This window comes from Streptomyces sp. RKAG293, from assembly GCF_023701745.1.
Taxonomy (GTDB): domain Bacteria; phylum Actinomycetota; class Actinomycetes; order Streptomycetales; family Streptomycetaceae; genus Actinacidiphila.
In genome coordinates this window covers 4,203,589-4,317,448 of sequence record NZ_JAJOZB010000001.1, presented here as the reverse complement: position 1 = coordinate 4,317,448, position 113,860 = coordinate 4,203,589, and the positions used below count along the sequence as shown (strand labels likewise).

The following is a 113,860-nucleotide window of genomic DNA, read 5'->3' as shown; positions in this document are numbered from 1 at the left end:
TGCGACTGACCCGCTGACCTGCATTTCCGCCCGATCCACCCCTGCACGGAGCACCCCCAACAACCCTGTAGACTTGGCGCCGCTGCTCCCGCCACACTGGCCGAGCGCAGCATGCCGCCTTAGCTCAGCTGGCCAGAGCAACGCACTCGTAATGCGTAGGTCTCGGGTTCGAATCCCGAAGGCGGCCCCATGGGGAACCCCAGGTCAGGCATCTGACCTGGGGTTTCTTGTTTTCGTTGACCTTGGAATCTCGGCCCATCGGGCACCGTCCACCTGTGCATCGCAATGCGTAGGTGTGCGGCATGTTGATCGGACTGCCGGCTGTGCTCGGGGTCGACCTGATCGTGATCGTCGCCGGGCCGTGAAGCCGGCGTCTGAGCGGGGAAACCCGTCCGACGGAGCCTCGATGAGTGCGGTCGGCAGCGCCAGTTTCTGCGACCTCATGCGCTTCATGCGGCTCATGCGGTGCAGGAGCTCAGCAGCCGTGCGCTCTTGGAAGCCTTGAGCGGGCCCCCAGCCCCCCGGCCTGGTGTTCGCGGTGGCCGAAGTCGGGACACGGGCGTTGACTTGAAGGGCGGGCGCCTTGGACGGGCAGACCGCACCCAGGCGAGGAGGACTCGTCCATGAAGCAGACCACGACACAGGGCACTCCCGCACCGGAGCTGCTCCCGGACCTGGAACGGATCGCGATCGCCGCCTACCTGGGCGCGGGCGACGTCTTCGACAAGGCCCTGGCCCGCTTCGCAGAGCGTTACGCCGACCAGAACGAACGCGATCACCAGGCCCTGGTCGACGCTGTGAACAGCAGCCAGGTCACCGCCCGAGCCGCCCGAGCCGCCCGAGCCGCCCGAGCCGCCCGAGGCGCGTGAGCGCGGGCGGATCCGCCGCCTGTGCCACGAACCCGAGGGAGAGATCAGATGCCCCGCCTACTTCGTACGGTCGCCCGCACCGCGGTCGTCGCCGGAACAGCCACCGCCGTCTCGAACCGCGTGTCACGGCGCCAGGCCGGACGCTGGGCCGACCAGGGTGCCCAGCAGGCACCACCGGTCGAGCCCGAGCCCGTCGCCGCGCCCGCACCGGCCCCCGTCGCAGCCCCGGTGGCAGCCGCCCCCGCAACCGATATGGACAGCCGGATCGAACAGCTCAAACAGCTCGGCGGACTGCGGGACCAGGGCGTGCTGAGCGATGAGGAGTTCGCGGCACAGAAAGCCAAGGTCCTCGGCTTGTAGGAGCACCACATGGTCAAGGCCGCAGCGCCGAACCGGATTCGCAGGCGACCCGGTCCCGGCCCCCGCCAATGCGAGGGCTTGTACCGCAGCATCCTTCCCGCGACCTACGAGGAGCCGACGTGGACGAGTTCAACGACCTGGGGCCGATCGACTACCTGATCATCGAGTTCCCCAACGGCGACATGGGCGGAGAGGGACTGCCCCTGCTGGTCGACCTGGTCGACCGCGGCATCATCCGCATCATCGACCTCTCCTTCGTGCGCAAGGAGACGGATGGCTCGGTGGTCGCACTGACCATCGCCGACCTCGACCACGACGGTGTCCTGGAGCTGGCCGTCTTCGAGGGCGCACCCTCCGGGCTGCTCAGCTCCGAGGACGTCGATGAGGCCGGCGCTGTCCTGGAACCCGGCAGTGCGGCGGGCATCATCGTCTACGAGAACCTCTGGGCCGCCCCGCTGGCCTCCGCGCTGCGCCGTTCCGGTGCCCAGATGATCGCCGGCGGGCGCATTCCCCTGGAGGACCTGGTCGGAGCTCTGGACGCCGCAGGGACCAGTGACTGAACCAACGCCCGCGCATCCCGCCCGGGCCACCGGCGGCCACAGCGGCCTTCCCGCCCTGCGTACCGTTCGTGGCCACCCCCGGGGGCCGCACGCAGGCGAGCGGATCCCGGCACTCGCCCCGGCGCTGGACCCCCTGCTCGGAGGGTACGACCATGAACCAGGACACCGCACGGGCACTCCGACAGCTCATGAACACCGGTGGCGGCCATGGTGCTTGACCTGGTTTTGATCGGCGTGGCCATCACGCTGGGCCCGCTGCACAACACCGCGTTCATCCTGCTGCTGTCCGCACCGGGCGGGGTGCGCAAGGGGCTGGCGTTCATCCTGGCCTGGTTGGCCTGTCTGGTCGCGGTGATCGCCGCCGTGATCCTGCTGACCGGCGGCAACCCACCCACGCGCAACAGCAATCCCTCCACCGCCGCCCTGGCCCTCAAACTGGCGCTGGGTCTGGGCATGGTCGTCTACGGCGAAGGCAAGCGGCGCCGGGATCCCAAGCCGCGTCCCGCCCCCAAGTGGATGGCTCGGCTGGACGGCGTCTCGCTCTGGTTCGCCGCCGCGCTCGGCTTCCTGCTGCAGCCCTGGGCGATGGTCGCCGCCGGTGGTGCCACCGTCGTGCAGGCGCACCTGTCCTCGATCGGCTCCTACCTGGCACTGATGGGCTACGTGCTGCTGGCCACCTCCAGCCTGCTGGCCATGGAGCTCTACGCGACCTTCCGACCCGAAACCGCCCACGTGCGGCTGGCAGCCCTGCGTTCCTGGGTCGACGGGCACCAGGACCAGGCCATCGTCGCGTTGTCCCTGGTCATCGGCCTGTGGCTGGTCGGCAAAAGCATCTACGGGCTCGTCGGATGACACCCGCGGCCCGGCGCCGGGGTTCTCTCGATCAGACAAACCGCTCGTTGGGGCACAGGCTGGAACATGTCCATCGAAGGGCGGACCACCAAGGAGGACGTCATGCCGGTAGCACCCAAGGCGGCGTCGAAGGCGACGGCCGCAGCGAACCGTGCCGCGCTCAAGACGCTGGCGTTCGACGACGTGCGTGACTTCGCGGACGTCCAGCGAGGGCTGATCGCGCCGCTGCCCGACGGCGGCGTCATCCGCACCGCGGAGGTGAACCGGTCTGGGACCTGGCCCTCCAGACCCTGCGCGGGGCCCGCACCCGCGGCCGCGAACTTCGCCGCCTGCCTGGACGAGGCGATGGAGCTGTTCCCCGACGCCGATGCCGGCCAGATCAGCACCGAGGGCGACCGCAGCGTCTTCACCACCCTCACCGTCCTGCTGGACGACTTCTCGCCCTACTTCGCCCTGACCAACTCCCACGCCTGAACACCTCTTGAGCTATCGCGTCCCCCTCGGCAACAACGGAACCGCCCGGACCCTGCTCAAGTCCTGGTCCCTGAGTACTCAAGTCCTGGTCCCTGAGTACCTGACCACCACCCGCCGCAGAACGAAGAGGTCCCGGTCAGCAAGCTGACCGGGACCTCTTCGTTCTGCGGCGGGGCGGTGTCGGGTGGGGGCTCAGGTCAGGGTTGCGTAGACGATGAGGTTGTCGACGGGGTGGCCCTGGGGGTCTATCGAGCCGTCGCAGGTGATCAGGCGGAGGGTGGGGGTCGGGGTGGGGGCGTAGACCTGCTGGGTGGGGAAGGTCTTCTTGCTGACCGTCTGGGTGGCGGTCACGGTGAAGTGGACGGTTTTGCCGTCGGCGCCGCGGACGGCGATGTCGGCGCCCTTCTTGATCTTCGCGAGATCGTGGAAGACGGCCTTGCCGTGGCGGGTGTTGTTGTGGCCGATGACGACGGACGAGCCACGCTGGCCGGGTACCGCGCTGTTCGTGTACCAGCCGGCGGTCATGCCCTGGTCCGACGGCGGGACTTGGACCGTCTGGTCGGTGTTGAGGCCGAGCCGCAGCAGGGAGCTGTCCACGCCGAGCGAGGGGATGACCACGCGGGTGGGGTCGCCGGGGGTGGCGGGTGCCGTGGCCGGGGAGGGGTCGATGCGCCGGTGGCGGGCGGTTCCGGGGCGCTGGCGGAGGGGGAGCCTGACGAGCAGGCGGCCACGGTGGTGAGGGCCAGCGCGAGGAGCGGGGCTCGCAGGGCGCGCGCCGGGCCGGTCCGCCGCGCCGGGTGCGGGATGCGGGCCATGGGTGTCCTTAGGGGTGGTGGTGCGCCGCCCACGGGGGCGGCGCACCACGTGGATCGGAGGGTCAGCCGTCGTGGCGGGCGGCCCGGCGGCGCACGATGACGAAGCCGGCACCCGCGAGCGCGGCGGCCGCGGCGGCCGAGCCGGCGATGGTGGCGTTGCTGGTGCCCGTGCTCCCGGCCGGCTGCTCGCCGGCGGCGACGCCGCCGCGCGGCATCGGGGCGGCGGACTGGCCGGCGGGGGCGGCGGTCGGCTGGGGGGCGCCGGTGCGGGTGCCGCCGGGGGCGCTGACGGAAGCGGTGGGACGGGGGCTGTCGGTGACCGCGCCGGAGGAGGCGGTGGGGGCGGGGGCGGGCTTGGCGCTCGCGTCCGCCGCGAACGCTCCGGTGGCCGGGAGCAGCACCGTGCCGGCGATGACTGCGGTGACGGCGGCGGTGCGCAGGGTGCGGAGGGAGAACATGGTGGTGCCTTCCGTTGACGGGGGTCGATCAGTGTCGGAGCGGCCGCCGCGTCCGGCGCTCGCCGCGTCCGGCGGCTGCCGCGCGGCAGTCGGCATGATCGACAGGCTGGCAGGCACCTGTGAAGAAGTTGTCAGAGCGCTGTGGTCCGCGGATCAGGATCCCGGACGGCTCCGCCCGGCGTGCGGAAGACGGCGCGGGCGCTCAGGCTGGATGCATGACGATCAATCGGATGACTGAACACGGAATCGACATCGACGCGCGGATGCTCGCGGTGGGTGTGGCCGTCACCGGCGCCGCGGCGGTGCTGGGGCTGGCCGGGACGGTCATGATCGGCGTCACGCTGCTGAACGCCGGGCGCGGATACGTCCGTCATATGGAGGTACCGCCGTCCGAACTGGCGGCCCGCGCCATGCGGCAGGCGAAGGCCGCCTCGCAGGCCGCCTCCCATGCGGGGGTCGACGCCTGGCGCTCCGCGGACGGCTCCTCCTGACCGGATGAGCCTCGCTCGTGGCGCGCCTCTTGCCAGGCGTGCCGCTCTCTAAGGTGCTGTGCCGGTGCGGTCGATCGGGGTGATGACCTTCCGTTCGACCGGGGAGGACAGCACGATCGACGTCGTGGTGCGGCCGAGGGCCGAGATCTGTTCGAGGATCTCCTCGAGGTGCGAGGTGTCGGCCACGGCGACCTTGATGATCCAGCAGTCCTCGCCGACGACGTGGTGCACCTCCAGGATCTCGGGGCGCGCCATCAGTTCCAGCGTCCTGGGGTGACGCAGGGTGTAGCCGCCGTGCGGGGAGACCCGGACGAAGGCGAGCATGCCGTAGCCGAGCCGGTTCGGTGCGACCACGGCGGAGTAGCCGGTGATGATGCCGTTGCCCTCCAGCCGGCGGATGCGTTCCGCCACGGCGGCCGGGCTGAGGCTCACCCGTCGGCCCAGCTCACTGAGAGTGATGCGGCCCTCGGTCTGGACGAGTTCGAGCAGCCGCATGTCGACGCTGTCGAGGGCCACCAAGGGGTGACGCTCATCGACACCGCCGACTCCTACCACTGGCACGCGGACGAGCGGGGGCACAACGAGGAGCTGATCGCCCGCGCCATCGCCGCCTACGGCGGTGACACGTCGGACGTCCTCGTCGCGACCAAGGGGGGCCGCGGGCGGCCCGGCGACGGTTCGTGGACCGTCGACGGCACCCCGGAGCATCTGAAGCGGGCCTGCGAGGAGTCGCTGCGGCGGCTCGGTGGCGAGGCGATCGGGCTGTACCAGCTGCACAAGCCGGACCCCCGGGTCCCGTTCGCCGAATCCATCGGCGCGCTGCGGGAGTTGCTCGACGCGGGCACGATCAGGATGGCGGGCGTCTCCAACGTGGACGCCGATCAGATCCGGCAGGCCGACGAGATCCTCGGCGGTCGGCTGGCCTCGGTGCAGAACGAGTACTCGCCCGCCGTCCGCGACAGTGCGGCCGAGCTGCGGCTGTGCGACGAGCTCGGGATCGCCCTCCTGCCCTGGAGCCCGCTCGGCGGCATCTCCCGGAGCTCGCTCGACGCCCCGCCGACGGTGGCTGACGGGATCCCGGCCCCGCCCCCCGCCCCGGCCCCGGCCCCGACCCACGCCCCGCCCTTCGCCGCCTTCCACGAGATAGCGCGGGACCGCGGGGTGAGCCCGCAGCGCATCGCTCTCGCCTGGCTGCTGGCGAAGTCCCCGGTCGTCGTTCCCATCCCGGGCGCCAGCCGGCCCGCGACGATCCGGGACTCGGCCGCGGCCGGCGAAGTGACGCTCACCGCCGACGAGTTCGTACGGCTCGACGCGGCCCGGTAATCCGCGCACCCGGCCGCGCACCTGGCCACGGAGACCCCCACCACGGACCCGGCGCCACGGACTCCGCCACCACCGACCCCGTCGCTCCTTGACATGAACCGAGGTTCAAGTCTGAGACTGCTGCGTGGACGAAGCAGCAGGTGGCGGACGTAGGGAGTGATGGGTGTGCGAGCAGTACAGGTGACACGGTTCGGTGGTCCCGAGGTGCTGGTCACGGCGCAGCTGCCGGATCCGGTCGCCGGTCCCGGCGAGGTGGTCGTGGGGGTCGAGGCGGCCGACGTGATCCTCTTCGAGGCGCGGATCCGCGAGGGCCTGGCGCAGGACTTCCTGCCGGTGCGGCCGCCGTACGTACCCGGGGGCGCGGTGGCCGGGCGGGTGCTCTCCGTCGGGGAGGGCGTCGAGCCCGGCTGGATCGGCCGGTCCGTCGCCGCCCATGTCGGTGACCGCGGGGGGTACGCCGAGCGGGCCCTGGCGCCCGCCGACGCCCTGCTCGCCGTACCCGACGGGCTCGGCCCGCGCGAGGCCGCCGCGCTGCTCCACGACGGCACCACCGCGCTGGGCCTGGCGGACGCCGCCCGGACCCAGCCGGGGGAGTGGGTGCTGGTCACCGGGGCCGGCGGCGGGCTGGGCATTCTCATGGTGCAGCTGGCCCTGGCGGCGGGGGAACGGGTCGTGGCGGCTGCTCGCGGCAAGCGGAAGCTGGACCTGCTGCGCGAGCTGGGTGCCCATGCCGTCGTCGACTACTCGCTGCCGGGCTGGGAGGAGCGGGTGCGCGAGGCGACCGGCGGTGCGGGTCCCGACATGGTCTACGACGGCGTCGGCGGGGAGCTCGGGCTGGCCGCGTTCGAACTGACCGCCCGCGGCGGCCAGTTCTCCGCGCACGGCGCGGCCGCCGGCGGCTTCGCGCCCGTCGACCCGGCGGAGGCCCGCCGGCGCGAGGTGACCGTACGCGGCATCGAGCAGGTGCAGTTCGCGCCCGACGTCGGCCGTGGGCTGTTGCGGCGCGCGCTGACGGAGGCCGCCGCGGGACGGATCCGGCCCGTCATCGGGCAGACGTTCCCGCTGGAGCGCGCCGCCGACGCGCACCGGGCGATGGAGGCCCGCGACGTCCTCGGGAAGACCCTGCTGCTGCCGTGACGACACCCCGGCAGGCCGGCGCCTCCCCGACGCACGGGTCCCTGTCGTTACACCGGCCCCTTCTGCCCCCTCTGCCCTCCTGTCCGCTCCGCCACCCCCGGCTCCGCTAATCCGCGAGGCTGCGGCTCCACGATTCCAGCACCGTCAACGAATGGTCGTGCCGACGCTGGACCTCACCGTTCTTCGACCAGCCCCACTCCCGGTACGCGGCCAGCGCCGGCACGTTCGGGGTCTCCACCAGCACGGACGCCACGGCCGCGGCGCTGCGCGACAGCAGCATGTCCTGCAGCCGGCCCGCGACCCCGAGGCGGCGGTGGGAGGGGAGTACGAGCAGCTCGGCGACGGCGAAGACCTGGCCGGAGGCGGTGTGCTCCTCCAGGTCCTGCGGGACCCCGCCGACGAATCCCTGCCACCACTCGCCGCCGCGATCCGGAGGAAAGCCGTATGCGAAGCCCACGAGCGCCGGGTCGCCGGCGATCGTCATATCGAATCCGGGGTGCTGCACATGCTCCGCGAAGCGCCGCAGAAAGCTCTGCCGGCTGTGGAACTCCTCGCCCTGGGCGCCGAGGTAGGACTCGACGTAGAGGTCCGCGAAGGCCTCCCTTTGCGCCTCGGCCTGCCACCGGCTCAGACGCCGTAGAAACACCTCTGTCATGCATTCCTCCTGCGATCACACCCATCGTGACAGCTCGGCGGGCACCGTGTCAGCGGGCGGTCAGTGAGCGGTCGGCTGAAGTCAGCGCGCTGTCAGTGGCGTACGGGAGTCTTGGAGACATGAAGACCACGGGGAGCATCGAGCGGAGCACCGACCACCCAACCGGCAGGACCGGGCCGATCGCGGCCTTCGTGCGGTTCGTCGTGTGCGGCGGGGGCGTGGGGCTGCTGTCCAGCGCCGTCCTGCTGCTGCTGTCGGGCCGGCTGCCCCTGGTGGTCGCCAACGCGCTGGTGACCGTCGCCTCCACCCTGCTGGCCACCGAGCTGCACGGCCGCTTCACCTTCCGGGCCGGACGGGCCCAGCTGAGCGACCACGTCAAGTCCGGTGCCACCGCGGCGATCTGCTACCTGTTCACCACCGCCGCGCTGCTCGTGCTGCACGCGGTGCACCCGAACCCGGGTCCGCTGCTGGAGCAGAGCGTGTACCTCTCGGCCTCGGGCCTCGCCGGTGTCGGCCGTTTCGTCGTCCTGCGGGTCATCGTCTTCGCCAAGGGCGGCACCAGGACGGCCGACGCACCGGTTGCCACCCCGGTCGGTACCCCGGTCACCACTCCGTCCGTCGCCCCGTCCGTCGCTCCGGCTCCCGCCCTCGCCCCGGCCCTCGGCCAGGGATCGGTGGCGGTCGCCGCGTAGCGTCGTCGGGAAGCTTGCGGAAATCCTCCCGGGCCGTGAAACATTCAGGCACCTCTGGCGCGTCAATGAGGTGTACACGGCGAATGGGGGGTGGATGCGGCAGACGCACGCGGACGGGTATCTGGACTTCGCCGCGAACCGCGCCGGGCATCTCTTCCGGTCGGCATGCCTGCTGACCAGCGGTGACACCCATCTCGCCGAGGATCTCGTCCAGGAGACCCTCGGCCGGATGTATGTGGTCTGGGGGCGGGCCTCCAAGATCGACAACCCGGCCGGCTACGCGCAGACCGTCCTGGTGCGGGCCTTCCTCTCCCATCAGCGGCGCCGCAGCAACCGAGAACGCCCGACCCCCGACCTCCCGGACGTGCCGGGCGAAGCGGGGGTCGACATGACGCTGCGGCTGACGCTCCTCGACGCGCTCGGCCGGCTGGCGCCCAAGGACCGGGCGGTGCTGGTGCTGCGGTACTGGGAGGACCGCAGCATCGAGGAGACCGCCGACGCGATGCGCGCTTCGTCCAGCTCCGTACGGACGCGCTCCGTCAGGGCGTTGGCGAAGCTGCGGGAACTGCTCGGCGGCACCCTCGCCGAATTCGCCGCGAACTGACGCAACGGACGTCCCCTGATGGCAACACCCCCACGCCGCTCGTCCCACGCCATACGCCATACGAAACGGTGGTTCCCCATGCCCTTCGACCCCTTCGCGCCCTCGGACCCCTTCGAGGAGGACCTAGGCCAAGCCATACGGGGCACCGCCGACACCTTCTCCACCGACAACAGGGCGCTGGTGGACGCTGGTGCGGCCCGCGGCCGGGTGATGCGGCTGCGCCGCAGGGCCGCCGTCGCGGGCGGTGCGGCGACGCTCACGCTGGTCGCCGTCGGGGGCCTGATGGCGGGCGGAATGTCGGGTTCGGCCGGACATCACGTCGCGGAGGATCCGGCCGCGCGGGGCGGACCGCAACCGGTCGCCGTCGCGTCCGGTGAGCGGGTCACCGCGCAGCACATGATCAACCTGCTCAAGTCGGCGCTGCCACCGGGCGTGACCACCGGCGGGCAGGGGCGCGGTACCGGCGCCGAAGGGACCGGCGGCCCGATCGGCGCCCCGTACGCGGAGGTCGTCTACGACGACGGGCACGGCCCCGGTCTGGTCAGTGTCAGCCTGAACCACGCACCGGCGGGGCAGGGCGTGGGCCCCGGCTCCGGTACCCGGTGCCCGGACCGGGTGTACGTGCCGTTCGACTCGTGCGACCGGTCCGTGCTCGCCGACGGCTCCGTACTCGTCCTGCTCAAGGGCTACGAGTACCCGGACCACCGGGTGGACACCAAGAACTGGCGGGCCACCCTGACCACCCGCGACGGCCAGGTCGTCGACGCCATGGAGTGGAACTCCCCGGCGGAGAAGGGCGCCCCGGACACCCGGCCCGACCCCCCGCTGACCGCCGCGCAGCTGACGGCGCTGGTGAACGTGAAGATCTGGAAGCCGGTGTTCGACGCCCTCGGACCGACCAAGGCTCCGGCCGGTCAGCCCACCACACTCCCGGCCGAGCAGCCCGCCATCGCCGAGGCGAGCTCCTCGGTACCGGGCCCCGCGATCAGCGCCGTTCTGAAGGGGCTGATCCCGGCCGGCCTGAAGCGCAGCGACGCGGACGACTCGGAGGGCTTCGCCCATGTGACCGTGAACGACGGGCACGGCAAGACCCTGATCGAGGTGAACGTCGACCGCTGGCCGCCCAAGGACCCCGACACCCTGGCGTTCTTCTCGGGTGGCGAGAAGCTCGCCGACGGCACCCGGGTGCTGGTCTCCCAGGGGCCGGCGGAGAAGGGCGGTGCCGGGACCGTGCAGTGGGTCGCCCAGATCCTGCGCCCCAACGGCCGGCGGATCGTCGTCGCCGAGCTGAACGCGGGCGGCTACCACCAGCCCGCCACCCGGACCGCGCCGGTGTTCACCATCGACCGTCTCAGGGCGATGGCGCTGAGCCCCGACTGGAAGAAGCTGGGCTGAGCTCGGACGGCGTGCCCTGGTGGTGCCCGCAGCTACTCCACCGCTGCTCCCACCGCTGCTCCCACCGCTGCTCCTGCCCTACTCCTGCCCTACTCCCGCCCTCCCGCCAGCTCGACCGCCCGTCCCCGCAGCGCCAGGCGGGCCGGGATCACCGCGGCGGGGACGGCGAGCAGGGCGCAGACGGCCACCGTGGTGCCGGTGGTCGTCCAGGGGATGACGACGGGGGACGGTACGGACAGCGCGGCCAGTGCGGCTTTGACGCCCAGCAGGTTCAGGGCGGCGACGCCCGCGCCCAGGGTCGTGCCCACCGCGACGATGAGCAGCGCCTCGGCGGCCACCATGCGCAGTACCTGGCCCATCGTGGCCCCGGCGAGGCGCAGTACGGCGAGATCGCGGACACGGTCGGCGGTCGCCATGACCAGGGTGTTGGCCAGCGCGATGCCCGAGTAGAGCAGGGCGATGCCGAGCACCAGCAGAATGCCGATCCGGGTCTGTCTGCTGGTGGCCGGGTAACTCGCCGCGAGCCACTGCTCCTTGCTCAGCACGTGCCCGCCGCCGGGCGCCACGGCGGCCCGGAGCGCGTCGGCCGAGCGGCGCACGTCCGTTCCCGGCCGGATCCGGACGTCGATCCGGTCGGGGGACGAGCCCGGCGCGTTGAGCGGGGTGACGTAGGCGCCGTTGCCGCCCGTGCCGGTGCGCAGCACGGCGGCGATCCGGAGTGACGTCCGCCGGCCGTCGCCGAGCCAGACGGCCACCTGGCTGCCGACGGTGTGTTCGGGCCACTCCTCGTTGACGACGATGCTCCGGTCGTCGAGATCGGTGACCTTTCCGGCGGTCACCGGGAGGGTCGTCACGGCGGCGAGGGCGGCCGGGTCGACGGCGCGGGCCTCGTCCCTGACCAGCGCCACCCCGTCCTCCAGCCGGTACACGGTGGTCGGCGCGATGGCGGCCGCGTCGAGTCCGGGCAGTTCCCGGACCCGCGCGACGGTCGCCGGGTCGAGGCCGCCGGCATCCGACGTCACGACGAAATCGGCCGCCGACTGCGCGCGCGTCTCCGCCGCCTTGGCGGCGTTGACGGTCGCCGTGACCCCGAGCAGGGACCCGGCCAGGGCGACGGTGATCAGTACGGGCGCGGCGACGGCCGCCGTACGCCGCACCCCGGCCAGCACGTTCTCCCGTACGAGCCGGCCGGTGACGCCCGGCAGCCGGGCGGGCAGCCAGGCCAGCGCCTTCGTCAGCGGCCCCACCACGACGGGTGCGAGCAGCGCGAACGCCGTGATGAGCAGCATCGGTTGGGTGGTGTACGTCTTGCGGTGCAGCGCGTCGGACGGATCGGTGAGCAGTTGCCGGACGAGCAGCCCGAGGCCCAGCAGCAGCAAGCCGCCGCCGGCCGTCCAGCGCCCGGCCGTCATGGTGCGGCTGTCGACCGAGGCCTCGCGCAGCGCCTCCATCGGACCCACCCGCCCGGCCCGGCGGCTCGCCGCCCAGGCGCCCGCGAGCGCGACGCCGAGCCCCGTCCCGAAGGCCGTCCAGTACGGCCAAGCGTCGTCGCCGACCGTGAACCAGGACGGTGCGATGCCGGTCTCCACCAGCCACGCCGCCAGCCGCGGCGCCCCGAACCGGCCCAGGACGCAGCCCGCCGCCGAGGCCACCGCGCCCACCACCGCGGCCTCGATGATCACCAGCCGCCGGAGCTGCCGCGGCGCGGCACCGGCCGCCCGCAGCAGGGCGAACTCCCGCCGCCGCTGCGCCACGGCGAAGGCGAACGTCGACGCGACGACGAACACCGACACGAAGCCGGTGACTCCGCCGGCCGTTCCCAGCAGGGCGTTCACGGTCGTCAGCGCCTCGCTGTCCCGGTCCGGGCCGGGATCGGCCCGCCGCCGGTCGTCGCCGGTGAGGACGTCCAGGTCCCCGGGCGTGGAGGCCCGTACCGCGGCCGGGTCCGCGTACACCACGACCGTGTCGATCCGGGGCGCCAGCCGCGCCGCCTCCGCGTCCGTGAAGAACACCGCGTGCTCGAAATCCGCGTGCTCGAAATCCGCGTGCTCGAAACCCGAGTCCGGAGCCGTTCCGACGACCGTGCCGACGACCGTTCGGGCTGTGCCGACGACCGTCCGGGCCGCGCTGCCGCCGTCCGGGGTGTGCAGCGTGACGCGGGCGCCCGGTGCGGCCCAGCCGCCCGTCGTCACGATCTCGCCGGGGGCGGCAGGCGCGCGGCCGGCGGTGAGCCGGTAAGGGGTGAAGGCCGCCGCCGACCAGGCGTGGCCGACCGTGCCGGCCGGGGCGCCGTCCGCGCGCACCGGGAACGTACGGTCCTGGACGGTGCGGCCGAGCCGGGTTAGGGCGGCGGCGGTGGCCGCCGGGACCGGCCGGGGGTGGCCGAGCCGCTTCTCGCGCACCCCGTGCGCGGTGTCGACCCGCAGGGTGTCCGTGCCGCGCACGACCACCGGGGCCGCCGCGAACCGTTCGGGCGCGCGGTGCGGGGCGTCGACGGTGGCGGCCAGCGCCAGGCCCATCGTGGCGATCAGGCCGACGCCCAGCGCGAGGGCGACGAAGCTGCCGGTGAAGGTGGCCCAGCGGGTGCGGAGCGTGCGCAGCGCGATTCTCAGCATGCGCCCAAGCCAATCGGCGGCGGGCCGCGCGCACAGCACGGCAGGACGGAGTCCTCGGGTATGCCTGGCCCTACCCCTGGGGCCGCCGCGTCCTCCGGCCGGTCCGCGCCGACTGGCAGAATCCAGCGCGTGGAACGAGAACTGCGCATCGTGCTCGCCGAGGACAGCGTCCTGCTCCGCGAAGGGCTGGTCGGCCTGCTCGCGCGCTTCGGGCACCAGGTCGTCGCGGCGGTCGGGGACGCCGAGGCGCTGCGGACGGCGGTCGCCGAGCACGACCCGGACATCGTCGTCACCGATGTGCGGATGCCGCCCGGCCTCCAGGACGAGGGGCTGCGCGCCGCCGTCGCGCTGCGCGCCCAGCGCCCGTCGCTGCCGGTGCTCGTCCTGAGCCAGTACGTGCAGCACAGCTACGCCGCCGAGCTGCTCGACTCGGGTGACGGGTCCGGCGTCGGCTATCTGCTCAAGGACCGGGTGGGCCAGGTCGAGGAGTTCCTCGACGCGCTGCGCCGGGTCGCGGACGGCGGCACCGTCGTCGACCCGGAGGTCGTCCGCCAGCTGCTGCGCCGCCGGCGCGATCCGCTGGAGCGGCTGTCCGCGCGGGAGCGGGAGGTGCTGGGGCTGATCGCGGAGGGCCGGTCCAACGCGTCGATCGCCCGCGAGCTGGTGGTCTCCGAGGCGGCCGTCGGCAAACACATCGGCAGCATCCTCAGCAAGCTGGACCTGCCGCCCGCCGAGGAGACCCACCGCAGGGTCCTGGCGGTCCTGGCCTTCCTGCGCGCCTGACCAGGGCCTGAGCAGGGCCTGACCAGGGCCTGACGAGCCGCTCGACCTACCCCCGGAACGGCCGGCGGCGTCATCGGAGGTATGCCCAGCCTTTGCCGATGCTTTGAGCACTGAGGGGCTGATTGGACGCCCGCCCGGGTGACAATGCGACAGTCGACGCATATCCCCGGGCGCCCCTGGCCCATCTCTACGCGAAGCGAGGATCCCCGTGTTGCGAAACGGGCTGGAGCCGTGGCACCTGATCGTGGTGGCGCTGGTTCTGATCATGCTGTTCGGTTCCAAGAAGCTGCCCGACGCCGCCCGCGGTCTCGGCAAGTCCATGCGCATCCTGAAGTCCGAGGCGCGTGCGCTGAAGGCCGATGACGCCGCCGCGACCGCGACCGCCACCACCACGGCCACCCCCGGGGACGTCAAGCCGACCCCTGCACCCGAGGCGCACCCGCACACGTCGTAGCGGGTCCGCGCTTCCGGATTCCGGCAGTGTTGATAGGTTCCTGACGCCCGGAAGTCGGCAGTCGGAAGTACGCGGTAGTGGCGGGGGTCGCGCAGTGGCAGTACGGGGCATACCGCCCGAGTACGTGGACGGGTACGAGGAGCTCCTCGCCGACATATCCCGCAGCGGCCGCGCGCTGCGCCGCGACGAGCGGGAGGCCCGTCGTGAGCTGGGGGAGCGGGCCGCCGACGCCGGCTACGGCCTGCGGGAGCTGGTCGACGCCTACCTGGGTGCCACCCGCAGGTCCTGGTCGGCGCTGCCCGGCGTCGCCGACGCCCGCAGCGCGGCCGATCTGCGACACGTCGGCGAATCCGTCCTCGCGGCGGTGGAGGCCGGAGTGGCGGCGCTCGCCGAAGGGCATGAACGGTCGCATCGGCTCGCGGTCCGCAAGGAGCAAGCCGCCCGCCGGGAGTTCGTCGACGATCTGCTGTACGGGCGCAGCGACCCGGGGCGGCTGGCCGAGCGCGCCGAGCGCTTCGGGCTGCGGCTGGCCGGCCGCCATGTGGTGGCCGTCGCCACCGGGACCGAGGCGTACGACGACGCCCATCCCCTCGTCCACCGCGTGGAACGGGACCTGGCCGGGCGGTTCGGCGACCACGATGTGCTGCTGGCCACCAAGGGCGGCCGGTTCGTGTGCATCGCGCCCGCCGCGGAACAGGCCGTCCTGGACGCCTTCGTCAAGCTCACCGGCGAGGTGCGGGTGGCGCTGGGCCGCCCGCACGGAGGTCCCGGCGGAGTGGTCAGGAGCTACGAGGAGGCGCTCAGCGCCCTCGACCTCGGGGAGCGTCTCGGCCTCGAAGCCCGCGTCCTGAACTCGGCCGACCTGCTCGTCTTCCCCGTCCTCATGCGCGACCGCGCGGCGATGGCCGACCTCGTCCGCGCCGTGCTCGGCCCGCTGGAGGAGGCACGCGGCGGCGCGCTGCCGCTGCTGCAGACGCTGGGGGCGTACGCGGCCGCCGGCTATGTGGGCGCCGAGGCCGCCCGCCGTCTCGACCTCAGCGTCCGGGCGCTCAGCTACCGCCTCGAACGCATCGCGGCCCTCACCGGGTTCGACCCCGACGACGCCCTCCAGCGCTACACCCTGGAGACGGCGGCACTGGGCGCGCGTCTGCTGGACTGGCCGCAACGACCTTTGTAAGGCGGGTCGTTGGCGGCTTCGTAGGGCGGGGTCAGTGGCGCGTCGTCGAGGACGGAGCGGCGGCGGGACCCCAGCGGCGTTAGTAGGACGTCAGGGGCGCGTCAAGATTGCCGGGATCGGGCAATGTGGCCGCGCGACACCCGGTGCCACCATCTCCGTGACGGGCGGTTGGGAATCGGGGGGTCAGTGCCATGGGGGAGTTCGTGAGAACTGCGCTGGCGTTCCCGACCGTCCTGTTCAGCTTCGCGCTCCTGGTCGTCATCGGCTTCTGGCTGCTGGCGCTGATGGGCGGTGTCTCCGCCCATGGCCACGGGGGGCACGGCGCGGGCCACGGGGGACACGGGGACGGCGGCGGCCACGGTCACGGTTATGAGGGCCAGGGCCAGGGCCAGGACCACGGCCACGGTCACGGCTCCGGCGGCGAGGGCCTGTTGGCGGCCGCCGGGCTCGACGGGGTGCCGGTCACGGTCGTCCTCTCGCTGCTGACCGCCGTCGCCTGGTTCGTGAGCCTCGCCGGCAGCGCGCTGCTGGACGGCGCCGGCGCGCACGGCCCCGTACGCGTCCTGCTCGGCATCGCCGTCCTCGCCGTGGCCCTGGCCGGCGCGTGGTCCGCGACCTGGCTCCTGGTGCGGCCGCTGCGCCGGCTCTTCCCCGAGGTGCGGCCGCTCTCGCGGCGGGACTTCGTCGGCAGCCTGTGCGTCATCCGCACCGGGCGGGTCGGTACGGACTTCGGCCAGGCCGAAGTCACCGCGCCGGACGGCTCGTCCGCGGTCGTCCAGGTCCGGCAGACCGGTGAGGACACCTTCGCCTCCGGGAGCACCGCGCTCCTCTACGAGTACGAACCGGCGGGCGAGTTCTTCTGGGTCGCACCTTTCGACCCGGTCACCTAGCCCGGTTCACGCGGCCCGTGCCGCCGCCCCGATCCCTCACCTGACACGTGTCCGACGACACGTGACACCCAGTCATGTCCCGTACCACCCAACGCCCACCACTCACCACCCACCACCACACCCTCTCCGCACTCTTCACTCTTCGACTGAGGATCCGCCATGGATGCCACCGCCATCGGGATCGGCGTACTGATCGCCGTCCTCCTGCTCATCGCGCTCGGCGTGGTGTTCACCGTCAGCCGGCTCTTCCGCAAGGTGGAGCAGGGCCAGGCGCTGATCATCTCCAGGACCAAGCACGTGGACGTCACCTTCACCGGCGCCGTGGTGCTCCCGATCCTCCACAACGCCGAGCAGATGGACATCTCGGTGAAGACGATCGAGATCAAGCGCACCGGCCGCGAGGGTCTGATCTGCCAGGACAACATCCGTGCCGACATCCACCTGACGTTCTTCGTGCGCGTGAACAAGACCACCGAGGACGTCATCAAGGTCGCCCAGGCGATCGGTACGGCACGGGCGAGCCACCAGGAGACGCTGCAGGCGCTGTTCGCCGCCAAGTTCTCCGAGGCGCTCAAGACCGTCGGCAAGCAGCTGGACTTCGTCGACCTCTACACCCAGCGCGACCACTTCCGCGACCAGATCATCCAGGTCATCGGCACCGACCTCAACGGCTACCACCTCGAGGACGCCGCGATCGACTTCCTCGAACAGACCCCGATGACCCAGCTGGACGCCGCCAACATCCTCGACGCGCAGGGCATCCGGAAGATCACCGAGCTGACCGCCATCGAGCACGTGCGCACCAACGAGTTCCAGCGCACCGAGCAGAAGGAGATCACCCGGCAGAACGTCGAGGCCCGCGAGACCATCCTGGAGCTGGAACGGCGGCAGGCCGAGGCCGAGATCAAGCAGCGCCGGGAGGTCGAGACACTCCGTGCCAAGGAGGAGTCGTCCACGATGCGCGTCCAGGAGGAGGAACGGCTCGGCTCGCAGGGCGCGTTCATCCGGACCGAGGAGCTGCTCGGCATCCAGCGGGAGAACCAGGGCCGTGAGATCGCCGTGGCGCAGAAGAACCGTGAACGCGTCATCGCCGTCGAGAACGAGCGGATCGAGAAGGACCGGCTGCTGGAGGTCATCGCCCGCGAGCGCGAGACGGAACTGTCCCGGATCTCCAAGGACAAGGAGGTCGAGGCGGAACGCCGTGAGGTCGCCGATGTGATCCGCGAGCGCATCGCCGTGGACCGCACCGTCGCCGAGCAGGAGGAGAGCATCAAGGCGCTGCGGCTGGTGCAGGAGGCGGAACGGGAGCGGCAGGCGCTCATCGTGCGGGCCGAGGGCCAGGCGCAGGAGAAGCTCGTCAAGGACATCAAGGCCGCGGAGGCGGCCGAGCAGTCCGCGACCCACCGGGCGCGGGAGGCGCTGACCATGGCCGAGTCCCGCAAGCAGGCGTCCGAGCTGGACGCCCAGGCCAAGATCCGGCTGGCCGAGGGCACGCGGGCGGAGGCGGCGGCCGCCGGGCTCGCCGAGGTCGAGGTGCGCGAGCGCAGCGCCGAGGCGATCGAGAAGGTCGGACTCGCGGAGGCGGCCGTCTCGCGGGAGAAGAACACCGTCGAGGCGGAGGGCATCGGCCGCCGGCTGAAGGAGGAGGCCGCGGGCCTCACCGACAAGGCGGCCGCCATGGCCGCGCTCGACGACGCCTCACGCGGTCACGAGGAGTACCGGCTGCGGCTGGCGGCGGAGAAGGACATCCGGCTCGCGAGCCTGGACATGCAGCGCCAGGTCGCGGAGGCGCAGGCCACGGTGCTCGCCACCGGCCTGGAGTCGGCGAACATCAGCATCGTCGGCGGCGAGAGCGTCTTCTTCGACCGGGTGGTCGGGGCGATGTCGCTGGGCAAGAGCGTCGACGCCTTCGTGGACAGCTCCGACGCCGTCAGGGCGCTGGCCGGGCCGTGGCTGGACGGATCGTCGCGCTTCACCGAGGACGCCACCCGGGTGCTCGGCTCCCTCGGGAGCGGCGGCGTCCAGAACCTGACGGTCTCCGCGCTCCTGATGCGGCTCATCGCGTCCGGCGGCCCGCAGTCCGGTGGACTGCAGCAGCTGCTCGACCAGGCGAACGCGCTGGGCCTGGGGCAGCTTCCGCTGGACGCGCTCGGCGGCGCGGCCCCGGCTGCCCCGAACCCTCCCGCGGTCAACGGTGCCAAGCCCGTCGCCGCGCGCAGCTGAACAGCACCACCCGCACACACCACTGAGTGAACGAGGCTGGGAAGTGTCTGAGACCCGGATCGATGCCGGTACCTACGAGGTCCTGCGGGACCGGCTGGCCGCGTCGGCCAGAACGCTGGCGGCGCGCGCCGAGGCGCTGAACGCGCGCCGCCAGGAGGTGTTCGGCTCGGCCGAACTGCGGCTCGCCGGCACCGACCGGATCAGCACCGGCCACGCCTGCGTGCCGTGCGACATCGCGCCCGTCGGCGAACGGCTGCTGTTCGGCGCCAACCCGGCGCCGGGCGGCCGGACGGACGGGCAGCCGGCGGTCGGCGACGTGCTGAGCGTGCAGGGGGAGCCCGTGCCGGGGCTGCTCGACGACCCGCACTTCGTCCGGGACTTCGACGAGCTGTACCGCTACTACCGGCAGACGCGGCTCACCCGGCTGCGCCCCCTGGACGGCCGGCTGCTGGCCGTCTTCCGGACCGGGCCGGCCGTCGACGACGTCCGCGTGCTGCGCTGGCGGCTGGCGGCGGACGGCTCCGCCACGTACCTCGACGCGCGCGGCGAACGCGACCATGTGGTGCCGCCCGCCCACGACTTCACCTGGACGGAGGCGACCCGCGACGACCACGTCCCGGGCGTCCCCGGCACGATGGGCGTCCCGGGTACTCCTGCCGTCCCGTCCCGCGCGCCGCACATCGCGCTGCCCGGCGGCGTCTCGGTCTCGGTGACCGGCGGGACGCTCACCGTCAACGACCACACCGAGCCGGTGGACGAGCCGCTGCAGTCGCTCGCCGACGCGGAGGTGGCGTACGCGGTCGTCGGGCCGCTGCTCGTGCTGCGGGTCCGCCCCTACAAGGAGACGGCGTGGCGCCACCTGGTCGTCCACACCCGGACCGGCGAGGTGGCGCGGCTCGACGCGATCGGGCAGGCGTGCCGCCGGCTGCCCGAGGAGCAGGGGATCATCTTCCCCGGCGGCTACTGCCTGGCGACCGGCGCGATCCGCACCTTCGACGATGCCGGTGCCGCCGGTGACGAAGCCGACGTCGGCGGCCTGGAGCCGGAGAGCGGCTTCGCCTTCGAGCGGCTGGTGCGCTCGGCGAACGGCGAGGACCTGCTGTACGTGTTCCACGCCGCCGCCACGGGACGCCGGCTGCTGCTCCCGTACAACATGATCAGCATGGCCGTGGCGACGCCGATCCGGACGCACGGCCACGCGCTGTTCGAGGACGGCACGCTCGTCACGATGCGGGCGGCCGGCGACGAACCGACCCGCGTGCACCCGCTGCACCGCTGGCGGACCCCGTACCTCTCCGACAGCTACGCCGCCGCGCAGCCGGTCGGCACCGGGCCGCTGGAGCGGATCGGCAACCCGGACCTGGTGCGCGGCATCTCCGACTGCCTCTCGGTGGCCGGCACGGTCGCCGACACCGCGCCGGCCGCCGCCGTCTTCGAGGCACTGGCCGTCTCGTGCGCGCGGGTCCTGGACCGCTACCACTGGCTCGGTGAGGCCGAGTTGGGGGATCTGCGCGGGCCGCTGCAGGAGGTGCGGGGCACCGCCGAGCAGGTGCTGGCCGAGTACGAGCAGGTGCAGTCGCTGACCGCGCGGGCGGCCGGGGCCGTGGAGGAGGCCGCGGCCCGTATCGCGTCGGTGGTGCGGCGGGCGCGCGGCGAGGCCCCGAAGTCGGCCGCCGACTGGGTGGGCCAGCTGTCGGAACTGCGGGCCGGTCAGGGCAGGCTGGAGACGCTGCGCGAGCTGCGTTACGCCGACCCGGCCCGTATCGGCGAGCTGGCGGCCGGACTGGACGCCGATCTCACCGCCGCCGCGCACCGGGCCGTCGCGCACCTCTCCCGCGAGGACGCCTTCGCCGACTACCGGGAACGCGTCGAGCGCGCGGGCGCCGAGGCGGCGGGCATCGCGGTCGTCGCGGACGCGGTCCCGGTCGCGGAACGGCTCGCCGAGCAGGCCGCCGCGCTGGAGACCGTCACCGGGATCGTCGGCACCCTGGAGATCGCCGACGCCACCGTCAGGACCGGCATCCTGGCGCGGATCGCCGACGTGCTCGGCGGTGTGAACCGGGCCCGCGCGCTCCTCGACGCCCGCCGCCGGGAACTCCTCACCAGCGAGGGCCGCGCCGAGTTCGCCGCGGAACTCGCCCTGCTCGCGCAGTCCGTCGGCAGCGCCCGCGCCGCCGCCGACACGCCGGAGGCGTGCGACGAACAGCTCGGGCGGCTCCTCGTCCAGCTGGAGAACCTCGAAGCACGGTTCGCCGAATGGGACGAGTACCTCGCCGAGTTGGGCACCCGGCGCGAGGAGATCTACGAGACCTTCTCCGCGCGCCGGCAGACCCTCACGGACGAACGGGCCCGCCGCACCGAGCGGCTGGCGGGATCCGCCGCCCGCATCCTCGACGGCGTCCGGCGCCGCGCGGCGGGCCTGGCGACCCTCGACGAGATCAACACCTACTTCGCGTCCGACCCCATGGCCGCCAAGGTCCGCAAGGTCGCCGACGAGCTGCGGGCCCTCGGCGACCCGGCGCGCGGCACCGAGCTCGACGGCCACCTCGCCGCCGCCCGCCAGGACGCGGGCCGCGCGCTGCGCGACCGCCTGGACCTGTACGAGGCGGGCGGCGCGGCCATCCGCCTCGGCCGGCACCGGTTCGCGGTCAACACCCAGCCCCTGGACCTCGCCCTGGTCCCGCACGAGGGCGGTCTCGCGTTCACCGTCACCGGCACCGACTACCGCGCTCCGGTGCGGGACGCGGCCTTCGCCGCCACCCGCCGCTTCTGGGACCGCCCGCTGGTCTCCGAGTCCCCGGACGTCTACCGCGCGGAGTACCTCGCGGCGACGCTGCTGCCCGAGGTGCCGCCGGGCGCGGACGACGGGGAACTGGCGGCCCTCGTCCGGTCCGCCGCCTCGTCCCGCCTCGACGAGGGCTATGAGCGCGGAGTCCACGACCACGACACCGTCGCCCTGCTGCGCGCGCTGCTGGACCTGCACTCCACGGCCGGCCTGCTCCGCTACCCGTCCGCCGTCCGCGCCGCCGCGCAGCTCTTCTGGACGTACGGCCCGGACGCCGGTGCCCGCACGGCGTGGACCACCCGGGCCACGTCCCTGAGCCGGGCCCGCGGTCTGTTCGGCCCCACGCCGGCGCTCGCCGGTCTGGCGGAGGAACTGGCCGTGTGCGCGGGGGAGTTCCTGACGGGGGCGGGGCTCGCCGAGGTGCCCCGGCCGCGCGACGGGCTCGGTCTCCTGGGCGAGTACCTGGTCGAGGAACTCGCCACCCCCCGGCAGGGGTTCATCGGCGGTGCGCCGGCCCGCGTGCTGCGCGAGCGGTTCGCCGGGGCACTCGGCGGGCCGCAGGCCGTCCCGTACAAGGAGTTCCTGGACGATCTGCAGACGCTCGGCGGCGACCTGGCGGCCCGCTACCGCCTCGCGGACGCCTGGCTGGAGAGCTTCGGCGGGGGCGAGGACCAGGCGGAGGCGGTGACGGCGCTGGTGTGCGGGGAGGAACTGACGCACTACGAGTCGGACGCCACCCTGTCGGCGACCGTCGGCGGGCTGCTGGGCGCGCACCCGAGGATCGACGGCCGTTCCCTGACCGTCCGGCTGGACGAAGTGCTCGCCAGGACCGGGCGGTTCAGGACCGAGGAGGTGCCGGCGTACCGCGCGTACCAGCGGGACCGCGCCGCCCTGGTGGCGGCCGAACGGTCGCGGCTGCGGCTGGAGGACTTCCGGCCGCGCCCGCTCAACGGGTTCGTGCGCAACGCACTGCTCGACGAGGTCTACCTGCCGCTGATCGGCGACAACCTCGCCAAGCAGCTCGGCACGGCGGGGACGGCGGGCGCCGGTGATGGGCAGAAGGCGGACCGGATGGGTCTGCTGATGCTCATGTCGCCGCCCGGCTACGGCAAGACGACGCTGATGGAGTACGTGGCGAGCCGCCTCGGCCTGGTGCTGGTGCGGGTCGACGGGCCCGCGCTCGGCAGCGCCGTCACGTCCCTCGATCCGGAGCGGGCACCGGACGCGACCGCCCGCCGCGAGGTCGAGAAGATCAACTTCGCGCTGGAGCTCGGCACCAACACCCTTCTGTACCTGGACGACATCCAGCACACGTCCCCGGAACTCCTGCAGAAGTTCATCCCGCTGTGCGACGCGCAGCGCCGGGTCGAGGGTGTACGGGAGGGTCGGGCGCACAGCTACGACCTGCGTGGGAAGCGCTTCGCGGTGTGCATGGCGGGCAACCCGTACACGGAGTCGGGGCGGGTCTTCCGCGTCCCCGACATGCTCGCCAACCGGGCCGACGTCTGGAACCTCGGCGACGCCGTGACCGGCCGCGAGACGCTGTTCGCGCTGAGCTTTCTGGAGAACGCCCTCACCTCGAACGAGGTGCTCGCCCCGCTCTCCACCCGGGGCCGCGCGGACCTGGAACTGCTCGTCCGGCTCGCCGGGGGCGACCCGTCCGCGCGCGCCGACCGACTCGTCCACCCTTACGAACAAGGCGAGTTGGACCGGATCCTGGCCGTGCTGCGGCATCTGCTGCGGGTGCGCGGCACCGTACTGGCGGTGAACGCGCAATACATCGCCTCCGCCGGGCAGACGGACGCGACGCGCACCGAACCGCCCTTCCTGCTGCAGGGCTCGTACCGCAACATGAACAAGCTGAGCGAGCGGATCGTGCCGGCGATGAACGAGGCCGAGGTGGAGGCCGTGATCGACGACCACTACCGCGCGGAGGCGCAGACGCTGGCGGCGGGCGCGGAGGCGGCGCTGCTGAAGCTCGCCGAACTCCGCGGCCGGCAGACCGTGGAGCAGGCGTCGCGCTGGGCGGAGGTGAAGGCGGCCGCCGTGGCCTCTGCCGTCTCCTGACCGGCTCCGGCGCGACCGGCTCGGGCGCGGCCGGCTCCGCCTCGGCCGGCTCGGGTGCGGCCGCTACGCGGCTCTGAGCAGTGGCTTCAGCTTCGTGCCGCGCAGCCGCTCGACGGCCGGTGCGGCGCGGTGCGCGTGCCGCACGAGCGGGTGGGCGACCAGGGCGCCGACGATCACTCCGATGAGCACGTCGTGCGGGTAGTGCACCCCGATCCAGACCCGCGACGCGGCCATGAACAGCGCGGCGGGCACCGCGAGGCGGCCGAGCCCCCGGTCGATGACGAGCAGGGCCACGGCCGCCGCCGCGGCGATGGCGGCGTGGTTGCTGGGGAAGGACCAGTCACCGCGCGCCGGGCAGGCCTCGACGGTGACGGCGCGCAGTGTCCGGCACGGCCGCTGTTCGTCGAAGACCATCTTGAGCACGTCGTTCACGGCGTAGGCGACGACGACGGCGACCGGCACGGACAGCGCCCCCGCCATCCGGGCCGCGTCGCCCTGCCGGGCGCGCCACCAGGCGATGAGCATGAGGACGGCGAACACCGCGAGCCCGTAGTCGCTCCACGCCTGGATCAGGGTGTCGAAGGGTCGCGGTACGCGCTGGGCGAGACCGGTGATCCAGGAGTAGAGACCCGCGTCGATGCCGGAGTTCACAGGCTCTCCGGTGCGTCGGCGGGCCCCACTCCGGACCCTGTCCCGGACCCCGCCCCGGTTCCGGTGCCGCCCCCCGCCCCGCCTGCCCCGGCCGCCCGGGCCGTCTTGACGCGGCCGCGTGAGCGGTACAGCTCCAGCGCGAGCGGGGTGAGCGAGACGATGACGATGAGCGCGACCATCGGCAGCAGGTACTTGTCCACGTGCGGCACCGAGGAGCCGAGCGCGTAGCCGCCGAGCACGAGGCCCACGGACCAGACGAGACCGCCGATGATCTGCCAGAGCGTGAAGGTGCGCGCGGGCACGTTCAGCACGCCCGCCATCGGGTTGAGCACGGTCCTGACGACCGGTACGAAGCGCGCGAGCACCACGGCCTTGGCGTGCCCGTACCGCTCCAGCAGCTCGGCGGCGCGGCCGACGCCGTCGTGCAGATGGGGATTGCGGATCCGGGCGAGCAGCGGCGGTCCGCCCCGCCGGCCGATCCAGTAACCGGTCTGCGCACCGGCCAGCGCCCCCGCGGCGGCGGCGAGGAGGACCTGCCAGAGCGAGAGATGCACCACGTCCGACGCACCGGGCACACACAGCAGACCGGCCGTGAACAGCAGCGAGTCGCCGGGCAGGAAGAAGCCGATCAGCAGGCCGGTCTCCGCGAACAGCACGACGGCGATGCCGATCGCGCCGAACGTCGCCAGCAGGTCGTGGGCGTCCAGGACGTTGACCGCCAGCGGTGCTGCCTGGGGAACGGCGTCCAGCAGGGGCGTGGCCAGGGACAGGGGCATTGGCGGAGGGCCCTCCCATAATGGGCTGCGGGGGCGAGCTGCGCCGCACCCGGCCGACTACAGTCGCGTAGACGGTCTACAGCACTGTAGACGAATCAGGTGGAAGGGGCGTTCCATGCCAGAGACACATCCGGCGCGTCGCCCGCCGGGCGAGCTGGAGGCGAGCGTCCTGGCGGCGCTGTGGGCCGCCGGAGGACCGCTCACTCCCGCCGACGTCCAGCGCGATCTCGGGCGTGCCCTCGCCCGCACCACGGTCACCACCATCCTGGCGCGGCTGCACGACAAGGGCGCCGTCGCCAGGACCCGGTCGGGGCGCGGCTACGCGTACACCCCCACCCAGGACTCACCGGGCCTGGCCGCCCGCCGGATGCGCACCGAGCTCGACAAGGAGCAGGACCGGGAGACCGTACTGGCCCGCTTCGTGTCGCAGCTGAGCCCCGACGACGAGCAGCTGCTCCGCGCCCTCCTGGACGACGCGGAACCGGGTACGGGGGAGGAATCGGGTACGGACACGGGCGCGGAAGCGGGTACGGGGGAGAGGGGCGGTTCCCGGTGAACCCCGATCTCGTTCCGCCGCTGCTGATGCCGCTGCTCGCCGTCCCCGTCGCCCGCCGGCTCGCCGCGTCCCTCGCCCCGCGCGCCGCCGCCTGGCTGCTGGCGTGCACGGCCGCCGTCCTGGCCGCGAGCAGCACCCTGGCCCTGGTCCTGCTGGCCGCCCAGGGCGCTCTGCTGCTGCCACCGGTCGCCGCCCTGGGCCATCTCACGCTGCCGCTGCTCACCGCCGGCTCGGACGGGCTCGGCGGCTTCGCCGGTCTCGGCAGCACGGGCCTGACCGTTCCCGCCGCGTGTGTCGCGGCGGTCCTGCTCGCCGTCTGCGCGGGGGCGGTGACCCTCGCCGGCCACCGCTACCGCGCCGAGATGGCCCGGGCCCGCGCCGCCACCGGCGCCTGCGCGGCCTCCGGCGAGCTCGCCGTCCTCCAGGACAGCGACCCCGACGCGTACGCCCTGCCGGGCCGGCCCGGCAGGATCGTCGTCACCACCGGCATGCTGCGCGCCCTGCGGCCCGGCGAGCGCGAGGCGCTGCTCGCCCATGAGCGCGCCCATCTCGCGGGCCACCACCACCGCTTCATCGTCGTCGCCGCGCTCGCCGCCACCTGCCATCCGCTGCTGCGCGGGCTGCGGGCGCCGCTCTCGTACGCGCTGGAGCGCTGGGCCGACGAGTCCGCCGCGTCCGCCGTCGGCGACCGCCGCCTCGCGGCCCGCGCGGTGGGGCGGGCCGCCCTGGCGGCTCGCACGACCGGCTCGGCCCGCCCCAGCGCCGCGCTCGCCGCCACCACGGGCCCCGTCCCGCGCCGCGTCGAGGCCCTCCTGCACGCCACACCGCCGGCCGGCCCGCGGCAGGCCCGCGGCCGGCGCCTCGTGGCCGCCCTCCTCGCCGGCTGTCTCCTGCTGTCCGCGGCGGCGGCCGTCGAGGCCGCCACCGACCTCCACGAGAGCGTGGAAACCGCCCAGGGCGAGTAGCCCCCGGATCTCCGGCCCCCGGATCTCCCGCAGAATGGGAGACCGGGTGGGAGAGCTGAAGGGCGAGGCGGCGGACGTGGCGGACGTGGCGGAGAACGACGTGGAAGACGTGATCGAGCGGGCGTACCTCCGCGCGCTCAACGCGGCGGACGCCGACGCCGAGGACGCCGTCGACCTCGGCGCCTCGGCCCTGGCCGCCGCCGGCTCCGGGACCGCTGCCTCCGGGACCGCTGCCTCCGGACCTGACGCCTCAGGCACCGCTTCCGCCGCGAACGACGCGCTGCTCGCGCTCACCGACCGGCTCGTACGCTCCTGCTGGACCCGCGGCTGGCAGCCCGCCGACGTGGTGCGCATCGCGCGCCGCCGGCTCACGGACGGGCACGCCCGCCTCGCCGCCGACCTGATCACCGCCGAGGCCCGCACGGCCCCCGCGGCGACGGCGTCGCAGGACCCGCGCTGGGCCGCCCAGCTCGCCGAGCTGGCGGCGGCCGGCCCGTGGAACGGCGAGGGCACGCTCCTCACCGCCCACGGCCACCGCGAACGGCTCGACGGCTTCTCCGCCGCCGTCTCCGTCCTGGAACTCCTGCGGCTGCTCGGACGGCTGCCCCGGATCACCCCGGTGGCGGCGCCCACGGCGGCGGGCGCCGCCGCCCACCGCCACGCGGCCCCGCTGCTCGGCCGGATCCGCGCCCTGCTCGCCAAGGCCGAATCCACCGACTTCCCGGAGGAGGCCGAGGCCCTCAGCTCGAAGGCCCAGCAGCTGATGGCCCGGCACAGCATCGACGAGGCCCTCATCGCCTCCGACGCCGGCGCGGCCGGTTCCGACGGTCCTGGAGCCTGTCGTATCGGCATCGACCAGCCCTACGAGGGCGCCAAGGCGCTGCTCCTCGACGCCGTGGCGGCGGCCAACCGCTGCCAGGCGGTGTGGGCGGGCGACTTCGGCTTCTCGACGGTCGTCGGCTTCGAGCCCGACCTGGAGGCCGTCGAGCTGCTCTACACCTCGCTGCTCGTCCAGGCGGACGCCGCCATGCTGCGCACCGCGAAGGGCGCGGGGAAGGGCGCGGGAAACGGCTCGGGGAACGGTGCGGGGAAGAGCCGCAACGGCAAGGCCCGGCACGGCGGTTCGCGCTCCAAGGACTTCCGGCAGTCCTTCCTCATCGCCTACGCGGGCCGCATCCGCGAACGCCTCGCCGACGCCACCGAGCAAGCCACCCACGCCCCCGACCTCCCGGCGGAGCGCCTGCTGCCGGCCCTCGCCGCGCGGGACGTCGCGGTCCGCGACACCACCACCCGCATGTTCCCCACCACCACCTCGCACCGGCTCAAGGGCCGCGACCACGAAGGCTGGACGCACGGCACCGAGGCGGCCGACCGGGCCGTACTCGGCGGCCGCCAGTAACGCCTTTCCTGGCCCGTTCAGCCCGTTCAGCCTGTTCAGCCTGTTCAGCCTGTTCGGTCCGTCAGCCCGCCAGGTGCCGTGCCTGCGTCACCGCCTGGGAGAGCTCCCGGACGGCCGGGTCCTCGGTGCTGCTCGCCAGGGTGGTGGCGTGCTCGGCGAGGGCCGGCAGTCCCGGGGCGCCGGGGAGGCGGTCGGCGTCGCCGCGGTTGCGGAGCCAGTCGGCGAAGTAGGCGGCCAGTGCGTCGACCTGGAGCCGCTTCGGGGCGGCGGTCCAGAGCGGGGACGTGAGCGCGGCGGCCTCGACCGTGCCGGACCGCTCGTGCGGAGCCCGGGTGGACGGGTCGAGCCACCGGACGGTGGCGGTGGCGACGTGGCCCGAGGCCCCGGGCTTGAGGTGGACCGAGTACAGGGCCGTGACGGTGTGCCCGGGGCCGACCTCGCCGCCGTCCACCGCGTCGTTGCGGAAGTCCCCGTTCGCGACGGTCCGGTCGTCGAAGCCGATCAGCCGGTACTCGCTGACGGTCTGCGGATCGAAGGCGACCTGCGCCTTGGCGTCGCGGGCCCTGAGGTCCACATTGGCGGGCAGTTGCTCGGTGAAGAGCCGGCGGGCCGCTTCGGGCTCCGCGACGTAACTCGTGTGCCCGTCGCCCTTGTCGGCGAGCTGTTCCATCAGCTTGTCGCCGTACTGGCTGCCCACGCCCACCCCGAACAGGGTGATGCCGTGGTCCCGCCGGGCCGTCCCGATGCGGTCGAGGATCGCGGCGGCGGTGGTGTCACCGGAGTTGGCGAGGCCGTCGGAGAGCAGCACGACGCGGTTGGTGACGCCGGGCCGTGCCGCCTTGACCGCCTCGTTGTAGCCCGCCTGCACGCCCGCGGCGAGGTTGGTCTCGTCGCGCGGCTCCAGGCCGTCGACGACCGAGTGGATGCGGCCGCGGCTCTCGACGCTGCCCAGCCGGGTCATCGGCAGTTCCACCCGCGCCTCGCCGCTGAAGGTGACGATCGCGAGGGAGTCCTCCGGGCGCAGCGAGTCGATGGAGCTGCCGAGGGCCTGCTTCACGAGGTCGAGCCTGCCGGGCTCGGCCATCGAGCCGGAGACGTCCACGACGAACGTCATGGCGGCGGGCGGCCGGTTCCCGCTCTGCGCGGAGCGGGTCGCCAGACCGACGCGCAGCAGCGACCAACTGCCCGCGCTGTCGGTGCCCTTGATGCCACCCTTGTCGTCGCTATTGGTCTCGCTTTTTGTGCCGATGCCCTCGCCGTCCGTGCGGGCGCCGTCGGTGGTGACGGTGAATCCGTCGCCCTCGGGTTGCGGGTAGTCCTGCCGGAAGCTGTTGACGAACTCCTCCTGGCGCACGGTGTCGGCGGCGGGCAGCCGGCCGCCGGCCAGGGTGCGCCGGGCATAGCCGTACGAGGCGGTGTCGACGTCCAGGGCGAAGGTGGACAGATAGCTGGGCACCGCCTGGCTGTGCTTCTGCGCGTCGCCGGAGCTGTCCTTGGCCGCTCCGTCGTCCGGGGCCGCCGACGCGGCGGGTCCGCCGTTCGGGTTCGGCGGCGCGGGCGCCGGGCGCATGGGGGCTTTGTCGGCGCCGTTCCGGGATGAGTCGGGGGTTCCGGCGCTGCACCCGGCGAGCAGCAGCCCGCCGGCGACCACCGCCGCCACGGCGACCCGACGCGCGGTCCCGGACCGCTTCCCGGCCCGCGTCCCGGCCCGCGTCCCGGACGGTTCCCCGTCCGGCGTTCTGGAGGGCGTTCCGTACCGGTTCCCGTACCGCTGCTCGTACCGCTTCATGCGATTCCCCCACGGACTCGTCGGCCTTTGCCCTTGTGACGAACGCCGGCCCGCGACGGAGGCATCGGAGGAATTGCGGAAGCGTCTCGATGGGGCAACGGCCGGGCGGTATGCCCCGGGCCGTCCCGGACTGTGCTCGGTACTGCGCCCCTGGAGCCCGTTTCCCGCCCGGCGGATCCGGCCGGACGAGTCTCCGCCCACTAGTAGACACGGCGTCAACAAGCTGCCATCGTGACCGCCATGTCGCAGCGATGGGTCACGGCCTCGGACGGCGTCCGGCTGGCCGTCTACGAACACGGCGAACCGACCGCACCGACGGTCGTGTGCGTGCACGGCTTCCCCGACGACCACGGTGTCTGGGACGGCGTGGTGCGGCGCCTCGCGGACCGCTTCCACGTCGTGACGTACGACGTGCGCGGCTCCGGCGCCTCCGGCGTACCGCGCCGGAACCAGGACTACCGGCTCCCGCAGCTCGCCGCCGACCTGACCGCCGTCGCCGACGCCGTCAGCCCGGACGCGCCCGTGCACGTCCTGGCGCACGACTGGGGCTCCGTGCAGAGCTGGCACACCGTGACCGTGCCGGCGACCGCCCACCGCTTCGCGTCGCTGACCTCGATCTCCGGCCCGGACCTGGACCACACCGGCCGCTGGTTCCGGGCGCAGCTGCGCCCCAGCCCGCGCAGGCTGTGGCACTTCACCCGGCAGTCGCTCGCCTCCGGATACGTGGGCTTCTTCCATCTGCCCGGCGTCGCGGAACTCGCCTGCCGCGCGGGACTGCTCGACGCGGTGACCAAGGCCGCCCGGCGGCTGGAGACCGGTGAGGCGCCGGCCGGCTACGGCCTGGGACTGGCGTCCCGCAACCGTGCGGGACTCAAGCTCTACCGGGCCAACGTGCTGCCGCGCACCCTCCGGCCCCGGACCCGCCATGCCGGGCTGCCCGCGCAGGTCCTCGCACCGCGGCGGGACATGTTCGTGCTCGTGCCGTGGCAGACCGAGATCACCGGCTGGGCGCCGGACACCGAGATCCACATCGTGGACGGCGGGCACTGGCTGCCCGCGTTCCGCCCCGATCTGGTCGCGGAGTTCACGGCACGGCTCATCGACAGGATCGACGGGATCGACGGGATCGACGCGATCGACGAGATCCACGGGGTCGACGGCATCGACGGCATCGACCGGACCGACCGCATCGACCGGACCGACCGGACGCCGGGCGCGACGACGCCCGAGCGGACCGCCGCACGGAAGGCAGGGCAGGAATGACCGCGACCGAACCGGACAACCTGGTTCTCACCCCCCGCGACGTCCAGTGGGACTGGACGGGCCTGCCGATGCACTACATCGACGGCGACCCGTTCACCACGCACTTCGCGAACGTGCTGAACATCCTGCTGCCGGAGGGCGAGGACTGGTTCATCACCGTCTTCCAGCAGGCCGTCCCGATGATCAAGGACGACCGGCTGCGCGAGGACGTCATCGGGTTCATCGGTCAGGAGGCGACGCACTCCGCCTCGCACCAGACCGTCCTCACGCACTTCAAGAAGGTCGGCTTCGACACCTCGCCCTACACCGACCAACTGCGCTGGTTCTTCAGCAAGATGCTCGGCGACCGGGAGCTGACCGGGAAGAAGGCGCAGGGCTGGATCATCGACCGGATCGCGATCATCGCGGCGATCGAGCACGTCACCGCGTACCTCGGTGACTGGATCCTCAACGCCGACGCGATCGACCGCACCGACCACAACCCCGCGATCCTCGACCTGTACCGCTGGCACGGCGCGGAGGAGGTCGAGCACCGCGCGGTCGCCTACGACCTGTTCACGCACCTCGACGGCCGCTACCGCAACCGGGTGCGCGCCCATGTCGTCGCCTTCCCCGTCCTCGTCTACTGGTGGGTGCGGGGCCTGCGCCACCTGATGGCCGCCGACCCCGAGCGCATCGCGGGCCGCGACAAGCCGCGCTTCCGCGACTGGTCCCGGGCCTCGCGCAAGGGCGTGCTGCCGAGCCCGAAGAGCCTGGTGCGGCTGTACTTCGGCTATCTGCGGCCCGGCTACCACCCCTCGCAGTACGGCTCGACGACCCAGGCCGTCGCCTATCTCGCCGCCTCGCCCGCGGCGCGCGCCGCCCACCGCTGACCCGTTCCACTCGTCGAAGGACCGAACGTGAGCACCGAGACAGAGACCGGGACCGGGACCGATGCCGGGACAGAAGAGCCCGGGACCAGGACCGAGTACGACGCGTGGACGCCGCCACCGCGCAGCGCCACCGACCCGCGCCCGGACCCGGTCCTCGCCCTGCTGGCGCGCGTCACCCCCTTCCTGCTGTGGCAGAGCGCCCGCCGCAAGCGCCGCGAGCCGCGCCCCGTCGACCGCTCGCTGCGGCTCGTCGTCACCGAGGTGCGGCAGGAGGCCGAGGACGTCGTCAGCCTGCGCTTCGAGGCGGCCGACGGCGGCCCGCTGCCGGGCTGGCACCCGGGCTCGCATCTGGACCTCGACCTGCCGTCGGGACGCCGCAGGCAGTACTCCCTCTGCGGCGACCCCGCCGACCGGACCACGTACCGGATCGCCGTACGGCGCCTCGCGAACGGGGAAGGCGGCTCCCGCGAGATCCACGAGACGCTGACCCCCGGCACGGAACTGCGCGCCCACGGCCCGCGCAACGCCTTCGCCTACGCGCCGGGCGGCGCCTGCCTGTTCATCGCGGGCGGCATCGGCATCACCCCGATCCTCCCCATGGTCCGCGCCGCCGCCGCGGCGGGCGCCGACTGGCGGCTCGTCTACACCGGCCGCAGCCGCGCGACCCTGCCGTTCCTCGACGAGATCGACGAGCTGGACGCCAGCGCCGGCGCCGCCGGCCGGGTCACCGTCCGCACCGACGACACGGACGGCATCCCCACCCCCGAACAGCTGCTGTCCGGAGCGGGCCCCGGCACCTCCGTCTACTTCTGCGGACCCCCGCTCCTCATCACCGCCGTGCGCGACGCCTTCCCCGCGACCGGCGCCGGCGGCCTCCACTTCGAGCGCTTCGCGGCGGCCCCGGTCGTCGACGGCACCCCCTTCGAACTCCAACTCGGCCCCGACGGCCCGGTCCTCCCGGTCCCCGCCGACCGCTCCGCCCTCTCCGTCCTCGCCGAACAGCGCCCCGAAACCGGCTACTCCTGCCGCCAGGGCTTCTGCGGTACCTGCCGCCTCCCGGTCCTCACCGGCGAAGTCGCCCACGCCGGCAGCCCGACAGCCCGCCGCACGGACACCAACATGCTGATCTGCGTCTCGAGGGCGGCGTCCGAGGGCGGCAGGATCACGCTCGACGTGTAGCACGGGCTCACCTGCTTGCCTGCTCCGCTCCAACATCGGTGCAGCGAGGCCTCCTTGACGAGCGTCGGCGTTGGAAGTGATGGTGGTGCAAGCTGAAGCAACCCACCACGCGCGGGAGGCCGACATGGATCTTCAGTTCATCGGCATGGACCCTGAGACCGACACCGACCACTGCCCCACTGCGTGGGTGGACGCAGAGGGGGGCGACTTGGTACTCCAGGGTTGGAAGGCCGACGACGCGACCGAATCGAAGTGCCAGGAGACCGGTTCGCTGCCCGGCTACGAAGCGGTGATTCGCATTCCGGCGCGCATGGTGCCATTGCTGAGAAAGGCATGCGATGACGCAGAACGTTCCGCCCTTCGCTGATCTGCTGGCCGCTTGTGGGCGGTCGGCTGTTCATCTGGAGATGCGTGACGTCTACGGCGACAACGAGCGCTTTGCGGCCTGGCGGGCGGGGCACAGGACCGACTGGGAGGATCGCGCAACCTGGTGGCAGCCTTTCCATACGACGATCTCCGATGCGGTGGCACGAGGTGTTGAGATCCGTCGGGCTCGGATCGTTTCGGAACCTGTTTCCGAATACATCCGATGGGAGCACTACGCAACGACTGCCAACGTTGCGGCAGGCGAGCAGGTGCGTTGGCTTCCGCGCCGGAAGACCAGGGATCTACTTCTGCCCGGAAACGATTTCTGGGCATTCGACGGAAAACTCCTGCGGGTTCATCACTTCTCCGGAGACGGTGCCGTGGTGGAAGACGAGCTGGTTGATGATCCGAGCGTGGTGGACCTGAGCGCGTCCGCATTCGAGGAAATCTGGAAGCGGGCAGTTCCGCACGCAGAGTTCGCCGTCTAGAGAAAGCTTCAGGCAGATACCGGATCATGTCACCGTCCCCCTCCTCCAGCGTCCGCGCCGCCCGTGAAGCCCTCGCGGCCCGCCTGCGTGAGATCCGCCTGGATGCCGGGATCACGGGGCGGGAACTGGCAGCCCGAGCCGGCTGGAGTGAGTCGAAGTCGTCGCGGATTGAGAATTCCAAAACTCCGCCATCCGATGCTGATATTCGTGCTTGGTGTCGGGTCTGCGACGCCGAGAATCAGTCGGCCGATCTGATTGCCGCGAATCGTACGGCCGACTCGATGTACGTGCAATGGCGGCGGGTTCAACGTACCGGTTTGAGTCGGGCCCATGCGGCAAGCATTCCGTTGTACGAGGAGACTCAGCATTTCCGTGTCTACTGTTCGAACGTCGTGCCGGGACTGTTTCAGACTCCGGAGTACGCGACCGCGCTGCTGTCGTCCATCGTCGCGTTTCGCAAGACCCCGAACGACGTGGCCGATGCCGTAGCGGCGCGGATGGCACGGTCGCATGTCATCCGGGAGGGCAACCACCGGTTCGCCGTTCTGGTCGAAGAATCGGTGTTGCGGTATCGGGTCGGTGACCCGGAGGTGATGGCGGGTCAACTCGGGCATCTCATAGCGGTGATGGCACTGCCGGCTGTCTCTCTGGGCGTGATTCCCTTCACGGCCAAGCGGGACATCTGGCCGCTGGAGACGTTCTCGGTGTTCGACGACCGGCGGGTGCACATCGAGCTGCTGTCGGCCGCCGTGACCGTCACCGAGCCAGGAGAGGTATCGCAATACGTCGACGGGTTCGGCGAGCTGACCGCGATCGCCGTACATGGGGCTGCCGCAAGATCGCTCATCACTGCGGCGATCGACGCTCTCAAGTGAACTGAGGTGCAAGTCGCTGCAAGGACGTAGAGGGCGATGAACCGCTGTTCCCAGCGTGGTGTTCATGGCAGCGGCGAACTTCTGCAAGGGCGAATACGTGACCGATGAGGCCGGGGATCTCGGGCCCGGTGACCATGTGGGCCACACAGCCGGGCGTTAGCGCGCTGCCCCCGGCTCCGGCCAGGGATCGCTACGTCACGATGTGGTCTGCCACGCGCCGCCGGTACGTGATCGTCGACCGGGTCATGCGAGACGTCTGCGCGCTGCCCGACGCCGATGGCGTGTGCCGGGTGCTGGTGTTCATGACCGATGCGGTCGCTACCGCGTATCTGCAGGGTTGCTACCAGGTGTGGCGGGAGCGGCCGAAGATGGGCCGCCGGCATCCGGCTCCGCTTCCGCCCGAACGCTGAGGCTCCGGTGGCTGAGGCTCCGGTCGCCTGATCCGACTGCGGCTGCGGGCCGGACCGCCCACCCCGGACGTGGGGCAGGCAGCCGGCCAGTGCTCACGCGCTCAGCGGTGCCAGTGCCATCGGGCGGACGCGGCCCTCGATCATGGCGCCGAGGCCCTGGACCGCGCAGACGTCGGGGCGTTCGGCGATGGTGACGGGGATGCCGGTGGCGTGGCGGAGCATGGCGTCGAGGCCGGGCATCAGGGCGCTGCCGCCGGCGAGCATGATGCCGCGGTCGGCGAGGTCGGCGACCAGGTCGGGGGGGCAGCGGCGCAGGACGGTGCCGATGGCGTCGAGGACCGCGGTGAGCGGGGTGCGCATCGCGTGCCGGACGCCGTCGGTCTCGACCAGGACGGTGCGGGCGAGGCCGCTGACGACGTCGCGGCCGTAGACCTCGGTGCTGTCGAGGGTCGGGCCGACGGTGCCGAGCACGTGGTGCAGCGGCCGCACGGACTGGCTCGGGAGCATCAGCTCGTGCTGGCTGCGCAAGTGCTGCACGACCGCGTGGTCGATGGCGTCGCCGCCCACCGGGACGGTCTCCGCCGCGACGATCGAGCCGAGCGACAGGACCGCGATCTGGGTGGTGCCGGCCCCGCACACCACGATCATGGTGGCCTCGGGGTGCTCGACGGGCATCCCGCAGCCGACCGCCGCGGAGATCAGCGTGTCGACGAGTTCGACCCTGCGGGCGCCGAGCCCGAAGAGCGTCTCGGTCGCCGCGCGCTGCGCGAGCGGGTCGCTGCCGTTCGGCATGCAGACGGCGGCGCGCACCATCTGCGCGCGGCGCCAGGACTTGCGCAGCTTGTCACCGAGGAGGTGCTTCAGCATCCGCTGCGCCATGGCGATGTCGACGATGGTGCCGTTCGACACCGGCCGCACCACACGGATGTGCTCCGGGGTGCGCCCGGCCATCTGCTCGGCGCGGGCGCCGACCGCGATCAGCGAGCCGGTCCTGATGTCGACGGCGACCACGCTGGGTTCGTCGACGACCAGGCCGGTGTTCCGCAGGTAGACGCGGGTCCTGGCGGCCCCGATGTCGAAGGCGACCGAGCAGCGGCGGAGTTGGTCGAGGGTCGGGTTCACAGCAGCGCCTCCGCGTCGTCCGTGGGGCGGTAGCTGGCGAGGGCCCAGATGACGAAGACGTCGATCGCGATGAGCGTGATCGCCCAGATGGGCTGGTAGGGCAGGAACATGAAGTTCGCGAAGATGCTCAGCGAGGCCAGGGCGATACCGGTGACCCGCCCCCACGCGGAGCCCGTGAGCACGCCGTAGCCGACGACGACCGCGATGACGCCGAGGATGAGGTGGACCCAGCCCCAGGACGACAGGTTGAAGCGGAAGGCGTAGGCCGGGGTGCTGAGGTACACGTCGTCCTTGGCGATGGCGACGATGCCCTGGAGGATCGCCAGCACGCCGGAGACGAAGAGCATGATGCCGGCGAAGACGGTGCCCCCGGCGGCCAACCCGTTGGTGGAGGAGTCGGCCGGTGGGCGGCCGCCGCCCCAGGCACCGCCCTGCGGTGTGGGTGGCGGTGTGGACGCGGTGGGTGAATCCTGGCTCACAACGGGCTCCCGAGATCGCGACGACGAGCGCGACGGGAGCATTACGCATGAAACTCCCGCCTTAAAGACAAAAGGATCAGCTGCCCGGAACGGTCCCGCCACCGGAGATGGGCCGTCCGGGGGGTGCGGGCCGGTCCGGGCCGCGAACGGATGCGCATTGCGGCCCGTCGGCCCACGATGGATGGTGGCTGGACGGTCCCGCCTGCGGTGACGGACTGACGGCGAGGGAGGCGGACGCGTGCACCCTGACGCCGACGCGGACTCGAACGTCATCCTGCGGGGAATCCTGGAGGGCACCTCGGCCGGCGTGGGCATCCTCGACCCCCGTATGCGCTACGTGTACGTCAACCCGGCGCTGGCCAGGATCAACGGCGTGCCCGCCGAGGCGCACCTCGGCCGGACCATCGCCGAGGTACTGCCCGGCATCGACGGCCGTGAGGACGTGCTGCGCGCCGTACTCGCCGACGGGGTGCCGCGCGAGGTGACGTCCAGCGGGCACACCCAGGCGCCGTCCGGGCTGGAGCGGCGGTACTGGCACGGCGCGTACCACCGGCTGGTGGCGGAGGGCGCGGTGGTCGGCATCGTCGGGATCGTGCTGGAGGTGACCGCCTCGCGGCAGCAGCAGCGCGATCTGGAGCAGGCCCGCGAGCGGCTCACCCTTCTGGACGCCGCCGCCACCCGGATCGGCACGACGCTCGAAATGGACGCCACCTGCGGGGAGCTCGCCGACTTCCTGGTGCCGCTGCTCGCCGACGTCGCGTCCGTCGAGGTGCTGCCGGTCATGCAGGGGGAGGGCGGCGGCCGCCCGGCGCCCGGGTCGCTGCGGATGCGCAGGACCGCGCTGTCGTCCGTGCCGAGGCTGCGGGAGCGCGTGCAGGTGTTCGGGGTGCCCGGGGAGTACGTGGACTACCAGGCCGGCTCCGCCATCCCGCGCTGTCTGGAGACCGGCAAGCCGCTGATGCAGAACCTGCTGTCCGACGAGGAACTCGTCCGGGCGGCGCCCAACACCGAACGCGTCGCCGCGTACCGGGCGGCGGGCATCCACTCCGCGCTCGTCGTACCGCTGGCCGCGCGCGGTCAGCCGATCGGCACCGTGACCCTGGTGCGGTCCGGGGACTCGCCGGGCTTCACCGCCGAGGACGTCGTCGTCGCCCAGGACCTGGCCCGCCGGGCGGCCATCAGCCTCGACAACGCCCGCCGCTTCACCCGGGAGCACGACATCGCGCTCGGGCTGCAGAGCGCCCTGCTGGCGGAGCCCAGCAGCCCGCACCCGAACCTCGAGGTGGCGTCCCGCTATCTGCCGGCCGGCAGCAGCGCGCTGGTCGGCGGCGACTGGTTCGACGCGGTCCAACTGCCGGACGGCAGAACGCTGCTGGCGATGGGTGACGTCATGGGGCACGGCGTGGAGGCGGCCGTCGACATGAGCCACTACCGGGCGATGCTGCGGGTCGTCGCCGCCGATGACGAGCCCCCGAACCGCATCCTGGAGCGGCTCGACGCCCTCATCGCCGCTACCGAGTCGGGCCGTCCCGCCACCTGCATGCTCGTCCTGGTGGATCCGCCGCGCGGCTTCGCCTGGTACTCCAGCGCCGGCCATCTGCCGCCCGCCGTCCTCGGCCCGGACGGCAGCGCCGGGCTGATCCGCGTCCCCACCGGCCCGCCGCTGGGCACCGGGTTCGGCGGATACACGCTGGCCAGGGGCCGCTGCAGCCCCGGCTCCGTCCTGCTGCTCTACACCGACGGCCTCGTCGAGCGCCGGGGCGAGGACATCGACGTGTCCCTGGCCCGGCTCGCGGCGCTCCGGCTGGCCCCGGACGGCAGCCTGGAGGAGCTCCTCGACCAGGTGCTGGAGCGGCTCGTCGAGACGACCATGGAGGACGACGTGGCGGTGCTGGTGGCCCGCGTGGTCGCGCAGTAGTCCCGGTGGCCGCGGTGGTTCAGTGGGCAGGGGGTGTGGGGGCCGCGGAGACCGGAGGGACCGCGGGGACCCCGGAGACCGGGGACGTGGACGGGCCGGCGTCGGCGGGGGGCGGCGGCGCGAGGGCGATGGCCGGGGCCGTGGGCAGCTGGGTGACGGCGGGAGCCGTGGACGGGCCTGCCACGGGCTGGAGGCGCACGCCGTGCTCACGCAGCCACGGCACGGGGTCCACCCCCGACCCCAGCTCGGGCGTCACCCGCACCTCGAAGTGCAGATGCGGACCGGTGGAGTTGCCGGTGCTGCCCGACAGCGCGATCTGCCGGCCCGTCGGAACCCGCTCGCCGACCTTGACCTGCATCAGCGACAGATGCGCGTACTGCGAGAAGTACCCGTTGCCGTGCCGCACGACGATCTGGTTGCCGAACCCGTCGCCGCACGTCGTCAGGACCACCGTTCCGGCCCCGACCGCGCGCACCGGAGTGCCCTCCGGCACGGCGAAGTCCTGGCCGGTGTGGCGGTTCGCCCAGTGGTCGCCGGGCGCGTCGAAGCCGGCGGACAGGGTGTAGTGGTCGACGGGCGCGATCCAGGGGGCGCGCACCCGGATGGCGGTGCCGGGCGCGGGCATCTCCTCGGGGATGGCGTGCGCGCACTCCTGCGGGGAGGCCAACCGGGCGGATCTGGCGGCCTCCAGCCGGCGCAGCAGTTCGCGGGCCCGCCCGAGCTTGGCCGTGATCTCCTTCTGCAGCCCGGCCTCGCGCACGGTCTGCTCGTCCAGCTCCCCGAGCGCCCGGTCGGCCGCCGTCCTGTCCCGTCGCAGCTGCGCGGTCGTCGTCGCCACGGTGCTGAGCAGCGCCGCCACGGCCTCGTCGCTCTTGCGGAGCCGGCCCATCCGGTCGAGCAGGTCCTCGGGGGAATCGGACAGCATCAGCGCGGCGGCGGCCGGCAGCCCTCCTGAGCGGTACTGCAGCCGGGCCAGCAGGCCGATGCTCTCGTGCAGGCCGTCCATCTTCCGCTGACCGAGCGTCACCGACCGCCGCAGCCGGACGGCCGTGGCCCGCTGCCTGTCCGCGGCCCGCCGGGCCTTGTCGTACGCGGTGGTGGAGTCGGCGGCCTGCCGGTACATGGTGTCCACCTCGGCGGACACGTCCCCGAGCCGGTCGTCCGCGCGGGCCGGCTGCGCACCGAGCGAACCGTGGGCGGGATCCGGCAGGACCGGCAGGACCGTCAGCAGCCCGGCGCAGAGCAGGACGGCGAGCGACCTGACGGCCGACCCGCGGACGGACGCGGTTCCTGGCATCGGAGGATCATCGCGTCACGACCGCCGCCCGCGCTCGCGGGACACGCCGCGGGCCGCCCGCTCTCCGCCGTTCGGCCGGTACCGCGAAGGCGCGTCACAACGCGTCACCGAGGATGGTCACTTTCCGTGGTCAAGGCAGACAAACTGTTGTCTCCGTGACCGTCGCCGGATCCCGGGACGGTCTCCCGGTGGCGGTCACGGCCCTGTCGTCCTTCCCGTTCCCGTCCGCGCGCGCTCCTGCCTGGCTCAACGCTGCGCTATTCGGAGTCCTCCAGCCGGAATCCGACCTTCAGCCCCACCTGGTAGTGCTCGATCTCGCCGTCCACGATGTGGCCGCGCACCTGGGTGATCTCGAACCAGTCGAGGGCGCGGAGCGTCTGCGACGCCCGGTGGATCCCGTTGCGGATCGCGGCGTCGATGCCTTCGTGCGAGGTGCCCACGATCTCGGTCACGCGGTACGTACGGTCGGTCATGGCGTTCTCCCGGCGTAGTGAGAGGGCGGTGTAGGGCGGTGTGGGGTGGCGTGTGCGTTCCGTCCTTGCGTCCACGGTGCCCGAAGGGCCGCCACTCCGCATTCCCGCAAAACCGGACATAAGATCATGTACTCGACCGTGTTCCGGTGGATGCGCGGGCGTCATGGCCGGTGAACCATGGCCCGTGAACGATGACGTGCCAGCGATGACGTGCGAGCGATGACGGAGGAAGCGCGTGGACCGCCTTTCCGGCCGCTGGCCCGTCCCCGTCCGCTTCGTCCCGCTGGCCGTCGTCCTCATCGGCATCTGCTTCGACCTCCTCACCCCCGTCGACTACCACGGCGGACCGCTGCTCGCCGTGGCCTGCGTGGCGGCCGGGGCGACGCTCTCGTTCCGCTCCACGCTGCTGCTCTCCGCCGCCGCCCTCGCGGCGATGATCGGGCTGACGGTGCGGCACGGGTCCTTCGGCCACGTCCTGGGCGCCGCCGAGATCGCCAACGTCTTCCTCGCGGGCCTCATCGGCCTCGGCGTGAACCGGCTGATCGCCCGCTACGGCCGGAGCCTGGCCACCGTGCGGACGGTGGCGGAGGCCGCCCAGCGCGCCATCCTGCCCACCCCGCCCGAGCGGATGGGTCCGCTGGACATCGCGGTCACCTACCGCGCCGCGCAGAGCGAGGCGCGGATCGGCGGCGACGTCTACGCCGTCGAGGACACCCCGTTCGGCACCCGGCTGCTGATCGGCGATGTGCGCGGTAAGGGGCTGGGCGCGGTCGGTGCGGTGTCGGTGCTGCTCGGCGCCTTCCGGGAGGCCGCCGAGTGGGCGGCCGACCTGCCGGAGTTGGCCGGACGGCTGGAGCACTCCCTGATCCGCGAGGGGATCCGCCGGTCGGGTGAGGACCAGACGGAGGGCTTCACGACGGCGCTGCTCGCCGAGTTCTCCGCGGACTGCCGCACCCTGCGGCTGCTGAACCGCGGCCACCCCGCCCCGTATCTGCTGGTCGGCGGAACGGTCCTGGCCCTGGACGCCGCCGAGCCGGATCTGCCGCTCGGCATGGGCGCGCTCAACGGCTCCCGCTCGGCCCCTGACACCCACCGGCTGCCGCCCGGCGGCACCTTGCTGCTGGTCACCGACGGGGTGACGGAGGCCCGCGACAAGGCCGGGGCGTTCTACGACCCCGTCGTACGACTCGCCGGCTGCGGGCCGTTCGAGGGTCCGCGGGCGGTCATCGACGCGCTGGTGTGCGACGTCGAAGCGTGGTCCGGCGGCCGCGGAACGGACGACATGGCCGTACTGGCCGTCACCTATCACTGACCCCGGCCGGTGGTGGGCCGGTGCTCGGTGGTCCGGGCCGGTGAGGTTGGGCCAGGTGCGCCACAACATGCGACGTATGGATGAACGGCGTGAAGATCTCCGTATGGACGACCAGCGCGAGGCGTTTCCGGCCCCGGTCCTGCGCATGGCGCAGTGGTGCGCGGCGATCCTGCTGGGCGCCGCCGTCGTCGCGCTCGGGGTGTGGCTGTGCGTCGAACTGCGCGTGGCCATCGTTCCCGTACTCCTCGCGCTGCTGGGCGCCGCGCTGCTCGGGCCGCTCGCCCGGAGGCTCGTGGCGCGCGGGGTGCCCCGGGCCGCGGCGGCGGCGCTGACCTGTGTGGTCCTGATCGCGGTCGTCGTCTTCGCCGGGTGGGTGATGGTCCACACCCTGGTGACCAACGCCGCCCAGCTCTCCGCCTCACTCGCCGAGGCGGGTGAGCGGCTCGCCGACGATCTCGGCTCGGCCGGCGACACGATGAACAGCGCCGCGCAGGGACTGAACGGCCTCGGCGCGCAGTTGGGCGGTGCGGTGGCCAAGGGCTTCGTCAGCGGGCTGGGTCTGGCGGCGCAACTGCTCATGGGGCTCGTGCTGATGCTCGCCATGCTGTTCTTCCTGCTGCGCGACGGCGACCGGTTGCCGGGCGCGGTCCGCGCGGCGCTGCCGGGTCCGGCCGGGGAACGGCTGCTGTGGATCGGGCGGCGCGCGTTCGCCGCGCTGTCCGGCTACATGCGGGGCACCACGATCATCGCCGCGATCGACGCGGCGTTCATCCTGATCGGGCTCGCCGCCCTGCGCGTGCCCGGCGCCCCGGGGCTCGCCGTCCTGGTCTTCGTCGGCGCGTACGTCCCCTACGTGGGTGCCTTCCTGTCCGGCACGGTCGCGGTGCTCGTCGCCTTCGCCGACCAGGGGCTGGGGACCGCGCTGTGGACGCTCGGGGTGATCCTCGCCGTGCAGACGATCGAGGGCGCGGTGCTGCAGCCCGTGGTCCAGAGCCGTACGGTCCGGCTGCACCCGGCCGCCGTGATGCTCGCCGTCACGGCGGGCGCCGCGGCGGGCGGACTGCTCGGCACCCTGCTGGCCGTACCGGTGGCGGCGGCCGCCGTCGGCGTGCTGTCCGAACTGCGGGCCGAGCGGCGGGCGGAGTCATCTGAGCCGCCGGGCCCTCCCGAGTCGGCGGCCGCGGAGAAGTAGGGCAGGAAATCAGGGCAGGAAAGTAGGGCAGGAGTAGGGCTGGCACTACCGCGCCCGTCCCGCCCCGCCGCCTACCGTGGCCGGGTGCAGCCCCTGAACACGCAGCCCCCGAAGCCGATCCCGACCCGGAACCCGGGCCCGCTCCCGGTCCCGGTCCCGCTCCCGATCCCGGGCACCTGGCAGGCGATGGGCCGCCCCGCGTTCGTCCTGTCCGCCCGGCCGTGGCGCTCCGCGGCGTATCTCCTCACCGGCGGACTCGCCGGCGCCGTCGCGTGTGCCCTCCTGGTCCTCGGCACGGCTGTCGGCGGATCGCTCGCGCTCGTCCTCGTCGGGCTGCCGCTGCTGGCCGCGCTCGCCCTGGCGGGCCTGCCGTTCGGTGCGCTGGAGCGCTGCAGGCTGCGCTGGATCGACCCCCGTCCCGCGCCCAGCCCGCACCGGGCGCCGGACCGCACCGGCCTCACCGCCTGGGCGCGGCTGCGGTTCCGGGAGCGCGCCACGTGGTGGGAGCTGGGCTACACCGTCCTCACCGCCTTCGTCCTGTGCTGGTGCGACCTGCTGGTCCTCGGGTTCGCCCTCGTCGTTCCCGGCGCGCTGCTGGCCACGCCCGCACTGCTCGCCACCGAGGGCGAGGTGCACGTCCTCAAGACGCTGCACATCGACTCGTACGGCAACGCCTGGGCGCTCGCGCTCTTCGGGGCCGTGCTGCTGCTCGCCTTCTCCTATCCGCTGACGGCGTTCGCCGGGGTACGGGCCGAGCTCGCCCGTTTCCTGCTGGTGCCGGGCGACGACAGCTCACAGCGGCGGATCAGCGAACTCACCGACTCGCGGGTCCGGCTCGTCGACGCCTTCGAGGCCGAACGGCGCCGCATCGAACGCGATCTGCACGACGGTGCGCAGCAGCGTCTCGTGGCACTCTCCATGACGCTCGGCCTGGCCCGCCTCGACGCACCGCCCGGCAGCCGGCTCGCCGAGCAACTGGAAGTGGCGCACCGGGAGGCCGGCCAGGTCCTCACCGAGCTGCGCGAACTCATCAACGGCATCCATCCGCAGATCCTCACCGACCGCGGCCTGCCCGACGCCGTCGCCGACGCCGCCGACCGCTCCCCGGTGCCCGTCGACGTCTCCTTCGACCTCCCGGGCCGACTGCCCGACGCCGTCGAGGCCGCCGCCTACTTCGCCGTCTGCGAGGCCCTCGCCAACGTCGCCAAACACAGCGGCGCCACCCGGGCCACCGTCACCGGCGGCCACGACGGCACCCACCTCGACGTACGGATCCACGACAACGGACGCGGCGGCGCCGGCGAACCGAACGATGCCGCGACGAACCCCGCGCAGCAGGGCGGCACGGGTTTCACCGGCCTCGCCGACCGCGTCTCGGTCGTGGCCGGCACCCTCGCCGTCACCAGCCCACCGGGCGGCCCGACCCTGCTGCACATCCGCATCCCGGCCCGGGTCTCAACTCCCTGACCCGCCGGCCCGAGCGGCGCCCCCGCACCCACCCCACCCTCAGTGGTGGAACGCCGTAGCCACCTCTGCCGGGCGGTCCAAGGGGCCGTCCTGCTGGCGGAGTTCGGGGAGGAGGCGGGAGAGTTCCTCGATGAGGAGGTCGGCGAGGTCGTCGGAGAAGCCGTTGCGGCAGACCACGCGCAGGACGGCGAGGTCCTCGCGGTCCGCCGGGTAGGTGTAGGCGGGGACGAGCCAGCCGCTTTCGCGGAGTCGGCGGGAGACGTCGAAGACGTCGTAGTTCTTGATCTCGTCGGTGGTGGTGAAGGCGAAGACCGGCAGCTCGTCGCCTTTGGTGATCAGCTTGAAGTCGCCGAGCGCCTCGATGCGGGAGGCCAGGGACATCGCCACGTCCCGGCTGGTCTGCTGCACGGCGCGGTAGCCGTCGCGGCCCAGCCGCAGGAACGTGTAGTACTGCGCCACGACCTGCGCGCCCGGCCGGGAGAAGTTGAGGGCGAAGGTCGGCATGTCGCCGCCGAGGTAGTTGACGCTGAAGACCAGCTCCTCGGGGAGGGCGTCGTGGTCGCGCCACAGTGCCCAGCCGACGCCGGGGTAGACCAGCCCGTACTTGTGGCCCGAGGTGTTGATCGAGGCGACGCGGGGGAGCCGGAAGTCCCAGACGAGGTCCTCGTCGATGAAGGGGGCGACCATCGCGCCCGACGCGCCGTCCACATGGACCGGTACGTCCAGGCCGGTTCGTTCCTTGAGCGCGTCGAGGGCCGCGCAGATCTCCGCGACCGGTTCGTACGATCCGTCGAAGGTCGATCCGAGGACGGCGACTACGCCGATCGTGTTCTCGTCGCACAGCGCCACGGCCGACTCGGCGTCCAGGTGCAGCCGGTCGCCCTCCACGGGCACCAGCCGCGCCTCGACCTCCCAGAACGCGCAGAACTTCTCCCAGCACACCTGCACGTTGGCGCCCATGATGAGGTTCGGCCGGGCCGTCGCCGGATAGCGGTCGGCGTTACGGTTCGCCCAGCGGCGCTTGAGGGCCATACCGGCGAGCATGCACGCCTCGGAGGAGCCGGTCGTCGAGCAGCCGATGACCTGCTCGGGGTCGGGCGCGTTCCAGAGGTCGGCGAGCATCGTCACGCAGCGCCGCTCCAGCTCGGCGGTGCGCGGGTACTCGTCCTTGTCGATCATGTTCTTGTCGCGGCACTCGACCATCAGCACGTCGGCCTGCGGTTCCATCCACGTGGTGACGAACGTCGCCAGGTTGAGCCGGGAGTTCCCGTCGAGCATCAGCTCGTCATGGACCAGCTGGTACGCGGTGTGCGGCGACATCGGCCCGTCCGGCAGCCGGTGCTTGGGCGGCGCGGTGCGCATGCTGCCGATCGGGTCGGCGTCGCCGTAGAAGAACGGGTTGACCGCGAGCGGGCGGGAGTCCCCGGCTCCCTTGTGCAGCGCCATCAGAGGGTGGCCGGGCGGCGGACGACGGCGGCGTTCACGTGCGTGCTCATGATTGTGCCTCCTCAACGGATTCCCATCGGGACGATACGGCGCCCGTGGCCGTCCCGCCTGTCAGGAATGAGGTCAAGGAGAATGAGGTCAAGGAGGAGGACACCCACGCCCCTCCCGCCCGGGTCAGACCGTGCCGGCCAGCGACAGCTTCGCCGCGAAGCCCAGGAAGAGCGCCCCCGCGCCCGCCGACAGCCCCGCCGTCAGCCGCCGGCGCCGCCGGAAGGCCGCCGCCAGGTAGGTGCCGCTGAAGATGAGCACCGTCAGATAGGTGAAGCTGAACAGCTGGGCCCAGGCGCCGAGCGCGAGGAACGACAGCGCCGGGTGCGCGTACCCCGGGTCGACGAACTGCACGAAGAACGCGACGAAGAACAGGATCGCCTTCGGGTTGAACAGACTGACCACCAGCGCCCGGCGGAACGGCCGCTCCGCCTTCTCCTGCTTCGCGGGCCCGCCGTCCGCGTCCCCGGCCGCCGCGTTCCGTGCGGTCCGCCCGCGCCACAGGGCCACGGCGCCGCGCAGCATGCCCGCCGCGAGCCAGGTCAGATAGCCCGCACCGGCGAACTTGACCACGGTGAACGCCACCGGGCTGGCCTGCAGCAGCGACGCCACCCCGCCCGCGGACAGCGTCATCAGCACGGTGTCGCCGCACAGCACCCCGGCCGCCGCCCGGTAGCCGGTGCGCGGCCCGAGCCGGGCCGCCACCGAGACCACGTACAGCGAGTTCGGCCCCGGCAGCAGGATGATCAGGGCCAGCCCCGCCAGGTACGTAGAAAGATCAGTTATCCCGAGCATGCGAACAAGTGTGGCACTTGCACCTCACGCGACGTGAGGCGTCACCGTGGACCCCGGAAGCGCGGAAGCGCGGAAGCGCGGAAGAGCTGCTGGGCAGCGGAAAGGAGCGGGGAAGCGATGGGCTACTCCGTGGGAGAGGTCGCGGGCTACGCCGGCATCACCGTGCGGACCCTGCACCACTACGACGAGATCGGGCTGCTCTCCCCGGGCGGCCGCAGCCACGCGGGCCACCGGCGGTACGACGACGCCGACCTCGACCGGCTGCAGCAGATCCTCTTCTACCGGGAGCTGGGCTTCCCCCTGGACGAGGTCGCCACGCTGCTGGACGACCCGGCCGCCGACCCCTCGGCGCATCTGCGCCGCCAGCACCGGCTGCTGTCCGACCGGATCAACAGACTCCGGGAGATGGCGGCCGCCGTCGAACGAGCCATGGAGGCGAAGAAGATGGGCATCAACCTCACACCCGAGGAGAGGTTCGAGGTCTTCGGGGACCACGACCCCGACCAGTACGCCGAGGAGGTCGAGCGTCGTTGGGGCGACACCGACGCGTACGCCGAGTCGCAGCGCCGGGCCGCCTCGTACACCAAGGAGGACTGGCTGCGGATCAAGAACGAGGGCGACGATCTCAACCGGCGGTTCGTCGCGCTGATGGACTCCGGCGCGGCACCGGACTCCGCCCCGGCGATGGACCTCGCCGAGGAGCACCGCGAGCAGATCCGGCGGTTCCACTACGACTGCACCTACGAGATCCACGTCGGGCTCGCCGAGATGTACATCGCGGACCCGCGCTTCACCGCCACCTACGACGCCGTCCGCCCCGGCCTGGCCGGGTACCTCCGCGAGGCGATCCTGGCGAACGCCGTCCGCAACGTCTGACGGCGTTCACCACCGGAAGCGGCGGCTACACGCGCACCAGCACCACCGCGGTGCCGTACGCGCACACCTCCGTGCCCACGTCGGCCGCCTCGGTCACGTCGAAGCGCATCATGAGCACGGCGTTCGCCCCGCGGGCCTGGGCCTGCTCGACGAGCCGCTCCATCGCCTGGTTGCGGGTCTGCACGAGGGTCTTCGTCAGACCCTTCAGTTCGCCGCCGATCATCGACTTGAGCCCGGCGCCGATCTGGCTCCCGATGTGCCGGGAGCGCACGGTCAGCCCGAACACCTCGCCGATCACCTTCTCGACCCGGTAGCCGGGCGCTTCGTTCGTGGTCACCACCAGGACGTCGGACTGGTCCGACTGTCCGCCGCCGAAATCATCGATACCCATGAGGGAACGGTTACCCCTGAAAGCGGCGGCCGCACCCCGGACTACTCCAGTCGCGACGCCGCACTACTCCAGTCGTGGCTGTTCCGCGGGCGCCGGGCAGATCCGGCGGCCGGTGTTGTCGAAGACGTAGAGGTGCGCCAGGTCCACCAGCAGCGGGACCCGGTCCCCGGGCCGGACCCGGATGTCGGGCCCGGTACGCACCACCAGGTCGCCGGTCGGCTGCTCCGCGCGGTCGGCCGGCGGCGGGTCCAGCACCTTGACCGCGCCCGCGCTGTCCGGTTCCTGGAGCAGTCCGGGGAACCGTCCGGCGGCCTTGCGCGCCAGCTTCCCCAGTCCGCCGGGGCCGGCGGCCGCCCGCCGGGCCGCGGAGCGGGTGCGCTGGGCGGGCAGCCGGGGCGCCTCCAGCTCCGGCACGACCGCCGGCTTCGCGCCGGTGTTCAGATGCACCAGGCACTCGTGCCCCTGGTACTCCACGTGCTCGACGATGCCGCTGAGCACCACCTCGCCCGCGTGCGCGCTGCTCGGCGCCGCGATCCGGACCGCCTCGGAGCGCAGCCCGACGATGATGTCGCGGCCCTGCTGGATGCGGAGCATCTGGTGGTCCAGGCTCAGCGGCTCCGGCAGTCCCAGCCGCTGCCGCCCGAAGTCGATCCACATGCCGCCGCCCAGCGGCGCCAGCACGGTGGCCTGCAGCAGATTGATCCGCGGCGTCCCGATGAATGCGGCGACGAACACGTTCACCGGCAGGTGGTACGTGTCGCGCGGGCTTCCGACCTGCTGCAGCACCCCGCCGCGCATGACCGCGACGCGGTCGCCGAGCGACATGGCCTCCGCCTGATCGTGCGTCACATACACGGTGGTGACGCCCATTCCACGGGTCAGCCGGGCGATCTCGGCGCGTAGATGTGAGCGCAGCTTGGCGTCCAGGTTCGACAGCGGCTCGTCCATCAGGAACACCGACGGGTGCCGGGAGATGGCGCGGCCCATCGCGACCCGCTGCCGCTCGCCGCCGGACAGCTGCCCGGGGTAGCGGTCCAGGATCTCCTCGATGCCCAGGATCCGCGCGGTCTCCTCGACCCGCGGGTTCTGGTCCTCGCCCGGCATCTCGAAGCGCAGCGGGAACCCGATGTTCTGCCGGCTGGTCATGCTCGGGTAGAGCGCGAAGTTCTGGAAGACCATCGCCATCCGGCGGTCGCCGGGCGCGAGGTTGTTCGCGTACTCGCCGTCGAGCAGCAGCTCCCCGGAGCTGATGTCCTCCAGCCCGGCGATCATGCGCAGCACGGTGGACTTGCCACAGCCGGAGGGACCGAGCAGCACCAGGAACTCGCCGGGGGGGATCTCCAGGGAGAACCGGTCGACCGCCGGGGCGGGCTGCTTGGGGTAGGTCTTCGAAAGATCGTGCAGGGATATGGCGCGCGTCATAACAGGATCCGCCAGAAGGTTCAGATGCTGCGACAGGAGACTTGCCAGTGGTGCACGCGTGGCGTTGCGGAGAACGTAATGCACCGTCCGTGCGTTGGGGAACGTTTCGGCCAAGACCGTTGGCGCGATCTCTACGTCGCGGATCTTTCACCGACCCGTCACGGAGTCCGCACGGACGGGAGCCGGCCGTCACGCACAGGGGGCGCAACGATTCGGTTGGTACTTTTAAACGGTGACCAACATCGCCCTGGGCCCCAGCTGGCTCGATCCCGACCACCTGATCAACTCGTTCGGCCTGTGGGGCGTGCTGTTGATCGTCTTCGCAGAGTCGGGCCTGCTGATCGGATTCTTCCTGCCCGGGGACTCGCTCCTCTTCACGACCGGACTCCTGGTCGCGGGCGGCACCCTCAAGACCCCGCTGTGGCTGGTGACGGTGCTGATCATCGTCGCCGCCATCGTCGGTGACCAGGTCGGCTTCCTCTTCGGCCGCAAGGTCGGGCCCTCGCTCTTCCGGCGCCCGGACTCCCGGCTCTTCAAGCAGGAGAACATCGAGAAGGCGCACGAGTTCTTCGAGAAGCACGGTCCGAAGTCGATCGTGCTGGCCCGCTTCGTGCCGATCGTCCGCACGTTCACGCCGATCATCGCCGGCGTCAGCCGCATGAACTACCGGACCTTCGTCACCTACAACATCATCGGCGGAACGCTCTGGGGCGGCGGCGTCACCCTCCTCGGCTACTGGCTCGGCCAGATCGAGTTCGTCCACAAGAACATCGAGCTCATCCTGGTCGCGATCGTGCTCGTCTCGGTCGTCCCCATCGCCATCGAGTTCCTCCGGGCCCGCGCGAAGTCGAAGAAGGAGGGCCCCCGGCCCCCCGCCGACCTGCCTCCGCCGCCCGTCGGCACCGCCGGCCGGGGCGGCCGCCACCGGGCCAAGTAGCGGAGGGCCGGCGTCCGCCGCCGGTGCGGTGAGGGGGGTGGGAATCGCGGTGGGTGCCGTGCGCCCTGCACACTGATCACCGGAGGTGGTCGGTCAACGTGTCGGACGAAGAGAAGCCGGACTCGGACGAATCGCGGTCGGAGTTCACCCCGCCCGTGGGCGTACCGCTGCCGCCTGCCCCGGAATCCGACAGTTCGACGACCTCGGAGTTCGCCGCGCCGACCGGGGTGGAGCTGCCGGCCGGGCCCGAGGCGGAGGGTTCCGCCTTCACCGCGCCCGCCTCCTCCGCCTCCTCCGCCGCCTACGGCGCCGGCACCAGCGGAGCGGGGAACGCGTTCACGCCCCCCGACGGGATCCCCGTCATACGGCTCACCAAGGGCGTCGTCCCCTGGCAGGACCGGATGCGCGAGCTGGTCCGGATGCCCGTCACCGAGCGTCCGGTGCCCGAGCTGCCCGCGGACAAGCCGGAGGCCGGCCCGCCGGTGCCCCGCGTGCTCGACCTCACCCTGCGTATCGGCGAGCTGCTGCTCGCCGGCGGCGAGGGCGCGGAGGACGTCGAAGCGGCGATGTTCGGCGTCGCGCACGCCTACGGCCTGGCCCGCGTGGAACCCACCGTCACGTTCACGCTGCTGGGCATCTCGTACCAGCCGTCCCTCGTCGAGCCGCCGGTCAGCGCGAGCCGCACCGTGCGCCGCCGGGGCACCGACTACACACGGCTGGCGGCCGTCTTCCAGCTCGTGGACGACATCACCGCGCACGAGGCGACGCTGGAGGACTCCTACGGCCGGCTCGCCACCATCCGCCGCAACCGGCACCCGTACAGCGGCTGGGTGCTCACCGGCGCCGCCGGGCTGCTGGCCGGCTCGGCGAGCATCCTGGTCGGCGGTGGTCCGCTGATCTTCTTCGCGGCGGCGCTGGCCGCGATGCTCGGCGACCGGCTGGCCTGGCTGTGCGCCGGGCGCGGGCTGCCGGAGTTCTACCAGTTCGCCGCCGCCGCGATGCCGGCCGCCGCGATGGGCATCGTCGTCAACCTCTACGCCGACCACCTGCCGGGCGCCACCGACCTCCAGGCGTCCGCGGTGATCACCGGTGGACTCTTCACGCTGCTGCCGGGACGGGCCCTGGTGGCCGGTGTCCAGGACGGCCTGACGGGGTTCTACATCACCGCGTCCGCGCGCCTGCTGGAGGTCATGTACCTCGTCGTCGGCATCGTCTTCGGCGTGACGATCGTGCTCTACGCGGGAGTGCGGCTGGGCGCCGACTTCGACCCGGAGCAGGCGCTGCGCGCCTACGACCACCCCTGGGTGCAGCTGCTGTCCGCGATGTCCCTCACCCTGGCCTTCGCGGTGCTGCTGCAGTGCGAGCGCGGTGTGCTGCTGCTCGCCATGCTCAACGGCGGTGTCGCCTGGACGGTCTACGGGGTGCTCCACCAGCAGCTCGGCGCCAACCCGGTCGTCGCCACCGCGGCCGCCGCGGGCCTGGTCGGCCTCTTCGGCCAGCTGATGGCCCGCTACCGGTACGCGTCGGTCCTGCCGTACGTCACGGCCGCGATCGGCCCGCTGCTGCCCGGCTCCGCGACGTACTTCGGGCTGCTCGCCTTCACCCAGAACCACACGGCCGAGGGGTTCGCCTCCCTGACGAAGGCCGCGGCGCTCGCGCTCGCCGTCGCCATCGGTGTGAACCTCGGCGGGGAGATCGCCCGCATGTTCCTCAAGACCCCGGGCTCCGCCGACCCGGCCCGGCGCCGCGCGGCCAAGCGCACCAGGGGCTTCTGAGCGGCGGTGGAACGCGCGAACGCCGGGCCGGCCCGTGAAGGGCCCGCCCGGCGTCCGGCAGGTCTGCGTGTCAGTGGCTGTGGAAGGTCTGACCCGAGTCCTTCAGGCGCTTGTACGACGCCTCGATCTCGGCCTCGGCCTCGATGCGGCCGACCCAGTTGGCGCCCTCGACGGACTTGCCGGGCTCCAGGTCCTTGTAGACCTCGAAGAAGTGCTGGATCTCCAGGCGGTCGAACTCCGACACGTGATGGATGTCACGCAGGTGCTCCACACGCGGGTCGGACGCCGGCACGCACAGCAGCTTGTCATCGCCGCCCGCCTCGTCGGTCATACGGAACATACCGACGGCGCGGCACTTGATGAGGCAGCCGGGGAACGTCGGCTCATCGAGGATGACCAGCGCGTCCAGCGGGTCGCCGTCCTCGCCGAGGGTGTTCTCGACAAAGCCGTAGTCGGCCGGGTAACTGGTCGAGGTGAAGAGCCGGCGGTCCAAGCGGATACGACCGGTCTCGTGGTCCACCTCGTACTTGTTCCGGGAACCCTTCGGGATCTCGATCGTGACGTCGAACTCCAAGGCCCTACTCCTCCATGATCAGCACATACTTCTGGTGGTTAAGTGTCTCCCACGCAGGTGTGTGGTCGCGAAAGGGGCTGGTCGGGGGTGCCGGACGCCAGAACATGGCAGGTAGTGGCGGGGTCGGCCGCAGTCGGACTGACCGTTTCCTTCGCGGCGGTGGCCGTGGCCGGACCGTGGGAGTCGGGCCAGCGTACGGCGGAGCGGGCGGCGGCCGCCTCCCGGGGTCACCAGCCGGACGGCCGCACCGTCCCCGGGTCCCGCCCGGGGCCGGCCGCCGAGGCCGCGGCCCCGCCCGCCGCCAGGGTGCTCACCGCGCCCGCCACCGACCCGGCGACGCTCCCCACCCAGCAGGCGCTTGCGGCCCGGCTCGCCCCGCTGCTGCGCGACCCGGCCCTCGGTCCGCTGCGCACCGGCGCCGTCATCGACGCGGCCACCGGCAAGCTGCTGTACGGCTCCGGCGCCGCGACCCCGTCCGTGCCGGCCTCGACGATAAAGATCGCGACGGCCGCCGCCGCGCTGTCGGTCCTCGGCCCCGACCACCGAATATCCACGACCGTGCTGGCCACCGGGCCGCACACCACCGTGCTCGTGGGCGGCGGGGACCCCACCCTCACCGCAGCCGCGCTGCGCACCCTGGCCGACGACACCGCCCGTGCCCTCACCGCGCGCGGCACCACCGCCACGTCGCTCGGCTACGACCTCTCGCTCTACTCAGGACCCGTCCAGCATCCGATAGGCCGCAACGAGAACATCGCGCCGGTCACCTCACTGATGCTCAACGAGGGGCGCCTCGACACGAGCGACCATGGCCCCGCCGACCGCTCCACCGACCCGGCCGCCGACACCGCCACCACCTTTGCGAAGCTGCTCCGGGCGCGTGGCATCAAGGTGACGGGCACCCCCGCCGGCACACCCGGCGCCGCGGCCGGCACGCGGCTCGCCACGGCCGCGTCCGTGCCGCTGTCCGCGCTCGTCGAACGGATGCTGACCAACAGCGACAACGACATCGCGGAGGCCCTCGCCCGGCAGACCGCGATCGCCGCGCACCTGCCCGCGAGCTTCAGCGGCGCCCAGCAGGCCGTCACCGCGGCGCTGGGCCGGCTCGGCCTGCCGCTGGCCGGGGCGAAGTTCACCGACGGCAGCGGCCTCAACCGTGCCGACGCGCTGTCCGCGGAACAACTCGCGCGGCTCCTCGCGCTGGCCGCGTCACCCCGGCACCCCCAACTGCGGCCGATCCTCACCGGTCTGCCGGTCGCCGGTTTCTCCGGCACCCTGTCCGACCGCTTCCGCGGCGGCCCCGCCTCCGGAGCCGGCCTGATCCGCGCCAAGACCGGCACCCTCACCGGCGTCAACGCCATCACCGGCACCGTCGTCGCCGCCGACGGCCGGCTGCTCACCTTCGCGTTCCTCACCCAGGGCACCACGTCCGCGACAGCGGCCCAATCCGCCCTGGACCGGCTGGCGTCCGCCCTCGCCGCCTGCGGCTGCTGAGCCCCGCCTCAGCCCCTTCTCAGCCCCCGTCCCGGCCGCGCCTCCGGACCCCGGGCGTTATCCGACCCCCAAAGCGGGAGCGGCAACGTACCGTGAAGGCATGACGAGCATCGGTGGTGCCGAGATGGTCGACTGGAATCTCGCAGTGGCGACCGCACAGCGGTTGATGCGGCCGGGACCTGAGGTCAGCGGGGACGAGGCGCGGGCGATCGTGGCCGAGTTGCGCAAGCACGCGCGCTCCTCGGAGGAACACGTGCGCGCGTTCACCCGCATGTACGGGGACGCCGAAGCCCAGACGAACGGCACGCCGGTGCTGATCGTGGACCGGGTCGGCTGGGTGAAGGCGAACGTCGCCGGCTTCCGGGAGATCCTCAAGCCGCTGCTGGGCAAGATGCAGGACCGCCGCCCCGGCGGCATCGGCGGCATGGCGCTGGGCACGGTCGGCGGCAAGGTGACCGGCGTCGAGGTCGGGATGCTGCTGTCGTTCCTGGCGTCCCGGGTGCTCGGCCAGTACGAGACCTTCGCCCCGGCCACCCGCGAGCTGCCGGCCGGCCCCGTCGTCCCCGGCCCGGGGGAGCCCCGCGCGGGCCGCCTGCTGCTCGTCGCGCCGAACATCGTGCACGTCGAGCGGGAACTCGACGTGGACCCGCACGACTTCCGGCTGTGGGTGTGCCTGCACGAGGAGACGCACCGCACGCAGTTCACCGCCGTGCCGTGGCTGCGCGACCACATCGAGGGCGAGATCCAATCCTTCCTCGGCGAGACCGAGATGGACGCCTCCACCGTCATCGACCGCTTCCGGGAGGCCGCCCAGTCCTTCGCCGCCGGTGGCGGCGCGAAGGAGGAGGACGAGGCCGACGAGGGCCGCAGCCTCGTCGATCTCGTCCAGACCCCCGCCCAGCGGGAGATCCTCGCCCGGCTGACCGCCGTCATGTCGCTGCTCGAGGGCCACGCGGACTACGTGATGGACGGCGTCGGCCCCGACGTCGTGGCGTCCGTCGCCGAGATCCGGGAGAAGTTCCAGCAGCGCCGCGCCAGCGGCGCGGGCCGCATGGACCAGGTGCTGCGCAAGGTGCTGGGGCTGGACGCGAAGCTGCGCCAGTACAAGGACGGCGAGCGTTTCGTGCGCGCCGTCGTGGACGAAGTGGGCATGGACGGCTTCAACCGCGTCTGGACGTCGCCCAACACGCTCCCGACGAAGTCGGAGATCGCCAAACCGGCGGACTGGGTCGCAAGGGTGCACCGCCGTAGCGATTCGTGACCACCCGACGCCTCCCGGTTCACCCGTCCGAGGGACCGTAAGCGCAGGGTAAGGCGTGCGATGCTCGGGTACTGCCCCAGCTTCTGTCACCATCTAGCTACTTTGCGTTATCACCCTCACAGCCTCCATAGGAGGGAACCGGACATGGGTCCCCACCCCACGGTCGCCGCGATACGCCTGGCGGTCCGCCGCGTACTTCACGACGTCCTCATCGCCACCCCCGCCCCCAACCCGCTCGTCCTCGCCGCCTGCAGCGGAGGCGCCGACTCCATGGCGCTCGCCGCGGCTCTCGCGTTCGAGGCCCCCAAGCTCGGCGTGCGCGCCGGGGCCGTCACCGTCGACCACGGGCTGCAGCCCGGCTCGACCGGCCGGGCCCTCGAAGTCGCCGCGCGCCTGCGCGGCCTCGGGCTCGACCCCGTGGACGCCGTCGGTGTCACCGTCGGCCGCCAGGGCGGACCCGAAGCCGCCGCCCGTGACGCCCGCTACGGCGCGCTGGACGCCACCGCCGACGCCCGCGGCGCCGCCGCCGTCCTGCTCGGCCACACCCGTGACGACCAGGCGGAAACGGTGCTGCTCGGCCTCGCCCGCGGCTCCGGCACCCGCTCGCTGTCCGGGATGGCCGCCGTGTCGGGCGCCGGCGGCCGCTACCGCCGCCCGTTCCTGCTCCTCGACCGGGACACCGTCCGCAAGGGCTGCCTGGCCCAGGGCATCGACGTGTGGGAGGACCCGCACAACCACGACCCGGCGTACACCCGCTCCCGGGTCCGCCACGAGGCGCTGCCGGTGCTGGAGAAGTCCCTCGGCAAGGGCGTCATCGAGGCACTGGCCCGCACCGCCCAGCTCTCCCGTGACGACGCCGACGCCCTGGACCAGTGGGCGGCCACCGCGGAACGTGATGTTGCCGACGGCGACGGCGCCCTGGACGCGGACCGGCTGTACGTCCTGCCGGCCGCCGTCCGCCGCCGGATCCTGCGCCGTGCGGTCATCGCCGCCGGTTCCCCGCCCGGATTCCTGTTCGCCCGCCATATCGAGGAGGTCGACCGGCTGGTCACCGACTGGCGGGGGCAGAAAGGTCTCAACCTGCCGGGCGGCGTCGAGGCCCGTCGGCGCAATGGCAGACTGTTCTTCTCACCGTCGTAGACCTTGAGGAACCAAAACAGGTGAACGAGAACGACATGGGCACCGATCTCGAAAAGGTGCTCATCACCAAGGAAGAGATCGACGCCAAGCTGATCGAGCTTGCCGCGAAGATCGACAAGGACTACGCCGGGAAGGACCTGCTGATCGTCGGCGTGCTCAAGGGCGCGGTGATGGTCATGGCGGACCTGGCACGCGCGCTGTCCACCAACGTGACGATGGACTGGATGGCGGTGTCCTCCTACGGCGCCGGCACGAAGTCCTCGGGCGTCGTCCGCATCCTCAAGGACCTCGACACCGACATCGCCGGCCGTGACGTGCTGATCGTCGAGGACATCATCGACTCCGGTCTGACGCTGTCCTGGCTGATCAGCAACCTCGGCTCGCGCGGCCCGGCCTCCCTGGAGGTCTGCACGCTGCTGCGCAAGCCCGAGGCGGCCAAGGTCGAGATCGATGTGAAGTACACCGGCTTCGACATTCCCAATGAATTCGTCGTCGGTTACGGACTCGATTTCAACGAGAAGTACCGCAATCTCCCATTTGTCGGAACACTCGCCCCGCACGTATACGGCGGCTGACGCCCCGTTCGTCCGAGGATGTCCCCGTTCGGCGCAGCCCGTGCCGACAACGGGGAACCCCGCACCGTTTCCCGCCGTTGGAGCAGGGGAAGCCGGGATTGTTAACGGTTGGCGGCCGCCTCGGTGGACAATGCTGAGGTACCGTCCGAAGGTCGGGTCATACACCGGATGTGCGCGCGGCCATCGAGCCGCGCTGCCTCACTGTGGCAGGAGGGACGGGGCGTCCGCGCCCCGCATGGATGGACGTCAAGCGCTATTTCCGTGGGCCAGTCATGTGGATCGTGCTGGCTGTCATCGCCGTGGTCGTCCTCATGCAGGTCGTCGGCTCCTCCGGCGGCTACAAGACGGTGGACACCGGCCAGGTCGTGCAAGCGATCCACAGCAAGGACAACATTCTCAAGTCGGCGGAGATCACCACCGGCGACGAGCAGATGATCAAGGTCGAGCTCGTCGACGGTGCCAAGGTCGGCGGTAAGGACCTGGGCACCAAGCTCAAGGCGAGCTACGTCAGCGCCGACCAGAGCACCGCCATCGCGGCTGATCTCCAGAAGAAGGTCGACGGCGACACGAGCACGGGCACCCTGCCCGACGGCTACACCGTCTCGCCGTCCAAGCAGAACGCGTTCGTCAGCATTCTGCTGTCGCTGCTGCCGTTCGTGCTGATCGTCGTGGTCTTCCTCTTCCTGATGAACCAGATGCAGGGCGGCGGATCCCGCGTCATGCAGTTCGGGAAGTCCAAGGCCAAGCTGATCACCAAGGACACCCCCAAGACCACGTTCGCGGATGTGGCCGGGGCGGACGAGGCGGTCGAGGAACTCCACGAGATCAAGGAGTTCCTGCAGGAGCCGGCGAAGTTCCAGGCCGTCGGCGCCAAGATCCCCAAGGGCGTGCTGCTCTACGGGCCGCCCGGTACCGGTAAGACCCTGCTGGCCCGCGCCGTCGCGGGTGAGGCCGGCGTGCCGTTCTACTCGATCTCCGGCTCCGACTTCGTCGAGATGTTCGTGGGTGTCGGCGCCTCGCGTGTCCGTGACCTGTTCGAGCAGGCCAAGGCGAACGCTCCGGCGATCGTCTTCGTCGACGAGATCGACGCCGTCGGCCGGCACCGCGGTGCCGGTATGGGCGGCGGTCACGACGAGCGCGAGCAGACGCTCAACCAGCTGCTCGTCGAGATGGACGGCTTCGACGTGAAGGGCGGCGTCATCCTGATCGCCGCCACGAACCGGCCGGACATCCTGGACCCGGCGCTGCTGCGCCCGGGCCGCTTCGACCGGCAGATCGCCGTGGACCGCCCCGACCTCATGGGCCGGCTGGAGATCCTCAACGTCCACGCCAAGGGCAAGCCGGTCGCTCCGAACGTCGACCTCCGGGCCGTCGCTCGCCGCACCCCCGGTTTCACCGGCGCGGACCTGGCGAACGTGCTCAACGAGGCCGCGCTCCTGACGGCCCGCGGGGACCGCAAGCTGCTCGACAACGAGACCCTCGACGAGGCGATCGACCGGGTCGTGGCCGGACCGCAGAAGCGGACCCGGATCATGTCCGAGAAGGAGAAGAAGATCACCGCGTACCACGAGGGCGGACACGCCCTGGTCGCCGCGGCTTCTCCGAACAGCGACCCGGTGCACAAGATCACGATCCTCTCCCGCGGCCGGGCCCTCGGTTACACGATGGTCCTGCCGGACGAGGACAAGTACTCGACGACCCGCAACGAGATGCTCGACCAGCTCGCCTACATGATGGGCGGCCGGGCGGCGGAGGAACTGGTCTTCCACGACCCGACCACCGGCGCTTCGAACGACATCGAGAAGGCGACCGCGACGGCGCGCGCGATGGTCACCCAGTACGGGATGACCGAGCGGCTCGGCGCGATCAAGTTCGGCTCGGACAACGCGGAGCCGTTCCTGGGCCGTGACATGGGTCACCAGCGCGACTACTCGGAAGAGGTCGCCGGGCTGGTCGACGAAGAGGTCAAGAAGCTCATCGAGACCGCGCACAACGAGGCGTGGGAGATCCTGGTCGAGAACCGCGACGTTCTCGACAACCTGGTTCTGGCGCTCCTGGAGAGGGAGACGCTGAACAAGGAGGAGATCGCCGAGATCTTCAAGGCCATCGTCAGGCGCCCGCCGCGTCCGGCGTGGACCGGGTCCTCGCGGCGTACGCCGTCGACCCGCCCGCCGGTGCTCTCGCCGAAGGAGCTGGCGCTCACCAACGGCAGCCAGTCCGCCAACGGCAGCAGCACCGCCACCCCGGCCATCGAGAAGGCCACCGAAACGGTGGAGCTTCCCGAGGACTCGGGCAGCGGTACCGACAGCTGACCACCGGAAACGGTCGGCGTCAGCCGGCCGGCGAAGGTGGTCCCGGAATGCAGGCCGCGTCCCCAGGGTTTTAGCCTTGGGGGCGCGGCCTTCCGCTTTCGCCCGCACATCAGGATCCGCAGGTCCGTACGAGGAACGAGGCACAGATGACCGACCCGGTGACGCTGGATGGCGAGGGGGCCATCGGTGAGTTCGACGAGAAGCGCGCCGAGGCCGCTGTGCGCGAGCTCCTCATCGCGGTCGGCGAGGACCCGGACCGGGAGGGCCTGCGGGAGACGCCGAGCCGGGTGGCCCGCGCGTACAAGGAGATATTCGCCGGCCTCTGGCAGGAGCCGGAGGACGTCCTGACGACGACGTTCGACCTCGGGCACGACGAGATGGTGCTGGTGAAGGACATCGAGGTGATGTCCAGCTGTGAGCACCACCTGGTGCCGTTCGTCGGTGTCGCGCACGTCGGCTACATCCCGGCCGCCAGCGGCAAGATCACCGGGCTGTCGAAGCTCGCCCGGCTGGTCGATGTGTTCGCCCGCCGTCCGCAGGTCCAGGAGCGGCTCACCACGCAGATCGCCGACTCGCTGATGCGCATCCTGGAGCCGCGCGGCGTGATCGTCGTCATCGAGTGCGAGCACATGTGCATGACGATGCGCGGGGTGCGCAAGCAGGGCGCGAAGACCATCACCTCGGCGGTGCGCGGCCAGCTGCGGGACTCCGCGACCCGCTCCGAGGCGATGAGCCTGATCATCGGCCGCTGAGACCACCGACCGAAAGAAGCGGCCGGCCCCCTGATGACAGGGGGCCGGCCGCTTCGTCGTGACCCGTGGTCACCGAGCGGTCAGGCGACGCTCTTGACCACCCGCTCCGGCTCCGAGCTGTTGGCGTAGCAGGGCGCGCTGTGCGCGGCCCGCTTGGCCCGGCCCGGCAGGAACCGCTGGAGCGCGTCCGGCAGTGGCAGCGACAGGGTGACGAAGCCCTCCGCCTGCATGGCGGCGAAGCCGATCCGGGGGAGGTCCCGGGAGTTGCGGAACACCAGGAACCGCGGCACCCACTCCGGCTGGAACTTCGCGTTGAACTTGTACAGCGACTCGATCTGGAACCAGCGCGACAGGAAGACCAGCAGTCCCCGCCAGCCGCGCAGTACCGGCCCCGCCCCGATCCGCTCACCGCGGGCGAGCGCCGAGCGGAACATCGCGAAGTTGAGCGAGACGTTCTCGACGCCGAGCTCCGGAGCGTGCTGCAGTGCCTCGACGATCAGCAGCTCGTTGAGCCCCGGGTCGGCGCTGCGGTCGCGCCGCATGAGCTCCAGGGACATGCCGTCCTTGCCCCAGGGGACGAAGTGCAGCACGGCCCGCAGGTCGCCCAGCGGCGACTCGACGCCGTCCTCCCGCTCCTTGTGGGCGGTGACGACCACGCAGTCGCCGTCCTCGACGTCGCCGAACCGGCCCAGTGCCATGGAGAAGCCGCGCTCGGTGTCCGTACCGCGCCAGGCGTCGGCGGCCTGGCGGACCTGGTCGCGCTCGGCGTCGGACAGCTCACGGACCCGGCGCACCTTGCAGGTGTAGCCGGACCGTTCGATGCGCTTGACCATCTGCCGGACGTTGCGCATCGCGCGGCCCTGCAGGGTGAAGGCGCTGGTGCGGACGATCGCCTCGTCGCCCAGTTCCAGCGCGTCCAGGCCCGTCTCGCGGGTCCAGACCTCGCCGCCGGTCTCGCTGCAGCCCATGACCGCCGGGATCCAGGCGTGCGCGCGGGCCAGTTCCATGAAGCGCTCGATGGCGCCCGGCCAGGCCTCGACGTCCCCGATGGGGTCGCCGCTGGCGAGCATCACCCCGGACACCACCCGGTAGCAGACGGCGGCCTTGCCGCTCGGTGAGAACACCACGCTCTTGTCGCGGCGCAGTGCGAAGTGGCCGAGGGAGTCGCGGGCGCCGTGCTTGGCCAGCAGCTCGCGCAGCTGGTCCTCGTCGGCGCCGCTGAGCTCGGCGACCGGCCGTGCCGGACGCAGGATCAGATACGCGGTGGTTCCGGCGATCAGGAAGCCGAGCCCGCCGAGCGAGTAGGCCACGACATCCGAGGCCCGGTCACTCGTATAGCTCACCGGGCCCTCGAAACCGAAAAGCCCGTACAGCACGTGCTGCAGTCGCTCGATCAGGCTGGGATCGCCCATCTCGACGCGGGGGTGGGCGCTGACGATCAGCAGCCCCAGCGCGAGGGCGACGACGCTGAGCAGCACGAAGTTGGCCGCGGCCCGCCAGCGGGTGCGCGGGTCCGACAGCGCGTTGAACTGCGCCCGGTGGACGATCAGCAGCGCGAACAGTCCCAGCGAGACGATCGCGCCGACCCCCGAGTGCCGGTAGACCAGCTGGGTCGCCGCCCCGGTCGGCAGCAGCAGCACCGCCGCCCACCAGGCGCGCACCTTCCCGCGTTTGAGGCCATGAGCCAGCATCAGCAGCAGGATGCCGGTGACCACCGACCCGGCCGCCGCGAGGGAACTCATGGTGCCGGGGAAGACCATCGCCATGTGGTGCATCCGGCCGTTGCGGAAACCGGGGAACACGCCGGAGACGACGTCGAGCAGCCCCACCACGGCCCCGGCGGTACCGACGACCGAGGGGACGGAGGAGGAGCGGAGGAACCGCGGACGCCGCGTGCCGGCGTTTGCGCGATCAGTAGACACGGGCACCTGCCCAGGGAACCCGGAAGCCGAGTTCTCCATCTACCTGTACAGACATGGGTCACCAAGCCCCAACATTGCGGGATATGTTCCGCAAACAGCTCTCGTTAATGAACAATTTGCGCCCTCTAGGACGCGAAGAAAGGCCCTTAGGTTCCGTCAGAAGGAGCCGGAACCGGGCCGCGGACAGGAAAGTACGTCACTCGACATGGGTCTCACCAGTAAGAAGGTTCTACTGCTGGCGGTCATAGCCGCGGTAGTGCTGTTCGTGGCCACCGTATGGCTCTGGCCGCGGCTGTCCAAGCGCAGCCTCCCGGCGGTGCTGGGGCGGGTCGGCATGATGCTCTTCACCCAGTTGTCGATGATCGCGGCGCTCGGTCTCGCCGCCAACTACTCGTTCGGCTTCTACGCCTCCTGGGCCGACCTGTTCGGACAGGAGTCCGAGCCGGGCGTCGTCGTCAACCACTCGGGAGCCGCGAACCAGCTGCAGGTGGTCGGGCACAAGTACGTCAACGTGCCCGGTGGTTCGGTGCCGAAGGTCGGCGGCCAGATCCAGAAGGTGGTGTTCCAGGGCGGTGCGTCCGACATCACCACCCCGGCGTACGTCTATCTGCCGCCCGAGTACTTCCAGGACGCCAAGCGCAGGTTTCCGGCGTCCGTGATCCTCACCGGGTACCCGGGCACCGCCGAGGCGCTCTTCAAGAAGATGAAGTACCCGTCGATCGCCCACCAGCAGGTCCTGGACGGCAAGGCCAAGCCGACCATACTGATCATGATGCGGCCGACGGTGGCCCCGCCACGGGACACCGAGTGCATGGACATCCCGGGCGGCCCCCAGACGGAGACCTTCTTCACCAAGGATCTGCGCGCGGCCGTGTCCGGCCACTTCCGGGTCGGCACCAACGCCCGGAACTGGGGGATCATGGGCGACTCCACGGGCGGCTACTGCGCCCTGAAGCTCACGATGCGGCACCCCGAGGCGTACTCGACCGCCGTCGGCCTGTCCGCCGACTACAAGGCGCCGCGCGACCGGACGACCGGCGACCTGTTCGGCGGCGACAAGAAGCTCGAACTCCAGAACAACCTGCCGTGGCGGCTGAAGAACCTGCCGCACCCGCCGGTGAACCTCCTGGTGACCAGCAGCAAGAAGGGCGAGCCGAACTACCGGGAGACGCTGAAGCTGATCGGCGACGCGAAGGCGCCGATCCACATGTCGTCGATCATCCTGGAGAGCGGCGGCCACAACTTCAACACCTGGGGCCGGGAGATCCCGCCCGCCCTGGAGTGGTTGAGCGGCCGGCTCAGCGACCAGTAGTCGACCGGCCAGCGCCTACGCTGGGCGTATGAATACGCTGCGGGGCTTCGTGGACGGTCTTCCTGAGTGGGACCGCTGCGCGGTCATGGGCGTGGTGAACGTCACGCCGGACTCCTTCTCCGACGGCGGCCAGTGGTTCGACCCGGAACTGGCCGTCAAGCACGGTATGGACCTCGTGGCGTCCGGCGCGGACATCGTGGACGTCGGCGGGGAGTCGACCCGGCCCGGGGCGGCGCGGGTCTCGGAGGCCGAGGAGCTGCGCCGGGTGATCCCGGTGGTGCGGGAGCTGGCCGCCGCGGGGGTGCTGGTCAGCGTGGACACGATGCGCGCCGCGGTCGCCGGGCAGGCGGTCGCGGCCGGTGCGCGGCTGGTCAACGACGTGAGCGGTGGTGGCGCCGACCCCGCGATGATCCCGGTGGTCGCCGACGCGGGGGTGCCGTTCGTCGTCATGCACTGGCGCGGGCAGAGCATCGACATGAACAACCGGGCGGTCTACGGGGACGTGGTCGCCGAGGTCGTCGCCGAGCTGCGCGAGGGCTGCGAGCGCGCGGTCGCCGGCGGCATCGACCCGGGGCGGATCATCCTCGATCCGGGCCTGGGCTTCGCGAAGAACGCCGAGCACGACCTGGCGCTGATGGCGCACCTCGGCCGACTGCGCGAGCTGGGCCGCCCTCTGCTGGTGGCCGCGTCCCGGAAGCGGTTCCTGGGGCGGGTGCTGGCCGGATCGGCCGGGGATCCGCCGCCGGCCAGGGAGCGCGACGCGGCGACCGCCGCGGTCTCCGCGATCGCCGCCCGTGAGGGCGCCTGGGCGGTACGGGTGCACGAGGTGCACGCCAGCGCGGACGCGGTGCGGGTCTCGCGGGCCATCGAAGGCGCGGCGGGCGCGGCGGGTGCCGCGTGACGCCTCGTACGGCGGAGGCCGCGAAGGTCGAGGAGGCGAACCAGGCGTTCTACGACGCGGTCGAGACCTCGGACCTGGATGCGCTGGAGGAGATCGTCCTGACCGGGCCGCTGGCCGAGACGGTCTCCGTGGTGCACCCGGGGTGGCCGGTGCTGCGCGGGCGCGGCGAGGTGATGCGCTCCTACGCGCTGATCATGGCGAACACCGAGTACATCCAGTTCTTCCTGACCGATGTCGAGGTCGCGGTCGACGGCGACACGGCCCTGGTCACCTGTACGGAGAACATCCTGACCGGCGGACCGGCCGAGGAGGACGGCTCGGCGGGCACCCTGGTCGGCGCTCTGGTGGTCGCCACCAATGTGTTCCGGCGCACACCGGAGGGCTGGCGGCTGTGGGTGCACCACGGGTCGCCGGTGCTCGCCGACGGTGACGACGACGCTGAGGACACCGCGGGACCCGGCGCCTGAACCACACCCTGCGACCACCCCGCGTTCACCCACCCGGCCCGCGATCCGGCCGTGTTGGCGACCTCGTCACCCGTTCGCGCCAAGAATCCGACGACGGACGGGTAGCGGACCGGCTGATGGGTAAAGGGCTGGAGTCCGCCCGCTCTGACCTGCGCCGGACCGGCCCCGGACAACCCGTCGGCACGTGCTGTCGGTAGTCGCGGGTAGATTCGATTCCGGGCGGGCCCGTACACATGGCGGGACCCGGCCCGTCCGTCCGAACAATCAGCAGGAGTGATCTCGTGGATCGTGTCACGCTGCGCGGCCTCAAGGCCCGCGGTAACCACGGCGTGTTTCCCAGGGAGCGCGAGGAGGGCCAGACCTTCGTCGTGGACCTGGTGCTCGGCCTGGACACGGCTCCTGCCGCGGCCGGGGACGACCTGACCAAGACCGTCCACTACGGCGTGGTGGCCGAAGAGGTCGTGGATGTCGTCAAGGGCGAGCCGGTCGACCTGATCGAGACCCTCGCCCAGCGCGTCGCCGACCAGTGCCTCAAGCACGAGGCGGTCCAGGAGGTCGAGGTCACGGTGCACAAGCCGGACGCCCCGATCACCGTTCCGTTCGACGACGTGACCATCACCATCACCCGGAGGCGCCCGTGAGTTCCGACCCCACCGTGCAGCCTGTCCACCCGTCCGTGGTGGCGCAGGTCGACGCCGCCGACACGACGCTGCACAACCCCCAGCGGGCCGTGATCGCACTGGGCAGCAACCTCGGCAACCGGCTGGAGACCCTGCAGGGTGCCATCGACGCCCTGGAGGACACCCCGGGCGTGCGCGTCAAGGCGATCTCGCCGGTCTACGAGACCGAGCCGTGGGGTGTCGAGCCCGGCAGCCAGGCCAACTACTTCAACGCGGTGGTGCTGGTGAAGACCACCCTGCCGCCGTCCTCCCTGCTGGAACGCGGCCAGGCGATCGAGGAGGCGTTCCTGCGGGTGCGCAGCGAGCGCTGGGGCCCGCGCACCATCGACGTCGACATCGTTGCCTACCAGGGCATCGTCTCGGAGGATCCCGACCTGACGCTGCCGCACCCGCGCGCGCACCAGCGGGCCTTCGTTCTCGCGCCCTGGCACGATGTGGACCCGTCGGCGGAGCTCCCAGGACACGGCGAGGTGGCAGAGTTGCTCGCAGCGGTCGGCGACGCCGGCGTGCAGGCCCGCGGTGATGTGGAACTCAGGCTGCCCGAATAAGCGTTAAGCGGTCGGGCACGGCGGGCGCCACCGGCACCGACCGCACCACCAGCAGGACCACAACCAGCAGATGAACCATGTGAGGGGCGAACACTCGGTGAAGGCGCTGCGCATCAGAACGCTGCTGGGGCTGTTCGCGGTGGCGGGGGTGCTGTCCTGGGCCGGCGCCAAGCTGTGGGACTCGCTCGGCACCCTGCCGAGCGTCCCGCTGGCCGCGCCCATCGTGCTCGCGCTGATCGCGGTGGTGCTCACCGCGACCGCCCTGTCGCTGCGGACCCGGCTGCGCGCGCAGCGCGACCGCGTGCCCGGCGCCAAGGGCGTCGACCCGCTGCTGGCGGCGCGCGCGGTGGTCTTCGGCCAGGCGAGCGCGCTGGTCGCCTCGCTGGTCGCCGGGATGTACGGCGGCACCGGCGCCTTCCTGCTGATGTACCAGTTCGACGTCCCGCCGCGCCGGGACCAGGCGGTCTACGCGGGCTTCGCGGTGCTGGCCGGCCTCGCGGTCGTCGCCGCCGCGATCTTCCTGGAGCGGGTCTGCAAGCTCCCGGAGGATCCGGAAGACACCGCGCCCGGCATCTGAGACGCGAGCTCAAATGTTGACCGTCTTGAGGATGGCGTGATTCAGTCTTCGATGTGAGTGGTATCGGACGGCGACTTCACCGGCGAGTGCACCTGGACCTCGTCCGGTACGCGGGCTGCGTGTGTCCGGGTTCACGCTGAACCCCGCCTCCCCGCTCACCTCCGCGTCGTAGCCTGCCGCCGCCGTCCGTTTCCCGGTCGGTGCGGCGCCGTGCCGGCGCCTCCCTCCAGGGTGGTCCCGTTGTCCGCACCAGCCTTTGTTTCCGCATCCCCTTCCGCGGCACCTTCCGTGGCCGTCGTCGCGTCTCCCGTCACGGCCGTGCTGTCAGAACCTGCCCCTGCTCCCGCTGCCGCTCCCGCGCCGACGGCGGCCGAGCTGCTCGACTTCGTCCGCTCCATCGCCTCCGACCCGGAGAAGGTCGCCCAGCTCGCGCTCGACCCGCTGGACCGCACCTGGATCCGGCTGGAGGGGCCCGGCGGCGCCGAAGCGTGGCTGCTGGGCTGGCCGCCCGGCACCGAGACCGGCTGGCACGACCACGGCGGCTCGTACGGCGCCTTCGTGACCGCGGGCGGCGAGCTGACCGAGGAGTCCCTGTCGGTGCCGCTGCCGTCCGAGGGCTGGCGCTCGCTGGAACTGGCGGAGGGCCTGGACCGGACCCGCGCCCTGCCGGCCGGCAAGGGCCGCGCCTTCGGCCGCAACCATGTGCACCAGGTCGTGAACCGCTCCGCCGAGCGGCACGCCATCTCCGTGCACGCCTATTACCCGCCCCTGCCGCTGATCCGCCGCTACCTCCGCGACGGCCGCACCCTGCGGCTCGACGTCGTGGAACACCCGGAGACCTGGTGACCGAGCCCACTGCCCGCACCGCCCGCAGCATCGACGACCATCTGGAGCGCGTCAGGACCCGGCTGGAGCGCCTCGACGCACCGGCCGCCGCCGAGGCCGCCGCGAACGGCGCGGTCCTCGTCGACATCCGCTACGCGGCGCTGCGCGACCGGGACGGGCTCATCCCCGGCGCGCTCGTCGTGGAGCGCAACGAACTGGAATGGCGGCTCGACCCGCTCGGGGACCACAGACTGCCGGAGGCGACCGGGCACGATCTGACGGTCGTGGTGATCTGCAACGAGGGCTACGCGTCCAGCCTCGCCGCGGCCTCGCTGCAGGACCTGGGCCTGCACCGCGCCACCGACCTGGACGGCGGGTTCCAGGCGTGGCGCGCCGCCGGACTGCCGGTGATCCCGCCGGAGCGGCCCTGAGGCCCGTCCGGCGGGAACATGAACGTTTCTTCCAGTTCTTCTAGCCGGCCCGTTCGATCGACTCGATCGTGACGTCGGCGCGGTCCGCGCCGTGCGCGTCCGCGTCGATCGAGCGGCGCAGCGCCTCGTGCAGCCGCGCCGGGGTCAGCACGCCGAGGAAGTGATCGCCGTCGACGACGGCGATCCACCCCGCGTCGTACTGCAGCATGGCGCTGAACGCCTGCTTGAGCGTCGCGCCGATCGGCACCCACGCCTCCATGCGGCGGGCGTGGTCACGGACCGTGGAGCCCTTGCCGAGCAGCGACTCGACGGTGATCCAGCCGTGCAGCGCGCCGCCCTCGCCCAGGACGACCGCCCAGCGGGAGCCTTCCGCGCGCATCCGGGCGGCAGCGGTCTCCACCGGGTCGTCGAGCCGTACGGTCGGCGGCTGCTCCAGGTCGGCGGGCTGGATCTCCGTCACCGACAGCCGCTTGAGCCCCCGGTCGGCGCCGACGAAGTCGGCGACGTACGGGGTGGCGGGCGCGCCGAGCACGGTGGCGGGTGTGTCGTACTGCTCGACACGGCCCTCGCCGTAGACCGCGATGCGGTCACCGAGCCGGACCGCCTCCTCTATGTCGTGCGTCACGAAGAGCACGGTCTTGCGGACGGTGGCCTGCAGCTTCAGGAACTCCGACTGGAGCCGCTCGCGCACCACGGGGTCGACGGCGCCGAACGGCTCGTCCATCAGCAGCACCGGCGGGTCGGCGGCCAGTGCGCGCGCCACTCCGACGCGCTGCCGCTGGCCGCCGGAGAGCTGGTCGGGGTAGCGGTCGCCGTAGACGGACGGGTCCAGGCCGACGAGGTCGAGGAGTTCGGCGGCGCGCTCCCTGGCCCTGGCGCGCTTCCAGCCGAGCAGCGCGGGCACGGTCGCGGTGTTCTCCAGCACGGACTTGTGCGGGAACAGGCCGACCTGCTGGATGACGTAGCCGATCCGGCGGCGCAGCTTCACGGGGTCGATGGAGGCGATGTCCTCGCCGTCCACCAGGATCCGTCCCGAGGTCGGTTCGATGAGCCGGTTGACCATCTTCATGGTCGTCGTCTTGCCGCAGCCGGACGGCCCCACCAGCGTGACCAGTTCCCCTTCCGCGACCTCGAACGACAGGTCGTCGACGGCGGTCGTGCCGTCCGGGTACCGCTTGGTGACGTTCTCGAATCGGATCATCGGTGCCTGGAATCCTCACTGACGGGTTCTTACGACCGTACTCTCCCCGAGTTCCGGCCCGGAATTGTGGCGGGAGTATTGCAGCTGTGGGGCGGGCCGGCCTGATTGTCGTACCCGCCGGATAGGGTCGGGCCACGTGCCGACCGCAGGGCTGTTGTCGGACGAATGTACGGACCGGAGCGGGGGAGGTGAGGGGCATGGCGAAGCGGAACTGTCTGGTATCCAACGACTGGATCTGCGGTGAATACCTGCGCACGCGCAGTCATGAGCTGACCGATGCCACCGTCCAGCACCTGTGGATCACAGCGGTGTCGGTGGCCATCGGGCTGCTCATCGCGTTCCCGGTGGCGTTGGTCGCGCGGCGCTGGCGGCCCCTGGCGGGCCCCGTGCTCGGGCTGGCCACCGTGCTGTACACGGTGCCCTCGCTGGCCATGTTCTCGCTGCTGCTGCCGGTCTTCGGCATCTCCCCGGCGGTCGTCATCACCGGCCTGGTGCTCTACTCCCTGACGATTCTGGTGCGCAACATCATGGCCGGCCTGGAATCCGTTCCGGAGGACGTCCGAGAGGCCGCCCGCGGGATGGGGTACGGGCCGCTGCGGCTGCTGTTCGCCGTGGAGCTGCCGCTGTCGCTGCCCGCGCTGATGGCCGGCCTGCGGATCGCCACCGTCTCGACGGTGGCGCTGACCACGGTCGGCGCGATCATCAACTACGGCGGCCTCGGCAACCTCATCTACACCGGGATCGACACCATCTTCAAGGCGCAGGTGCTCGCCGCCTCGGTGATCTGCGTGGCCATCGCCATCGTGGCCGACGTGCTGCTGCTGGGTGTGCAGTGGCTGCTCACCCCGTGGGCGCGGAGCAGGAAGGCGGCCTGATGAACGCGGTATCCGGAGCCTGGGACTGGCTGAACGACAGCGCCAACTGGCACGGTACGGACGGTGTGTGGCACCGGCTGGGCGAGCATGTCTACTTCACCGTCGTCTGCCTGGCGCTGGCCTGTCTGATCGCCCTGCCGATCGCCATCGTCCTCGGCCACCTCGGCAAGGGCGGGGCGCTCGCGGTGAACATCTCCAACGTGGGCCGCGCGGTGCCCACGTTCGCGATCCTCGTCCTGCTGATGTTCGCGATGGGCTCGGACACCGACTGGCCGACCATCATCGCGCTGGTGCTGTTCGCCGTGCCGCCGCTGATGACCAACGCCTACGTCGGCATGCGCGAGGCCGACCGCGATGTCGTCGAGGCCGCCCGCGGCATGGGGATGACGGGCAGTCAGCTGATGTTCCGCATCGAGCTGCCGCTGGCCTTTCCGCTGATCTGGACGGGTGTGCGGTCCGCCGCCGTCCAGGTGGTGGCCACCGCGACCATCGCCGCCATGGCGGGCGGCGGCGGCCTCGGCCGGATCATCACGGCCGGCTTCAACCGGCAGATCACCGCGCAGGTGGTGGCGGGAGCGGTCCTGGTGGCAGGACTGGCCCTGCTGATCGAGGGAATCTTCATCGCGCTGCAGTGGTTGCTCGACCCGATGCGGCGCCGTCGCCGCTCCCGGACCGGCAGCGTCGTCCCCGCCCCGGCTCCCGCGACCCCCGCGACACCCTGACCGTCATGCCTTTCCTTGCACTGTGGATGGAGAACCGATGAACCCGACGCTGCGCGTCACGATGGTGGCCGCTGCCGCCGCACTGCTCCTCACCGGCGTCACCGGCTGCGGCGGCGACAGCCTGGAGAAGTCCGGCTCCGACACCGCCTCCCCGTCGTCCGGGGAGAAGAAGGGCGCGCTGGTGATCGGCTCCGCCGGATTCACCGAGAGCACGGTGCTCGCCGAGCTCTACGCGCAGGTCCTCAAGAACGCCGGTTACTCCACCTCTGTACAGACGCTGAAGAACCGCGAGCTTTATGAACCGGCCCTGGAGAAGGGCCAGATCGACATCGTTCCCGAGTACGCGGCGACGCTCGCCGAATACTTCAACACCAAGGCGAACGGTCCGAAGGCCGCCCCGGTGGCCTCCGCCGATGTGACGGCCACGGTGAAGGCACTCACCACCTTCGCCGAGCCCAAGGGCCTGAAGGTCCTCGACGCCGGTCCCGCCATCGACCAGAACGCCTTCGCCGTCAACAAGGACTTCGCCGCCGAGCACAAGCTGAAGACCCTCAGCGACCTCGGTGCCGCCAAGGTCGCGGTCAAGCTGGCGGCCGGCGACGAATGCCCGGACCGGCCCTTCTGCTCGCCGGGCCTGAAGAGCAAGTACGGCATCAACATCACCGGTATCGACCCCAAGGGCGTCGGCACCGTGCAGTCCAAGCAGGCCGTCAAGGACGGCACCGACCAGCTGGTGCTGACCACGACCACGGACGCCACGCTCGACCAGTTCAACCTGGTGCTCCTGGAGGACGACAAGAAGCTGCAGAACGCGGACAACCTGCTTCCCGTGGTGAATGCCAAGGACGCCGGCTCCGCCGATATCGCCACCGTCCTCGGAAAGCTCACCAAGGCACTCACCACCGCCGATCTCACCGACCTCAACCAGAAGGTCGACGCGGAGCGCCAGAAGCCGGCTGATGTCGCCGCCGCGTATCTGAAGTCGAAGGGTCTGATCACGGGCTGACGGGGCTGAAGCCAAAGAGCTGACGCGGCTCAGGCCAAAGGGCAGAGGGCTCCGGCCCGAGGTCCGGCGCCGCCGGCCGGCCCGACATCGGGCCGGCCGGCGGCGCCAAGATCCATAGCCGGGTCGGGGCGGGCTGCGGAGGGCATTGCGGAAACACATGGTGTCGATCCGGATGCCCTCCGTATTCATCGCGGCATCCATTGCCGGGGAGACGGCGATAAATCGGACCCCAGGCCCCACGCGTCCCCGTCGCACGCTAGTTTCGAGCCATGCCACGAGGACGCCACCGCCATTCCCCCCCGCTGCACCGGCTGCTGCCCCCGCTGACGCTGGCCGGGTCCGCGGTGGCCTGTGTCGCCGCCGCCTGGATCAGTTCCGATCCGATGGTGCTGCGCGCGGTCGTCGCGGCAGCCGCGGCGGCCGCCTGCGGCGGCGCGGTCATGGCACGCACCTGGGACCGGGCCGCCGGCCGCCGGGTCGCCGACCTCACCACCGCCCGCGCCCGTGACGAATGGCACGCCGACGAGCGCATAGCCGAGCTCGAAACGGACCTCGACGAGTCCCGCGAGCTGCGCGTGCGACTGGACACCAAGCTCAGCGCCAAGCGCGCCGAGCTGGCCCGGCTGCGCACCGAACACGCCGATCTGCTCCGCCGTTACGCCACCGCCGAGAGCGAGCGGGCCCGCGCCCTCGAAGGCCGCCGCCAGCTCGCGCTGGAAGCCGCCAAGGCTCCGCTGGCCATCACCTCCTCACCCGTCGGCCCGGCCGCGTTCAAGAAGGCGGACGAGGCGCTCCTCAACCTCGGCCGCAACGCCGCCCGCCAGCAGGCCCTGCGCACCGTCGAGGAGGCCAGGCGCCGTGACGCGGCGGCCGCCGACAGCGCGGGCAACGGCGACGACGAACCGCAGGGACGGCACGCGGCGGCCGAGGCCGCCGAGCCGGCCACGACGCACACCCGCCCGGACTCCACGGGCCCCAGGACCGCTGCCAGCCTGCCGATCCGCGAGCACCGCCTCGTCCCGGCCGTGGCCGCCGCCGTACTGCCCTACGCGCAGCCGCACCGCGCCGGCGGGTCCGCCAGCCGCGCGCTCGGCGGCTTCGACTTCTTCGGCACCCAGAAGCCCGGCGCCGCGGGGGAGGACCTCGCGGACGTCGTCGGCGAGGAGGCGTACGCGGAGCACGAGGCGCAGCTCGCGGCCGAGGTCATCGATCTCACCGAGCACGACGAGACCGAGCAGATCGACGTCAGCGGCCTGCGCGCGCACTCGTCCTGACGCCCGGCCCGGCCGCCGGCCCCGCGCCGGCCACTCGCCGAGCTACGTGTCGAGCTACTTGTCGACGTCCCCGACGACGAAGAACATCGAGCCCAGGATCGCCACCATGTCCGCGAGCAGGGTGCCGGGCAGCAGCACCGTCAGCGCCTGGATGTTGTTGTACGACGCCGAGCGCAGCTTGAGCCGGTACGGGGTCTTCTCGCCCTTGGAGACCAGGTAGTAGCCGTTCAGCCCCAGCGGGTTCTCGGTCCACGCGTACGTGTGGCCCTCCGGCGCCTTCAGCACCTTCGGCAGCCGCTGGTTGATCGGGCCCTGCGGCAGTTCGCCGAGCCGGTCCAGGCAGGCGTCCGCCAGGTCCAGTGCGTTGTGGGTCTGCGCGAGCAGCACCTCGAAGCGGGCCAGGCAGTCGCCCTCCGTGCGGGTGACGACCTCCAGGGTGTCCTGCAGCTCCGCGTACGCCAGGTACGGCTCGTCGCGGCGCAGGTCGAAGTCCACGCCCGAGGCGCGGGCGATCGGCCCGCTGACGCCGAAGCCGTGCACCGCCTCGGCGGACAGCGTGCCGACACCGCGGGTGCGGCCGCGGAAGATCTCGTTGCCGAGCACCAGGTCGTCGAAGCGGCCCATCCGGGACCTGACCTGCGCGACGGCGTGCCGGGCGCGGCCGAGCCAGCCGTTCGGCAGGTCCTCCTTGAGGCCGCCGACCCGGTTGAACATGTAGTGCATGCGGCCGCCGGAGATCTCCTCCATGACGTTCTGCAGTTCCTCGCGTTCCCGGAACGCGTAGAAGACGGCGGTGATGCCGCCCAGTTCCAGGGGGTACGAGCCGAGGAACATCAGGTGGTTGAGCACCCGGTTCAGCTCGGCGAGGAGGGTACGGGTCCACACCGCGCGCTCCGGGACCTCCATGCCCAGCATCCGCTCGACGGCCATGACGACGCCCAGCTCGTTGGAGAACGCCGACAGCCAGTCGTGACGGTTGGCCAGCATGATGATCTGGCGGTAGTCCCGCGCCTCGAACAGCTTCTCCGCGCCGCGGTGCATGTACCCGACGACGGGTTCCGCCGTGATGATCCGCTCGCCGTCCAGCACGATCCGCAACCGCAGCACTCCGTGCGTGGAGGGGTGCTGCGGGCCGATGTTCAGCACCATGTCGGTGCCCTCGGCCTGGCCGCCGATGCCGATCGTGGTCTCCGTCATGGACGGCATTCTGTCAGCCCGCCCTCCAACCCCGCTTGCGGGCGGCCGGTTGCGTCAGTCCCCGGCCGGACGCGTCCCCGACCCCGTCGCCGGACCCGTCTCCGGCCCCGTCGGAAGCAGGCCGTGGCAGGCGTCGCCGACGGGGGTGGCGAGCCAGCGGAAGGCGCCGAGGCCGCCGGGGTCGATGAGCTCGGCCGCCTCGCCCGCGGCGGCGAGACCGCGCAGATAGCCGCGGGGGTCCGTGGAGGCCAGGGCGAGCGGCGGGCGGGCCCCGGAGACGCCGAGGGCGCGCAGGGCGGCGCGCTGGGTGACGAGGGGGGCGCCGCCACCGACGGCGTCCAGCGCGACGTGCGAGGTGAGGTCGCAGGAGCCGTCCGGCACCGGCGGCACCTCGCGGCCGTCGCGGAAGCCGGTGAGGGTGCCGTACGGGGGCCGCGCGGCCCGTTCGTGCGCGTAGTCGACGGCGACGGCGAGCCCGGCGTCCAGCGATCCGGCGGCCGCCGCCCAGGCGGCGTCGCGGGGGAGCCCGATCTCGGCGCGGGCGCCGGGCGTCCCGGCGATCGGCCACCAGCGCCGCAGCCAGGCCGCGTCCTGGGCGCTCAGCGGCCCGCCGGGGCGCTCCCGGCCGTCCGCGGGGCGGACGAGGACGTAGCGGGGCTCGCCCGCCTCGTCGGTCTCGGCGATGTCGACCGGGATGTCGTCGAGCCATTCGTTGGCGAACAGCAGTCCCCGCACGCCCCGCGGCGGGGTGGCGGCCCAGTGGATGCGGTCGTCGAGCCCGGCGGGGCGCGCGGACCGTTCAACGGCGTACGGCGCGACCCGGGCCGCCACCTCGTCCGGCAGGGCGGCCAGGACCCCGGTCAGCAGCTCGGCGGACCCGGCGCCGACGTCGACCAGCGCCAGCGCGTCCGGCCGGCCCAGCGCCTCGTCCACCCGCAGCAGCAGGGCGGCGACGGCCCGTGCGAAGAGCGGGGAGGCGTGCACGGAGGTGCGGAAGTGGGCGGCGGGCCGTTCCCGCACGAAGAAGCCCCCCGGCCCGTAGAGAGCGCGTTCTGTGGCGTCCCGCCAGCCGGGCCATGCGGAGCCGTCCTCGTCGATCACGGGACCACCGTAGGACGTGCGTCGTGTCACAGGGGAACCGGAAGTACCTGGTGATGCGTCGAAGGCCAGAGCGGGCAGTCCCCTGACCCGGGTAGGGTTCCGTGGGTCAAACATGTCCGCCCGCGACGCCGCGGAAGCGAGAGCGCAGGCCTTGTGACCGCGCCGCGGACTAATCGATCATGAGCCATGGGTGCACCGCGCTGCGATGGGCATGTGCCATTAGGGAGTGAACAGCGGATGACGGCCGGCAATAACGGCGCCTCTGAGAACGACGACCCCTTCGCGTACCTCTACCGCTCCGAGGGCGGCGAGGGCGAGAGTTCCGGGGTGGCCCCAGAGGGCGCGACGGTGGCACAGCCGGGCGTGCCACGCACGTCGTACAACCAGGTCCAGCGGGTCGGCGAGCGCCGCCCACCGCAGCAGGGCGGCTACGGCTACCCGCCGCAGCAGCCCCAGCAGCAGCCCGGCTACGACCAGGGCTACGCGCAGCAGCCGCCCCAGCAGGCACAGCCGCCCCAGTACACGCAGCAGCAGACGCAGTACACGCCGCACGGCGGCGGCAGCGGCGGCGGGTCGCAGGGCCCGAACCGCAAGGGGCTGCTGATCGGCGCAATCGCGGTGGTCGTGGCGGTCGCCATCGGCATCGGCTTCGCGATGACGCAGGGCGGCGGCAAGAAGGACGACGCGAAGGACAAGCCGTCCACCCCGCCGTCCTCCAGTGCTCCCGTCACGCCGAGCCAGTCCGCGAGCGCCCCCGACAAGTTCGCGTCCAAGGTCGTGGACGCCGCCACGCTGACGCTGTCCGGCGGCGCCGCGCAGACGAATGCGATGCCGGGCGCGAAGGCGGCCGGCGGTACGTCCGTGGGCGGTCTGAACGCCGTCGGCGCGAGCGCCACGTACACCTTCGAGGTGCCGAAGGACGGTGCGTACACGCTGTTCATCAGGTTCGGCAACGTCGGTGAGGACGCCGGTCTCACGCTCAGTGAGAACGGCAAGCTCCGCACCGGCCCGATGAGCATGCACAACTACACGGGTACGGCCGACTGGTCGAAGGCGTGGGCGACCACCTATGTGTGGGTGGATCTGAAGAAGGGTTCCAACACCCTTGCCCTCACCTGCGCGCCGGGCAACAAGTGCGGCGTCAACCTCGACCAGGTGTGGATGAAGGAAGGCCAGGTCAAGAAGTAGCGCGCGGAACGGCCGTCACCTCGACGCGCCCGAGCAGCTCTTCGTACGCCGCCCGGTCGAACGCGCCCGCCGCGGGCGCCGGTACGGTCGCGGCGGACAGCGCGACCGCGCGGGGCCGGCCGGCCCGGCCGGTCCAGTCCCTCGACGAGGCCGGAGAGCGGTCCCGCGACGGCCGGGTCGCCGGCGCCCGTCGGGTTGCCCGTGAGCCGGCCCGGCGGCACCGCCCGCCACGTGGCGTCCTCCGTCACCGCCAGGACGCCCTCGGCGCCCGGTGAGGCCGCCCACGGCCCGTGCACCGCGTCTGCGGGCCTCCTCGGCGGCGTGGGCGGGCTCCCCGGCGGCCTCAGGAGGGCCGGACGATCCATTCGCCCTTGCGCATCACGCCGACCAGGTCGTACGAGGCGTCGAGCACCACCAGGTCCGCGTCCTTGCCGGCCTCCAGCGAGCCGATCCGGTCGTACTGGCCGAGCAGCCGCGCCGGGTTGGCCGAGATCGCCCGCACGGTGTCGGCCAGGGACAGCCGGTCGACGGTGACGGCGCGCTTGAAGGCGGTGTCCAGGGTGAGGGTGGAGCCGGCGATGGAGCCGTTCTCGACGAGCCGGGCGACCCCGTCCTTCACCTCGACGGCCATCGGGCCGAGGTCGTAGTGCCCGTCCCCGAACCCGGCCGCGTCCATCGCGTCGGTGATGAACGCGACCCGGTCCGCGCCCGCGCTGCCGAAGGCGAGCTCCAGCACCGCGGGGTGCAGATGCGTGCCGTCGTTGATCAGCTCGACGGTGACCCGCTCGTCCTCCAGCAGCGCCGCGATCGGGCCGGGGGCACGGTGGTTGAGCGTGGGCATCGCGTTGAACAGGTGCGTGGCGACGGTCGCGCCCGCCTCGATGGCCTCGATCGTCTGCTCGTACGTCGCGTCGGTGTGGCCGATGGCGGCGATCACGCCGTGCTCGACGAGCAGCCGCACCGAGTCCAGACCGCCGGGCAGTTCGGTGGCGAGGGTGACCATCTTGGCGGTGCCGCGGGCGGCGTCGATGAGCTTGCGGACCTCGGCCGGGTCGGGGTCGCGCAGCAGCGACTCCATGTGCGCGCCCTTGCGGCACGGCGAGATGAACGGGCCCTCGAAGTGGATGCCGGCCAGGTCGCCCTGCTCGACGAGCTCCGACAGCAGCGCCGCGCGCTGCGCCAGGACGTCCATCTCACCGGTGACGGTCGACGCGACGACGGTGGTCGTGCCGTGCTCGCGGTGGGTGCGGACGCCGGTGAGGATCTCCTCGGGAGTCCCCGAGGTGAAGGAGGCCCCGCCGCCGCCGTGGTTGTGGATGTCGACGAAACCGGGAACGACCGTGTACCCGCTGAGGTCGACCGTTCCGGCCTCGGCGGACTCGTCGGCCACGATCCGGCCGCCGTCGACGGTCACCCGGCCGTTCTCCACGACGCCGGACGGCAGCACCACACGGGCACCGGTCAGTACCGTGCGCTGCGTTGTCGTTACGGGGGCCATCAGGCGGTTACCTCCACGGAGAGAAGATCCCAGGCGAGCAGACCCGCGCCCAGGCATCCGGCGGTGTCCCCGAGGGCGGCGGGGACGATGAGCGGCAGCTTCTGGAACGTGATGCGTTCCTCGACCGCCGCGCGCAGCGGGCCGAAGAGTGTGTCCCCAGCTTCGGCCAGACCGCCGCCGATGATGAGGACCCGGGGGTCCAGAAGAGTGAGGCCGGTGACCAGGCCGTCGGCGAGCGCGTCGATCGCGTCGCGCCAGACGGCCAGCGCGCGCGGGTCGCCGGATTCGACGGCCTTGGCGCAGTCGGCGGCGGACGTGTCGTCGGTGGCCTCATCGCCCAGGGCGGCCGCCCACGCCCGGGAGACGGCCGAGGCGGAGGCCAGCGTCTCCAGGCAGCCGCGCTGCCCGCAGCCGCAGAGGGGTCCGCCGGGCCGGACGACGATGTGACCGATCTCGCCCGCGTAGCCGTGCGCGCCCGCCTCGATGCGGCCGTCGATGCCGATGGCGCCCGCGATGCCGGTGCCCAGCGGGAGGAAGAAGAACCGGTCGGCGCCGTTGCCCGCCCCGATGCGGCCCTCGGCGAGACCGCCGGTGCGCACGTCGTGCCCGAGGGCGACGGGGATGCCGCCGAGCCGTTCGGAAACGAGCGCGCGCAGCGGTACGTCGCGCCAGCCGAGGTTGGCGGCGTAGACGGCGATGCCGGCCGTGTCGTCCACGATCCCGGGCACGGCGACGCCGGCCGCGGCGGCGGGTTCGCCGAACTCGCGGATCCCGTGGTCCCGCAGATCGGCGGCGAAGCCGAGGATGGTGGCGATCACGGCCTCGGGGCCGCGTTCCCGTCCGGTCGGCCGGCGCGCCTCATGCAGAAGCGTGCCGTCCTCCCCGACCAGGGCGGCCTTCATTCCGGTACCGCCCACATCGAGCGCGATGACATGTCTCACGCAGGACAGTGTCCCCTCTACTCAGGGAAAGGTCTAGTCCACTTACGCCATGAAGATCACCCTTCGGGCCCTGGCGAATCGCCTGTTCTGCGGGCTTCCATCCCTTATGTCCCCGCTGTTGGGGAAGGGTGTTGCCGAAGCGAGACAGCCGTGGTGTAGACCTTGGGTGGGCAGCGCGGGCAGACTCGGGCACTTGACGCCCCCGGAAACGCGCGGGGGCGGGCGCATGAAGCGGATGAAGGCGGTAGGACAACGGTGCACCGGCGACGACTCCTGGGCACGGCGGCAGCGGGTATCGCAGCGGCGCTGGCTCTGACGACACTCAGTGGATGCGGTGGCAGCAGCGCCCTCGGCGGTGACGTGACCCTGCACATGGTCGCGGCCGACTACGGCACCGACGCGGCCACCAGCTCCAAGAAGTACTGGGACGAGCTCGGCCGTGCCTTCGAGGCCAAGAACCCCGGCATCAAGGTGGACATCCAGGTCATCGACTGGGACCACGTCGACACCAAGGTCGCCGAGATGGTCAAGGCCGGCAAGGCGCCGGACATAGCCCAGATCGGCTCCTACGCCGCCTACGCCTCCAAGGGCCAGCTGTACAGCGCCGACGAGCTGTTCCCGATCAGCACCCAGGCCGACTTCATCCCCTCCCTGGCCACCGCGGGCGAGCAGAACCGCACCCAGTACGGCATCCCCTTCGTCTCCAGCTCCCGGATGTTCTTCTACAACCAGACGCTGTTCGACGACGCGGGCATCAAGGACGCGCCCAAGACCTGGGCCGACATCGCGGCCGACGCGAAGAAGCTCAAGGAACACGGCGTCAAGATGCCGTACGGGCTGCCGCTCGGTCCCGAGGAAGCACAGGCCGAGTCCCTGATCTGGATGCTCGGCAAGCAGGGCTCGTACACCGACACCGTCGGCAGCTACACCCTCGACTCCCAGCCGAACGTCGAGGCGATGGAGTGGCTCAAGGACAACCTCGTCCAGCCCGGCCTGACCGGCAGCGACCCGGCCAAGACCAACCGCCGCACCGTCTTCGACGCCTTCCTGGCCGGCAAGGCCGGCATGGTGAACGGCCACCCGACGCTGCTCAAGCAGGCCCTCGCCAAGGGCATCAAGGTCAAGGCCGTGCAGATACCCGGCGACGGCGGCACGATGGCCGAGACCCTCGGTGTCGCCGACTGGATGATGGCCTTCAAGCAGAACGGCCACCGCGGCGAGATCGGCAAGTTCCTGCAGTTCTCCTACAGCCCGGAGAACTCGATCAAGTTCCTCGACGAGTACGGGCTGCTGCCGGTGACCAACTCGGCGATGCAGGCGATGCGCAAGGACCCCAAGGACAAGGACCTCATCAAGTTCATCGACCTGCTGCCGTCCGCCCAGTTCTACCCGGTCGACAAGACCTCCTGGGGACCGGTCAGCGACCAGATGAAGAAGGTCCTCGGCGGCGCCGTGCACGCCGACCCCAAGACCGTCCTCAGCGATCTGCAGCGCTTCGCCGAGAACCAGGACGCGGCGGAGAAGGTCAAGTAGTCATCGGTCACGTTGCCGCCGGTGACACAGTCACCGGACACCTTGTCGCCGGTCACGTGGAGGAGACGCGGGTGGAGAGCGAGAACGGGAGCGGGGGCCTGACGGGCCAGGACCGGGCCGTCCTCGACCTCGCCGCCCGCACCTGGGCGGGCCCCGGGGCGAAGGAACGCGCCATCAGGGAGCAGCTGGGCATGTCGGCCACCCGCTACTACCAGCTCCTCAATGCCCTCCTCGACGACGCCCGGGCACTCGCCCACGACCCGGTGACCGTCAACCGGCTGCGCCGCGCCCGGGACACCCGCCGCGATGCGCGCTGACGCGGACGACGCACTGAACGCGCGCATGCTCCCGTGTGCCCGTTCGTCGCCCGCCACCACCCTTCCAACGAAGTGCTTCGCACGCCCCCTCCTCTGCCCCTCCTCCCCTCGGTAGGGTCGGGGGCATGAGCAGTCACCTGCTGACCTCGTCCACGTCCGACGGCAAGGAAGGGCTCGCGGCGTTCCTCGCGAACCCCGAACGTGCTGTGGTCGCCCTCGATTTCGACGGCACCCTGGCGCCGATCGTGCCCGACCCCGAGAGCGCCCGCGCCCACCCGGGCGCGGTGCCCGCACTCGCCCGGCTCGCCCCTCACCTGGGGGCGGTGGCCGTGATCACCGGCCGCCCGGCGGGCGTCGCGGTCCGGTACGGCGGCTTCGCCGGCGTGCCGGGACTGGAGCGGCTCGTCGTCCTCGGCCACTACGGCGCGGAACGCTGGGACGCGGTCAGCGGCGAGGTGAAGTCCGCGGGCGACCACTCCGGCGTCGACGCGGTACGGGCCGAGCTGCCCGGCTTCCTCGACCGGATCGGCGCCTGGCGCGGCACCTGGATAGAGGACAAGGGACGCGCGGTCGCCGTCCACACCCGCCGCACCGAGAACCCCGAAGCCGCGTTCGAAGCCCTCCGCGACCCCCTGAACGAACTCGCCGCCCGCCACGGCCTCATCGTCGAGCCCGGCCGCCTCGTCCTGGAGCTGCGGCCCCCCGGCATGGACAAGGGCGTCGCCCTCGCCTCCTACCTCCGCGAGGCCGACGCCGGCTCGGTGCTCTACGCCGGCGACGACCTCGGCGACCTCGCCGCCTTCGGCGCCGTCGAACGCCTCCGCGGCGAAGGCCTCCCCGGCATCCTCGTCTGCAGCGGCACCGCCTCCGGCGAGGTCCCCCCAGAACTCGTCGCCCGCTCCGACCTCGTCGTCGACGGCCCGAAGGGCGTGGTGGACCTCCTCAACGCACTGGCGGACGCGCTGGGGTAACGGGGGCGGCGCAGCGTCGCCGATGGGGTAGAGGCAGGTTCCGGCTTCCTCACTGCGGCCGGGGTACCAGCCGGCCAGTCGCAGTACCCGGTCGGTCTCCGCCGACCAGCGGGTCCCGATTTCCGCGCTCAGAACTGTCCGCCTGATCGCAGTCTCCGGGCGATCTCCCAATCCTCGGCCATGGCACTGAGGCGGATCGGAGTCCTGGTTTCATCGAGAACTACTACGTGAAGCTCCGTTCCGGCTGACGGCAGGTCTCCGCCATCCCGCCATGCCGGAATCTTCGTATTGTCGATGAGGCCCTCCTCGCCATCCCCCAAGGCGACGATCAGGCCCCAGGGACGGGCCGACACCACCCGTACGTCCAGTTCTTCGTGCACGGCCACCGTCATATCAGCTGCCTCCACTCATCGGCATCCAGGTGCGATTCCTGGTGAGTTCATTGAACCGGTCGAGTCTGGCCGCCGGGATGGCGAACTCGATGCGTGGCTTGCCGCCCGGGCCCTTCCAGTCGTATCGGTGGATGCAGTCCTCGAACTCGGTAAGGAACTTGGGGTCCATGTCGTAGCGGACCATGCCGTCGGCGTAGCTTCCGATCCCCTGGTACTCCGCGGCGACACTGTGCTCGCCGAAGTAGGCCTTCCCATCGGTGTCGGGAGTGGGCCGGTGATTGGCAGGATTCGGGCCGTGGGCACGCTCGTACGCCTCGTCAACCTTCTTCGGCGACCGGTAGATGGGGAAATCGTCGCAGGCCAGGCCGAGCGGATCTGTCCACGAGAGCGGGTTGCGGATGTACGCGTAGGGATCGGGTGCCGGCAGCAGGCCGAGAGGGTCCGGCGTCTGATAGCGGGCCGTCTCCGGCGCATAGTAGCGGTGAAGGTTGTAGTGCAGACCGCTCTCGGTGTCGAGGTACTGCCCCGGGAACCGCAGCGGACAGTCCGCCCCGGCGCCGCTTCCATCCTCGGCACCGGTCTCGTCGTGCTCACCCCGAGCGGGTACACCCCACACCGTGGCCCGCGATCTCCACGCGATGTGTCCACGGGCGTCGACCATCTCGGTGGGGGTGCCCACCGAGTCGGTGACGATGGCGTAGAAGCGCTCGTCGATCTCGTCCTGGGGCGCGTCCAGGACATCCCGGGGCGACGAACGGTCGGTCTGGGTCATGGCGCGATGCGACGCGGGATCCCATTCCCAGGTCGTGATGCGGCTCGCCCCGCCAGCGTCGGATCCGGCAACGATCCGCTCGGCGAGCCGCGTCCCGTCCCAGGTGAAGTCTGTACGCTCCAGCACCGACGTCCCGTCCACGGCGATCCGGTGTTTGCCGATACGTCGGCCGAGCGGATCGTAGAGGTAGCGCCACCGCGCGCCATCGGGTGTGATGAGGGAGGTCAACTGGTTGTCGCCGTTCCAGGCGTACGTCCACGTCCGACTGCCTCCCGACAGCAGTTTCCGGCTCCGCCTGACGACGCGTCCGAGGTCGTCGTAGGTGTAGTGGTTGCGGCCCGCCCTGCGGACCAAGGTGCCCTCGAAGGCACGGTCGCCCTGCGCGTCCGATTCCCCGGGCCACGCGGCATGGGTCAGGTTCCCGGCCGCGTCGTAGGCGTACTCCTCACGCCAGCCGGCACCATGCACAGCTGTGACCCGGCCGGCCGGGTCGAGGTCGAAGCGCCGTGTGCCGGTGTGAAGATCCTCGATGGCAGTGATGCGGCCATCGGACCTGTAGCTGTAGGCGCGCTGTTGCAGGAGGCGCTGTGCGGAGGGACCGGAGGAGCTGAAGTCCGTTCGGGTGAGGTCCTGGGAGACGAGGCGGCCGTTCGCGTCCCAGGCATGTGTGAGGCTGATGGTGTCCGACAGGTGCCGCTCGGTCTCCCGCCCGGCGTGATCGTGGGCGAAGGAGAGGGTCCGGCCTGCGGTGTGCAAGGACACCGGACGGTGACCGGCATCGAAGTCCCACGTGCCCACGACCCCGGAGGGAGTGCTGCGGCGTGTTCGCCGGCCCAGTACGTCGTAGTCGTTGGTGAGGGTCCGACCGTTGCAGGATTCACTGAGGACGCGTCCGGCTGGGTCCAGTTCGAAGGCGAGTTCCGCGTCGGAATTGGTGGTGCGTACGATCCGGCCGAGCGCGTCGCGCTCGAACACGGTGATGGAGTCACCCGTGCGCCGGTCGACGATCCGGCCGAGTTCATCCCGTCCGTAGAGAGTGGGCGGACCGGTGTCCGGGGAACGCCGGACGAGCCTGCCCGACGCGTCGTACAGATAGTCCAGTGTCCTGGTGTTGAAGTCGGTTTCGCGAATGACGCGGCCCGCTTCGTCATGGGTGTAAGACCAGGTCAAGCCTTGCGCGTTGACGACCTCTGTAAGCCGCAGCTCCGTGTCATAGCTGAACTCCAGTCGGGAACCGTCCGGTTCGGTGCGCGCGCGGACCAGGCCGAAGTGACCGATCTCGTACCGGGTGGTGCTGCCTGTCGTATCAGTATGGGCAACCAGGTTGCCCTCGTCGTTGTACTCCCAGTGCTCGGCGCTGCCGTCCGGCAGCACCCGGCGCCGAGGCCGGCCCTCGTCTCCCCACTCCAGGACTGTGGACGCACCTCCCGCGTCGGTGACGCGAGCGATCCGGCCGTCAGGATCGCGCTGATACCGGGTCACGGCGCCCAGCGCGTCGGTGACCGCCACCGGCAGCCCGGCATGGTCCGTGTCGATGTACGCCGTGGATCCGAGCGCGTCCGTGACCGATATCAGATGCCCTTGATCATTGCGGCCGTACGTGGTCGTGGCGCGAACGGGGTCCGTGACGGTCAGCAGGTTGCCCCGCTCGTCGTAACCGCGCTCCCAACAGGAACCATCGAAGTCCTTGACGCGGACCGGAAGCCCCAGGTCGTTGTACTGCGTGGTGGCGGTCGCTCCGTCCGGACGGGTGACCGTGACCGGATTGCCGGCGGAGTCGTACTCGTAAAGCGTCGTGCGGCCGAGTGGGTCGGTGAGCGACAGCAACCTGTCCTGGCTGTCCCAGGAACGCAGCGTGAGATTGCCCAGCGAGTCGGTCTCCGAGACGAGTTGATACGCCTCGTTCATCGTGAACGTCTTCGCGTGGCCGAGTGAGTCCGTCACACGAGTAGTGCGCGTCTCATCGTCATAGGCCAGCGAGCCGGACAGAAACCCGCCGGAGCCCTCGGCGCGGACGCACCTGCCCTGGTCATCGTAGGAATACGTGTAGGCGGTGTCGCTCCGGTCGGTCCAGCCGGTGATCCGGCCTTCGGCATCGTAGGAGAAGACGAGTGGATGTCCCGTCGCGCCGTACGCCTTGATGAGACGGCCCGCGTCGTCGTACGCGAAGCGCTGAAGAACGGGCCTGTCCGAACCGCCCAGCAGGCGAAGTTCCGTGATGCGGCTGTTCGTCGTCTCGACCTGAACCCGGTAGCCCGCGCTGTGCCGGATCTCGGCGAGTGAGCCGTCGTCGGCGTGGTCGAAGTCGATGCGGTTGCCATTGCGATCCGTCAGAGTCCGGAGCGGTAGCTCCATGGTCTGTGGATCTGTCGGGGGCAGCTTCGGCCCGGACGGATCGAAGTGCAGTATGTGACCGGCCGCGATGTCCGTGATGGTGATCGGGCCGCCAGGCGTGCCGTCCCAGGCCAGCGGCCACTGCGGTCCCACGACGGGCAGGGTCATGCCGTTGGACACCGGGACCGGGTAGTACAGGGTCGACCCGTCTTCGGCGTGGAAGATCACTCCCTGGTCGTCGATCACCAACCGCTGATCGACGGTTGAAGCCCAGGACGCTCCGAACCGCCGACCCGCGCGATAGGACGACACGTGCACGCGTTTCAGCAGGAACGGCAGCACGCCTGGCAGGGACACATCCGCCTGGACCAGCAGAACGTCGCCAGTGGCGACATCGATCGGGTCGAGTTCGCACGGCTTGCCGTCGAGGGCCTTCCCCTCCTTGCGGAGTCCTGACAAGCCCTTCCGGAAGGCGCCGGCGAGGTCGCCGAGGTGACTGCCCATGCCCTTCATCAGCTTCGGCAGGCTCTTGGCCATCTTGAGCAGGCCGCCGGCGGTGGTGAGGCCCTTGAACATCGGGATGCAGTCCAGGGCGGCGAACGCCACATCCCAGAGCGATGCCTTGCCTTGCGCGTATTTGACGAGGGTGTCGGCGAGGACGACGAGGGCGGCGGCCAGCACGATCCAGGCCAGCGGGCCGCCGATGATCATGACGACGATGCCGAGGACGGCGACGATGACCTTGCAGACGGCGACGATGTCGTCCCAGTGGTCGGCGACCCAGTCGACCGCCTTCTCCCACCAGTGCTTGTTCTTGATGCCCGCGTCCGACGCCTCGTGCAGGGCGTGCTCCGCGGTCGACGCGGCGGTGTCCCGCAAATGGGCCGCCTGAGCGGCGAGCTCCTTCGCCGCGTCCAGGCGTTGCTGGGCGTCGTGGACGGCGGTGTTGGCGGACTTCTGCGCGTTCGAGGCGTCCAACGCGTTGCGGGTGGCGGTGCGGACCTCATCGGCGGACGGCGGCTCCACGCCCGGCTTCGGGTCGGCCTGGTACTCCTTGGACTTGTCCCCGGCGCGTTTGACCCAGTCGTTCGCGGTGCCCTGGGTGGTCTTGGCGGCGTCCAGGTCCTGCCGGGCGGTACGGCCCTGGGCCAGCGCGCGGTCGGCGTCGGCCTGCGCGGTCTCCAGCTTCGGCCAGTACGTCTCCAACGCCCCGGACGCCAGCCGGTAGGACTTCTCCAGCTTGGTCAACTCGCCCGGCAGATCCCCGAACTGCTCCCGGTAGGCGTCCCCCGCCAGCCCGGCCCAGTCCTGGACCGCGTTGTTGCCGCTCAGGCCCTTGACCGACCGCAGCGCCGACGAGACATCGTCGGCGAAGTCGCCCAGCTTGCGGGCGAGTTCCTTCACCTCGAACGGATCACCCGGCACCGGATCCCGGTCCAGATCCAGCACATGCCAATCCGTCGGACGATTCGCCACGCTTCTCCCCCGTGTGTGGTCAACTCCGCTTCGATTCTTGCATTCTGGAAACGCGGGGCGACCTGGGGGAGGAAAGTTGTCGACGCTCTGTTACGCCGCCGTCCGGATCCGGCCTACTCCAGCGCGGACAGTTGCGCCAGGAACCACTGCTCCGGCGGCAGTGCCGTCGCCGCTGCCGCGAGGCGCTTCGTTCGCTCGGCGCGCTCGTCGTTCGGCATCGTGAGGGCGTCGTGCAGGGCGCGGGCCGTGGAGCGCAGGTCGTACGGGTTCACGACCAGGGAGTCGTCGCCGAGCTCCTCGAACGCTCCCGCCTCGCGGGAGAGGACCAGCACGACCCCGTCGTCGGAGACGACCGGGATCTCCTTCGCCACGAGGTTCATGCCGTCGCGGATCGGGTTCACCAGTGCCACGTCGGCCAGACGGTACGCGGCCAGGGAGCGCGCGAAGTCGTCCTTGACGTGCAGGAGGAGCGGCTGCCAGTCGGCCGTGCCGAAGTCCGCGTTGATCTCGTCGGCGACGCGCTGCACTTCGGCGGTGTACTCGCGGTACACCGCGAGATCGTGCCGCGACGGGTAGGCGAAGGCGATGTGCACGACGCGCTCGCGCCACTCCGGGTGCTCGGTGAGCAGCTGCCGGTACGCGAGGAAGCCGCGCACGATGTTCTTGGAGAGCTCGGTGCGGTCGACGCGGACGATCGTGCGGCGGCCGGGGCCGATGTCGGAGCGCAGGGCGGCCAGCCGCTCCTCGACGTCGTCCCGGTGCGAGCGCTCCCGCAGGAAGTCGGCGTCGGCGCCGAGGCCGTGCACGCCGATCCGGGTGGTGCGGCCCTCGTGGGTGACGGTCAGCTCCCCGGCGGCGTCCTGGCCGACGTCCGCGCCGAGCACGTCCGCGCAGCAGGCGGCGAAGGCCTCGGCCCACCGCCGGGTGAGGAACGCGGCGCGGTCGGCGCCGAGGATGCCGGTGAGGAGCTGCGCGCCGATGTCGTCGGGCAGCAGGCGGTAGTAGTCCGGCGGCGCCCACGGGGTGTGCGAGAAGTGCCCGATGCGGAGGTCGGGCCGGCGCTCGCGCAGCATCGCGGGGGCCAGCGACAGGTGGTAGTCCTGCACGAGGACGGTGGCGCCCTCCGCGGCCTCCTCGGCGAGCGCGTCCGCGAAGGCGGCGTTGTACGTCTCGTAGGAGGCCCAGTCCTGCCGGAAGTCCTCGTCGAAGAGGGGTTCCAGGTGGGTCTGGAAGAGCAGGTGGTGGACGAACCACAGCACGGAGTTGGCGATGGAGTTGTAGGCGGCGGCGAAGACGTCCGGCTCGATGCCGAGCATGCGCGTCTGCGCGTCGCCCTCGCCGCGGCGGACCGCTTCGCGGTCGCCCTCGCTCATGGCGGCGCACACCCAGACGGCGCCGGCGTCGGGGCCGATCGCGCTGAGGCCGGAGACCAGCCCGCCGCCGCCGCGCTTGGCGGTCAGCGTGCCGTTCTCTCCGAGGGTGTACGAGACGGGCCCGCGGTTGGAGGCGACGAGGATCGGGGCTGCGCGGTGAGCGACCATGCCGCCAGCCTAGCCACGTGTCCTGCGACGCAAACGTGGTGGCGGCTTCGCCGCGGGGGTGGATGCGGGGCCGGGCCCTCCGGGAGGGGGCATCGGCGGTTCAGCCCGTGCGGCGTGCCTCGCGGTGGGTCGTGTATTCGGGGATGGTGATCATCGGGGGGCGTTCCTCGGCCGCCACCTGGTGGGTGCGGGGGGCGAAGCCGCCGTCCGGGCCCCGGTCGAACTGGGTGAGGACCGGGCGGACGAGCTGGCCGCGGGCGAGGCGGACCTGGGCGGTGCGGTAGATCGTCGCGGCCATGCGGCCGAGGGCCTGGCCGTCCTGGTGGCGGTGGTGGCGGACACCGACGTCCACCTGGGCCAGCGCGTCGAGGCCGACGGTGTTCAGGGCGTCGATGAGCATGCCGAGCTCGACGCCGTAGCCGACCGGGAAGGGCAGCCTCTCCAGCAGGGAGCGGCGGGCCGCGTACTCGCCGCCGAGGGGCTGGACGAAGCCCGCGAGGAGGGGCCAGTGGAGGTTGAGCAGGGGGCGGGCGACAAGCTCGGTGACGCGGCCGCCGCCGGCCGGCACGATCGTGTCGCCGGTCTCCAGCGGGCGGTCGTACATCGCCTTGACCAGCTGGACGCCGGGCTCGGTCAGGAGGGGCCGATGATTCCGTAGACGAAGCGGGCGTCGAAGTCGCGCAGGTCGGCGTCGATGAAGCAGACGATCTCGCCGCTCGTCACCAGCAGTGACCGCCACAGCACCTCGCCCTTGCCGGGCACCGCGGGCAGGTCGGGGAGTATCTCGTCGCGGTGCACGACCCGGGCTCCGGCGCGCGCCGAGACCTCCGCCGTACGGTCCGTGGAGCCTGAATCGAGCACGATCAGCTCGTCCACCAGGGGCACGGGACCGCTCATGAGCTCGTCGCGGATGGTGCGGACGATCGCACCGACCGTGGCCTCCTCGTCGAGGGCGGGCAGCACCACGCTCACCGTGCCCCGGTCGCCCGCGGAACGCTTGGCCGCGAGCAGCCGGTCGAGGGGCCGGTCGGCGGCGGACCAGGACCGTCGATCGAGCCAGCGCTCCACCTCTTGCAGCACGTGCCTGACTCCCTGATGTGTGTGTCGGGGGCGGAATCCACCCCGTGTGGGGACCCGCGTGACCCATCTCGCGGTTCGGACGACTATCTCAAGTGTCCGGCTCGTCGGTTACAGTCTTGAACAACGCGAGTGACCACCGCATGCCGGGGGTCACCACGGAAAACAAATGCCCGGGTGAGAGCCCGGTGCCACAGCGCTCATCCAGAGGGACTGAGGGAACGGCCCGCAGAAGTCCCGGCAACCCTCCCGCCACATCTCGTCGTCGACGACGCGAGGCCAGGTGGGGAAGGTGCCAATTCCGTCTCGTGGCGATCGTCGCCGCGGGGAAGATGAGGAGAAAGGGCCTCGCCGTCATGGCTGTGCAGACCATCGACAACACCACTGAAGCCACCCCGGACACCGGACCCGCTTTCGGACCCGCCGTAGCGCTCTCCTGCCGCGAGTGCGGAGAACGCGTTCCGCTCGGTCCGGTCTTCGCGTGCCAGGAGTGTTTCGGGCCGCTCGAAGTGGCCTACGACCTCCCCACCGGTGACCCGGAAGCGCTGCGCAAGCAGATCGAGTCCGGCCCGGCGAACATCTGGCGCTACGCGCCGCTGCTGCCCGTTCCGGCGGACGTGGTCGACAAGCCCAATCTGAACCCGGGCTGGACCAAGCTCGTCAAGGCCGACAACCTGGCCCGCGAGCTGGGCGTCACCGGCGGCCTGTACGTCAAGGACGACTCCGGCAACCCGACGCACTCCTTCAAGGACCGCGTCGTCGCCATCGCCCTGGAGGCCGCCCGCACCTTCGGCCTCACGACGCTCTCCTGCTCCTCCACGGGCAACCTGGCGGGTGCCGTCGGCGCCGCCGCCGCCCGTGCCGGGTTCCGCTCCTGTGTGTTCATCCCGCACGACCTGGAGGCCGGCAAGGTCGTCATGGCCGCGGTGTACGGCGGCGAGCTGGTCGGCATCGAGGGCAACTACGACGATGTGAACCGGTTCTGCTCCGAACTGATCGGCGACCCGATCGGCGAGGACTGGGGCTTCGTCAACGTCAATCTGCGTCCGTACTACGGCGAGGGCTCCAAGACCCTGGCGTACGAGATCTGCGAGCAGCTCGGCTGGCGGCTGCCGGACCAGATCGTCATCCCCATCGCGTCCGGATCGCAGCTCACGAAGATCGACAAGGGCCTGCAGGAGCTGATCAAGCTCGGGCTGGTCGAGGAGAAGCCCTACAAGATCTACGGTGCGCAGGCCGAGGGCTGCTCCCCGGTCTCCGCGGCCTTCAAGGCCGGCCTCGATGTGGTGCGCCCGGTGAAGCCGGACACCATCGCCAAGTCGCTGGCGATCGGCAACCCGGCCGACGGCCCGTACGTGCTCGACATCGCCCGCCGCACCGGCGGAGCGGTCGAGGACGTCACCGACGAGCAGTGTGTGGCCGCGATCAAGCTGCTGGCCAGGACCGAGGGGATCTTCGCCGAGACCGCGGGCGGGGTGACGGTCGGTGTGCTGCAGAAGCTCATCGAGACCGGTCAGCTCGACCCGGCCCTGGAGACCGTCGTCCTCAACACCGGTGACGGCCTGAAGACCCTCGACGCGGTCGCTCCGACCACCGGCCCGACCGCCGTCATCCGCCCGACCCTTGCCGCGTTCCGAGAGGCTGGCCTCGCATGAGTGCTTCTGTTCGTATTCCGACCATTCTCCGCACCTATACCGGCGGCCAGTCGGAAGTCCCGGCCGAGGGTTCGACGCTCTCCGAGATCCTTGAGTCGCTGGAGAAGAACCACACGGGTATTTCGGCGCGCGTTCTCGACGACACGGGCAAGCTGCGTCGCTTTGTGAACGTCTATGTGAATGACGACGACGTGCGCTTTTCCGAAGGTCTGCAGACCTCGGTTCCGGACGGCGCGAATGTCTCGATCATTCCGGCGGTAGCCGGAGGCTGACCTCCGTCCCTACCCAGCCCCGCGTGAACTCATGCACCGCCTCATGCCCCGTCCACCTGTGGTGGGCGGGGCATCTGGGTGGGGGCGGTAGTTGAATCGAGGTACAGTTGCGGTGGACTCCCGCCCGGCCCCTGACGCGGCTCGACGATTTATCGCCAAATTCGCGAGATGATTGTCGTGTAGGCGAAGTATGTCCGGTCCGAGTTGCCCCGGATCCTTATTGTTCCTCCCCGTATTTCCGATCAGTCGTGCCTGGAATTCTCGTCGGATTGACCTGTTGCAGAGGGCATCCGTACGGATACATTCGGCCGCGGTCGACGCGTTCCGGCGCACGCCCCCGACCTTGGCGGGGGTGAGGTCTGACCCGGGTCCGCGAAGTGCGGATTCGCGATAGGGCCAGCAATAGGGGAGTTAGGGATGGCTCAGGGCACCGTCAAGTGGTTCAACGCGGAGAAGGGCTACGGCTTCATCGCGGTCGACGGTGGTGCGGATGTTTTCGTCCACTACAGCGCGATCCAGATGGACGGCTACCGCACCCTCGAGGAAGGCCAGCGGGTCGAGTTCGAGATCTCGCAAGGTCAGAAGGGGCCGCAGGCAGACATGGTCCGCCTGGCCGGCTGAAGCTCCGGAGCGTCGCCGACGGCGCTACGCACTCACGCCGAAGGGTCCGTGTCCCGACAGGGGCGCGGGCCCTTCGTGCGTCCGCCCGCGGCCGGGCCGCGGCCTGCTCCGGGGGAGGCGCGCGGCGCCCCTCCGGGACCCCGAGTTATCCACAGTCGCTTGCACTCGACTAGGGCGAGTGCTAATCATTGGCGTTAGCACTCTGACAGTGAGAGTGACAGAAGGACCGGGTCGGCGAGGCCCGATCGAGCGCCGGGAAGAGCCCGGTGATCGGCAGGCCGTCCGTCGCGGGCGCCACGCGGTCCACTGAAATCCACCCCTGTCCGGGAGGACCACTTCTATGGCCAAGATCATCGCGTTCAACGAGGAAGCTCGGCGCGGCCTCGAGCGCGGGATGAACCAGCTCGCCGACGCCGTCAAGGTCACCCTCGGCCCGAAGGGCCGCAACGTCGTCCTCGAGAAGAAGTGGGGCGCCCCCACGATCACCAACGATGGTGTTTCCATCGCCAAGGAGATCGAGCTCGAGGACCCGTACGAGAAGATCGGCGCCGAGCTGGTCAAGGAAGTCGCGAAGAAGACCGACGACGTCGCCGGTGACGGCACGACGACCGCGACCGTTCTCGCCCAGGCCCTCGTCAAGGAAGGCCTCCGCAACGTAGCCGCGGGCGCCAACCCGATGGCCCTCAAGCGCGGCATCGAGAAGGCCGTCGAGGCCGTCTCCGCCCAGCTGCTCGAGCAGGCCAAGGACGTGGAGACCAAGGAGCAGATCGCTTCGACGGCCTCCATCTCCGCCGCCGACACCCAGATCGGCGAGCTCATCGCCGAGGCGATGGACAAGGTCGGCAAGGAAGGCGTCATCACCGTCGAGGAGTCGCAGACCTTCGGGCTCGAGCTTGAGCTCACCGAGGGCATGCGCTTCGACAAGGGCTTCATCTCCGCCTACTTCGCGACCGACCTGGAGCGTATGGAGTCGTCCCTCGACGACCCGTACATCCTGATCGTCAACTCGAAGATCGGGTCCGTGAAGGACCTGCTCCCGCTCCTCGAGAAGGTCATGCAGTCCGGCAAGCCGCTGCTGATCATCGCCGAGGACGTCGAGGGCGAGGCGCTCTCCACCCTCGTCGTCAACAAGATCCGTGGCACCTTCAAGTCCGTCGCCGTCAAGGCTCCGGGCTTCGGTGACCGCCGCAAGGCCATGCTCGGCGACATCGCCATCCTCACCGGTGGCACCGTCATCTCCGAGGAGGTCGGCCTCAAGCTGGAGAACGCCGGTCTCGACCTGCTCGGCCGTGCCCGCAAGGTCGTCATCACCAAGGACGAGACCACGATCGTGGACGGATCCGGCGAGGCCGACCAGGTTGCCGGTCGCGTCAACCAGATCCGTGCCGAGATCGAGAACTCGGACTCGGACTACGACCGCGAGAAGCTCCAGGAGCGCCTGGCGAAGCTCGCGGGCGGCGTGGCCGTCATCAAGGCCGGCGCCGCGACGGAGGTTGAGCTCAAGGAGCGCAAGCACCGTATCGAGGACGCCGTTCGCAACGCGAAGGCCGCCGTCGAAGAGGGCATCGTCGCCGGTGGTGGCGTCGCTCTCATCCAGGCCGCCGTCGCGTTCGAGAAGCTCGAGCTCGAAGGTGACGAGGCGACCGGCGCCGCGATCGTGAAGCTGGCCCTCGAGGCCCCGCTGAAGCAGATCGCCGTCAACGGTGGCCTCGAAGGTGGCGTCGTTGTGGAGAAGGTCCGCAACCTGCCCATCGGTCACGGCCTGAACGCCGCGACCGGCGAGTACGTCGACATGATCGCCGAAGGCATCATCGACCCCGCCAAGGTCACGCGCTCCGCGCTGCAGAACGCGGCCTCCATCGCCGCGCTCTTCCTCACCACGGAAGCCGTCATCGCCGACAAGCCCGAGAAGGCCGGAGCCGGCGCCGGCGCCGGTGGCGGCATGCCCGGTGGCGACATGGACTTCTGACCTTCCGGTCAGAACTCCGGTCAGCGGTACCCGTAGTAAGACCGAGGGCGGCATCCCCAGTTGGGGATGCCGCCCTCGGGCGTTTCCGTGGTGGGACACTCCCTAGGCGCCGGCCGACTCCAGGGCGGCGCGCAGATGGCCGTTGCTCTTCGCGAGCAGCCGGGCCGCCGTGGCCGCGTCCACATCGGCGAGGATCGCCAGGATGGCGTGCTTGACCTCGCCGTCCGCCGCGGCCAGCGCCGCCTCGATCGTGGCGTCCGGCGCCCCCGTCGCCAGGGCGACGATCCGGCGCGACCGCGCCCGCAGCTTCTCGTTCGACGCCCGGACGTCGACCATCAGGTTCCCGTACGTCTTGCCGAGCCGGATCATCGTGATCGTCGAGAGCATGTTCAGCACGAGCTTCTGCGCCGTGCCGGACTTCAGCCGGGTCGAGCCGGTGAGCAGCTCGGGGCCGACGACGACCTCGATGCCGTGCTCGGCGGCCGCCGCGAGCGCCGAGTGCGCGTTGCAGGACAGCCCGACGGTGAGCGCCCCCAGCGAGCGGGCGTGCTCGACGGCGCCGATGGCGTACGGGGTGCGGCCGGACGCCGAGACGCCCACGACGGTGTCGTCCGGGCCCAGCGCCAGCGCGTCCAGGTCGGCGGCGGCCAGCGCCCTGCTGTCCTCGGCGCCCTCCACCGCGGTGACCATCGCGGCCGGGCCGCCCGCGATCAGGCCGGCGACCTGCCCCGGCTCGGTGTTGAACGTCGGCGGGCACTCGCTGGCGTCGAGCACCCCGAGCCGGCCGGCGGTGCCCGCCCCGGCGTAGAGCAGCCGCCCGCCGCGCGCCATCCGCTCGGCGATGTCGTCGATGGCCGCGGCGATGGCCGGCAGCTGTGCGGCGACCGCGGCCGGGACGGTGGCGTCCTCGGCGTTCATCGTCCGGGCGATCTCCAGGGTGGACAGCCGGTCGATCTCGGAGAGCTCGGGCCGGAACGCCTCGGTGGTGAGGGTCTCCAGCTCCCGGCGCAGCTCGGTGTAGTCGGAGTCGGTGGAGGGGGACATGCGGCTCGTACGTCCTTACGTGAAGCGGTGAGCCCTGGCGCCACGTCAGCGCGCCACGGCCTGATGCTGCGTCCTGTGTGCGGATGCCTGTGTGGATAGGGGGCTGGTGCTGGATGGGGAGGTGGCGGGGCTCCGGTCAGGAGCGGGAGGCGCGCGGACTGTGCCGGTGGGCCAGCGCCTCGTACGAGGCGGACAGGGCGGGCGCGGCGGTCTCGTAGGTGCGTTGCATGACGCCTATGAACAGGAAGTCCACCACGAGAAGCTGGCTGGTCCTGCTGGACATCGCGGCCGGCCGCAGCTCGCTCTCCCGCGAGGTGGACGTGGTCAGCACGTGGTCGGCGTACTGGGTGACCGCGCCGTCCGGGCGGCCGGTGATCGCCACCGTCGTCGCACCCCGGTCGAAGGCCACCCGCAGCGGCTCGATGACGTCATGGGTGTTGCCCGAGTGGGTGATCGCGATCGCCACATCGCCGGCCCGCAGCTGGACCGCGTTGGTGATGGCCAGGTGCGTGTCGCCGTGCGCGTGCGCGATCAGCCCGATCCGCAGCAGCTTCTGGACCAGGTCCTGGCCCACCAGGCTGGACGCGCCGATCCCGAACACCTCGATACGGCGCGCCGCGGCGAGGGCCCCGACGGCCGCCTCCAGCTGTGCCACGTCGAGCTGTGCGGCCGTGTCGGCGAGCGTCTGCTGCTCCTCGCGCGCCAGCTTCGCGACCACCTCGGTCAGCGGATCGTCCACGGCGATGTCCGCGGTCACGGCGGGCGGCACGCCCGCCGCCTGCTGCGCGGCGAGCGCGGCCAGCGCCAGCCGCAGATCCCGGTAGCCGGGATAGCCGAGCATCCGCGCGGTGCGGACGACGGTGGCCTCGCTGGTGCCGGTGCGCTGCGCCAGCGCGGTCACGGTGAGGTGCGCGCAGGCGGCGGGGTCGTTGGCCACGGCCTCGGCGACCCGCTGCATCGAGCGGGTCATCGACGGCCCGACCGTACGGACCGTGGCCGCCAGCGTCCCGGGGTCGGGGCTCTTGGCGGGCACGGTGGACGCGGCGGGGGCGGCGGACGCGTCACGCGATGGCCGTGCGCGCTGGGGGAAAGTTTCCTTCACGCTGTAGGTCACACCTTGAAAGATATTTTCAGGCGGTGGGGGCGTCAAGGGGACAGGAGGCAGAATGGACGGATGGATCGTGATCTGGAAGAGGCCCTGCACGGCGCGCGGGCGCTCATCCTCGCCGACCTCGCCGCCCGGGACGTCGCAGGGCCGGACGTCGTCTCCCTGGTCGAGAACGCCGTCGCGCAGCGGCGCTGGTGGGTCGAGCAGTGGCCCGAGGGCACCGAGTTCGTCGCCGGGCTGGTCGCCCAGGACGTCCAGGACGCGCTGCTGGCGCGCTTCGGACGCTGGCCGCTGTGCCCGCTGTGCGAGGAGCCGCACGGGCTCGCCGTCGAACCGGAGCTCGGGCCCGACCCGCACTGGGTCTGCGAGACCGCCGGAGCGGTCGTCGCCCCGGTCGGCGGGCTGAGCTGACGATGGCACCGCGAACGTGGGCGCAGCCCTTGAGGGCGGCGCTCTCATGACGCTCTACATCGACCCGCCGACCTGGCCGGGGCACGGCCGTATGTGGTCGCACCTGGTCAGCGACGTCTCCTACGACGAGCTGCACGCGTTCGCGGCGCGCCTCGGCTGCCCGCCGCGGGCGTTCGAACGGGACCACTACGACGTTCCGGCCGCGCGCTACGCCTCGGCCGTCGAGCTGGGCGCGGTGGAGGTCGGCAGCAAGGAGATCGTGCGGCGGCTCATCGGCGCGGGGCTGCGCCGCCGCAAGGCCCCGCCGACGGGTGACGCGTCGGCCGCGTCGGCCTGAGTGCGTCGAGGCCGGCCTGAGTGCGTCGAGGCCGGCCTGCGGGGGTCGAGGTCAGCCCGCGTGCGTCGCGCCGGTGACCTCGGCGGGTGCCGGGACCCCGGGCACCGGGTGGCTCGCGATGACGCGGCTCGCGCCGTGCCGGCGCGACGAGACGAGCACGAGGCCGATGGCGACCGCGGCCATCGCGGCGCCCGCCCAGGCGGTGGCCGCGAAGCCGAAACCGCCGCTGATGACGAGGCCGCCGAGCCAGGGCCCGCCGGTGTTGCCCAGGTTGAAGGCGGACGTGGTGGTGGCGCCGGCGAGGGTGGGGGCGGCGCCCGCCACGTTGAAGATGCGGGCGTTGAGCGCGGGCGCGGTGAAGAACGCCGAGAGGCCCAGCAGGAACGAGAGCACGATCACGGCGATCTGGTTCTGCGCGGTGAGCGCCATGACGCCCAGGAAGACCGTGGACGCGGTGATGCCGCCGATCATTACGCCGAACAGGTGGGCGTCCGCGAAACGGCCGCCGATCGCGGTGCCGATCAGCGCGCCGACCCCGAAGAGGCCGAGGATCGCGGGCACCGAGCCCTCAGGCAGCCCGGCGACGTCCGTGAGCAGCGGCGCGAGATAGCTGAAGGCGCAGAACACACCACCCGCCGAGAGGGCCGTGATGGCGACGGCCAGCCAGACGTTGCCGTCGCGGTAGATCCGCAGCTCCTCGCGGAGCCGGGGGCGGACGTCCGGGATCGGTATGCGGGGGATGAGCGCGATCACGCCGACGAGCGCCACCGCCGACATCAGGGCCACCGCCCAGAACGCGGAGCGCCAGCCGAACTGGTCGCCGAGGAAGGCGCCGGCGGGGACGCCCAGCACGTTCGCGATGCTCAGTCCGCCGATCATCACGGCCATCGCGCGGGCCCGCGCGTTCATCGGGACCATCGAGATCGCGACGGCCGCGCCGACCGCCCAGAAGCCGGCGCAGGCGAGCGCGCTGATCACCCGGGAGGCGAACAGCAGCGCGTAGTTCGGCGCCACGGCCCCCGCGACCTGCCCGAGGCCGAAGAGCGTGATCAGCGCGATCAGGGTGGTGCGGCGCGGCAGCCGGAGCGTGGCCACGGCGAGCAGCGGCGCCCCGACGACCATGCCGATCGCGAACGCCGAGATGAGCAGTCCGGCCTGCGGGATGCTGACGCCGAGGTCGTCGGCGATCGGCGGCAGCAGGCCCGAGAGCATGAATTCCGAGGTGCCGAGCGCGAAGACACTGAGGCCGAGGACGTAGACGGCTACGGGCATGCGGGAGCGGCTGGCGTCGGCGGAGGGCATAACAGTTACCAGCGCCTCGGGTGACCTGCGTATTCCCGCGTATTCCCGGACACGCCCGGGCCGGGTCAGGTGGCGGGATCGGTGGTGCGGCCGGTCGCGGGACCCGTCGTGGGACCCGTCGCGAGGAGCAGTTCCAGCTCGGTGCCGAGGTTGCGGCGGGCGATGTGCTCCCAGCGCTCGTGGCCGACCGGGGTGCGGAAGAGCCGGGGCAGATCCAGCAGCTGGCGCAGCACGGCGGCGCGGCCGGACCGGAAGTCGTCGTCCGGCACGAAGCCGTACTCCTGGCGGACGGCGGCCGCGTAGGCGGCGTACGCGGCCGGCTCACCGGCCAGGACCGCGAGATCCGCGTCACACAGGACCTCGCCGTTGCGGTCGTCGGGCGCCGGGTCGTGGCTGGTGGTGAGCAGCACCAGCCGGACCACCTCGGCGATGCGCGCGGCGCCGACCCCGGCCTCGGCCAGCGCCCGCTCGGCCAGCCGGGCGCTGCGCTCCTCGTTCTCGGAGCGGTCCGGGCGGTAGACGGCGTCGTGGAACCAGGCGGCGAGCAGTACGGAGTCCGGGTCGTCGGCGTACGCGGCCAGCTCGGCGATGTGGTCGAGAACGGCGACCAGGTGATCCGTGGTGTGATACCACCGCTGCTCCTCGCTCCACCGGCCGAGAAGGTCCTCGCCGTAGGCGGCATCGGGTGCGGGTGCGGGTGCGGGTGCGGGGGCATGGGCAGGTGCGGGGCGGGAGTGTCCGAAATCGGGGCGACCCGGGTGCGGCGCAGCAGGTCACACCATTGGGTGAGCAATGCGGCATGCTGCGGGTGCTTCGTCGCGGGGGTGACAGCCATGGTGGCTATTGTGCGCCTGAGGGCTCGCGCGGGGGTGGCGATTGTGGCACTCTTGGTCATATGTCTAGACCAATTTTCGAGGTGATCGCCCTCGGCGTCGACGACGCCGTAGCGGCCCAGACCGGCGGTGCCGACCGCCTCGAGCTGGTCACCGACATGGCTGCGGACGGCCTCACCCCGTCCCGCGAGACCTTCGCCGCCATCCGCGCCGCCGTGCACATCCCGCTGCGCGTCATGCTGCGGCTCTCCGACGGCTTCGGCGCCGGCGACATCGACGCGCTCTGCGCGGCGGCCGAGGGGCTGCGCCGTGAGGGTGCGGACGAGTTCGTCCTCGGCTTCCTCGACGGGCGCGGCGGGGCCGACCTCGAGGCGGTCTACGCGATCGCCGACGTCATCGACGGCTGCCGGTGGACGTTCCACCGCGCCATCGACCGCGCGGCGGACCGCGACGCGGTGCGGTTGCAGCTGGCGGGACTGCCGGGGCTGGACACCTACCTGACGGCCGGTTCGGCCAAGGGCGTCGACGACGGCCTCGCGGTGCTGGTCGCCGAGGCGGCACGGACGTCGGCGGAGCCGGCGCCGGAACCGGGGTACGAGCCGCGGATTCTGGTGGGGGCGGGTTGAACAGGGAGCATTTGCCGGCGCTGCGGGCGGCGGGGATCGACGCGTTCCACGTCGGCGGGGCGGTTCGCCCTGCGGGCTGGGCTTCCCCTGTGGACGTGGGTGCGATGAGGGAGTGGCGGGCGTTGCTGGATGCGCCGGTGCCGGTGGGTTAGGCGGGGGTTGGTTCGTGGTTCCGGTGCCCGGGGCCTGCGGGGCGGCGGTTCGAAATCGACTATTTAGGGCCTGGCGGCCCACAAATAGCTCGGCAGCATTTCGAACCCCCACCCCTCCGGCCCCGGGCACCTCGCGTTCCAGATCGCCGAGTTGGTGGCGGGCGGGATGGTCCATCCGACGGCCGCAACGCCGCCCTGCGGGTGGGCCCGAACCTTGTGGGTGGTCCTGCACCTTGCGACTGGTCCCACACACTGCGGGTCGTCCTGCACCCTGCGGGGCTCGTCGCCCCAGCGGGGGAAGGGGCGGGTGGGCGGGGAATGCCCGCCGCAGGCGCAACGGCCCGCGGGTGCCCGGGAGTCCGTACCCCGCCGGTAGGAGGCAAAGGGCGGGAGGGAGGGGGAAAGCCCGCCGCAGGCGCAACGGTGCGGTGGGGGCGACGTACTCGCACCCCCGTCGGAGGCGGCGCGGCTCGCCGCAGGCGGAACGGCACGGTGGGACGCCGGGGCTCAGACCCCGCCGCCCAGCCGGAGGCTGAACGTTGAGCCTTGGTCGCGGCCGGCGGAGGCGACCGTCGCGGTGCCGCCGTGGGATTCGGCCAGTTGGCGGACGATGGCCAGGCCGAGGCCGCTGCCTCCCGTCTGGCGGTTGCGGGATTTCTCGGCGCGCCAGAAGCGGTCGAAGACGTGGGGGAGGTCGTCGGGGGCGATGCCGGTGCCGGTGTCGGTGATGTCGATCACGATGCGGTCGTCGTCGGCGTAGCCGCGCAGGGAGACGCTGCCGCCCGGCGGGGTGTGGCGGATGGCGTTCGAGACGAGGTTGCCGACCGCCTGGCGGAGGCGTACCGGGTCGGCCTGGAGGCCGAGGTCGCCGGGGGTGACGGTGAGGGCGACGCCGGCCGAGGCGGCGCGGGCGCGGTGGGCGGCGGCGACCTGTTCCAGGATGTCGCCGAGGCGCACCGCTTCGGGGTGGACGCGGAGCGTCCCGGCGTCGGCGGCGGCCAGGTCCTGGAGGTCGTCGATGATGTGCTGGAGCTGGAGCGCTTCTTCGAGGAGCGAGGAGTTGAGGGCGTCGTCGGGTTCCGCGATGCCGTCCTCCACCGCTTCGAGCCAGCCGCGGATGTTGCTGACCGGGGTGCGCAGTTCGTGGGCGACGTCGCTGACCATGGCCTTGCGCTGTTCCGCGAGGCGCTGGCGTTCCTGGGACATGTCGTTGAAGGCGGCGGAGAGCCGGCCGATCTCGTCGCCGGTGGCGACGGTGACGCGCGCCGAGTCATCGCCGTCCCGCATGCGCTGGGCGGCGTCGGTGAGGGCGCGCAGCGGGCGGATGAGGCGGGCGGCGAGCAGGAGGGTGACGGCGGCGGCGAGGGCGAGGACGAGGCCCGCGACGCCCGCGACCCGCAGGGTGTTGGAGCGGGAGAGGGCGAAGCCGGGGTGGTGGCGCCGCTCGGGTCCGTGACGAAGAGGTACGCGGCGGGGGCGACGAACTCGCGGAGCTGGTCGCGGCGCGCGGTGTCGACGCAGTCGGCGGTCTTGCGTTCGGTGATGCCGCCGCCCTTGGGGTCGCGGACGGCGGGGGTGGGAACGGCCCGGGGCGGCTGGACGGCCCGGGCCGACTGGACGGGGCTGGGCGTCGGGACGGGGCTGGGCCCCTGGGCGGCTGCGGCGCCCCTGCCCCAGGTGAGGTCGGGGTTCAGTTCGAGGAGCGGCAGGTTCTCGGTGGTGAGGCACTTCTTGAGACGGGAGTTGAGGTCGGCGAGGGCGGAGCTCTCGGTGGCGGTGGGGGCGGCGAGCCTTCTGCCGCCGCAGGACTCGTCCAGCACGTCGGTGGGGTCGCCGCCGACGACCTTGATGTGCGGACGGCCGCTGGGGCCGTCGGCGATCTCGCCGGCGATCATGTAGTCGGCGAGGCAGGACACGCTGCGCCGGGCGAGGTCGTGCAGGTGGTTGCGCTCCCCGGGGAACAGCCGGAACGGGCCGACGGCGCGCGGGTCGATGTCGCCCGCGGTGGCGCCGGGGACCATGGTGGCGTCGACGTGCAGCGGGTCGAGGGCCGCCGACTGGGTCTGCGGGAGCAGGGAGCCGGGCGGGGCGGAGTCGGCGACCGGCCGCCGGTCCTGGGTGGTGACGGCGATACGGCGCTGGGTGGTGGCGGCCAGCTGCCGGACGGTGGGTGCGACGCCGTCCCAGTTCGCGTGGGTGGCCGCGTACTCGGCGAGCTTGCCGTAGATCAGGGCGTCGTTGGCGAGATAGCGGCTCTGCTCCTGCTGGATGGAACCGGAGGTCGTCTGGACGGCCAGCCAGGTGGTGGCGGCGACCGAACAGGTCGCGACCAGGACGAAGGAGAACAGCAGCCGGCCGAGCAGGCTTCTGCGGAACGGGACCTTGCCGCGGGCCGGCCGGGGTTCACGGGCCATCGTGCGCGCCGTCCGTCAGCTTGTAGCCGACGCCGAAGACCGTCACCAGGTAGCGGGGCCGGCGGGGGTCCGGTTCTATCTTCTTGCGCAGGTTCATGATGTGCACGTCGACCGTCCTGGTGGTGATGTACCGGTCGAATCCGTGGACGTGGTCCAGGAGTTGGGCCCGGCTGAAGACCCGGCCCGGCAGCGCGGCCAGAGCCGCGAGGATGTGGAACTCGCCGGGGGTGCAGTCGGCGGGCCTGCCGTCGACGGTCACCTCGTGCCGCGCCGGGTCCACGGTGAGCCCGCCGACGCGCAGCACGGCATCGGGCACGGCCTCAGGTTTGCGGGCGCCGCTGCGCCGCAACAGGGTGCGGATCCGGGCCATCAGCTCGCGGGGCTGTACGGCTTGGTCATGTAGTCGTCGGCGCCCAGATCGAGGCCGAGCAGCAGATCGTCCTCGGTGGAGCGGGCGGTGAGCATCAGGATCGGCAGGTCGGACTCGGCCCGCAGGACGCGGGCCACGTCCAGCCCGTCGACCCTCGGCATCTGGATGTCGAGCACGAGCAGGTCCGGCTCCCGGCGGCGCGCCTCCTCGATGGCGGCGCGCCCGTCGTGGACGACGGTGACCGTGTGGCCCTCCCGCAGCAGATAGCGGCGGACCAGTTCGGCCTGTTTCTCGTCGTCCTCGGCGACCAGCACGTGTGCGCACATGAGGGCGAGCGTAAGCGCACGGAGCGGCCCGAACACGATCGCGACCGCGACCTGACAACTTCTTCATATCTGCTGGTCAGGGTGGAGACGGCCGGATGCCTAGCTCTGCCCGGCGGCCAGCTCCTCCGGCAGCGGCTTCGCGTGGAGCACCGCGAGGCCGGAGACGGCCCGGGTGAGGGCGACGTAGAGGCGGCGCAGCCCGGTGCGCTCGTCCGGCTCGCCCGTGACGATGGCGGCGGGCTCGTCGAGCACCACGTAGTCGTACTCCAGGCCCTTCGCGAGCGTCGCCGGGACCAGGGTGAGCCGGGCCTGTGCCGAGGTCTCCTCGCCGGGGGCGAGGTACGGCAGGCCGGCCGACTCCAGGGCGGCGGCGAGCGGCGCGATGCGGTCGTCGGCGGCGATGAGGCCGACGGAGCCCTCGTGGCCGAGGGCGTCGTGGCAGGCCGCGAGAACGGCCGCGTCCAGCTCCTCCGCGCTGGTCCGGCGGATCACGAGGTCCCCGGGCGACTCACGGACCGAGGTGGCGGGGGCCAGCCCCGGGGCGATGGTGGGCAGCAGCAGGGACGCGTAGGCGATCACGCCGCGCGGCACACGGAAGCCGCGGGTCAGCTCCTCGACCGGGGCGCCGGGCTTGCCCAGGTGCGTGAGGGCCTCCTCCCAGCTGGCGGTCGCCCACGGCGTGGTGCCCTGCGCGATGTCGCCGAGCACCGTCGCGGAACCGGTGGAGCAGCGCCGGCCGACCGCCCGGTACTGCATGGGGGACAGGTCCTGGGCCTCGTCGAGCACCACATGGCCCAGCGAGTGGGTGCGCTGGACGAGGTCGAGCGTCTCGTCGATCAGCACGGTGTCGGCGGGGGACCACTGCGCCGAGGCCAGGCTGCGCGGCGGCTTCTCCCAGAGCAGCGTCGCCTGTTCCTCCGGCGTCAGGATCCCCTCCGCGCACTCCGCGAGGAACTCGGCGTCGGACAGCAGCCGCAGCACCGTCTTCGCCGGGTCGGCCTTCGGCCAGACCCCCTTCACCGCGGCCTTGACGGCGGGATTGCGGGCCACCGCGTCCTGGACGCGGTCGTCCGGCGCCTCCCCGGACTCCTCCATGCGGACGAGGATGTTGTGCGCGATCCGCTGCGGCAGCGCCTCGTGGGCGGCGCCGTACCGGATGTCACGCTCCATCAGCTCCCGCACCAGCTCTTCGAGTTCGTACGCGGGGACCCGCCAGCGCCGCGATCCGCGCACCACGACGATCGGCTCCTTCGGCATCCGGATGCCGCTGCGCACCGCGCGCCGCAGCACCTCCGCCATCCGGGCGTCGCCCTTGATCCGGGCGCGCTCCGCCGGGTCCGTGCCGCGCACCGTGACATGCGCGACCAGGTCGTCGACCGTCGCCTGCTTGACCTGCAGCTCTCCCAGGGCGGGCAGCACCTGCTCGATGTACTGCAGGAAGGACTTGTTCGGCCCGATGACGAGGGTGCCGGTGCGGGCGAGCCGCTCGCGGTGCGCGTACAGCAGATACGCGACACGGTGCAGGCCCACGGCGGTCTTCCCGGTGCCGGGGGCGCCCTGCACACACACGGTGCCGCCGATGCCGGCGCGGACGATCTCGTCCTGCTCCGGCTGGATCGTGGCGACGATGTCCCGCATCGGGCCGACGCGCGGCCGTTCGATCTCGGTCTGCAGCAGCTTGCTGGAGGTGCCGGCCTCCGCCGGGTCGGTGAGGTGCTCGTCCTCGTACGCGGTCAGTTCGCCGCCGGTGTAGCCGAACCGCCGGCGCAGCCGGACGTCCATCGGCTCGACGCGCGAGGCCCGGTAGAAGGGCTGCGAGACCGGCGCCCGCCAGTCGATGACCATCGGGTCGCCGTGGGCGTCGTGCACATGGCGGCGGCCGATGTAGAACTGCTCGCCCTCGGCGCCCTCTGCCTGCTCGGTGCCGGGGGCGTGCAGGTAGTCCAGCCGGCCGAAGAAGAGCGGGGTGTGCGAGAGGTCCGCGAGCGCCTTGATCCGGTTGTCGATCTCGGCGGCGAGGATCTTGGCGTTGACCCAGTTGCCGGTGACGTCGGAGATGTCCAGCGCCTCCACGTCGGCGCGCATCGCGGTCAGCGCGGAACGGGATTCGGCGAGGTGGGTCTGTTCGGCCCGGAGCGGGTTCGCGTCCTGGGCATGGTCGGGGTCGTGCAGGGGCACGGCGTTGCCTCCGGCTTGTGCGTACGCAGGGAAGAAGAGAGAAGCCGGCCGGTTTCCGTCCGGGCGGCGGCGCTCCCATCGGGAGGCGGCAAGACGGTGGATCTTACGCTCCCGCCCGCCGCACCGCGAATGCTTTTCCCCGCAACCGGGGCGGCACCTCGGGGGGCCTCAGGGTTCACCCCAGGTGCGCCCTAGGGGACGGACGTCAACCCAGAGGCGTACGTGACACGGGAGACTTCAGACTTCCGCCCGATGTACTGCAAACGGCGGATTTCCTACCGTAGGGATATGACCACAGAAACCTTCACCCCAGGCCCCTCCGCCGCCGGCAGCACCGCCCTCGGCACCCACCACGAGCACCCCCGCCACCTGCTGGGAAGCACCCTGCGCGCCGTCCGCGTCTTCGCGCAGACCGCCGTCGAGGTCGTCCTCCTCGGCAGCGAGGGCAAGCACCGCTGACCCAGGACGGAGCACGGCCCCCACCCGGCGGTCCACTAACGTCGCGGCGGTGACCGCTCTCAGCGAGGTGCACCCGGCGCCACCCTCCGTACGCGCTGCGTCCCGCCGCCTGCTGCTCGTCCTGGCAGCCCTGCTGGCCCTCGCGCTGGCCCTCGCCGGATACGCGCTCTTCTTCTCGAGGTATCCGGTCCCGATGGCGGACCTGCTCGTCTACCGGGCGGAAGGCGCCGCCGTCGCCGCAGGCCAGGACCTCTACGGCTTCCGCGTCACCCGGTGGAACCTCCCGGCGACCTACCCGCCCTTCGCGGCGCTGCTCTTCGTGCCCACCACCTGGCTGCCCCTCGGCGCTCTGCGCGGCGGCTTCGTCCTCGGCAACCTCGGGCTGCTCGCCGCCCTCACCCACCTGTCGCTGCGCTGCACGGGCCGCCCCCGCGCCGCCTGCCACCCGGCCGCCCTGATCGCGCTGCCGGCCTGCGCCCTGTGCCTGGAACCCGTCTTCCAGACGTTCGTCTACGGCCAGATCAATCTGGCGCTCGCCGTCCTCGTCCTGTGGGACCTGTCCCGGCCCGACGGCGCCCGCGGCAAGGGCTTCGCCGTCGGCATCGCCGCGGGCATCAAGCTCACCCCGGCGATCTTCGCCGTCTACCTCGCCCTGACCGGCCGCACCCGCGAGGCCATCACCGCGGCCTGCGCCTTCGCCGGCACCGTCCTGGTCGGCATCGCCGTCCTGCCCGGCGCCTCCGTCGACTTCTGGACCACGCGCCTCTACGAGACCGACCGCGTCGGCAAGGCCTGGATCGTCGACAACCAGTCCCTCCAGGGGCTGCTCGCCCGCCTCCTGCACACCGAGCACCCCGGTCTCGTCTGGGTGGCCGCGGCCGCGCTCACCGCCGCCGCGGGCCTCGCCGTCGCCACGTGCGCCGCGCGGCGCGGCCTCGAAGCGTGGGGGGTGCTCTGCACGGCCGTCACCGCGCTCCTGGTCTCCCCGATCAGCTGGTCGCACCACTGGGTCTGGTGCGTCCCGCTCCTGGCCCTCCTCGCCGCCCACACCCGCGGCGTCCCCCGGCGCCGCGCCGCGGTCCTCGCGACCGCCGTCGCCTTCGCCTGCCGCAGCATGTGGCTCACCCCCCACCAGGGCGACCTCGACCTCCACCTCCCCTGGTGGCAACAACCCCTCGCGTCCCCGTACCCGCTCCTGGGCCTGGCCTTCCTGGCCGGCACGGCGTTATGCCTGCGGCGGGCACGGGGGCGCGGCGGCGTTACGTCAGCAGCTCGTCCGCGTCCATGATCCGGTAGGCGTACCCCTGCTCGGCCAGGAACCGCTGCCGGTGGGCCGCGAAGTCCTGGTCGATCGTGTCCCGCGCCACCACCGAGTAGAAGCGCGCCTCGTGCCCGTCCGCCTTCGGCCGCAGCACCCGGCCGAGCCGCTGTGCCTCCTCCTGGCGGGAGCCGAACGTGCCGGAGACCTGGATCGCGACCGTCGCCTCCGGCAGGTCGATCGAGAAGTTCGCGACCTTGGAGACCACGAGCACACTGATCTCGCCCTGCCGGAAGGCCTCGAAGAGCTTCTCGCGCTGGGCGTTCGACGTCTCGCCCTTGATCACCGGGGCGTCCAGATGCTCCCCCAGCTCGTCCAGCTGGTCGATGTACTGCCCGATCACCAGCGTCTGCTCGCCCGCGTGCTTCGCGACGAGCGCCTCCGTGACGCGCCGCTTCGACGCCGTCGTCGCGCAGTAGCGGTACTTCTCCTCCGGCTCGGCCGTCGCGTAGGCGAGCCGCTCCGTGTCGGTCAGGTTGACGCGGACCTCGACGCAGTCGGCCGGCGCGATGTAGCCCTGCGCCTCGATCTCCTTCCAGGGCGCGTCGAAGCGCTTCGGGCCGATGAGGGAGAAGACGTCGGACTCGCGGCCGTCCTCGCGGACGAGGGTGGCCGTCAGGCCCAGCCGGCGCCGCGCCTGGAGGTCGGCGGTGAACTTGAAGACCGGCGCGGGCAGCAGGTGCACCTCGTCGTAGACGATCAGGCCCCAGTCGCGCGAGTCGAAGAGCTCCAGGTGCGCGTAGACGCCCTTCCGCTTGGTCGTCAGCACCTGGTACGTGGCGATGGTGACCGGGCGGATCTCCTTGCGGGTGCCGCTGTACTCGCCGATCTCCTCCTCGGTCAGCGTGGTCCGCTTGATCAGCTCGTGCTTCCACTGCCGGGCCGAGACGGTGTTGGTGACGAGGATCAGCGTCGTCGCCTTGGCCGTCGCCATGGCACCCGCCCCGACCAGCGTCTTCCCCGCTCCACAGGGCAGCACCACGACACCCGAGCCACCGTGCCAGAAGCCCTCGACGGCCTGCTGCTGGTACGGGCGCAGCGCCCAGCCGTCCTCCTTGAGCTCGATCGGGTGCGCCTCGCCGTCGACGTAGCCCGCGAGGTCCTCGGCGGGCCAGCCCAGCTTCAGCAGCGTCTGCTTGATCTGGCCGCGCTCCGACGGGTGCACCACGACGGTGTCCGGGTCGAGCCGGGCGCCGACCAGCGGCTGGACCTTCTTCGAGCGGAGGATCTCCTCCAGCACCGGCCGGTCGGTGCTGGTCAGGACCAGCCCGTGGACGGGGTGCTTGCTGAGGGTGAGACGGCCGTAACGGTCCATCGTCTCGGCGACGTCGACGAGCAGCGCGTGCGGGACGGGGTAACGGGAGAACGCGACGAGCGCGTCCACGACCTGCTCCGCGTCGTGCCCGGCGGCCCGGGCGTTCCACAGTCCGAGCGGGGTCAGCCGGTAGGTGTGGATGTGCTCGGGAGCACGCTCCAGCTCCGCGAACGGGGCGATGGCGCGGCGGCACGCGTCCGCGCGCTCGTGGTCGACCTCGAGGAGCAGCGTCTTGTCGCTCTGGACGATGAGAGGCCCGTTGTTCAAGTGCCACACCCTTCGGTTCGTGATGGAGGCAAGCCTCCAGTGTCGCGCATCCCGGTCATCGGCAGTGGCGGCCGGTGCGTACGACCACGGGCAGGGGGTAGACGCCCCCTCGACCTGGATGGGGGGAACGCATGACCCGCACGGATCTGTTCCAGCCGGCCCGCGATCGTCTGAAGGCGAAACGCACGCCCAAGCCCCGGTCGAAGGCGGCCGGGGCCCGATGGAAGCCCACGTCGTGGAAGCCCGTGGGGAAGAGCACACGGAAGCCGGCCGCGAAGCGGGTGCCGAAGCCGCGGACGAAGCCGGTGTCGCGGCCCGCCCGCGACCCCCGCGACGATCCCCGCGAGCCCCGGTCGTTCGCCGCCGGCCTGACGCGCGCGCTGGTGATGGTGCTGGCCTTCGTCTTCATGGTCGGTTTCGCCGTGGTGCTGGCGAAGCTGACGCTGCAGCCGTCGCCCGCGTCGGTCAAGCTCATCCACACGAATCTGCGGCCGGGCGACTCCATTCGCCAGTACATCGACCAGCCGGCGTTCCGCGACACGGTGAAGCAGATCGGCGGCAACCTGGTACTCGGCGTGCCGTTCGGGATCCTGCTGCCGGTGCTGTTCCCGAAGACCCGCGGCCTGCTGCGGGTGGTGCTGGTGACCGCGGTGGTGATGGTGCTGGTCGAGGCGGCGCAGGGGGCGATCGTGGAAGGCCGGGCCTTCGACATCGACGACGTCATCCTCAACACCACCGGCGCGCTGATCGGCTATCTGCTGCTCGGCCGGCGGCTGGGCCGGGCCCTGCATCCGCGGCGCCACCACTGGTGGCAGCGGCGGCAGCCGTCCGACGGTGAGGGTGGCGGGCGGCGCCTGAGCAGGCGGGAGAGCGCCTGACGCCGCATCGCGGTCCTCAGGCCGGGTCGTCGGCCAGTTCGGAGACGCCGGTGATGCGGTGCAGGGCGAACGTGCGGACCTCGTCGGCGGTGTGGTCGTAGGCGGTGACGAAGCCGCCCTCGACACGCACCGGGCCGATGACGCGCTGGCTCGCCGCGCCGTCCGCGTTCACATAGCCGATCCAGAGCGAGTCACCGGTCAGTACGGCGGCCTGCATCGTGGCGAGAGTCTCCGCCGCGGCGGTACGGGGCAGCCCGCCGCGGGCCGCGGGTGCCGGGACGCTCTCGCGGTGCACGGCCGTGGAGGCCCGGTCGCCGGCCCTGATCGCCTTGACCGCGGCTCCGAGCAGCGTGCCGTCGGGGACCGGCGGTCCGTCGGTGACGGGGGTGGGCGCGGCGCGCCGCGGGGTGCGGACGGCGTCGGCGCGGGTGATGACGACATCGCCTTCGGCGGATTCCGCGGCCGGCGCGAAGCCCATCGCGCGCAGCCGCTCCAGCAGCGTTTCCGGCGCGGACTGGGCGGCGAGCACGGTCGGCGCGAGGCGGCGCAGGCCGAGGCCGGAGGCCCGGCGGTCCGCGAGCAGCTCGCTGAGCAGCGCGTCGTCGTCGCACCGCAGGTACGCGGAGGCCGCGCCGACGCGCAGCCGGCCGTGCCGGCGGGCCACGTCGTCGATCAGATAGCTGAGCGGCTGCGGTACGGACGTCCGTGAGTGCTCGGCGAGGAAGGCGTGCAGGTCGGCGGCCGTACGCCCCGCGTCGAGCGCCCGTCGCACGGACTCCGGCGTGAACCGGTACACCGTCGCCCCGCCCTTGGACTCGATGTCGGCCAGCACGCCGATCATCTCCGCGAGCGGTGCCTCCAGCGGGCCGGGCGCCACGGCGGTGAGGTCCGCCTGCAGCAGCACGTGGTTGAGGGGTTCGGGGAGGAGCGGCGCGAGGCGGCTCGCGGCGGCAGCGGCCGCCGCCGCGGCTTCGGCGGGGGTGGTGGCCGCGTTCGTGGCCGCGTTCAGGGCCGCGTTCACGTTCACGTTCACGTTCACGTTCACGTTTGCGTTGACGTTCGCGTTCGCGGAGGTGCGGCGGCGCGGCACCGTCGGGGCCGGCTCGACCAGCGCGCGGGCGTGTCCGGCCAGCGCGCCGCGGCCGGTCAGACCGAGGAGCTCGGCCTCGGAGACGGTCCAGCGCAGCAGCTCCGCGCGCAGCGCGTCCGTCCCCGATCCGCCGCGCAGCGGCCGGTCCCAGCGCAGCCGGTCGAGCAGTTCCGCCGGGGCGGCGGAGGCTCCCTCGGGGAGTGCGGCGAGCAGCTCCAGAACGCGCCGCCGGACCTCGGGCGCGAGGGAGCGGTCCAGTTCGGGGCCGAGCGCGGACAGCGCGCGCCCCTTGGAGTCACGGCTGCCGACCAGGCCCGCGGTGCGGGTGGCGGACAGCCAGGCCGCGGCGAGCGCCGTCCAGCGGTCCTGCGCGGGCAGCCGGAGCCAGTCGTCCGACGCCGGCGTCGGCGCGTACGCCTCGTCCAGCTCGCCGTCCGAGGCCAGCAGGCCCGCCGCGTACGCCAGTTCCAGCCAGAACGCGGCCATCGTCTCGGACACGTCCAGCGTCGTCGCCACCCGCTTCAGGTCGCGGACGCTGACGCCGCCGGCCCGCATCACGGGCGGGCCGCCGGTCTCCCACGCCTTGAGCAGCTCCTCGACGGTACGGACGGCGTTGAACGCCTGGCCGGCGGCGGTGCCGTCCACAGCCTGTGGAGAGTGCTCGACGGGCGTGACGGCCGGCGGCGCCGGCTCGACGGTGCGGTGCGCGCGGCCCGCCCGCAGGTGCAGGGCCGCTTCGCGGGGGAGCACGACGTTGTGCTGCCCGGCGGGCAGCAGCAGGCCGCGGGCCAGCAGCCACTGCACGGGCGTGGTCGCGGTGGCGGCCCGCACCGGCGCGATGGCGTCGCCGACCTCGCCGTACGGCGGGCCCCAGGCCAGCTTGCCGAGCGCGCCGGTGGCGCCGTCCGGCGCCGTGGCCAGCAGTTTCTTCATCCGCTTGCGGTCGCTGAACAGGTCGGCCAGGGCCGCCACCGCGCTCATCGGGTCGTGGGTCGCGGGCAGCCCCGCGTCGGCGAGGATCTCCTGCAGCCGGGCCGGCGACATGCCGGACGTCGCTTCCGCGACGGACGGGCCCAGGCCGGTGGGCGACGGCACGGACGCCGACGGCGCGAGCAGGTCGCGGGCGGTGCGCACCAGCCGCAGCCGGTCCTCGCCGCCCCACACCAGCCCCTGGGCGCGCAGGCTCTCCACGGCGTGCGGGAGGGCCGCGGCGGTCGCCTTGTCGGCGGCGTCGCCCGTCATCAGGGCGCGGAGCACGGAGTAGGCGCCGCCGGCGGGCATGACGGCGAGGGCTTCGGCGGTCTGCAGCGTGAAGCGGTCGAGCCGCTCCAGGGCGCGGACGACGGAGGCGCGGGTGGCCGCGCGTGTCGCGAGCTGCGTCAGGTCGTTCGGAACCGGACTGAGCAGGTCCGGGCGGGCGCGGAGGAGCGTGGCCAGCGCTTCGTCGCCGCGGGCCCGCAGATCTTCTGCCAACGTGCGGGGTGCGCCGCCGGTCACGGTCGGCTGCCGGGCTTGCCGGGCTGCTGCTCGGTGGTCATCCGTCCCACATTACCGGTCCCCTCGGGTGGGTGGTTGTGGTGCCGGGGGCCGGGTCCTCCGGGGTGGGGCTTCGAAATCGACTATTTACGGGCGTGGCCGCCCACAAATAGCTCGGCAGCATTTCGAAACCCCACCCCTGCGGCCCCGTCCCCCTCACGTCACCGCCCACCTGTTGGTGCGGCCCCGTTGTCCGTGACGTGCATTCGTGACGGCGGTGGTGGGGGCACCCCCGGCCGAAGGTTGGGGGAGGGTGGGGAAAGGCCCGCCGCAGGCGGGACGGGGGTGCGGGGGCCGACGTCTGTCGCTCGCCGCAGGCGGGGTCGTGGAGGGAGCCGGCCGCAGGTCAGATGCGGCGGCTCCGCCAGAAAACGTAGAGCGCCGAACCGACGGCCGCCACCCTCACCACCACCGGAAGCCCGTTCTGCAGCGCCTGGCCCATCGTGCCCTGGGGCACGGGCTCGCCCCACTTGCCCGCGGTCCGGCCCCACAGCCAGACGAGCAGGCCGGCCGCTGCCATGCCGGGGATGCCGAACACCGCGAACTTCGCCTGGTTGCGCGACAGGCGGCGCGAGAAGTACGCGACGAGCCAGCCCAGACCCAGCGGGATCCACGAGCCGAGCACCGCGCCCGCCACCAGCAGGGCGCCGGCGAGCAGCAGCATCGGGTTGGCTCGGCCCAGCGGTTCCCGTACCTCCCGGATCCGGCGGCGCCGCAGCAACCGCCGGCGTGGCGCGGCCTCCTCTGTCTCCTCCTCCAGCACTTCCTCTTCGAGCGCCTCGGCTTCCTCCTCCTCTTCGTCCTCCTCGTCGAGGTCGAAGTCGAAGTGCGCCCCGCCCGTCATGCCGGGCAGTCCCGTCAGCTCGTCCCCCGGCCGCCCGGCCGGTGCGCCGACGCTCCACCAGTCGGGCTCGCCCGGCGCGTCGTCCCGCTGCTGGGGGACCTTCCGGAAGGACGCCGGCCGCTCCGACGGTCCCTGCGGCCGGCCGGCCGCGGCCTCCACCACCTCGTCCGGCGAACCCAGCCGCCCCAGGATCCGCCGCACCGCCGCCGGAGTGTCCGCGGCGCCGGGACCCGAGGTGCTGACCCGTTCCCGGTCGATGTCACGGCGCAACTGCGCCACGAGCCGCATCCGTTGGGCAGCGGGCAGCGTCGTCTGTGCCAGGTCACCGACCCGGCTCAAGTAGTCGAACACGAGCTGGTCGCTCTCGACACCCATCCGCCCCACCGCCCCGACCGCTTGCTCCACCGCTCGGTCGAAGGTACCGCGACGCCTCCCGTCGGCGGGAGACGATCGCCTCCGGCGGGGGCGCGGGTACGACGGCTCGCGCGGGCCGCTCGCGCCACGCGCCGTTTCTCCGGGCAGGTCGTTGTGCGGTACATCGATAGGCGGGGGGTTCGCTCAGCGTGCGGGGGGCGCGGGGTGAGAATGGCGGTATGACTTCCGTTTCGCATGTTCCCGGTGCTCCCACGATCACGGTCGGCTTCGATCTCGACATGACCCTCATCGACTCCCGGCCCGGCATCAAGGCCGCGTTCGACCGGCTGTCCGCGGAGACCGGAGTCTTCATCGACTCGGAGCTGGTCGTCACCCGGCTCGGGCCGCCGCTCGACCAGGAGCTCGCCCACTGGTTCCCGGCCGACGCCATCGCGGAGACCGCCGACCGCTTCCGCGCGTTGTACCCGGACTACGCCATCGCGCCGACGCCCGCGCTGCCCGGAGCCCGTGCCTCCGTCGACGCCGTGCGCGCGGCCGGCGGCCGCGCGGTCGTCGTCACGGCCAAGTACGAGCCCAACGCCAGGCTGCACCTGGACCACCTGGGCATCGAGGCCGAGGTGCGGGGCTGGCTGTGGGCCGAGGCCAAGGCGGAGGCGCTGCTCGAATACGGCGCCTCGATCTACGTGGGCGACCACACGGGCGATGTGCGCGGCGCCCGTGTCGCGGGCGCGCTCTCCGTCGCCGTGGCCACCGGG

At 71.9% G+C, this 113,860-nt stretch carries 100 protein-coding genes, 1 tRNA gene, 6 pseudogenes and 1 riboswitch (2 of these 108 running past the window's edge); of the genes and pseudogenes, 69 read left to right on the top strand and 38 right to left on the bottom strand.

All coding sequences use genetic code 11. The annotated features are described in order from the left end of the window. From LNW72_RS18965 to LNW72_RS18935, 7 genes and pseudogenes are all read left to right on the top strand, one after another. Window positions 1–9 carry the 3' end of an alpha/beta hydrolase gene (locus tag LNW72_RS18965; protein ID WP_250976501.1) on the top strand. Its footprint begins 1,548 nt before the window's first position, so only the last 9 of its 1,557 coding nucleotides appear in the window; its start codon lies beyond the left edge, outside the window; its stop codon occupies window positions 7–9. Window positions 10–113: 104 nt separating this feature from the next. Continuing rightward, window positions 114–190: transfer RNA gene (locus LNW72_RS18960), tRNA-Thr, on the top strand. Between the two features lie 487 nt (window positions 191–677). Continuing rightward, window positions 678–869: pseudogene (locus LNW72_RS18955) on the top strand (DUF2252 family protein); the annotation flags it as partial. Window positions 870–917: 48 nt separating this feature from the next. Further along, window positions 918–1,229, top strand: coding sequence for an SHOCT domain-containing protein (locus tag LNW72_RS18950; protein WP_250976500.1), 312 nt, complete (start codon window positions 918–920; stop codon window positions 1,227–1,229). A gap of 119 nt (window positions 1,230–1,348) precedes the next feature. Further along, window positions 1,349–1,789 (top strand): DUF6325 family protein, encoded by a 441-nt coding sequence (locus LNW72_RS18945; protein WP_308401977.1) that lies wholly within the window; start codon window positions 1,349–1,351, stop codon window positions 1,787–1,789. A gap of 207 nt (window positions 1,790–1,996) precedes the next feature. Further along, window positions 1,997–2,641 (top strand): GAP family protein, encoded by a 645-nt coding sequence (locus LNW72_RS18940; protein ID WP_250976499.1) that lies wholly within the window; start codon window positions 1,997–1,999, stop codon window positions 2,639–2,641. A gap of 102 nt (window positions 2,642–2,743) precedes the next feature. Further along, on the top strand, window positions 2,744–3,115 hold the full coding sequence (locus LNW72_RS18935; protein WP_250976498.1) for a hypothetical protein: 372 nt from the start codon (window positions 2,744–2,746) through the stop codon (window positions 3,113–3,115). A gap of 192 nt (window positions 3,116–3,307) precedes the next feature. Here LNW72_RS18935 and LNW72_RS18930 read toward each other — a convergent pair whose 3' ends face one another. Continuing rightward, on the bottom strand, window positions 3,308–3,733 hold the full coding sequence (locus tag LNW72_RS18930) for a class F sortase (RefSeq protein WP_374117290.1): 426 nt from the start codon (window positions 3,731–3,733) through the stop codon (window positions 3,308–3,310). Window positions 3,734–3,992: 259 nt separating this feature from the next. Further along, on the bottom strand, window positions 3,993–4,388 hold the full coding sequence (locus LNW72_RS18925) for an LPXTG cell wall anchor domain-containing protein (protein ID WP_250980220.1): 396 nt from the start codon (window positions 4,386–4,388) through the stop codon (window positions 3,993–3,995). Window positions 4,389–4,618: 230 nt separating this feature from the next. Between LNW72_RS18925 and LNW72_RS18920 the strand changes: the two genes are divergently transcribed. Beyond that, window positions 4,619–4,879: a hypothetical protein gene (locus LNW72_RS18920; protein WP_250976497.1), complete on the top strand. Its 261-nt coding sequence runs from the start codon at window positions 4,619–4,621 to the stop codon at window positions 4,877–4,879. A gap of 48 nt (window positions 4,880–4,927) precedes the next feature. Here the strand turns inward: LNW72_RS18920 and LNW72_RS18915 are convergent, their stop codons facing one another. Continuing rightward, window positions 4,928–5,395: an Lrp/AsnC family transcriptional regulator gene (locus tag LNW72_RS18915; protein ID WP_250976496.1), complete on the bottom strand. Its 468-nt coding sequence runs from the start codon at window positions 5,393–5,395 to the stop codon at window positions 4,928–4,930. On the opposite strand from LNW72_RS18915, the gene LNW72_RS18910 reads away from it, so the two are divergent. Together LNW72_RS18910 and LNW72_RS18905 are read left to right on the top strand one after the other, a co-directional pair. After that, entirely contained in the window at window positions 5,351–6,202 is an 852-nt protein-coding gene (locus tag LNW72_RS18910; RefSeq protein WP_374117413.1) for an aldo/keto reductase, read from the top strand. The two genes, LNW72_RS18915 and LNW72_RS18910, sit on opposite strands and share 45 nt — an antisense overlap. Before the next feature lie 159 nt (window positions 6,203–6,361). Continuing rightward, the gene (locus tag LNW72_RS18905; RefSeq protein WP_285369630.1) at window positions 6,362–7,339 is read left to right on the top strand and encodes a zinc-binding dehydrogenase; all 978 of its coding nucleotides are present in this window, start codon (window positions 6,362–6,364) and stop codon (window positions 7,337–7,339) included. Between the two features lie 106 nt (window positions 7,340–7,445). Here LNW72_RS18905 and LNW72_RS18900 read toward each other — a convergent pair whose 3' ends face one another. Next, window positions 7,446–7,994 (bottom strand): GNAT family N-acetyltransferase, encoded by a 549-nt coding sequence (locus tag LNW72_RS18900; RefSeq protein WP_250976494.1) that lies wholly within the window; start codon window positions 7,992–7,994, stop codon window positions 7,446–7,448. Window positions 7,995–8,113: 119 nt separating this feature from the next. On the opposite strand from LNW72_RS18900, the gene LNW72_RS18895 reads away from it, so the two are divergent. The 3 genes from LNW72_RS18895 (at window position 8,114) to LNW72_RS18885 (ending at window position 10,685) form a co-directional block, all read left to right on the top strand. Then, on the top strand, window positions 8,114–8,686 hold the full coding sequence (locus LNW72_RS18895; protein ID WP_250976493.1) for a GtrA family protein: 573 nt from the start codon (window positions 8,114–8,116) through the stop codon (window positions 8,684–8,686). Between the two features lie 94 nt (window positions 8,687–8,780). Continuing rightward, window positions 8,781–9,290: a SigE family RNA polymerase sigma factor gene (locus LNW72_RS18890; protein ID WP_250976492.1), complete on the top strand. Its 510-nt coding sequence runs from the start codon at window positions 8,781–8,783 to the stop codon at window positions 9,288–9,290. Between the two features lie 78 nt (window positions 9,291–9,368). Then, entirely contained in the window at window positions 9,369–10,685 is a 1,317-nt protein-coding gene (locus tag LNW72_RS18885; protein ID WP_250976491.1) for a hypothetical protein, read from the top strand. Window positions 10,686–10,774: 89 nt separating this feature from the next. Here the strand turns inward: LNW72_RS18885 and LNW72_RS18880 are convergent, their stop codons facing one another. Then, a complete protein-coding gene (locus LNW72_RS18880; RefSeq protein ID WP_250976490.1) occupies window positions 10,775–13,300 on the bottom strand; it encodes an FtsX-like permease family protein in 2,526 nt (841 codons plus the stop codon). 150 nt (window positions 13,301–13,450) lie between these two features. On the opposite strand from LNW72_RS18880, the gene LNW72_RS18875 reads away from it, so the two are divergent. The 6 genes from LNW72_RS18875 to LNW72_RS18850 all read left to right on the top strand — a co-directional run bounded on the left by LNW72_RS18875 (window position 13,451) and on the right by LNW72_RS18850 (window position 23,679). Next, entirely contained in the window at window positions 13,451–14,083 is a 633-nt protein-coding gene (locus tag LNW72_RS18875) for a response regulator transcription factor (RefSeq protein ID WP_308402144.1), read from the top strand. Window positions 14,084–14,291: 208 nt separating this feature from the next. Continuing rightward, entirely contained in the window at window positions 14,292–14,537 is a 246-nt protein-coding gene (gene tatA, locus LNW72_RS18870) for a Sec-independent protein translocase subunit TatA (protein ID WP_250976489.1), read from the top strand. A gap of 94 nt (window positions 14,538–14,631) precedes the next feature. Beyond that, a complete protein-coding gene (locus LNW72_RS18865) occupies window positions 14,632–15,714 on the top strand; it encodes a helix-turn-helix domain-containing protein (RefSeq protein ID WP_250976488.1) in 1,083 nt (360 codons plus the stop codon). 191 nt (window positions 15,715–15,905) lie between these two features. Beyond that, window positions 15,906–16,604: a hypothetical protein gene (locus LNW72_RS18860; RefSeq protein ID WP_250976487.1), complete on the top strand. Its 699-nt coding sequence runs from the start codon at window positions 15,906–15,908 to the stop codon at window positions 16,602–16,604. A gap of 159 nt (window positions 16,605–16,763) precedes the next feature. Further along, entirely contained in the window at window positions 16,764–18,827 is a 2,064-nt protein-coding gene (locus LNW72_RS18855; protein ID WP_250976486.1) for an SPFH domain-containing protein, read from the top strand. Window positions 18,828–18,870: 43 nt separating this feature from the next. Further along, window positions 18,871–23,679 (top strand): DNA repair ATPase, encoded by a 4,809-nt coding sequence (locus LNW72_RS18850; RefSeq protein ID WP_250976485.1) that lies wholly within the window; start codon window positions 18,871–18,873, stop codon window positions 23,677–23,679. Window positions 23,680–23,742: 63 nt separating this feature from the next. On the opposite strand, the gene LNW72_RS18845 is transcribed toward LNW72_RS18850, so the two are convergent. Beyond that, window positions 23,743–24,330, bottom strand: a complete 588-nt coding sequence (locus LNW72_RS18845) for a phosphatase PAP2 family protein (protein WP_250976484.1) — start codon at window positions 24,328–24,330, stop codon at window positions 23,743–23,745. Next, window positions 24,327–25,106 carry a DedA family protein gene (locus LNW72_RS18840; RefSeq protein ID WP_250976483.1) on the bottom strand — a complete coding sequence of 260 codons (780 nt, stop codon included), beginning with the start codon at window positions 25,104–25,106 and terminating at the stop codon, window positions 24,327–24,329. The genes LNW72_RS18845 and LNW72_RS18840 overlap by 4 nt, the downstream gene beginning before the upstream one ends. Window positions 25,107–25,221: 115 nt before the next feature. Between LNW72_RS18840 and LNW72_RS18835 the strand changes: the two genes are divergently transcribed. The 3 genes from LNW72_RS18835 to LNW72_RS18825 are packed head-to-tail and all read left to right on the top strand — an operon-like array spanning window position 25,222 to window position 28,026. Beyond that, window positions 25,222–25,662 carry a BlaI/MecI/CopY family transcriptional regulator gene (locus LNW72_RS18835; protein ID WP_250976482.1) on the top strand — a complete coding sequence of 147 codons (441 nt, stop codon included), beginning with the start codon at window positions 25,222–25,224 and terminating at the stop codon, window positions 25,660–25,662. Next, window positions 25,659–26,627 (top strand): M56 family metallopeptidase, encoded by a 969-nt coding sequence (locus LNW72_RS18830; RefSeq protein WP_250976481.1) that lies wholly within the window; start codon window positions 25,659–25,661, stop codon window positions 26,625–26,627. Before LNW72_RS18835 ends, LNW72_RS18830 begins: the two co-directional genes overlap by 4 nt. Before the next feature lie 46 nt (window positions 26,628–26,673). Continuing rightward, a complete protein-coding gene (locus tag LNW72_RS18825; RefSeq protein WP_308401974.1) occupies window positions 26,674–28,026 on the top strand; it encodes a DUF2786 domain-containing protein in 1,353 nt (450 codons plus the stop codon). Between the two features lie 61 nt (window positions 28,027–28,087). Here LNW72_RS18825 and LNW72_RS18820 read toward each other — a convergent pair whose 3' ends face one another. Continuing rightward, window positions 28,088–29,815 (bottom strand): von Willebrand factor type A domain-containing protein, encoded by a 1,728-nt coding sequence (locus LNW72_RS18820; RefSeq protein WP_250976480.1) that lies wholly within the window; start codon window positions 29,813–29,815, stop codon window positions 28,088–28,090. Window positions 29,816–30,055: 240 nt separating this feature from the next. Between LNW72_RS18820 and LNW72_RS18815 the strand changes: the two genes are divergently transcribed. From LNW72_RS18815 to LNW72_RS18785, 7 genes are all read left to right on the top strand, one after another. After that, window positions 30,056–31,078 carry an alpha/beta fold hydrolase gene (locus tag LNW72_RS18815; RefSeq protein ID WP_285369627.1) on the top strand — a complete coding sequence of 341 codons (1,023 nt, stop codon included), beginning with the start codon at window positions 30,056–30,058 and terminating at the stop codon, window positions 31,076–31,078. Beyond that, the gene (locus tag LNW72_RS18810; RefSeq protein WP_250976479.1) at window positions 31,075–31,950 is read left to right on the top strand and encodes a metal-dependent hydrolase; all 876 of its coding nucleotides are present in this window, start codon (window positions 31,075–31,077) and stop codon (window positions 31,948–31,950) included. The genes LNW72_RS18815 and LNW72_RS18810 overlap by 4 nt, the downstream gene beginning before the upstream one ends. A 27-nt stretch (window positions 31,951–31,977) precedes the next feature. After that, entirely contained in the window at window positions 31,978–33,129 is a 1,152-nt protein-coding gene (locus LNW72_RS18805) for a PDR/VanB family oxidoreductase (RefSeq protein WP_250976478.1), read from the top strand. 124 nt (window positions 33,130–33,253) lie between these two features. Further along, window positions 33,254–33,496: a hypothetical protein gene (locus LNW72_RS18800; RefSeq protein WP_250976477.1), complete on the top strand. Its 243-nt coding sequence runs from the start codon at window positions 33,254–33,256 to the stop codon at window positions 33,494–33,496. Next, a complete protein-coding gene (locus LNW72_RS18795; RefSeq protein WP_250976476.1) occupies window positions 33,468–33,983 on the top strand; it encodes a DUF6879 family protein in 516 nt (171 codons plus the stop codon). The genes LNW72_RS18800 and LNW72_RS18795 overlap by 29 nt, the downstream gene beginning before the upstream one ends. A gap of 26 nt (window positions 33,984–34,009) precedes the next feature. Further along, window positions 34,010–34,858: a helix-turn-helix transcriptional regulator gene (locus LNW72_RS18790; RefSeq protein WP_250976475.1), complete on the top strand. Its 849-nt coding sequence runs from the start codon at window positions 34,010–34,012 to the stop codon at window positions 34,856–34,858. 200 nt (window positions 34,859–35,058) lie between these two features. Then, the gene (locus LNW72_RS18785) at window positions 35,059–35,268 is read left to right on the top strand and encodes a hypothetical protein (protein ID WP_250976474.1); all 210 of its coding nucleotides are present in this window, start codon (window positions 35,059–35,061) and stop codon (window positions 35,266–35,268) included. Window positions 35,269–35,361: 93 nt separating this feature from the next. On the opposite strand, the gene LNW72_RS18780 is transcribed toward LNW72_RS18785, so the two are convergent. Together LNW72_RS18780 and LNW72_RS18775 are read right to left on the bottom strand one after the other, a co-directional pair. After that, window positions 35,362–36,390 carry a rod shape-determining protein gene (locus tag LNW72_RS18780; protein ID WP_250976473.1) on the bottom strand — a complete coding sequence of 343 codons (1,029 nt, stop codon included), beginning with the start codon at window positions 36,388–36,390 and terminating at the stop codon, window positions 35,362–35,364. After that, the gene (locus tag LNW72_RS18775) at window positions 36,387–36,869 is read right to left on the bottom strand and encodes a hypothetical protein (protein ID WP_250976472.1); all 483 of its coding nucleotides are present in this window, start codon (window positions 36,867–36,869) and stop codon (window positions 36,387–36,389) included. Before LNW72_RS18775 ends, LNW72_RS18780 begins: the two co-directional genes overlap by 4 nt. Window positions 36,870–37,107: 238 nt before the next feature. Here LNW72_RS18775 and LNW72_RS18770 point away from each other — a divergent pair, with 238 nt between their 5' ends. Beyond that, a complete protein-coding gene (locus tag LNW72_RS18770) occupies window positions 37,108–38,787 on the top strand; it encodes a SpoIIE family protein phosphatase (protein WP_250976471.1) in 1,680 nt (559 codons plus the stop codon). 19 nt (window positions 38,788–38,806) lie between these two features. On the opposite strand, the gene LNW72_RS18765 is transcribed toward LNW72_RS18770, so the two are convergent. Both LNW72_RS18765 and LNW72_RS18760 read right to left on the bottom strand, forming a co-directional pair. Further along, complete coding sequence (locus tag LNW72_RS18765) at window positions 38,807–40,084, bottom strand: M23 family metallopeptidase (RefSeq protein WP_250976470.1); 1,278 nt, start codon at window positions 40,082–40,084, stop codon at window positions 38,807–38,809. Between the two features lie 257 nt (window positions 40,085–40,341). Further along, window positions 40,342–40,557 (bottom strand): dodecin, encoded by a 216-nt coding sequence (locus LNW72_RS18760; protein ID WP_138355860.1) that lies wholly within the window; start codon window positions 40,555–40,557, stop codon window positions 40,342–40,344. Window positions 40,558–40,792: 235 nt separating this feature from the next. Here LNW72_RS18760 and LNW72_RS18755 point away from each other — a divergent pair, with 235 nt between their 5' ends. The 3 genes from LNW72_RS18755 to LNW72_RS18745 all read left to right on the top strand — a co-directional run bounded on the left by LNW72_RS18755 (window position 40,793) and on the right by LNW72_RS18745 (window position 44,528). Further along, complete coding sequence (locus LNW72_RS18755; RefSeq protein WP_250976469.1) at window positions 40,793–41,869, top strand: PP2C family protein-serine/threonine phosphatase; 1,077 nt, start codon at window positions 40,793–40,795, stop codon at window positions 41,867–41,869. A 103-nt stretch (window positions 41,870–41,972) separates the two neighbouring features. Next, window positions 41,973–43,061 (top strand): AI-2E family transporter, encoded by a 1,089-nt coding sequence (locus LNW72_RS18750; RefSeq protein ID WP_250976468.1) that lies wholly within the window; start codon window positions 41,973–41,975, stop codon window positions 43,059–43,061. Between the two features lie 84 nt (window positions 43,062–43,145). After that, complete coding sequence (locus tag LNW72_RS18745) at window positions 43,146–44,528, top strand: sensor domain-containing protein (protein WP_308401973.1); 1,383 nt, start codon at window positions 43,146–43,148, stop codon at window positions 44,526–44,528. A 39-nt stretch (window positions 44,529–44,567) separates the two neighbouring features. Here LNW72_RS18745 and LNW72_RS18740 read toward each other — a convergent pair whose 3' ends face one another. Next, a complete protein-coding gene (locus tag LNW72_RS18740; protein ID WP_250976467.1) occupies window positions 44,568–45,974 on the bottom strand; it encodes a glutamate decarboxylase in 1,407 nt (468 codons plus the stop codon). A gap of 174 nt (window positions 45,975–46,148) precedes the next feature. Further along, complete coding sequence (gene leuE, locus LNW72_RS18735) at window positions 46,149–46,817, bottom strand: leucine efflux protein LeuE (protein WP_250976466.1); 669 nt, start codon at window positions 46,815–46,817, stop codon at window positions 46,149–46,151. Between the two features lie 117 nt (window positions 46,818–46,934). Between leuE and LNW72_RS18730 the strand changes: the two genes are divergently transcribed. Continuing rightward, on the top strand, window positions 46,935–47,693 hold the full coding sequence (locus LNW72_RS18730) for a MerR family transcriptional regulator (protein ID WP_250976465.1): 759 nt from the start codon (window positions 46,935–46,937) through the stop codon (window positions 47,691–47,693). Between the two features lie 25 nt (window positions 47,694–47,718). Here LNW72_RS18730 and LNW72_RS18725 read toward each other — a convergent pair whose 3' ends face one another. Together LNW72_RS18725 and LNW72_RS18720 are read right to left on the bottom strand one after the other, a co-directional pair. Continuing rightward, on the bottom strand, window positions 47,719–48,084 hold the full coding sequence (locus LNW72_RS18725) for a YbjQ family protein (protein WP_250976464.1): 366 nt from the start codon (window positions 48,082–48,084) through the stop codon (window positions 47,719–47,721). Between the two features lie 63 nt (window positions 48,085–48,147). Next, entirely contained in the window at window positions 48,148–49,506 is a 1,359-nt protein-coding gene (locus tag LNW72_RS18720) for an ABC transporter ATP-binding protein (protein WP_164608143.1), read from the bottom strand. Between the two features lie 232 nt (window positions 49,507–49,738). Between LNW72_RS18720 and LNW72_RS18715 the strand changes: the two genes are divergently transcribed. Both LNW72_RS18715 and LNW72_RS18710 read left to right on the top strand, forming a co-directional pair. Continuing rightward, entirely contained in the window at window positions 49,739–50,443 is a 705-nt protein-coding gene (locus LNW72_RS18715; protein WP_250976463.1) for a VTT domain-containing protein, read from the top strand. Window positions 50,444–50,541: 98 nt separating this feature from the next. Then, window positions 50,542–52,218 carry a threonine/serine exporter ThrE family protein gene (locus LNW72_RS18710; RefSeq protein ID WP_250976462.1) on the top strand — a complete coding sequence of 559 codons (1,677 nt, stop codon included), beginning with the start codon at window positions 50,542–50,544 and terminating at the stop codon, window positions 52,216–52,218. 70 nt (window positions 52,219–52,288) lie between these two features. Here the strand turns inward: LNW72_RS18710 and LNW72_RS18705 are convergent, their stop codons facing one another. Next, window positions 52,289–52,792: an inorganic diphosphatase gene (locus LNW72_RS18705; RefSeq protein WP_138355876.1), complete on the bottom strand. Its 504-nt coding sequence runs from the start codon at window positions 52,790–52,792 to the stop codon at window positions 52,289–52,291. A gap of 87 nt (window positions 52,793–52,879) precedes the next feature. Between LNW72_RS18705 and dacB the strand changes: the two genes are divergently transcribed. The 6 genes from dacB to folE all read left to right on the top strand — a co-directional run bounded on the left by dacB (window position 52,880) and on the right by folE (window position 60,326). Further along, a complete protein-coding gene (dacB, locus tag LNW72_RS18700; RefSeq protein ID WP_250976461.1) occupies window positions 52,880–54,286 on the top strand; it encodes a D-alanyl-D-alanine carboxypeptidase/D-alanyl-D-alanine-endopeptidase in 1,407 nt (468 codons plus the stop codon). A gap of 100 nt (window positions 54,287–54,386) precedes the next feature. Next, window positions 54,387–55,547 carry a zinc-dependent metalloprotease gene (locus LNW72_RS18695; protein WP_250976460.1) on the top strand — a complete coding sequence of 387 codons (1,161 nt, stop codon included), beginning with the start codon at window positions 54,387–54,389 and terminating at the stop codon, window positions 55,545–55,547. A gap of 144 nt (window positions 55,548–55,691) precedes the next feature. Next, window positions 55,692–56,687 (top strand): tRNA lysidine(34) synthetase TilS, encoded by a 996-nt coding sequence (gene tilS / locus LNW72_RS18690; protein ID WP_250976459.1) that lies wholly within the window; start codon window positions 55,692–55,694, stop codon window positions 56,685–56,687. A 35-nt stretch (window positions 56,688–56,722) separates the two neighbouring features. Next, complete coding sequence (gene hpt / locus LNW72_RS18685) at window positions 56,723–57,262, top strand: hypoxanthine phosphoribosyltransferase (protein ID WP_138355918.1); 540 nt, start codon at window positions 56,723–56,725, stop codon at window positions 57,260–57,262. 239 nt (window positions 57,263–57,501) lie between these two features. Then, on the top strand, window positions 57,502–59,574 hold the full coding sequence (gene ftsH, locus LNW72_RS18680; RefSeq protein WP_250976458.1) for an ATP-dependent zinc metalloprotease FtsH: 2,073 nt from the start codon (window positions 57,502–57,504) through the stop codon (window positions 59,572–59,574). Window positions 59,575–59,720: 146 nt separating this feature from the next. Beyond that, entirely contained in the window at window positions 59,721–60,326 is a 606-nt protein-coding gene (gene folE / locus LNW72_RS18675; RefSeq protein ID WP_138355881.1) for a GTP cyclohydrolase I FolE, read from the top strand. An 80-nt stretch (window positions 60,327–60,406) separates the two neighbouring features. Here folE and LNW72_RS18670 read toward each other — a convergent pair whose 3' ends face one another. Then, window positions 60,407–62,287, bottom strand: a complete 1,881-nt coding sequence (locus tag LNW72_RS18670; RefSeq protein WP_374117289.1) for a phosphatidylglycerol lysyltransferase domain-containing protein — start codon at window positions 62,285–62,287, stop codon at window positions 60,407–60,409. Between the two features lie 166 nt (window positions 62,288–62,453). Here LNW72_RS18670 and LNW72_RS18665 point away from each other — a divergent pair, with 166 nt between their 5' ends. The 8 genes from LNW72_RS18665 to LNW72_RS18630 all read left to right on the top strand — a co-directional run bounded on the left by LNW72_RS18665 (window position 62,454) and on the right by LNW72_RS18630 (window position 67,989). Further along, window positions 62,454–63,560, top strand: a complete 1,107-nt coding sequence (locus LNW72_RS18665; RefSeq protein WP_250976456.1) for an esterase family protein — start codon at window positions 62,454–62,456, stop codon at window positions 63,558–63,560. 28 nt (window positions 63,561–63,588) lie between these two features. Continuing rightward, complete coding sequence (folP, locus tag LNW72_RS18660) at window positions 63,589–64,461, top strand: dihydropteroate synthase (protein ID WP_250976455.1); 873 nt, start codon at window positions 63,589–63,591, stop codon at window positions 64,459–64,461. Next, window positions 64,458–64,928: a nuclear transport factor 2 family protein gene (locus tag LNW72_RS18655; protein ID WP_250976454.1), complete on the top strand. Its 471-nt coding sequence runs from the start codon at window positions 64,458–64,460 to the stop codon at window positions 64,926–64,928. The genes folP and LNW72_RS18655 overlap by 4 nt, the downstream gene beginning before the upstream one ends. Before the next feature lie 281 nt (window positions 64,929–65,209). Further along, window positions 65,210–65,569 (top strand): dihydroneopterin aldolase, encoded by a 360-nt coding sequence (gene folB / locus LNW72_RS18650; RefSeq protein ID WP_250976453.1) that lies wholly within the window; start codon window positions 65,210–65,212, stop codon window positions 65,567–65,569. After that, complete coding sequence (gene folK, locus LNW72_RS18645) at window positions 65,566–66,156, top strand: 2-amino-4-hydroxy-6-hydroxymethyldihydropteridine diphosphokinase (protein ID WP_250976452.1); 591 nt, start codon at window positions 65,566–65,568, stop codon at window positions 66,154–66,156. Before folB ends, folK begins: the two co-directional genes overlap by 4 nt. A 97-nt stretch (window positions 66,157–66,253) precedes the next feature. Next, window positions 66,254–66,733 carry a DUF3180 domain-containing protein gene (locus LNW72_RS18640; RefSeq protein ID WP_250980216.1) on the top strand — a complete coding sequence of 160 codons (480 nt, stop codon included), beginning with the start codon at window positions 66,254–66,256 and terminating at the stop codon, window positions 66,731–66,733. Between the two features lie 318 nt (window positions 66,734–67,051). Then, window positions 67,052–67,579 (top strand): cysteine dioxygenase, encoded by a 528-nt coding sequence (locus LNW72_RS18635; RefSeq protein ID WP_250976451.1) that lies wholly within the window; start codon window positions 67,052–67,054, stop codon window positions 67,577–67,579. Further along, window positions 67,576–67,989 (top strand): rhodanese-like domain-containing protein, encoded by a 414-nt coding sequence (locus LNW72_RS18630; RefSeq protein WP_250976450.1) that lies wholly within the window; start codon window positions 67,576–67,578, stop codon window positions 67,987–67,989. Before LNW72_RS18635 ends, LNW72_RS18630 begins: the two co-directional genes overlap by 4 nt. Window positions 67,990–68,029: 40 nt before the next feature. Here the strand turns inward: LNW72_RS18630 and LNW72_RS18625 are convergent, their stop codons facing one another. Next, a complete protein-coding gene (locus LNW72_RS18625; protein WP_250976449.1) occupies window positions 68,030–69,190 on the bottom strand; it encodes a betaine/proline/choline family ABC transporter ATP-binding protein in 1,161 nt (386 codons plus the stop codon). 197 nt (window positions 69,191–69,387) lie between these two features. On the opposite strand from LNW72_RS18625, the gene LNW72_RS18620 reads away from it, so the two are divergent. From LNW72_RS18620 to LNW72_RS18605, 4 genes are all read left to right on the top strand, one after another. Continuing rightward, window positions 69,388–70,065 carry an ABC transporter permease gene (locus tag LNW72_RS18620; protein WP_250976448.1) on the top strand — a complete coding sequence of 226 codons (678 nt, stop codon included), beginning with the start codon at window positions 69,388–69,390 and terminating at the stop codon, window positions 70,063–70,065. Then, entirely contained in the window at window positions 70,065–70,787 is a 723-nt protein-coding gene (locus tag LNW72_RS18615) for an ABC transporter permease (RefSeq protein ID WP_250976447.1), read from the top strand. Before LNW72_RS18620 ends, LNW72_RS18615 begins: the two co-directional genes overlap by 1 nt. A 61-nt stretch (window positions 70,788–70,848) precedes the next feature. Further along, the gene (locus tag LNW72_RS18610; RefSeq protein WP_374117412.1) at window positions 70,849–71,793 is read left to right on the top strand and encodes an ABC transporter substrate-binding protein; all 945 of its coding nucleotides are present in this window, start codon (window positions 70,849–70,851) and stop codon (window positions 71,791–71,793) included. 269 nt (window positions 71,794–72,062) lie between these two features. Then, window positions 72,063–73,067 (top strand): hypothetical protein, encoded by a 1,005-nt coding sequence (locus tag LNW72_RS18605; RefSeq protein ID WP_250976445.1) that lies wholly within the window; start codon window positions 72,063–72,065, stop codon window positions 73,065–73,067. Window positions 73,068–73,121: 54 nt separating this feature from the next. Here the strand turns inward: LNW72_RS18605 and LNW72_RS18600 are convergent, their stop codons facing one another. Together LNW72_RS18600 and LNW72_RS18595 are read right to left on the bottom strand one after the other, a co-directional pair. Then, window positions 73,122–74,273, bottom strand: a complete 1,152-nt coding sequence (locus LNW72_RS18600) for an NADH-quinone oxidoreductase subunit D (RefSeq protein WP_250976444.1) — start codon at window positions 74,271–74,273, stop codon at window positions 73,122–73,124. Between the two features lie 45 nt (window positions 74,274–74,318). Next, entirely contained in the window at window positions 74,319–75,362 is a 1,044-nt protein-coding gene (locus LNW72_RS18595; RefSeq protein ID WP_374117411.1) for an SAM-dependent methyltransferase, read from the bottom strand. A gap of 240 nt (window positions 75,363–75,602) precedes the next feature. On the opposite strand from LNW72_RS18595, the gene LNW72_RS18590 reads away from it, so the two are divergent. Beyond that, on the top strand, window positions 75,603–76,553 hold the full coding sequence (locus LNW72_RS18590) for a carbohydrate-binding protein (RefSeq protein ID WP_250976442.1): 951 nt from the start codon (window positions 75,603–75,605) through the stop codon (window positions 76,551–76,553). Here LNW72_RS18590 and LNW72_RS42090 read toward each other — a convergent pair. The 3 genes and pseudogenes from LNW72_RS42090 to LNW72_RS18580 form a co-directional block, all read right to left on the bottom strand. Then, a pseudogene (locus tag LNW72_RS42090) lies at window positions 76,543–76,886 on the bottom strand (PfkB family carbohydrate kinase); the annotation flags it as partial. The gene LNW72_RS18590 and the pseudogene LNW72_RS42090 overlap by 11 nt on opposite strands. A 10-nt stretch (window positions 76,887–76,896) precedes the next feature. Beyond that, window positions 76,897–78,051, bottom strand: coding sequence for an N-acetylglucosamine-6-phosphate deacetylase (gene nagA / locus LNW72_RS18585; RefSeq protein ID WP_250976441.1), 1,155 nt, complete (start codon window positions 78,049–78,051; stop codon window positions 76,897–76,899). Next, window positions 78,051–78,992, bottom strand: a complete 942-nt coding sequence (locus LNW72_RS18580) for an ROK family protein (RefSeq protein WP_250976440.1) — start codon at window positions 78,990–78,992, stop codon at window positions 78,051–78,053. Before LNW72_RS18580 ends, nagA begins: the two co-directional genes overlap by 1 nt. Before the next feature lie 255 nt (window positions 78,993–79,247). On the opposite strand from LNW72_RS18580, the gene LNW72_RS18575 reads away from it, so the two are divergent. From LNW72_RS18575 to otsB, 3 genes are all read left to right on the top strand, one after another. Further along, window positions 79,248–80,525, top strand: coding sequence for an extracellular solute-binding protein (locus LNW72_RS18575; protein ID WP_250976439.1), 1,278 nt, complete (start codon window positions 79,248–79,250; stop codon window positions 80,523–80,525). A gap of 71 nt (window positions 80,526–80,596) precedes the next feature. Next, the gene (locus LNW72_RS18570) at window positions 80,597–80,842 is read left to right on the top strand and encodes a DUF3263 domain-containing protein (RefSeq protein WP_250976438.1); all 246 of its coding nucleotides are present in this window, start codon (window positions 80,597–80,599) and stop codon (window positions 80,840–80,842) included. 125 nt (window positions 80,843–80,967) lie between these two features. Continuing rightward, window positions 80,968–81,813, top strand: a complete 846-nt coding sequence (gene otsB / locus LNW72_RS18565; RefSeq protein ID WP_250976437.1) for a trehalose-phosphatase — start codon at window positions 80,968–80,970, stop codon at window positions 81,811–81,813. Between the two features lie 128 nt (window positions 81,814–81,941). Here otsB and LNW72_RS18560 read toward each other — a convergent pair whose 3' ends face one another. From LNW72_RS18560 to LNW72_RS18545, 4 genes and pseudogenes are all read right to left on the bottom strand, one after another. Next, a complete protein-coding gene (locus tag LNW72_RS18560; protein ID WP_250976436.1) occupies window positions 81,942–82,205 on the bottom strand; it encodes a hypothetical protein in 264 nt (87 codons plus the stop codon). Between the two features lies 1 nt (window position 82,206). Next, window positions 82,207–86,787, bottom strand: coding sequence for an RHS repeat-associated core domain-containing protein (locus LNW72_RS18555; protein ID WP_250976435.1), 4,581 nt, complete (start codon window positions 86,785–86,787; stop codon window positions 82,207–82,209). 113 nt (window positions 86,788–86,900) lie between these two features. Further along, a complete protein-coding gene (locus LNW72_RS18550) occupies window positions 86,901–88,328 on the bottom strand; it encodes a trehalose-6-phosphate synthase (protein ID WP_250976434.1) in 1,428 nt (475 codons plus the stop codon). Between the two features lie 100 nt (window positions 88,329–88,428). Continuing rightward, window positions 88,429–89,408: pseudogene (locus LNW72_RS18545) on the bottom strand (glucosyl-3-phosphoglycerate synthase). 194 nt (window positions 89,409–89,602) lie between these two features. Next, a riboswitch (SAM riboswitch) is annotated at window positions 89,603–89,744 on the top strand. A gap of 17 nt (window positions 89,745–89,761) precedes the next feature. Here LNW72_RS18545 and thrC point away from each other — a divergent pair. The 4 genes from thrC to groL all read left to right on the top strand — a co-directional run bounded on the left by thrC (window position 89,762) and on the right by groL (window position 93,922). Next, entirely contained in the window at window positions 89,762–91,060 is a 1,299-nt protein-coding gene (gene thrC / locus LNW72_RS18540; RefSeq protein ID WP_250976433.1) for a threonine synthase, read from the top strand. Next, complete coding sequence (locus LNW72_RS18535) at window positions 91,057–91,332, top strand: ubiquitin-like small modifier protein 1 (RefSeq protein WP_138355904.1); 276 nt, start codon at window positions 91,057–91,059, stop codon at window positions 91,330–91,332. Before thrC ends, LNW72_RS18535 begins: the two co-directional genes overlap by 4 nt. A gap of 417 nt (window positions 91,333–91,749) precedes the next feature. Beyond that, a complete protein-coding gene (locus LNW72_RS18530) occupies window positions 91,750–91,953 on the top strand; it encodes a cold-shock protein (RefSeq protein ID WP_009339379.1) in 204 nt (67 codons plus the stop codon). A 340-nt stretch (window positions 91,954–92,293) separates the two neighbouring features. Next, window positions 92,294–93,922, top strand: a complete 1,629-nt coding sequence (gene groL / locus LNW72_RS18525; protein WP_138355905.1) for a chaperonin GroEL — start codon at window positions 92,294–92,296, stop codon at window positions 93,920–93,922. A gap of 102 nt (window positions 93,923–94,024) precedes the next feature. Here groL and murQ read toward each other — a convergent pair whose 3' ends face one another. Continuing rightward, complete coding sequence (gene murQ, locus LNW72_RS18520) at window positions 94,025–94,966, bottom strand: N-acetylmuramic acid 6-phosphate etherase (protein WP_250976432.1); 942 nt, start codon at window positions 94,964–94,966, stop codon at window positions 94,025–94,027. 136 nt (window positions 94,967–95,102) lie between these two features. Continuing rightward, window positions 95,103–96,080, bottom strand: a complete 978-nt coding sequence (locus tag LNW72_RS18515) for a MurR/RpiR family transcriptional regulator (RefSeq protein WP_374117288.1) — start codon at window positions 96,078–96,080, stop codon at window positions 95,103–95,105. Window positions 96,081–96,140: 60 nt separating this feature from the next. Here LNW72_RS18515 and LNW72_RS18510 point away from each other — a divergent pair, with 60 nt between their 5' ends. Next, window positions 96,141–96,485 carry a hypothetical protein gene (locus LNW72_RS18510; protein ID WP_250976431.1) on the top strand — a complete coding sequence of 115 codons (345 nt, stop codon included), beginning with the start codon at window positions 96,141–96,143 and terminating at the stop codon, window positions 96,483–96,485. Between the two features lie 46 nt (window positions 96,486–96,531). Continuing rightward, the gene (locus LNW72_RS18505) at window positions 96,532–96,822 is read left to right on the top strand and encodes a DUF4031 domain-containing protein (protein ID WP_250976430.1); all 291 of its coding nucleotides are present in this window, start codon (window positions 96,532–96,534) and stop codon (window positions 96,820–96,822) included. Between the two features lie 51 nt (window positions 96,823–96,873). Here the strand turns inward: LNW72_RS18505 and LNW72_RS18500 are convergent, their stop codons facing one another. Then, the gene (locus LNW72_RS18500) at window positions 96,874–98,094 is read right to left on the bottom strand and encodes a Cmx/CmrA family chloramphenicol efflux MFS transporter (RefSeq protein ID WP_250976429.1); all 1,221 of its coding nucleotides are present in this window, start codon (window positions 98,092–98,094) and stop codon (window positions 96,874–96,876) included. 95 nt (window positions 98,095–98,189) lie between these two features. Next, window positions 98,190–98,879, bottom strand: a pseudogene (locus LNW72_RS18495) (hypothetical protein); the annotation flags it as partial. 140 nt (window positions 98,880–99,019) lie between these two features. On the opposite strand from LNW72_RS18495, the pseudogene LNW72_RS18490 reads away from it, so the two are divergent. Then, window positions 99,020–99,735, top strand: a pseudogene (locus LNW72_RS18490) (copper homeostasis protein CutC). Window positions 99,736–100,242: 507 nt separating this feature from the next. Here the strand turns inward: LNW72_RS18490 and LNW72_RS41680 are convergent. From LNW72_RS41680 to LNW72_RS18475, 3 genes and pseudogenes are all read right to left on the bottom strand, one after another. Continuing rightward, a complete protein-coding gene (locus LNW72_RS41680) occupies window positions 100,243–101,022 on the bottom strand; it encodes an ATP-binding protein (protein ID WP_308401972.1) in 780 nt (259 codons plus the stop codon). A 1,116-nt stretch (window positions 101,023–102,138) separates the two neighbouring features. Beyond that, window positions 102,139–102,845, bottom strand: a pseudogene (locus LNW72_RS18480) (response regulator transcription factor). Between the two features lie 99 nt (window positions 102,846–102,944). Beyond that, window positions 102,945–105,023 carry an AAA family ATPase gene (locus LNW72_RS18475; protein WP_250976428.1) on the bottom strand — a complete coding sequence of 693 codons (2,079 nt, stop codon included), beginning with the start codon at window positions 105,021–105,023 and terminating at the stop codon, window positions 102,945–102,947. A gap of 288 nt (window positions 105,024–105,311) precedes the next feature. Here LNW72_RS18475 and LNW72_RS18470 point away from each other — a divergent pair, with 288 nt between their 5' ends. Both LNW72_RS18470 and LNW72_RS18465 read left to right on the top strand, forming a co-directional pair. Then, window positions 105,312–105,482: a hypothetical protein gene (locus LNW72_RS18470; protein WP_187144921.1), complete on the top strand. Its 171-nt coding sequence runs from the start codon at window positions 105,312–105,314 to the stop codon at window positions 105,480–105,482. A 49-nt stretch (window positions 105,483–105,531) separates the two neighbouring features. Further along, window positions 105,532–106,770 carry a glycosyltransferase 87 family protein gene (locus LNW72_RS18465; RefSeq protein WP_250976427.1) on the top strand — a complete coding sequence of 413 codons (1,239 nt, stop codon included), beginning with the start codon at window positions 105,532–105,534 and terminating at the stop codon, window positions 106,768–106,770. On the opposite strand, the gene LNW72_RS18460 is transcribed toward LNW72_RS18465, so the two are convergent. Next, window positions 106,742–108,382 carry a DNA repair helicase XPB gene (locus LNW72_RS18460; protein ID WP_250976426.1) on the bottom strand — a complete coding sequence of 547 codons (1,641 nt, stop codon included), beginning with the start codon at window positions 108,380–108,382 and terminating at the stop codon, window positions 106,742–106,744. The two genes, LNW72_RS18465 and LNW72_RS18460, sit on opposite strands and share 29 nt — an antisense overlap. Before the next feature lie 245 nt (window positions 108,383–108,627). Between LNW72_RS18460 and LNW72_RS18455 the strand changes: the two genes are divergently transcribed. Next, entirely contained in the window at window positions 108,628–109,260 is a 633-nt protein-coding gene (locus LNW72_RS18455) for a VanZ family protein (RefSeq protein WP_250980214.1), read from the top strand. A 16-nt stretch (window positions 109,261–109,276) separates the two neighbouring features. On the opposite strand, the gene LNW72_RS18450 is transcribed toward LNW72_RS18455, so the two are convergent. Next, window positions 109,277–111,823 (bottom strand): helicase-associated domain-containing protein, encoded by a 2,547-nt coding sequence (locus tag LNW72_RS18450; RefSeq protein WP_250976425.1) that lies wholly within the window; start codon window positions 111,821–111,823, stop codon window positions 109,277–109,279. Window positions 111,824–112,232: 409 nt separating this feature from the next. Continuing rightward, window positions 112,233–113,135 (bottom strand): hypothetical protein, encoded by a 903-nt coding sequence (locus tag LNW72_RS18445; protein WP_308401971.1) that lies wholly within the window; start codon window positions 113,133–113,135, stop codon window positions 112,233–112,235. A 188-nt stretch (window positions 113,136–113,323) separates the two neighbouring features. Between LNW72_RS18445 and LNW72_RS18440 the strand changes: the two genes are divergently transcribed. Beyond that, window positions 113,324–113,860, top strand: partial view of an HAD hydrolase-like protein gene (locus tag LNW72_RS18440; RefSeq protein ID WP_250976424.1) — the 5' portion only. 105 nt of this gene lie beyond the right edge of the window; the window shows 537 of its 642 coding nt (coding positions 1–537); its start codon is at window positions 113,324–113,326; the stop codon falls past the right edge of the window.

What these genes read in the sequence shown, in the direction of transcription:
- LNW72_RS18950 (WP_250976500.1), top strand. Translation starts at nt 918, where the DNA reads ATGCCCCGCCTACTTCGTACGGTCGCCCGCACCGCGGTCGTCGCCGGA.
- LNW72_RS18940 (WP_250976499.1), top strand. Translation starts at nt 1,997, where the DNA reads ATGGTGCTTGACCTGGTTTTGATCGGCGTGGCCATCACGCTGGGCCCG.
- LNW72_RS18935 (WP_250976498.1), top strand. Translation starts at nt 2,744, where the DNA reads ATGCCGGTAGCACCCAAGGCGGCGTCGAAGGCGACGGCCGCAGCGAAC.
- LNW72_RS18925 (WP_250980220.1), bottom strand. Translation starts at nt 4,388, where the DNA reads ATGTTCTCCCTCCGCACCCTGCGCACCGCCGCCGTCACCGCAGTCATC.
- LNW72_RS18920 (WP_250976497.1), top strand. Translation starts at nt 4,619, where the DNA reads ATGACTGAACACGGAATCGACATCGACGCGCGGATGCTCGCGGTGGGT.
- LNW72_RS18905 (WP_285369630.1), top strand. Translation starts at nt 6,362, where the DNA reads ATGGGTGTGCGAGCAGTACAGGTGACACGGTTCGGTGGTCCCGAGGTG.
- LNW72_RS18900 (WP_250976494.1), bottom strand. Translation starts at nt 7,994, where the DNA reads ATGACAGAGGTGTTTCTACGGCGTCTGAGCCGGTGGCAGGCCGAGGCG.
- LNW72_RS18895 (WP_250976493.1), top strand. Translation starts at nt 8,114, where the DNA reads ATGAAGACCACGGGGAGCATCGAGCGGAGCACCGACCACCCAACCGGC.
- LNW72_RS18890 (WP_250976492.1), top strand. Translation starts at nt 8,781, where the DNA reads ATGCGGCAGACGCACGCGGACGGGTATCTGGACTTCGCCGCGAACCGC.
- LNW72_RS18885 (WP_250976491.1), top strand. Translation starts at nt 9,369, where the DNA reads ATGCCCTTCGACCCCTTCGCGCCCTCGGACCCCTTCGAGGAGGACCTA.
- LNW72_RS18880 (WP_250976490.1), bottom strand. Translation starts at nt 13,300, where the DNA reads ATGCTGAGAATCGCGCTGCGCACGCTCCGCACCCGCTGGGCCACCTTC.
- LNW72_RS18860 (WP_250976487.1), top strand. Translation starts at nt 15,906, where the DNA reads ATGGGGGAGTTCGTGAGAACTGCGCTGGCGTTCCCGACCGTCCTGTTC.
- LNW72_RS18855 (WP_250976486.1), top strand. Translation starts at nt 16,764, where the DNA reads ATGGATGCCACCGCCATCGGGATCGGCGTACTGATCGCCGTCCTCCTG.
- LNW72_RS18840 (WP_250976483.1), bottom strand. Translation starts at nt 25,106, where the DNA reads ATGCCCCTGTCCCTGGCCACGCCCCTGCTGGACGCCGTTCCCCAGGCA.
- LNW72_RS18835 (WP_250976482.1), top strand. Translation starts at nt 25,222, where the DNA reads ATGCCAGAGACACATCCGGCGCGTCGCCCGCCGGGCGAGCTGGAGGCG.
- LNW72_RS18820 (WP_250976480.1), bottom strand. Translation starts at nt 29,815, where the DNA reads ATGAAGCGGTACGAGCAGCGGTACGGGAACCGGTACGGAACGCCCTCC.
- LNW72_RS18815 (WP_285369627.1), top strand. Translation starts at nt 30,056, where the DNA reads ATGTCGCAGCGATGGGTCACGGCCTCGGACGGCGTCCGGCTGGCCGTC.
- LNW72_RS18810 (WP_250976479.1), top strand. Translation starts at nt 31,075, where the DNA reads ATGACCGCGACCGAACCGGACAACCTGGTTCTCACCCCCCGCGACGTC.
- LNW72_RS18800 (WP_250976477.1), top strand. Translation starts at nt 33,254, where the DNA reads ATGGATCTTCAGTTCATCGGCATGGACCCTGAGACCGACACCGACCAC.
- LNW72_RS18795 (WP_250976476.1), top strand. Translation starts at nt 33,468, where the DNA reads ATGACGCAGAACGTTCCGCCCTTCGCTGATCTGCTGGCCGCTTGTGGG.
- LNW72_RS18790 (WP_250976475.1), top strand. Translation starts at nt 34,010, where the DNA reads ATGTCACCGTCCCCCTCCTCCAGCGTCCGCGCCGCCCGTGAAGCCCTC.
- LNW72_RS18785 (WP_250976474.1), top strand. Translation starts at nt 35,059, where the DNA reads ATGTGGTCTGCCACGCGCCGCCGGTACGTGATCGTCGACCGGGTCATG.
- LNW72_RS18765 (WP_250976470.1), bottom strand. Translation starts at nt 40,084, where the DNA reads ATGCCAGGAACCGCGTCCGTCCGCGGGTCGGCCGTCAGGTCGCTCGCC.
- LNW72_RS18760 (WP_138355860.1), bottom strand. Translation starts at nt 40,557, where the DNA reads ATGACCGACCGTACGTACCGCGTGACCGAGATCGTGGGCACCTCGCAC.
- LNW72_RS18750 (WP_250976468.1), top strand. Translation starts at nt 41,973, where the DNA reads ATGGACGACCAGCGCGAGGCGTTTCCGGCCCCGGTCCTGCGCATGGCG.
- LNW72_RS18740 (WP_250976467.1), bottom strand. Translation starts at nt 45,974, where the DNA reads ATGGCGCTGCACAAGGGAGCCGGGGACTCCCGCCCGCTCGCGGTCAAC.
- leuE (WP_250976466.1), bottom strand. Translation starts at nt 46,817, where the DNA reads ATGCTCGGGATAACTGATCTTTCTACGTACCTGGCGGGGCTGGCCCTG.
- LNW72_RS18730 (WP_250976465.1), top strand. Translation starts at nt 46,935, where the DNA reads ATGGGCTACTCCGTGGGAGAGGTCGCGGGCTACGCCGGCATCACCGTG.
- LNW72_RS18725 (WP_250976464.1), bottom strand. Translation starts at nt 48,084, where the DNA reads ATGGGTATCGATGATTTCGGCGGCGGACAGTCGGACCAGTCCGACGTC.
- LNW72_RS18720 (WP_164608143.1), bottom strand. Translation starts at nt 49,506, where the DNA reads ATGACGCGCGCCATATCCCTGCACGATCTTTCGAAGACCTACCCCAAG.
- LNW72_RS18695 (WP_250976460.1), top strand. Translation starts at nt 54,387, where the DNA reads ATGACGAGCATCGGTGGTGCCGAGATGGTCGACTGGAATCTCGCAGTG.
- tilS (WP_250976459.1), top strand. Translation starts at nt 55,692, where the DNA reads ATGGGTCCCCACCCCACGGTCGCCGCGATACGCCTGGCGGTCCGCCGC.
- hpt (WP_138355918.1), top strand. Translation starts at nt 56,723, where the DNA reads ATGGGCACCGATCTCGAAAAGGTGCTCATCACCAAGGAAGAGATCGAC.
- ftsH (WP_250976458.1), top strand. Translation starts at nt 57,502, where the DNA reads ATGGACGTCAAGCGCTATTTCCGTGGGCCAGTCATGTGGATCGTGCTG.
- folE (WP_138355881.1), top strand. Translation starts at nt 59,721, where the DNA reads ATGACCGACCCGGTGACGCTGGATGGCGAGGGGGCCATCGGTGAGTTC.
- LNW72_RS18670 (WP_374117289.1), bottom strand. Translation starts at nt 62,287, where the DNA reads ATGGAGAACTCGGCTTCCGGGTTCCCTGGGCAGGTGCCCGTGTCTACT.
- LNW72_RS18665 (WP_250976456.1), top strand. Translation starts at nt 62,454, where the DNA reads ATGGGTCTCACCAGTAAGAAGGTTCTACTGCTGGCGGTCATAGCCGCG.
- folP (WP_250976455.1), top strand. Translation starts at nt 63,589, where the DNA reads ATGAATACGCTGCGGGGCTTCGTGGACGGTCTTCCTGAGTGGGACCGC.
- LNW72_RS18625 (WP_250976449.1), bottom strand. Translation starts at nt 69,190, where the DNA reads ATGATCCGATTCGAGAACGTCACCAAGCGGTACCCGGACGGCACGACC.
- LNW72_RS18620 (WP_250976448.1), top strand. Translation starts at nt 69,388, where the DNA reads ATGGCGAAGCGGAACTGTCTGGTATCCAACGACTGGATCTGCGGTGAA.
- LNW72_RS18615 (WP_250976447.1), top strand. Translation starts at nt 70,065, where the DNA reads ATGAACGCGGTATCCGGAGCCTGGGACTGGCTGAACGACAGCGCCAAC.
- LNW72_RS18610 (WP_374117412.1), top strand. Translation starts at nt 70,849, where the DNA reads ATGGTGGCCGCTGCCGCCGCACTGCTCCTCACCGGCGTCACCGGCTGC.
- LNW72_RS18605 (WP_250976445.1), top strand. Translation starts at nt 72,063, where the DNA reads ATGCCACGAGGACGCCACCGCCATTCCCCCCCGCTGCACCGGCTGCTG.
- LNW72_RS18600 (WP_250976444.1), bottom strand. Translation starts at nt 74,273, where the DNA reads ATGCCGTCCATGACGGAGACCACGATCGGCATCGGCGGCCAGGCCGAG.
- LNW72_RS18590 (WP_250976442.1), top strand. Translation starts at nt 75,603, where the DNA reads ATGACGGCCGGCAATAACGGCGCCTCTGAGAACGACGACCCCTTCGCG.
- nagA (WP_250976441.1), bottom strand. Translation starts at nt 78,051, where the DNA reads ATGGCCCCCGTAACGACAACGCAGCGCACGGTACTGACCGGTGCCCGT.
- otsB (WP_250976437.1), top strand. Translation starts at nt 80,968, where the DNA reads ATGAGCAGTCACCTGCTGACCTCGTCCACGTCCGACGGCAAGGAAGGG.
- LNW72_RS18560 (WP_250976436.1), bottom strand. Translation starts at nt 82,205, where the DNA reads ATGACGGTGGCCGTGCACGAAGAACTGGACGTACGGGTGGTGTCGGCC.
- LNW72_RS18550 (WP_250976434.1), bottom strand. Translation starts at nt 88,328, where the DNA reads ATGGTCGCTCACCGCGCAGCCCCGATCCTCGTCGCCTCCAACCGCGGG.
- thrC (WP_250976433.1), top strand. Translation starts at nt 89,762, where the DNA reads ATGGCTGTGCAGACCATCGACAACACCACTGAAGCCACCCCGGACACC.
- LNW72_RS18535 (WP_138355904.1), top strand. Translation starts at nt 91,057, where the DNA reads ATGAGTGCTTCTGTTCGTATTCCGACCATTCTCCGCACCTATACCGGC.
- LNW72_RS18530 (WP_009339379.1), top strand. Translation starts at nt 91,750, where the DNA reads ATGGCTCAGGGCACCGTCAAGTGGTTCAACGCGGAGAAGGGCTACGGC.
- groL (WP_138355905.1), top strand. Translation starts at nt 92,294, where the DNA reads ATGGCCAAGATCATCGCGTTCAACGAGGAAGCTCGGCGCGGCCTCGAG.
- murQ (WP_250976432.1), bottom strand. Translation starts at nt 94,966, where the DNA reads ATGTCCCCCTCCACCGACTCCGACTACACCGAGCTGCGCCGGGAGCTG.
- LNW72_RS18510 (WP_250976431.1), top strand. Translation starts at nt 96,141, where the DNA reads ATGGATCGTGATCTGGAAGAGGCCCTGCACGGCGCGCGGGCGCTCATC.
- LNW72_RS18505 (WP_250976430.1), top strand. Translation starts at nt 96,532, where the DNA reads ATGACGCTCTACATCGACCCGCCGACCTGGCCGGGGCACGGCCGTATG.
- LNW72_RS18500 (WP_250976429.1), bottom strand. Translation starts at nt 98,094, where the DNA reads ATGCCCGTAGCCGTCTACGTCCTCGGCCTCAGTGTCTTCGCGCTCGGC.
- LNW72_RS41680 (WP_308401972.1), bottom strand. Translation starts at nt 101,022, where the DNA reads ATGCGGGACGGCGATGACTCGGCGCGCGTCACCGTCGCCACCGGCGAC.
- LNW72_RS18470 (WP_187144921.1), top strand. Translation starts at nt 105,312, where the DNA reads ATGACCACAGAAACCTTCACCCCAGGCCCCTCCGCCGCCGGCAGCACC.